The sequence below is a fragment of the Methylobacterium sp. Leaf87 genome (assembly GCF_001422775.1).
Lineage (GTDB): Bacteria > Pseudomonadota > Alphaproteobacteria > Rhizobiales > Beijerinckiaceae > Methylobacterium.
This window is the reverse complement of sequence record NZ_LMMI01000006.1, coordinates 1-99,573: the sequence shown is the minus strand read 5'-3', so window position 1 is coordinate 99,573 and position 99,573 is coordinate 1. Positions and strand designations below refer to the sequence as shown.

The following is a 99,573-nucleotide window of genomic DNA, read 5'->3' as shown; positions in this document are numbered from 1 at the left end:
TGACCTGACCGGTATTTTGGACCGAGCCAATTGGAAGGCTACTGCATGGTGGCGGCCATGGGTAGCCGGAAGGCCAGATCCGGGAGGGTGACAGGCGCAGGTGGCCGGTAGCCCAACGACGAATGCGGCCGAACGCGGTTGTAGGTATTCTGCCAGATCCCAATCACGGTCTGTGCCTCCTTGAGCGAGTAGAAGATCTCTTGGCGTAGACACTCGTCCTTTAGCTTGCCATTGAAGCTCTCGCAGTAGCCATTCTCCCACGGCGATCCTGGTGCAATGTACTGGATCTGCGGGCCGGTTTTGGCGACCCATTTCCGCAAAGCCTTCGAGATCATCTCTGGACCATTGTCGCAGCGGATGTTCTCTGGGATGCCGTGCAGACACATCGCATCGGCCAGCGCCTCGATCACGCCCAGGCTGTTGATGCGCCGGGCCACCTTCAGCGCCAAGCACGCCCGGCTGTGCTCGTCGATCAGCGTCAGGATGCGCAGGCTCCGCCCGTCGTGGGTCTGTGTCTGCACGAAATCGAAGCTCCAGACGTGATTGCGATGGAGAGGCCGCAGCCGCACGCAGGAGCCATCGTTCAACCACAACCGGCTTCGCGGCCGATGCTTTTGCGGGACCTTGAGCCCCTCACGACGCCAGATCCGCTGAACCCGGTCCTTGCCCACCTGCCAGCCCGCTGCCTGCAGCAGCGCGGTGACACGGCGGTAGCCATAGCGTCCGTATTCAGACGCCAAGGCGATGATGGCGCGGGTCAGCGCATCCTCGTCAGCCGGCACAGTCGGTATGTAGCGTTGCGTGCCCCGGTGCTGGCCAACGATCCGGCAGGCATGGCGTTCTGAGAGACCATACTTCTCCCTGATGCCGTCGACGGCCTGCCGGCGTCGCTCCGGGGCTATAAGTTTCCCGCGGCGACGTCCGCCAGCACCTGCTTCTCCAAAGACAAATCAGCCACGAGCCGGCGCAATCGCGCGTTCTCACGTTCCAGATCCTTCATCCGGCGCGCCTGGTCGATCTGCAAGCCGCCGTACTCCTTGCGCCAGCGATAGTAGCTCTGCTCGGAGATCTCGGCCTCCTTGCAGGCCAGGGCCAAACTCTTGCCCTGCGCCGTCTGAACCTCGATCTGGCGAAGCTTCAGCACCACCTGCTCCGCACCCGTCTTCTGACCTCGCCGCATGTCCAGCTCCTTCGGTCCTGGCTGATCCTCTCAATCAGCCCGGTCCAAAGCCAGCCAGTCACGTCAGGGACGAGCCGAAGGCCACGGGGATCTGAACCTCGATCTGGCGAAGCTTCAGCACCACCTGCTCCGCACCCGTCTTCTGACCTCGCCGCATGTCCAGCTCCTTCGGTCCTGGCTGATCCTCTCAATCAGCCCGGTCCAAAGCCAGCCAGTCACGTCACGGATCGGGCGGGGGAACGGCGTCACGCTGCGCGCAGATCGACATCATCCCGACGACACTCTCGATAGCCTCGGCGCGGGTGGCGACCGGCACCGGCATTCCGATCAGGACGGGGATGCCTTTCGGCAGATCCTTGAACTCCAGGTCGGCGTGCCAACCGTCATGTTCCTGGTAGACGTGGACCCCGCACGCCTTCGAGAGTTGCCAGTAAGCCTCGGCGGACGCCGCCGTGTTGGTGAATGTCTCGATCTGGACGCCGGTCACGTCGATGAGCTGGCCCTTCAGATGCCGTAGCAGGGCGGCGGCCCTCATTCGGTTCTGCGGGTTGCGGTACTTGTAGGCCATCGCGACGCCTCACTCGCCTTCAGCAAAATTGCCGGCGGCGACGAAGAATGTCCCCCTCCATCATGCAAGCTTCAAATCGCGCAGGCCAGCGCACCTAAGGTCCCGCCGGCTGCTGCGACCGATGCGGAACTCTGGCGATACAGATAGGTAACTTTGGGTTTTGGCCTCCGATTTCTCGAGGGAGGCGATGCGGATCATTGGATCGGGCATCACTGACGGCCCCACCGGCCGCGAATCATCAGAGGGGGTCGGTGCCGCAGGGTTCCGGCCCCTTCGTCCATCGAGGGCGGTGTCGTGATCCGGCGTGTGCGATGCCGCACCGGCGCGGTGGGCCTTCGTCGCGCCACCCCTGACATCGTATCGCGCGCAATCCAATTACGGGTCTCGAAGCCTCGACATCTTCCAGGATGCTGTCCGCTTCCGTTCGTCCTTGAAACAACGCGAGAGCCTACAATGCCGAGCCTGTCCGACCCGATCCGCATCGGCGCGATCGAAGCCAAGAATCGCGTCTTCATGGCCCCGCTCACCCGCGGCCGCGCCACCCGCGCCCACGTGCCGACGCCGATCATGGTGGAGTATTACACCCAGCGCGCCGCGGCCGGCCTCATCATCACCGAAGCCACCGGCATCAGCCAGGAAGGCCTCGGCTGGCCCTACGCTCCGGGCATCTGGTCGGACGAGCAGGTCGCGGCCTGGAAACCGATCGTGAAGGCCGTGCACGAGGCCGGCGGCCGTATCGTCTGCCAGCTCTGGCACATGGGCCGCATCGTCCACCCCGACTTCCTCGGCGGTGCCAAGCCGATCTCGGCCTCGGCCACGACGGCGCCGGATGCCGCCCACACCTATTCGGGCAAGAAGCCCTATGCCGAGGCGCGCCCGCTGCCCGTCGAGGAGATTCCGCGCCTCCTGGCCGATTACGACCGCGCTGCTCGCAACGCCATCGCGGCCGGCTTCGATGGCGTGCAGATCCATGCGGCCAACGGCTACCTCATCGACCAATTCCTGCGCGACGGCTCCAACTTCCGTGACGACCGTTACGGCGGCTCCATCGAGAACCGTATCCGCCTGCTGACCGAGGTGACCCGCACCGTTGCCGATGCCATCGGGGCCGACCGCACCGGCGTACGCCTGTCGCCCAACGGTGACATCCAGGGTGTGGATGATTCCGACCCCGACACCCTGTTCGCCGCCGCCGCCGCGGCCCTGTCGGAGATCGGCATCGCCTTTCTCGAACTGCGTGAGCCGGGCCCCGAAGGGACCTTCGGCAAGGCAAATCATCCCCCTGTCGCCCCGACCATCAAGGCGGCCTTCGGGGGCCCGCTTGTGCTGAATTCCGATTACGACGGCCCCAAGGGGCAGGCCGTGCTCGATGCCGGGCACGCCGACGCCATCGCGTTCGGGCGACCGTTCATCGCCAACCCGGATCTGCCCGCCCGTATTGCCGAAGGCGCTCCCCTCGCCAAGGACGAGCAGAAGACCTGGTACAGCCAGGGCCCGGAGGGCTACGTCGATTACCCGATCCGGTCCGGTGCGAAGGCCGCCTGACGCGCGAGGGCTCTGAGATACGGGCGGCCTGCCGACATGGCCGCCCGACGCGACGTTCGGTGCCAGATCTCCGATAGGGCGCCGGATGTGACACGGACGGGGAAGGAAGCGCGGCCATCGTTCCGAAACGAGCTTTGACGGATCTCTCAGGCGCCCTATCTGAAGACGCTGACGAGGACGCTCCCTTTTGACCGTAATCACCTCCTGCGATGGCCCGGGTAACGACTGGACCGAGGCCGAACGGCTCGAAGCCCTGCGTGATACGAACATCCTCGATAGCGGCCAGGATCCGGCCTACGACGATCTCGTTCGCATCGCCGCGATCGTATGCGCCGCTCCCGTCGTCCTGATCAGCCTCGTCGATGAGACGCGCCAATGGTTCAAGGCGCGCCTCGGCTTCGAACCGACGGAGACGCCGCGTACCCTGTCGATTTGCGACCACGCGATCCAGAATGGTCCGCTTCTGGTGATCCCCGACCTGACGGCCGATCCGCGTACCGCGGACAATGCCCTCGTTCAGGGCGAGCATCGCCTGCGCTTCTATGCCGGTGCGGTGATCCGTTCCAAGCGTGGTCTTCCGCTGGGAAGCCTGTGCGTTCTCGACAAAGTCGCCCGGCCGGACGGCTTGACCTCGCTTCAGACCGAGACCCTCGAGGCCCTGGCGCGTCAGGTCGCGACCTTGATCGAACTGCGACAGGCTCGGGAGGCGGTCGCCGTGCGCGAAGCTGACCTCGCCGCGAGCGAGCGTCGGTTCCGTGTCATGACCGCCGCCATGCCCCAGATGGTGTGGACCACGCAGCCGGACGGATTCCACGATTTCTACAACGACCGCTGGTACGAGTTCACCGGCGTGCCCTACGGCTCCACCGATGGCGAAGGCTGGAACGGCATGTTCCATCCCGACGATCAGGCCCGAGCCTGGACGCGCTGGCGGCACAGCTTGGCCACCGGAGACCCCTACGAGGTGGAGTACCGCCTCCGACACAAATCGGGCGTCTACCGCTGGACCCTCGGCCGCGCGATGCCCCTGCGCGATGCGGAAGGTCGCATCGAGCGTTGGTTCGGGACCTGCACGGATATCGAAGATCTGAAGCGCGCCGAGGAAGAGGCGCGCAAGCTCGCGGCCATCGTCGAGCATTCCAAGGACTTCATTGGCATCGCCGACGAGGACGGCCAGGTCCTCCATATCAACGCGGCCGGCCGGCGGCTCGTCGGCCTCGCCGATGCCGATGCGGTCCTCAGGACCGCCGTGCCCGACTACTTCGTCCCGGAATGCCAAACGACCGTGACGGAAACCGTTTTGCCGGCCGTGCGGCGGGACGGTTGGTGGGAGGGGGAGCTCACCTTCCGTCATTTCGCGACGGGGGAGGGAATCCCCGTGCTGTATAGCGTTTTCCCCGTGAGCGACACGCGTGGTGCCCTCATCGGCTATGCGACCGTGACCCGCGACCTGCGCGAGCGCAAACGCGCCGAGGAAGCCCGCGATCTGCTGATCAAGGAACTCTCCCACCGCATCAAGAACATCTTCGCCGTGGTCGAGGGGATCGCAGCCCTCTCGGCCCGGACCGATCCGGCGGCCCGTCCCTTCGTCGCGGCCTTCCGCCAGCGCCTCGGTGCCCTCGCCAACGCACACGAGTACGTGCGCCCGCACTCGCCTGCGAGCGCGCCGAAGGTGAAGGGCCAGACCCTGTTCGGCCTCATGCGCCTCATCATGGCGGCCTACGTCCAGGACGGCCGCGCGCGCATCGTGCTGCAAGGCGACGATATCGCCGTCGGCGACCGGGCAGCGACCGCGTTCGCCCTGATCATGCACGAGCAGGCGACCAACGCGATGAAGTACGGTGGCCTGTCCACGGAAGCCGGCACCGTGCGGCTCACCGGACGCCGCGACGGCGACACGTATGAACTCGTCTGGGCCGAGTCCGACGGCCCACCCGTCTCCGGGCCACCGACGCGCCGCGGGTTCGGCACCGTGCTGGCCGAGCGCAGCGTCGCGGGGCAACTCGACGGCACCCTCGAGCACGCGTGGAACAGCGACGGACTCGTGATGCGCCTTACCGTGCCGGCCGCCAACCTGACCACATGAGCCGCGGCCCCTATCGGCTCGTCGTCTTCGACTTCGATGGGACCCTCGCCGATAGTTTCCCGTGGTTTGCCCGTGTCATCAACGATGTGGCCGATCGCTATCGCTTCCGGCGGATCGCTCCGCATGAGACCGAGGTCCTGCGCGGCCTCGATGCCGCGGGTATCGTCCGCCATCTCGGAATCGCCCCGTGGAAACTCCCGTTCATCAGCCGTCACATGCACGCGTTGGCGGCCCGTGACATCGCTGAGATCTCGCTGTTTCCCGGGATTCGGACGATGCTGGCCGACCTCGCTGCGGCGGGTATGCCGCTCGCGATCGTCAGTTCCAACACCCGGGCCAATATCGAGGCAGTGCTCGGGCCGGATGCCCGGCGCTTCCGGCGCTACGCCTGCGGTGCGTCGCTGTTCGGAAAGGCCAAGCGCCTGAGAGCCCTGGTCCGCGACGCAGGTTTTACCCCCGGTTCGACCCTCTACGTCGGCGATGAGATCCGTGACCACGATGCGGCCCGGTCGGTCGGATGCGACTTTGCCGCCGTGGCTTGGGGCTACACCCGTATCGAAGCCTTGCGGGCCACGGGTCCGGCGCTGATGCTGACGCATCCGAGTGCCATCGTACCCGCCGTCGTTGGGCGCGTGTCTGCATAGACACACAGCGTCCGAAAGTAGATCGAACCGAGTGCGGCGGATTGCGCGCGCTGTCTCAGGCGCGCACGACTCGCCCCCGGATATTGAATGCGGAATCGCCATGTCGATGCAGAGTCAACGCGGTGGCCGGGATGGGATGTCCCACCTTTCTCAAGAGACCGCCTACGGCTCCAGGCCGGACCCGCAGGGACTATCTCCCAATATCGTCGCCAGTCTCGCCTGCGGCTTGCGGGCCGTCTACGAAGCCCGGCCGGAGACCGATGTTGCGGATGCTTTCGCCGATCTACTCATGCGGATCGAGGCCGCCGAGCGCGCACGGGGCTGAGACCGCCGGACGGCGTACGCGCGGGCCGAGCCGGCCTTTCGCCGACATCGTGTCCACACCGACTAACGAACCAAACCGATCATCGCTAACACGCTGCCAGAGCGAAGAAATTCTTGACCTGACGTGCACCTTTCGAGTGCGTCAGTGCACTAGTCCGACACCGTAGAGCGATGGTTTCCTCCGGCATGCATATGCCGCATCGGAGTGTTCGAGACGCGGGGCGCTACAGGTTTGCCGTTCGCCCACACAATCCGTAAGGCTTTCGCGGTAGCATCTCGGACCTGCGCTCGCCTCCAAGTCGATCCGATGCTCTCGATCCCCGACGTGCCGACCCTTCGTCTCTGCAGCATTTTGGCGAGCGCGGCGTTCGTTGTCGTCTATCTGTCCCTGTGGCGTGCGAGAACCGGCCAATCCTATCTGCTGGATTGGGCGGCGAGTTTCGCCCTCTACGTGGTGACGCTTCTGGGATACGCGCGCTTCGGCTACCACCCGGTCATCGCGGGAATCCTGTGCGGCCTCCTCGGCCTCGGCAACGTTCTCATCCTGACCGGAGTGTACCGGTTCGACGGCGTGAAACCGTTCCGGCCCTGGATGGCCCTGGTGATCCTCCTGCCCTGCGCCGGCTATCTCGGTCCCGCCCTCCTGGGGTATCCGGTGGCCGCCCAGATCGGCGCGACGCTCGGCCTCGTCTTCGACATGCTCGCCGTCGGCACGATCCTGATCGGCGGCCGGAAACTGACCTCGACCGGAGGACGACGCATCGCCGGGTTCGCGCTGCTCGGCTACGTTCCGGGGTACGTCGTAGCGATCCTCATCCTAGCGACCGAAGGCGCGATTCCCGATGTCGTGGGGCTCGTGCCGATGCTGTCGGACCAGATGCTGCTGGCGATCCTGAATCTGGGGCTCATCGCCATGCCGGGTGAGCGTGCTCAGAGCGCCCTGCGCCGGATCGCCCTGCGCGACGCTCTCACGGGTGCCCTGAACCGCGCCGGCCTCACGGCCCATGGCCCCACGACCGTGTCCGCGGACACCGCCGTGGTCGCCATCGATATCGATCACTTCAAGGCCATCAACGATCGGTACGGGCATGCGGCCGGCGACGCGGTACTGGTGGACCTGGCGACCGTCGCCATGCGCCGCATCTCGGGGCGCGACCTCGTGGTGCGTCTCGGCGGGGACGAGTTCGTCGTCGTTCTGACCGACGCCACCCGGGGTACCGCCTTGGCGTTCGCCGACGATCTACGGCGGAGCTTCGGAACGGTCCCCGATCTGCCCGCCTGGACCGCAAGCATGGGGGTCGCGATGGTTGCACCCGGAGAAACCAGCCTCCTCCCGGCCCTCGCACGGGCCGACCGGGCGCTGTACGACGCCAAGGGCTCGGGCCGCGATCGCGCCGCCGCCTGAGCCGATTCTCGCGCAACGCTCCGCCGCCCCTTCGTTCAGTCCAGCGAAAAGGCCGCCTCCGTGGTGCGGAAGCGGCCTCGATGGAAGCGTGACAGCGAAGCCAAATGCGCTCTTACTGCCCGGCGCGTGCGCCCGGGACGACGCTTGCACCCTTCCCGCTGCCGAAGGGCTCGTACCGCGTCAGACCGCGGAAGAGTTGCGAGATGAAGGCTCGGTCGGCACCGCTCGTCGGGGTCGAGCGCTCGATGAAGTCGAACACCTTGCCGTCCTGCAAACCGTAGAGCGCCACGCGCTCGACTTTGAAGGCCGGGGTGAAATACACGGCCGTGACCTTCTGGTCCTCGATCTGCTCGCCGAGGAATAGCACCGTACGGCGGGTGTTCTGGCTGATGTAGTACCAGCTCTTGTTGCCCACCGTGGACACCGTGGAGGGGGTACCGAGGATCGTCAGCACCTGCTCGGCGCTCATGCCGGGCTTCACCGTCGCCAGAGCGGCCTGATCGATCTGATAGCCGTGGCGCAGATCCTCGCCGATGCAGCCGGCGAGCCCGGTACCGATGAGGCCCAGGACGGCAAGGCGCGCGAGCGACGGAACGAAACGGCGCGACATCGACCACCCTTGATCTCGTTGAAGAACTGAACGCGTCTGCGGCCTCGAGCCCGACACGGCGACGGATCGCCCGCGGAAGCCGCAAGACGGTTGCACCTTGACCATGCGTTGCCGTACCCCGGGGTTATGGTTTTGACAAGGCAAGCGGGGCCACACCCGGCCCTTCCGCAGCGTCCGCGGCGCGCTGTCCACACGGGAAGGCGAGGCGCATGATCGGCCGTCTGTTCGGGCGAACCAGCCCCCGCGAACGCATGATCCGTGACCTTCACGTGCGCATCAACGCCGCCGCGCGGGTTCCGGCCCTCTACACCGCCCTTGGCGTGCCCGACACGGTAGAGGGGCGCTTCGAGTGTTTGAGCCTGCACGTGATCCTGGTGCTGCGGCGGCTCAACCGGCTGCCCGAGCCCGCGGCGGACGTGGCGCAGGACCTCATCAACGCGATCTTCCTCCAGCTCGATTCGTCCTTGCGGGAGAGCGGGATCGGTGATTTCGGAGTGCCCAAGCGCATGAAGAAGCTCGGTGCCGCCTTCTACGGCCGAGCGGCCGGCTACGATGCGGCCCTCGATGCGGGCGATGGGGACGCTCTCGCGGGGGCACTGGCCCGCAACGTCCTCGGTGGTGCCGCACCGGCTGACGCCGCGGACCTCGCACGCTACGTGACGGCGAGCGACCGGCTGCTCGCGAGCCTCGACCTCGACGCCCTCGTGGAGGCCGGGCCACGCTTCGCCGCCATCGAATCCGCCGCTCAACCGGCGAACCAATCGGGAGTTTCGCGATGACACGGGATCAGGCGGTCGGACCGCTTTCACGCTCGATCCGGGTCGACCGCATGGCGCGCGCCCAGGGCGACTTCATCGTAACGGCGACGCCGGAGGAATGCGCGGCGCTCGCCGCCGATTTCGGTATTCCGGGGATCCGCGACCTCGTCGGACGCTTCCGCGTCGGCGGCACGCTGGAGAACCTGTCGGTGACGGGTTCCGTCGAGGCCGTGGTGACTCAGATCTGCACGGTGAGCCTCGACGAGTTCGAAGCGCCCGTGCACGAGACCGTCGATGTGGCGTTCACCGATGGCGAGATCCCGACGGGACACGACGCCGAGGAGATCGACGTGCCCGATCCGATCGTCAACGGACGCGTCGATTTCGGGCTGCTGACCGCCGAGTTCCTGGCCATGGGTCTCGATCCGTATCCGCGGAAACCCGGTGTCACGTTCGCCGAACCCGAGCCCGACGTCGACGGAGCGCCCCTCGCGGGCCTGCGGGCCCTGCAGGGCGGCAAGGACTGAGCAGTCCTTTAGGCGGCTCAATCGACGGCTTTGCCTCCATCGGGGCAGATTTCGTTTGCCCGGCGGGCGCGAGTCGCTATTTTCCGCCGCGCCGTGACCGAGGCCGCCCCGATCCGGCCCTCGTCCGCGCGCGCTTTCTCGTTCACGAGGCCTTCGGCGAACTTCATATGTCTCAGAGAGTGTGCATCTCGCTCGACGCCATGGGCGGCGACCACGGCCCAACCACGGTGGTACCGGGCGCCGCCATCGCCCGCGAGCGCCATCCGGAGATGACGTTCCTGATGTTCGGGGACGAAGCGATCCTGGCACCCCTCGTCGAAGCCGAGCCGCGCCTGAAGGGCGCCGTCGAGATCCGTCACACGGCCCTGGCGATTGCGATGGACGAGAAGCCGAGCCAGGCCGTGCGCACCGGGCGTGGAAAATCCTCCATGTGGAAGGCGATCCAGGCGGTGAAGGACGGCGAGGCCGATGCCGCCGTCTCGGCCGGCAACACCGGCGCCCTCATGGCCATGTCGAAGATCTGCCTCAAGACGCTCGCCGGCATCGAGCGCCCGGCCATCGCCTGCCTGTGGCCCACCGTGCGCGGCGAGAGCGTAGTGCTCGACGTCGGCGCCACCATCGGGACGGATGCCGACCACCTCGTGGAGATGGCCCTGATGGGCTCGGCCATGGCCCGCATCGTCTTCGATATCGACCGGCCCACCGTCGGCCTCCTCAATGTCGGCACCGAGGAGATGAAGGGCAACGAGGCGGTGAAGGAAGCGGCCCGCCGCCTGCGCGAGGCCGACCTGCCGAATCTGAGCTATCACGGCTTCGTCGAGGGCAACGATCTCGGCCGCGGCACCGTCGACGTGGTGGTGACGGAGGGCTTCACCGGCAACATCGCCCTGAAGACCGCCGAGGGCACGGCGAAACAGATCGGCACCTACCTGCGTGCGGCCATGAGCCGGACCCTGTCGGCCAAGATCGGATACTTCTTCGCCCGCCAGGCGTTCAAGGCTCTGCGCGAGAAGATGAACCCGAGCCGGGCCAATGGTGGCGTGTTCCTCGGCCTGGAGGGCATCGTGATCAAGAGCCACGGTTCGGAGGACGCGCACGGCTTCGCGGCCGCCGTCGACCTCGCCCACGACATGGCCCGGCACGACCTCATGCGGACCATCCGCGACATGCTCGAACTGACACCGGCGGGGGCCTCGGCATGAGGCTTCTCGGGTGGTCGAGGACACAGCGATGACGTGCCTGCGCTCCGTCGTGGTCGGCTGCGGCTCCGCCCTGCCGGCCCGATGCGTCACCAACGACGAGCTCGCCAAAACCGTCGAGACCTCGGATGACTGGATCGTCCAGCGCACGGGCATCCGCCAGCGCTACCTGTCGGACGCGTCAGAGACGACCTCGCTGCTCGGCACCCGCGCGGCGCAGGCGGCCCTGGACGACGCCGGTCTCACGGCGGCCGACATCGACCTCGTGATCTGCGCCACCTCGACGCCGGACCACACCTTCCCGTCGACGGCCACGCAGATCCAGGCCGGCCTCGGCATGACGGGCGGCGTCGCCTTCGATCTCCAGGCCGTGTGCGCCGGCTTCGTCTACGCCGTCACCACGGCCGACAAGTTTCTCGTCACCGGCGCGGCCCGGCGTGCCCTCGTGGTCGGGGCCGAGACCTTTTCGCGCCTACTGGATTGGGAAGACCGCACCACCTGCGTGCTGTTCGGCGACGGTGCCGGCGCCGTGGTCCTCGAAGCCCGCGAAGGCGAGGGCACCAGCGCCGACCGCGGGGTACTCACCGCCAGTCTGCGTTCCGACGGACGCCATCGTGAAAAGCTCTACGTCGATGGCGGCCCCGGCTCGACGGGCACCACCGGGCACCTCCGCATGACCGGCAAGGAGGTGTTCCGTTTCGCCGTGGGTTCCGTCACGAATGTCATCGACGACACGTTCCGGGCGTCCGGCACAACGGCCGAGGACCTCGACTGGTTCGTGCCGCACCAGGCCAACCGGCGGATCATCGAGGCGTCGGCCGACAAGCTCGGTATCGCCCGCGACAAGGTGGTGCTCACCGTCGACCGGCACGGCAACACCTCGGCAGCCTCGATACCCCTCGCCCTCGACGTCGCCCGCAAGGATGGGCGGATCAAGGATGGCGACCTCGTGATGATCGAGGCCATCGGCGGCGGCTTCACCTGGGGTGCGGCCCTGATCCGCTGGTGAATCACCCGCACGGTTGACCCCGGCACCAACGCCGATTAGCGTGCCCTCTCAGACAGATAAGCAATAAAACACGAATCGATGCCGGGGGTATGCGCATGTCGGGAAAGACGGTCACACGCGCCGATTTGAGCGAGGCCGTCTATCAGCAGGTCGGCCTCTCGCGCACGGAATCCTCGGCTTTGGTCGAGACGGTGCTGTCTGAAATCTGCACGTGTCTTGCCAGTGGCGAGACGGTGAAGCTGTCGTCGTTCGGGTCCTTTGTGGTTCGCAGCAAAGGGCGGCGTGTCGGCCGCAATCCGAAAACCGGTGTCGAGGTGGCCATCGAGCCGCGTCAGGTCATGGTGTTCAAGCCGTCGAACGTGCTCAAAGCCCGCATCAACGGGCTGAATGGCGCCGGTGATCACGACGACGACGAATGAGGACTCCGATGTCGCTGGCCTCCGCCGACCCCCGCGACACGCCGGACCGGGCCGCTCAGGAGAAGAGTGCGACCGCCTTCCGCACGATCAAGGAAGCGGCCGACGAGCTCGAAGTTCCTCAGCACGTTCTGCGCTTCTGGGAGACGCGGTTCGCGCAGGTCCGCCCGGTCAAGCGGGCAGGAGGACGGCGCTACTACCGACCCGACGACATCGACCTCCTGAAAGGCATCCGCAGCCTGCTCCACGGGCAGGGCTACACCATCAAGGGGGCTCAGGCGATCCTACGCGAGAAGGGGCTCCGCTTCGTCCAGAGCGTCGGGCGTGGCGAGGCCGAAATCGCTGCGGCGTTCCCACCCGAGAACGACGGACCCGAGGAGCTGGATGCGCCTGGGATCGACGGATTGCCCGATGATGCCCGTCCGGTTCTCGAAGCCGTCCTCGACGACCTCTATGCCTGCCGGTCGATCCTGAACGATCTGCAACGCCTATCCGACATGGACGCGTCGACCGACGAGCCGGGGCCCCACCCCTGACGGCCCGCGACGGTCCCGGGACGGACACTGCCAAGTCCGATCGGGACCCTCGACGCGTCGCCTCCGCATCCCCACATCGCATGGACGCGTTCGCCCGCCCGATGCCCTCGCACGGAGACGCGGTCCGCGCCGGAGTGTTCTCGATGCTGCTTGCCCGTTCGACCGCCGCCCTCGTCGCCGGTCTGTTTCTCACCGCACCCGCCTTCGCGCAGACGACCGTGACCCGCAGCGAGACGGCCGCGCCCGGCAAGTCCGTGCGTCTCGCCATCGTTCCGAACCTGAAGAAGGACTGCACGGCCGGGCCGATGCCGGAGATCCGCGTCAGCGGTGCGCCGAAGAACGGGTCTCTCATCACCAAGGTCGGCAAGATCAAGACCCCGGCCAAGTACCGCTGCCCCGGCAAGGAAGCGGCCGTGCAGGCGCTCTTCTACCAGAGCAAGGACGGCTACACCGGCACCGACGAGGTGACCGTGGACGTCAAGGATTCCGACGGAAACGTGCAGACCCAGAACATCCGCATCACCGTCGATGGGTCGAAGAAGGATGCGCCCGCCAAGGATGCGACGAAGGCCGGCACCGACCTCTGAGGCGGACGGAACGCCCACGAGCCGCGCCGTCGCGCATGGTCTGGCTCGGGATCGCCGGGCGCCCGACGATCCCCTGAAACGAGCGGCGTGACACGCGACACAGGCTGGCCCCATGCGATGATCGCACTGCGACAAAACTGGGCCTGTCAGTTGCATCTCAGCCGAGACAGGATGAAGCTGTCGCTGTCGTGAGGGGATCGGAATGCCTATGCCGTCGACGAACGACCTGTTCCAGAGCTTCGCCCGTGGTTACGAGGCGCGCCGCGATACGGAGATGAGCCTCTCCGAATTTCTCGAAGCGTGCCGCGACGAACCGCTGATGTACGCTACGGCGGCCGAGCGCATCCTCGATGCGATCGGCAAGCCGGAATTCGTGGACACCGCCAAGGACCCGCGCCTCGGCCGGGTGTTCATGAACCGCACGATCCGGGTCTACCCGGCCTTCTCCGAGTTCTACGGCATGGAGGAGACCATTGAGCGGATCGTCTCGTTCTTCCGGCACGCCGCACAGGGCTTGGAGGAGCGCAAGCAGATCCTCTACCTCCTCGGCCCCGTGGGTGGCGGCAAATCCTCCCTCGCCGAGCGTCTGAAAGCCCTGATGGAGGTTCACCCCATCTATGTGCTGAAGGCCGGCAATGAGGTGTCGCCGGTGTTCGAGAGCCCGCTGGGGCTGTTCGACCCCGAGGTGATGGGGGCCGAGATCCAGGAACGCTACGGCATCCCGCGCCGTCGTCTCACCGGGCTCATGAGCCCCTGGGCGCTGAAGCGCCTGGACGAGTTCAACGGCGACATCTCGCAGTTCAAGGTGATCAAGGTTCGGCCCTCGCGCCTGCGCCAGATCGGTATCGCCAAGACCGAACCAGGCGACGAGAACAACCAGGACATCTCCAGCCTCGTCGGCAAGGTCGATATCCGGCGCCTGGAGACCCTGAGCCAGGCCGATCCCGATGCCTACTCGTATTCCGGCGGCCTCAACCGCGCCAACCAGGGCGTCCTCGAATTCGTCGAGATGTTCAAGGCGCCGATCAAGATGCTGCACCCGTTGCTGACGGCGACGCAGGAGGGCAACTACGTCGGCACCGAGAATATCGGCGCGATCCCGTTCACGGGCATCATCCTGGCCCACTCGAACGAGTCCGAGTGGCAGACCTTCAAGGGCAACAAGAACAACGAAGCCTTCATCGACCGCATCTACGTCATCAAGGTGCCGTACTGCCTGCGGGTAACGGAAGAACAGCGGATCTACGAGAAGCTCGTCTCCGGCTCCGAGCTGTCGCAGGCCGCCTGCGCGCCCGGCACCCTGGAGATGCTTGCTCGCTTCTCGGTGCTCTCGCGCCTGCGCGAGCACGCCAACTCCAACGCCTTCTCGAAGATGCGGGTCTACGACGGCGAGAGCTTGCGCGAGGTCGATCCCAGAGCCCGCTCTATGCAGGAGTACAAGGATTCGGCCGGCGTCGACGAGGGCATGGACGGGATCTCGACCCGCTTCGCCTTCAAGGTGATGGCCGCGACTTTCAATCACGACACCACGGAAGTCTCCGCCGACCCCGTGCACCTCATGTACGTGCTGGAGCAGGCCCTGCGCCGCGAGCAACTCCCGCCCGAGACCGAGAAGCGCTACCTCGAATTCATCAAGACCGAGCTGGCGCCGCGCTACGCAGAGTTCATCGGCCACGAGATTCAGAAAGCCTACCTCGAATCGTATCACGATTACGGTCAAAACTTGTTCGACCGCTACATCGACTATGCCGATGCGTGGATCGAGGATCAGGACTTCAAGGATTCCGAGACGGGCCAATTGTTGAACCGTGAGCTTCTCAATCAGGAGCTTACGAAGATCGAAAAGCCGGCCGGCATCGCCAATCCCAAGGACTTCCGCAACGAGGTGGTGAAGTTCGCCCTCCGGTCCCGGGCGCAGCATGGTGGTCGCAACCCGTCGTGGACGTCTTACGAAAAACTGCGGGAAGTCATTGAGCGGCGGATGTTCTCCCAGGTCGAGGAGCTGCTGCCGGTCATCTCCTTCGGTTCGAAGAAGGATGGCGACACCGAGAAGAAACACGGTGAGTTCGTCGATCGGATGGTGGCGCGCGGCTACACCGAGCGGCAGGTGCGCCGACTGGTCGAATGGTACATGCGGGTGAAGCAGGCCGGATAGGACGATCCCACGACGAAGGCGTCCGCCGTCAGGCGGCCGCTTCCGGCCCGTCGAAACCCGCGAGACTCTTGAGGGCGAAGGCAAACACACCGGATGCACATCGTCGATCGTCGTTTGAATCCCGGGGGCAAGAGCCTCGCCAATCGCCAGCGCTTCTTGCGCCGCGTGAAGGACATGGCACAGCGCGCCGTGCGGGAATCCGCCCGCGAGAAGGACATCAAGGATCTCGGCAAGGACGGGCGCGTGTCGGTGCCCCTGGACGGGGTGCGGGAGCCGCGCTTCGCCCGCCAGGCCGGCACGGGACTGCATGACCACATCCTGCCCGGCAACAAGACCTACGTGGAGGGAGACCGCATCGAGCGCCCGCCCGGCGGCGGGGGCGGCAGGGGCTCCGGCGAGGGCGGGGAGGGCCAGGAGAACAGCGAGGACGCGTTCCGCTTCGTCCTCACCCGCGACGAATTCCTCGAACTCTTCCTCGAAGACCTCGAACTGCCGGATCTGGCCAAGCGCCGCCTCTCGGTGGTGGAGACGGAAGGGTTGCGGAGGGCCGGCTACACCGTGTCGGGCTCGCCCGCGAACCTCGCGCTCACCCGTACGCTGCGCAATTCGATGTCCCGGCGCATCGCCCTCAAGCGCCCGAAGCCCGATGAGCTGGCGGCGTTGGAAGCCCGCATCGCCGTGACGCCGTCGAGCCATCCCGACCTGCCCGACCTGCTCCTGGCCCTGGCGGCCATGCGCGAGCGCACCAAGCGCATTCCCTACGTCGACCCGCTCGATCTGCGCTACCGCCGCTTCGAGGCCTATCCGCGCCCCGTGGCGCAGGCGGTGATGTTCTGCCTCATGGATGTGTCCGGCTCCATGACGGAGCACATGAAGGATCTGGCCAAGCGCTTCTACATCCTGCTGCACATCTTCCTGACCCGGCGCTACCGCCACGTCGAGATCGTCTTCATCCGCCATACCGACAAGGCGACGGAAGTGGACGAGGAGACGTTCTTCGGCTCGCGCGAGACCGGGGGCACCCTGGTCTCGTCGGCGCTGGTGGAGATGAAGCGCGTCATCACCGAGCGCTACGACCCCAACGACTGGAACATCTACGCGGCGCAGGCCTCGGACGGCGACAACGTCTCGTCGGACGGGCCGACCGCCACGGAGTTGCTCCGTGCCCATATCCTGCCCGCCTGCCAGCACTTCGCCTATCTCGAGGTCGGCGACGAGAACGGTCCCCGCGCCGGCTTCGTCGAGCACCGCACCACCCTGTGGCGCACCTACGAGGGCTTGGCCAAATCCGGCGGCGCCATCGCCATGCGCAAGGTCAACCATCGGCGCGACATCTATCCGGTGTTCCGCGAGCTGTTCGGGCGCAAGGACGCGCGGGCGGAAGCGGAAGCCTGAGGCGACGACGGCTTTCTCCTCCCCGTCGCGGGGAGGGGAGGCGAGACGAACCGCTTGGGATCAGAGGACGACCATGGTCGGCAGCATCACCCGCCCCACGTTCGATCCGGTGCCGGGCGCCCGGACGCCCCTTTTCACCGGCAACGACTGGGACTTCGACACGATCAAACGCATCCACGACGCCTGCGAGGCCGAGGCGCGGGAACTCGGCCTCTCGTGGTACCCGAACCAGATCGAGATCATCACCGCCGAGCAGATGCTCGATGCCTATGCCTCCATCGGCATGCCGCTGTTCTACAAGCACTGGTCGTTCGGCAAGCACTTCGCCCAGCACGAGGCCAGCTACCGCCGCGGCATGATGGGGCTCGCCTACGAGATCGTCATCAATTCCAACCCGTGCATCTCCTACGTGATGGAGGAGAATACGGCGACGATGCAGACCCTGGTGATCGCCCACGCGGCGTTCGGCCATAATCACTTCTTCAAGAACAACTACCTGTTCAAGCAATGGACCGACGCCGACGGCATCCTCGACTACCTCGATTTCGCTAAGGGCTTCATCACCCGATGCGAGGAGCGCTACGGCCACGGGGCGGTGGAATCGGTTCTCGATGCCGCCCACGCCCTCATGAACCAGGGTGTCCACCGCTACCCGCGTAAGAAGCGGCCCGATCTGGCGTCCGAGCAGCGGCGCGAACGGGAACGGGCCGAGCACGGCGAGCAGGTCTACAACGACCTCTGGCGCACGCTGCCACAGAAGATCGCCGGCGTGCGCCCCGACCTCGCCGTCGAGCGCCGCAAGGCGCTCCTCGAACTGCCCCAGGAGAATCTGCTCTACTTCCTCGAGAAGGCCGCCCCACGCCTCAGGCCGTGGCAGCGCGAGATCCTGCGCATCGTGCGCCTGGTGGCGCAGTACTTCTACCCGCAGCGCCAGACCAAGGTGATGAACGAGGGCTGCGCCACCTACTGCCACTATCGGATCATGAATTCCCTCTCGCAGAGGGGCCTCATCGGGGAGGCGGCGTACCTCGAATTCTTGACCTCGCACACCAACGTCATCCGCCAGCCGAACTACAACGAGCGCGGCTACGGCGGCCACAACCCCTACGCCATCGGGTTCGCCATGATGCAGGACATCGCCCGCATCGTGGAGCAGCCCACCGAGGAGGACCGGGCTTGGTTCCCCGACATCGCCGGCACGGGCGACGCCATGGCGACCCTGCGCGACATCTGGGCGAACTACCGCGACGAGAGCTTCATCGCGCAGTTCCTGTCTCCGAGGCTCATGCGCGAGATGCGGCTGTTCCATGTGGTCGACGATCCGGACGAGGCGGAACTGCGCGTCGAGGCGATCCACGATGAGCGCGGCTACCGCAAGATGCGTCGCTCCTTCGCCCGCCAGTACGACGTCGCCTGGCTCGATCCGGATATCGAGGTGATGGATGTGGATCTCGAAGGCGATCGTCGCCTCATCGTGCACCACAAGGCGCTCAACCGCATCACCCTGCAGAAGGACGATGCACGACGGGTACTCCAGCACCTTGCCGACCTGTGGGGCTATGACGCCATCCTCAGGGAGATCGATCCGGCGACGGACGACGTTCTGGCCGAGCACCACGCAAGCGCCCGGCCGATCTTCTTCTGATCGACCCGTTGCCGCGCGCACTGGCGGCGGGCGGCGGTGAAACGAGAGACGGGACATGAAAAAGGCCGAGGTGCGATGCACCTCGGCCTTTTCTCGGAGCGGCGGATCCAGCCTCCGGGTGTTTCCGTGCTTTGATTGGTCGGAGTAGCAGGACTTGAACCTGCGACCCCCTGTCCCCCAGACAGGTGCGCTACCGGGCTGCGCTATACTCCGTCAGATCGCTCCGAAATCCGCCGTTCCCCTCTCCCGAACCCATAACACGCATCTCTGGGGGGAGGTGCGATCGACCGGGCCGGTGGCGAGTGCGACGCCCCTTGCGGGGTGGAGGCGTCTTAGCTTTCCGCCCTCCGGGACGCAACCCCTAAGGTGGCTTCGAACATCGGATGAGGGCGTTCGAAGCCATAGGTTTCTCAGGCGTGCGACGGGGTCGCGTGGGGATCGTGCTTATCGGGCGTGGTGTTGTCCGGGTTCTTGCCACGCTTCTTCGCGATCCAGATCAACAGGTTGCGGATCACGACATAGAACACCGGGGTGAGGAACAGGCCGAACAGGGTCGCGCCGATCATGCCGAAGCACACGGCGGTTCCGAGGGCCTGGCGCATCTCGGCGCCCGGACCCGTGGCGATCACCAGGGGCACGGTGCCGAGGATGAAGGCGAAGGCCGTCATCAGAATCGGGCGTAGGCGCAGGCGGCAGGCCTCGACGGCGGCCGCCACCGGCCCCTTGTGCTCCGTCTCCTCGAGCTGATGGGCGAACTCGACGATCAGGATGGCGTTCTTGGCCGCCAAGCCGACGAGAACAATCAGCCCGATCTGCGTCAGGATGTTGTTGTCCTGGCCGCGGAACTGCACCGCCGCGAGGGCGGCGAGCACGCCTGTCGGCACCACCAGGATGATGGCGAGCGGCAACGCCCAGGATTCGTACTGGGCGGCCAGCACGAGGAACACGAGGAGCACGCCGAGGGCGAAGACATAGACGGCCGTGTTGCCCGTGGCCTTCTGCTGGAACGCGATCTCGGTCCAGTCGTAGGAATACCCCTCCGGCATGGTCTGGGCGATCTTCTCCATGGCCTCCAGAGCCTGTCCGGTGGAGATCCCCGGCTTGGCGTCGCCCTGGATCGGCACCGAGTAGAACAGGTTGAAGCGCTGGACGATCTGCGGTCCGCTGATCTCGCGGATGGAGGCCAGCGTTCCCATGGGCACCAGGGCGCCCGTGGACGAGCGGACCTTCAGCTGCTCAATGTCGCGCTTCTCCAGGCGGAACGCCGCGTCGGCCTGCATCCGGACCTGGTAGATACGGCCGAAGGCGTTGAAGTCGTTGACGTAGGCACCGCCGAGATTGGATTGCAGGGTCGCGAACACCGACGCCAGGGGTACGTTCAACATCCGCGCCATGGTGCGGTCGATGTCGATGAAGAGCTGCGGCGTGTCGTTGCCGAAGGTGGTGAAGACGCGCTGCACCTCCTTGCTCTGGTTGGCCTGGGCCAGAACCTCGTTGGCGGCCGCCAGCAGCGGGCCGATGGCCGAGCTCTGCCGGCTCTCGATCTGCATCTTGAACCCGCCGCCGTTGCCGAGGCCGCGTACGGGGGGGGGCGGGATGAACAGGACGCGGGCTTCCTGGATCCCGGCCGTGGCCTTGAACACGTCGCCGGTGATGACGGCGGCGGTGCGTCCCGTCGCGGCCCGCTCCTTGGCCCCCTTCAGGGTGAGGAACATCACCGCGCCGTTGGTAGTGTTGGTGAAGGTCGCGCCGTCGAAGCCCGAGATGATGACGGCGTTGGCGACGCCATCGACCTTGCGGGCGAGTTCGGCGGCATGCCTCACCACCGCCGTCGTCCGCTCGAGGGCGGAGCCGGCGGGAAGCTGGACCACGCCGATGAGGTAGCCCTGGTCCTGCTGCGGGATGAAGCCCGTCGGAACGGTGGTGACGAGGTGGAGCGTACCGGCGAGCACGCAGCCGTAGACGATCAGCATGCCGATGAGGCCGATCACCCGCCCGGTCAGGAACTGGATGATCCGGGCGTAGCCGTTCGACAGAGCGTCGAAGCCGCGATTGAAGGTGTTGGCGCACCACGCGATGAAGCGCGCGAGGAAGAACTTCGGCGGCTTGTGCTCGTGGTGGGGCTTGAGGAGCAGCTTGCAGAGCGCGGGGGATAGGGTGAGCGAGTTGAACATCGAGATGATGGTCGACGCCGCGATGGTGAGGGCGAACTGCTTGTAGAACTGCCCCGAGATGCCTGGGATGAACGCGGTGGGGATGAACACCGCCGACAGCACGAGGGCAATGGCGACCACGGCGCCGCCGACCTCGTCCATGGTCTTGTGAGCGGCGTCGCCGGGCGAGAGCCCCTCGGCCATGTTGCGCTCGACGTTCTCCACCACAACGATGGCGTCGTCGACCACGATGCCGATGGCGAGCACGAGGCCGAACAGGGTGAGGTTGTTCACCGAGAAGCCGAAGGCCGCCATGGCCGCGAAGGTACCGATGAGCGACACGGGAATCGCGATCACCGGGATCAGCGCCGTGCGCCAGCTCTGGAGGAACACCAGCACCACGATGACCACGAGGAGGACGGCCTCGAACAGGGTCTTGTAGACCTCGTGGACGGATTCCTCGATGAACTCCGTCGGGTTGTAGGCGATCTTGTACTCGACGCCGGGGGGGAAGTTCTTGGCGATGACGTCCATGGTCTGGCGCACCTGGCTCGCCGCCTCGAGGGCGTTGGTCCCGGGCCGCTGGAACACGCCGACGCCCACCGCCGGAGTCGCGTTGAGGAAGGACTGGGTGGTGTAGTCCTTCTGGCCCATTTCCGTGCGGCCGATGTCCTTGATACGCACGAGGCGGCCGTCGGCGGCCTTGACGATGACCTCCGTGAACTCCTCAGGGGTCTGGAACCGTCCCTGGGACTGAACCACGAGCTGGAACGCGTTCGACGCCGGAGCTGGGGGCGCGCCGAGGGCGCCGGAGGCGACCTGCACGTTCTGCTCCTGCAGCGAGGTCAGCACGTCGGTGGTCGAGAGGCCATAGGCGGCGAGCTTGTTGGGGTCGAGCCAGATGCGCAGGGCGTACTCGCTGCCGCCGAACACCGTGATGTCGCCGACGCCGTCGAGGCGCAGCAGCTCGTCGCGTATCCGCAGATAGATGTAGTTCGAGAGGTAGTTCTGGTCGTAGGTGTTGTCGGGCGAGAGCACGTGCACGACGAGCATCAGGTCGGGCGAGGCCTTGCGGACGGTGACGCCGAGGTTGCGTACGTCCGGCGGCAGGCGCGGCTGGGCCACCGAGAGGCGATTCTGCACCAGCACGTTGGCGATATCGAGGTTGGTGCCGACCTTGAAGGTGACGGTGAGCTGCATGTTGCCGTCGTTGGTCGACAGCGACGTCATGTAGAGCATGTTGTCGACGCCGTTCACCTCCTGCTCGATGGGGGTGGCGATGGTGGCGGCGACCGTCTCGGCATTGGCGCCCGGATAGGAGGCGCGCACCACCACGGTGGGCGGTACGATCTCAGGGTACTGCGAGACCGGCAGGGAGGCGTACGAGACGTAGCCGATGATCAGGAACAGGATCGACGTCACGGACGCGAAGATCGGTCGATCGACGAAGAAGTGGGCAAAACGCATGGGGTGAACCTCTCGCCGCTCCAGGGTGGTTCACCCCGGACGGGACCGTCTTGTCGTCAGCGGACGGGCGCACGGATCACGGACGATCCGGGTGCACGCTCTCCTCAGGTCTTACCGGCGATGGGCCGGACGTTCGTCTCGCGAGGCACCTTGCCCCCACCCGGCGCGCCGCGAAACGGGCGTGTCGTGCGACGACCCGGGGGCCGCGGCACGACACGTGATCTTGCCGGTGCCCGTCGATCCTGCGCAAGCGGACCGGTCTACGGACACGGGAACGGGGAATCGCTGTCCGTCAGCTCTTGCGGGGCGGCAGCGTCGACGATTCGGCCGTGACCTTGGCGCCGGGGCGCACGCGGGACAGGCCGTTGACCACGACGTTCTCGTCGCCCTTCAGCCCGTCGCGGATCACCCGGTAGCCGTCGACCTTCGGACCGAGTTTGACTTCGCGCGAGGCGACCGAGCCGTCGTCCGCCACGAGGTAGACCACACGCTTGTCCTGGTTGGCCGAGACCGCGTCGTCCGGCAACAGAATGCCCTGGTACGGCTTTGTCGCGGGCAGCGACACGATACCGAACAGGCCCGGCTTGATGAAACCGTCGGGGTTCTCGACGGTGGCGCGCAGGAGCACGGTTCCGGTGGCGTTATCGACGCGGTTGTCGACGAAGTCGAGGACGCCCTTGCGGGTCGGCTTCTCTTCGCCCGTGAGCGCAATGAGGATCGGAACGCCCTTGCCCCGCTGGGTCTGACCCATGCCGATCCCGAGGGATCCCTGGTACTTCAGGAACGAGCGCTCATCGACTGTGAAGCCGAAGAAGATCGGGTCGAGGGACACGATGGTGGTCAGCAGGGTCTGGTCGGTGATGACGATGTTGCCCTCAGTGACGAGGCGCCTGCTGATGCGGCCCGAGATCGGGGCCTTCACCTCGGTGAAGTCGTAGTTGAGCTGGGCCTGGCGCAGCTGCGCGTCGGCGCTGTCGACATCGGCCTGCGCGGTCTGCGAAGCTTGGCGGCGCTGGTCCGTGACCTGCTCGGAGATGTTGCCCGAGCGGCTCAAGGTCTGGGCGCGATCGAGGTCGGTCTGCGAGAAGTTCAGCCGCGCCTTGGCGGAGACCAGGGCGGCCTGGGCCTGATCGAGGGCGGCCTTGTAGGGGCGCCGGTCGATGACGAAGAGCAGGTCGCCCTTCTTCACGTTGGCGCCGTCCTGGAAATTGAGCTTCTCCAGGTAGCCCGTGACCCGGGCACGGACATCGACGATCTCCACGGGATCGAACCGGCCCGTGTACATGTCGGTCTCGACGATCTCGCGAACCACGGGCTTGGCCGTGGTCACCTTCGGCGGTGGACCGCCCGGCGCCTGGGCCAGGACCGGAAGGCCCGCCCCAACTGGAAGCCCAGCCAGGGCGAGACCGAGGGCCGGAAGAAAACGGAAGAGCGGACGCCTGCGCATATCGATAATCCCTATGCCCTTCGAGCTAGAGGTACGGTGCCGCCCATGGAGTGCGCTGCCGCACATGGTCGCTCGTCCGCCTGAAACCGAACGCGGTGTTCGCGAATACGGCCTGATCCGGTGGTCGAGCCGCGAAGCTATCGCGTGATCGGCTCGCCGGCGCCGTACCAATCCTTGAAGCCGCCGATGTAATGGGCGTCGATGGCGAGCCCCGCCCGCTGTGCGGCTGCCAGGGCGTGCACGGAGCGGACGCCGGCAGCGCAGGAGAACACCGGACGCCTGCCATCTTCCGACACCAGGGCGGCGATGGCGTCCGGATCGAAGGTCGAGAGCGGGTGCGTGACCGAGCCCGGGATGTGGCCGCTGGCATATTCATGCGGCTCGCGCACGTCGATGAGCAGGATCGTCCCGTCGGCGAGCCCCGTCTTGACCGTATCCCGGTCGAGATCGACCACGTTCATTGATCCATCCTCGTTCGTCCGCTGTTGTTTTAAGCGCGTGGGGAGGTGGCCGCAACGCGCTCGGCCAGAACCGCGTCGACGCCGGCGAAATGCCCTGTCCAGTCGGGCGGTGCGTAGCCGTCGAGGCGCGACTTCAGGTCCGCCCACAGGGGGGAGGCGGGAGCGCTCAGCGCCTCGATGGCTTCGCGCCAGCCCGGACCGTCGAGGGGGTCGAGGAGGTGGGCGAAGCCGCTTCCGATCTCGCGATGCACCGCAAGATCCGAGGCGACGACGGGCAGGCCGCAGGCTGCGGCTTCCACAACCGGCAAGCCGTACCCTTCTGCGAAGGAGGGCATCAGGAGTGCGGTGGCCCCCTGAAGCAGGCGGGCGAGGCCGTGGCTCGATAGACCGCCGACCTCGATCACGTGCGCCCGCATGGCCGGGCAGCGCTCCAGCATGTCGATGATGTTCTCCGCCTCCCAGCCCCGGCGTCCGACGAGGACGAGGCGCGGCGTCGCCGGGCCGTGGCGCTGGGCGAGGTCGCGCCAGAGGTTGAGCAGGCCGAGATGGTTCTTGCGCGGCTCGATGGTGCCGCAGGCCACGAAAGTCGGACGGTCGGGCACCAAGTTCGGGGCGCCTGAGGCCGGCTGGAACACCGGTTCGACGCCGAGCCAGGCCACGGTCGTCGGGCGTTGGGGAAGGCCACGGGCCGCGAGATACCCCGAGAGATGCGCCGCGACGTCGGCCGAGTTCACGAGGATATGGGCCGCATGGGCCGCGATGGTCCCCATTCGGGTGGCGTGGCGCTCGGCTTCGCCGGGTCGGCCGTATTCCGGATAGGCGATGGGGATGAGGTCGTGGACGAAGAAGACCGGGCGGATGTCGCGGCGGTCGTAGAGCCAGTCGAACCGCTCCGGCATGTCGAGGCGTAAATGCGAGGTGTGGAGATAGACCGTCCCCTTCGGCAGGCGGTCTGGGCCGCGTGCGCGCAGCACCGTCCAGGCCGTGCGGGCCTGGAGGCGTCGGCGTGCGGCGGTGTCCGGGCGCCGCGGCGGGCTCGATGTCTCGCGCACGGGTGAGCCGAGGGCTCCGGCAAGGCGGCGATAGACCGGATCGTCCTCCGCCGCGCGATCTTCGACCCAGCCCGCCGCCACAGCCTCGACGATCGCGGCGGCCTCGGCCCGTTCCAGCACCTTCGGGCCGAGGGCCGTCGAGACGAGGCCGAAGCGCGCACCGGTCTGCCTCAGGACATGGCGGGCGTAGGCGAGGTCGACCCGGTCGATTCCGCTGGGCGAGGCGTGACGAAGCCGGGTGATGAGGCGGGTGAGGTCGAAGGCGATCGAGGAGACGGGCATGATCCTCCGGTTGCGTTCAGGCGCGGCGCCGTATCGAGGCGCTTGTCTCGGCATCGACTTTTCCGAAAGCCGGCAACCACCTTTCGGGCCGATGCCCTATATGCGTGCCACAGCCCCGCGCCGATCCCTTAGTTAAAGGGATCGATCAACGCCACCCGCAACGCCGTCTGGCCAACCCGAGCAACGCCCCCGTGTCTCCCGGTTACCTGCCCTTCGCGGGCGCCCTCGATCTGCCCGCCTACACCTGCGACAATTGCGGGTTCTGGCAGCGCCACTTCACTGCTCCGGCCGGTTGCCCCATGTGCCTCGACGCGCGCCACGTGGTGCCGCAGAACGGATGGCAGTTCTGGACGGAGGCGGAGGCGCAGGCGCGCTTCCCCTGCCATTGGGAGGAGCTGGAGCCGGGTGTCTGGCGGTTCTGGAACGACCCGGTCTCGGGAATCGGGCCAAGCGCGTATCTGATTCAGACGCCACACGGCAACATGGGCTTCGAGGCCTGCCCGGTCTTCAGCGAAGCGGCGCTCAAGCACATCGCGAACCTCGGCGGCATGCAGGTGCTGTCGTCGTCCCACCCGCACGCCTACGGCGCTCTGGTGCAGCTGCAGGACCAGTTCGACCCGGAATTATGCCTGCCGGCCGCCGACTTCGTGTGGAGCGCAGCGCTTCAGGTGTCGTGGCCCTACGACGATTTTCTCGAGCCCCTGCCGGGACTCGAACTCCACCGCACCGCCGGACATTTCGATGGCCACGCCGTGCTGTTCGACCGATCGCGAAAAATCCTGTTCTGCGGCGACGCCCTGAAGTTCGAGCTCGACCCGAAGGATTTCCGCCGGGCCGTCACGATCTCGGCTCACAAGGCGTTCGTGCGCGGGGTGCCGCTCACCACGAACGAGTTGCGGCGCTACCGCGACGTGTTCGCCCAGCTCGACTTCACCCAGACCTGGACGCCGTTCGAGCCGGCCGCCAATTGCGGCCGGGCCGAGGTTCTGGCGCTCCTCGACGGCATGCTGGCGACCCGCCCGCATGCCGCCCCGGTCGCCCTCGATTCGCTCCGCGGTTGAGGATCAGGCACGCCCCTCGGCGGTCTGACCGAACATCACCTTCTTGGCGTCCTCGCTCATGGTCTTGCCGAAATCCGGGTTGACCTCCGGTGCACGGGCATAGGCCGCCTTTGTGGCCGGGCGCTCCGCGATGGTCGTGAACCATCGCGCGAGGTTCGGGAAATCCGAAAGGGTCTGGCCCTGCTTCTCGTAGGGCACGATCCACGGATAGGCGGCCATGTCGGCGATGGAATAATCCGCACCGGCCACGAACGCGCGATCGGCGAGGCGCCGGTCGAGGACGCCGTAGAGCCGATTTGTCTCGTTGACGTAGCGGGTGATGGCGTACGGTACCTTTTCGGGGGCGTACTGGGTGAAGTGATGGTTCTGGCCGAGCATGGGCCCGAGGCCGCCCATCTGCCAGAATAGCCATTGCAGCACCTCGGCGCGGCCACCCAGGTCTCGCGCGATGAACCGACCGGTCTTCTCGGCGAGGTACAGCAGGATCGCGCCGGACTCGAAAAGCGACACCGGTTCGCCACCGCCCTCGGGCGCGTGATCGACGATGGCCGGCATACGGTTGTTGGGGGAGATGGCAAGGAAGTCGGGCTTGAACTGCTCGCCGGTGCCGATGTTCACGGGCTTGATCGTGTAAGGCAGACCGGTCTCTTCGAGGAACAGCGTCACCTTGTGGGCGTTCGGCGTTGGCCAGTAATACAGGTCGATCATGGAGCATCCTTGATTCGTGCGCGAAGGCGATGAGCGCAACGCACGGTTACGCGCGCCGACCGTCGAACGGTTCACGCAGGCCCCATTGATCCCAGGACATGCCGGCGTTCAATGGGTTTGCGGTTCGCCGGGATTCGGCTTCGATGCCCAACCGATTTGGCCGGGATCTCTTGCGGGTACAGATCGGAGCGCGTCAGCGTCATGGGAAGATCGAGGGTGATGACGGCTCCCACCGGCGGTCCTGGCTATCTCGATCTGCCCCTGTACGCTCGTTGCGACGAGGCTGAAGACAATGTGTAGGCCGAGGCCGCCCTGGTCGCGCCCCGTCGTAAAGAACGGATCGAACACCGTCCCGAGGTTCTCAGACGGGATACCGGCGCCGTTGTCGGAGCGGGATGATCGACGATGGTCAACAGAATGGTCCCCGAGACCGGCAAACGAACGATCGGGTTGAACATCGTCTGTCCCCCAACGCGACCGTCCGGCACCGTCGCCCTCGACAGCCTGTCTGCGTTGGCCGAGCAGAGCCCCCCGAAAGCGCTGGTCGTTCGCATGACGGACTGCGCTGTCACACGCGATCAGGACCGGCCGCAGCCGGATGCCTCGCCGTCCCGCCAAGGGGAATTGAGCTGGCGTGTCCGCTCGCGGCCCGGCCGCTCGCCGCACGGGGTGCAGCTTCGCGCTTCGGCCTCACGCACGAGGCGCTCGGCCATGGCCCGCACCGCGTCCTCGCTGTCGGCGACATGACCGAAGGTGACTTGTCGAATTCAAAGACGTGGTCGGGGCCATAGCGGAAGCCCTCGGGCCAGAGACCGAGCAAGTGATCGAGCGTTGACTATCAGGAGGTCGACGTCGTAAACTACGTTAGTTATTGATGCCGACCAGATCTAAGAAATAGTTTAATCACATGATAAAATCAATATAGATGTCTTGCTTAAGGTTGGAATTTGGTCGTGAGGCAACACTGAATTAATTTCAAATACATGAAGGTGGCTTCCTAGGCCCTATGCCCGAGGGGCAACGACGGAAACGGCCGGGCGTCGCAGTACGGGGCCGGCCGCAAAGCGGCGATGCAACGGACGGGCTTTCCGGCGGATGTCCCCTATGTCGGGGTCATGAGAAGAACCCTCACAAACGCCGTCCGGGCGATCGCGCTTCTCGTCGTCACCAGCGCATCCGCGGCCGGGGCGCCACCCTTCATCCTTGTCGGCCTCGACGGTAAGACCTTCTTCGATCCCGCAGGCGGCCGCAACGGCCCGAATGGCCACGATTCCGTCGGCATCCTCGATGTCAGCGACGAGGCAAGACCTCGCCTCGTTCATACCCTGCCCCTCGACAATTCCGTCTACGGACCACCGACCAACCTCGGAATCACCCCGAACGGTCGGCTCGGCCTCGTCGCGAGTTCCGTCCTGATGCGGCAGGAGGGGACCGCCTGGTACGCGCAGCCCGACGACCGGCTCCATGTCATCGATCTCGCTGCCGTGCCGCCCCGTCTTGTCGAGACGGTCAAGGTCGGTCGTCAGCCATCCGGGATCGCCATCGACAGGTCCGGCGGCCTGGCATTGGTTGCCAACCGCGAGGGTCGCAGCGTCACCGTCCTGACCATTGCCGGGACCACGGTGCGCACGGTCGCCACCATCGATGTCGGCGACGAAGCGGCGGCGGTGGCCTTCGCGCCGGACGGGCGCCGGGCCTTCGTCGCGAAGAACAAGGCCGCCAAGCTCGGTGTCCTGTCCATCGACGGAACGCAGGTGCGCTCCGAAACCGGACTCGATCTGCCCGTCGGCCCCGGCGTCTACGGTCTCGCCGTCACGCCGGACGGGGCCGTCGCCCTCACGGGCAATACCGGGCCCGAGCCGAGCGACGGCCATGCCGACACCGTGAGCGTGATCCGTGCCGATGGGACTCGTCCCGTCGTGATCGATCATCTCGGCATCGGCGACACGCCCGAAGCCCTGGCCATCGCCCCCGACGGACGCCACGCCGCCGTCTCGGTCGTACGCGGGGCGAGCGCACCGCACGGCAGTCCGGGCTACACGCCGAACGGGGCCGTGGCGCTGCTTTCCATCGCGCCCGACGGCCAGGTCCGGCGGGTCGCCGAAGCCCCAGCCGGGGCTGTGACGCAGGGCATCGTCTTCAGTCCGTCCGGTGATTACGTCTACGTCGGCAACTACGTCGACCGGACGCTCGGCGTCTACCGAGTCGTGGGGGATACCCTCACGGACACCGGCCACCGGGTGACCCTTCCGGGACAACCGGCCTCCCTCGGCGGGCGATAGGCGGCCCTCCAGCTACTTTTGGGGCGACGCCCGTCGGCGGCGGGTCCGCCTCAATCGCCCATCGGGAAGTGCTCGATGAAGCGCACGCCCTGCCAGAGCTCGATGGCGTGGCCATCGACGAGCGCTTTCGCACGTGCGCAGGCCTCCTCGTCGTTCCGCGAGTCGAGGCGGACCGACCCGACGAGCGAGCCATCCTTCCCGAGAACCAGAGCGCGGTAAGCGGGCTCGATCTCCGGGTTCGTCTTGCCGCGGCTTCCCGAGCTATTCTTCGCCATAGGGATGTAGAGCTCCGGCATGGAAGAAGGCAGCCGTCACCGCGGCGCAACCCGACCGCTCGCGCGAGGTCGGCGTCCTTTCTCGGCGTGTGGATCGACGGCGTAATTAACTTGGATCAATTGGCTGTAAAAAGGTGTCTCGTGCACCCGGATCGGACTCCGGGCGGCCGGTGCCCGTTGGGTTCGGCCCTTCGCGCTGCGGACGGCTCTCGGCGCGTAATCCTCAGGGGGCTTCCCCTCGAACGAGCACGACACACAGTCTGGCGATCCTGATGGGATCCTTATGAAATCGCCCGCGCTTCCATCTCGAACCCTCATGCGGAACGCGTCCACAAGGGTCAACGAGCACGGCCAGTCCCAACACCGGCTCGCCGAACCGCAACGGACGCACCATGCCGGACATTACGTTCATCGCCCTCGGGCTCGCTTTCTTCGGCCTGGCCGCCGGCTACGCCGCGCTCTGCGAACGCCTCTGAGCTCCGCGCCATGACCCTCGACCTGACACTCGGCGCCCTCACGGCCCTAGGGCTGTTCGGATATCTCACCTACGCCCTCGTCCGCCCCGAGCGGTTCTGACGGAAACCCTCCCCATGACCCTCAATGGCTGGATTCAGATCGCGTTGTTCTGCGCGGTCGTGGTGGCGCTTGCCCGCCCCCTCGGTGGCTACATGACCCGCGTCTTCGCGGGGAAGCACACCCTCCTGTCGCCCGCGCTCGGCCCCATCGAGCGCGGCCTCTACCGCGCCGCCGGCATCGATGCGCGGCAGGAACAGCACTGGCTGGCCTATGGGCTATCGATGCTGACCTTCCACGTCCTCGGCTTCCTCGCCCTCTATGCGCTCCTGCGCATCCAGGCCGCGCTGCCGCTGAATCCGGACGGCCAGACGGCGGTCGCGCCGGACCTCGCCTTCAACACCGCCGCGAGCTTCGTCACAAACACGAACTGGCAATCCTATGGAGGCGAGACGACGTTGTCGTACCTCACGCAGATGCTGGGCCTGACCCACCAGAACTTCCTCTCGGCGGCCACCGGCATCGCCCTGGCGGTGGGGCTGGTGCGCGGGTTCAGCCGGGCTTCGAGCCGCACGATCGGCTCGTTCTGGGTCGATCTCACACGCACCACGCTCTACGTGCTGCTGCCGCTCTGCATCGTCTACACGCTGTTCCTGGTGTCACAGGGGATTCCCCAGACCCTCGGGGCGGCCGTGGAGGCGACGACCCTGGAGGGCGCCAAGCAGACCCTCGCGGTCGGCCCCGTGGCGAGCCAAGTCGCCATCAAGATGCTCGGCACCAATGGCGGCGGGTTCTTCAACGCCAACGCCGCGCATCCGTTCGAGAACCCGACGGCCCTCGCGAACTTCGTTCAGATGGTCTCGATCTTCGCCCTTGGCGCGGCGATGACCAACGTGTTCGGCCGGATGGTCGGCGACGAGCGCCAGGGCTGGGCCATCCTCGCCGCCATGGCCGTTCTGTTCCTCGCCGGTACCGCCATCGTCTACGGAGCCGAGAGCGCGGGCAGCCCCGTCCTCAACGGACTCGGGCTGACCGGCGGCAATATGGAAGGCAAGGAGGTCCGGTTCGGGATCCTGGCCTCTGCGTTGTTCGCCACCATCACCACGGCGGCGTCCTGCGGCGCGGTCAACGCCATGCACGACAGCTTCACAGCGCTGGGCGGCATGGTTCCGCTCATCAACATGCAGCTCGGCGAGATCATCGTCGGCGGCGTCGGGGCGGGCCTCTACGGCATCCTGGTCTTCGTCATCGTGACGATCTTCGTCGCCGGCCTGATGGTCGGACGCACCCCCGAATACCTCGGCAAGAAGATCGAGGGCCGCGAGGTCAAGATGGCGATGCTCGCGATCCTGTGCCTGCCACTGATGATGCTCGGCTTCACGGCCCTGGCGACGGTGGTCGTGGCCGGCCTCGCCGGCCCCGCCAATGCCGGTCCGCACGGCTTCTCGGAAATCCTCTACGCCTTCACCTCGGCGGCGGCGAACAACGGGTCGGCCTTCGGGGGCCTGACGGCGAACACGGCCTTCTACAACACCACGCTGGGCCTCGGCATGCTGTTTGGCCGCTTCTTCGTCATTGTCCCGGCGCTCGCCATCGCGGGCTCGCTCGCGGCGAAGAAGACCGTGCCGGCCTCGGCCGGGACTTTCCCGACGGACAGCGGCCTGTTCGTCGGGCTCCTCGTCGGCGTGATCCTCATCGTCGGCGGCCTGACGTTCTTTCCGGCACTGGCGTTGGGGCCCATCGTCGAGCACCTCGCCGGCGGCCTGGGCCAGACCTTCCCGGCGGGCGGCTGAGATGCGTCACATCACGCTGCCCCGCCGCACGCCGACCCGGCGCGCCCTCGCCAAGCACCGGCCCCGCCCGCGGACGTGGAGTCGGGTCGACCGGCACCGATCCGCCCTTCGCATCTCGGACGTCGTCCTCGTCCTCCTGGGGCTGGCCCTGCTCGGCGCCCTCTGCCTCGGGGCAGCGGTGACTCTGCTCGGGCGAGCGCTCGCACCCTGACCGTCCCGATCCGCGCGGCGCTCCGGCGCTTCGGCCTCCTCAGAATCCCCCGCTCCGGATAGACGCCATGACTCGCCCAAACGCCACAAGCCTGTTTCAGGCCGCCCTCGTCGGGCCGGCCCTCGTCGGCGCCCTGACCAAGCTCGCCCCCCGGACGATGGTCCGGAACCCGGTCATGTTCGTGGTCGAGGTGGTCGCCGTCCTGACCACGATCCTGTTCGTCCGGGACGTCGTCACGGGCGGCGCCAACCTCGCCTTCTCGGCCCAGATCGTCCTGTGGCTCTGGTTCACCCTTCTGTTCGCCAACTTCGCCGAGGCCATCGCCGAGGGACGCGGCAAGGCCCAGGCCGACAGTCTCCGGCGTTCCCGCACCGAGACCATGGCGAAGCGCCTCACCGGACCCGGACGGGATCACGAGATGGTGCCGGGGAACAGCCTTACTGTCGGCGACGTGGTGCTGGTCGAGGCGGGCGACATCATCCCTTCCGACGGAGAGGTCATCCTCGGCGTGGCCTCCGTGAACGAGGCCGCCATCACCGGCGAATCCGCCCCCGTCATCCGCGAATCCGGCGGCGACCGCTCGGCCGTCACCGGCGGCACCCAGGTGCTGTCCGACGAGATCCGGGTGCGAATCACGGCCGCCGCCGGCTCGACCTTCGTCGATCGGATGATCGCCCTCGTGGAGGGCGCGGCGCGGCAGAAGACCCCGAACGAGATCGCGCTCAACATCCTGCTCGCGGGGCTCACCCTCGTCTTCGTCTTCGCCGTCGCCTCGATCCCGAGCTTTGCCGCCTATGCGGGCGGCACGATTCCCGTCATCGTCCTCGTTGCCCTGTTCGTGACCCTGATCCCGACCACCATCGGGGCGCTCCTCTCCGCCATTGGCATCGCCGGCATGGACAGGCTGGTGCGCTTCAATGTCCTCGCCATGTCGGGCCGCGCCGTGGAAGCCGCCGGCGACGTCGATACGCTCCTCCTCGACAAGACCGGCACGATCACGCTCGGCAACCGGCAGGCGACGGAGTTCCGCCCCGTGCGCGGCGTGTCGGAGCGGGATCTGGCCGACGCCGCCCAGTTGGCATCCTTGGCCGACGAGACCCCCGAGGGCCGGTCCATCGTGGTCCTGGCCAAGGACCGCTACGGCATCCGGGCCCGCGACATGGCGAGCCTGAGCGCGACCTTCGTGCCGTTCACGGCGCAGACCCGAATGAGCGGCGTCGACCTCGACGGATCCTCCATCCGCAAGGGTGCCGTGGAATCGATCATCGGGTCGGTGAGCCGGCAGCCCATGGCGACCCACGGCTCGAGCGTCGCCCTGGATTACGGCCCGGGCGCGGCCCCGGAGGCGATCCGAGAGATCCAAGCCATCGCCGAGGACGTCGCCAAGGCCGGCGGCACGCCCCTCGCCGTCTCCCGCGACGGCCGACTGCTCGGCGTGATCTATCTCAAGGACATCGTGAAGGGTGGCATCCGCGAGCGTTTCGCCGAGCTGCGCCGGATGGGCATCCGCACGGTGATGATCACCGGCGACAATCCCATGACCGCGGCCGCCATCGCCGCCGAGGCCGGTGTCGACGACTTCCTCGCCCAGGCGACCCCGGAGGACAAGCTCGCGCTGATCCGCCGGGAGCAAGCTCAGGGCAAGCTCGTCGCCATGTGCGGCGACGGCACCAACGACGCCCCGGCCCTGGCCCAGGCCGATGTGGGCGTCGCCATGAACACCGGCACCGTGGCGGCCCGCGAGGCCGGCAACATGGTCGACCTCGACAGCGATCCGACCAAGCTCATCGAGATCGTCGGCATCGGCAAGCAGCTTCTCATGACGCGGGGCGCCCTGACCACGTTCTCCATTGCCAACGATGTCGCCAAATACTTCGCCATCATCCCGGCGATGTTCCTCGGGCTCTATCCTCAGCTCCAAGGCCTCAACGTCATGGGGCTCGCCTCTCCCGAAAGCGCGATCCTATCGGCCATCGTCTTCAACGCCCTGATCATCGTCGCGCTGATCCCCCTGGCCCTGCGCGGCGTGTCCTACCGGGCGGTCGGGGCGGGCGCTCTGCTCGGCCGGAACCTCGCCGTCTTTGGGGTCGGCGGCATCCTTGTGCCGTTCGTGGGCATCAAGGCCATCGATCTGACGATCACCGCCCTGCACCTCGTCTGAGCCGCACCTGCCTGCTACCGTCGAGAGCTCCGTCATGTTGAATCAGCTTCGCCCCGCCCTCGTGCTCCTCATCGCCCTCGGGGTGATCACCGGGCTCGCCTATCCCCTGGCGATGACCGGCCTCGCGGGCGCCCTCTTCCCGGCGCAGGCCGCCGGGAGCCTGATCGAGCGCGACGGACGGATCGTCGGCTCCCACCTGATTGGGCAAGCCTTCACCACCGAGCGCTACTTCCAGGGCCGTCCGTCTGCGACCAGCGCCGCCGACCCGGCCGATGCGGGCAAGACCGTCCCGTCGCCCTACAATGCGGCGAACTCCTCGGGCTCGAACCTCGGCCCGACCAGCGCCGCCCTGGCCGAGCGCGTGCGCGCCGACCTTGCGGCGCGCCGGGCCGAGAACCCGGGAAGGAGCGTGCCCGTCGACCTCGTCACTGCGAGCGGTTCCGGCCTCGATCCGGACCTTTCCCCGGACGCTGCCCTGTTCCAGGTGCCGCGCGTCGCGCGGGCGCGCCGCCTGCCCGAGGACCGGGTTCGGGATCTCGTGCAGGCCCGCGTCCAGGGTCGCCTGCTCGGAATCTTGGGCGAGCCGCGGGTGAACGTGCTCGCCCTCAACCTCGCCCTCGACGACCTGAGGCCGGAGTGACCAGAGCCGGATGAGCCGCCCCCCGAAGAAGGTCCCCCCGCGCGACCCCGACCGGCCCTCGCCCGACGCACTGCTGGAAGCCGCGCGCCGGGAGGAGGGCCGCCGCGGCCGCCTCAAGATCTTCCTCGGGGCGGCGCCCGGCGTCGGCAAGACCTACGAGATGCTCACCGTCGGTCGCGCCCGGCTCAGGGCCGGTACCGACGTCGTCGTCGGCCTCGTCGAGGCACATGGACGGGCCGAGACCGAAGCCCTCGTGGCGGGCTTCGAGGTGGTGGCGCGCCGGGCGGTCCCGTATCACCGCACGGTCCTGGAGGAGCTGGATCTCGACGCACTTCTCGCGCGCCGGCCGGGCCTCGCCCTCGTGGACGAGCTCGCCCACACCAACGCGCCGGGTTCGCGCCACCCGAAGCGCTACCAGGACGTGGAGGAACTTCTCGATGCCGGGATCGATGTCTACACCACCCTCAACATCCAGCACGTCGAAAGCCTGAACGATGTCGTCGCTCAGATCACCCGCATCCGCGTCCGAGAGACGGTGCCCGACGGCATTCTCGACCGCGCCAACGACATCGAGGTCATCGATCTCAATCCGGACGACCTCATTCAGCGCCTGAAGGACGGCAAGGTCTACGTGAAAGCCAACGCCGAGCGCGCCCTGCGTCACTACTTCTCCCGCGGCAACCTCACGGCCCTGCGCGAGCTGGCGCTGCGCCGCACCGCCGACCGGGTCGACGACGAGCTTCTCAACCACATGCGGGCCAACGCCATCGCGGGTCCGTGGGGGGCGGGCGAACGGGTGCTCGTCTGCGTCAGCGAGGATCCGCGCTCCGCCGGCCTCGTGCGCCACGCCAAGCGCCTGGCCGACCGGCTGCACGCCCCCTGGACCGCCCTCACGGTGGAAGGTCCGCGGAGCCTCGCCCTCGACGAAGCAGCGCGCGACCGCATCGCCGACACCCTGCGGCTGGCCGACCGCCTCGGGGGCGAGACCGTGACCCTACCGGGCGGACGCCGGATCGCCGACAGCATCCTCGCCCATGCGCGCTCCGCCAACGTCAATCACATCATCCTCGGCAAGTCCGACCGCTCGCCACTGTTCGAACTCCTCAACGGCTCGGTGGTGCACGACCTCGTCCGACGCTCCGGGACCATCAGCATCCACGTCATCGCGGGCGAAGCGGCCGCTCCGGTTCCGGTCACGACCGTCGCCACTGAACCGACGAAGCGCACGTTCGAGTTCGTGCCCTACGGAGTCGGCCTTCTCGCGACCGCCGCGTCCCTCGCCCTCGCCCTCTTGGTCGAGCCGTATCTCGGCGTTGAGAACGCCGACCTGATCCTGCTCACCGCCATCGTCGCCGTCGCCGTACGCTTCGGCCTCGGGCCCTCCCTCGCCGCCGTCGTCGCCGCCTCGCTGTCGTACAACTTCTTCTTCCTGCCGCCGGTCTACACCCTCACCATCGCGGACCCGACCAACATCGCCGCGTTCCTGCTGTTCACTGCAGTCGCCGTGGTGGTCTCGAACCTCGCCTCCCGTTCGCGGCGGGACGCCCTGGTCTCGCAGGGGCGGGCCCGCGCCACGGAGCGCCTCTACGGCTTCAGCCGCACGCTCGCGGGCTGCGGCACCCTCGACGACGTGCTGTGGGCGACGTCGGCCCAGGTGGCGGCGATGCTGAAGGTCCGGGTCGTCATCCTGCTGCCTCAGGACGGGGCGGTCACGGTCCGGGCCGGCTTTCCGCCCGAGGACACCCTCGATGCGGCCGATCTCGGCGCCGCGACCTGGGCCTTCGACAACGAACGCCCGGCGGGCCGGGGCGCGGATACTTTGCCGGGCGCGCGACGGCTGTTCCTGCCCATGCGCACCGGCCGCGGCGGCATCGGGGTGATCGGGCTCGACGCCGACGGCGGCGGGCCGATCCTTTCGCCCGAGGGACGGCGACTGTTCGATGCCCTCGCCGACATGGCGGCCCTCGCCATCGAGCGCGTCCGGCTTGTGGAGAGCCTCGACCGGGCCGAGCGCGCCGCGGAGACCGACCGCCTACGCCAAGCCCTGCTGACCTCCATCTCGCACGACCTCCGCACGCCGCTCGCCTCGGTGTTCGGAGCGGCCACGACCCTGCGCGACCTCGACGATGCGCTCCCGCGCGACGCCAAGGCGGACCTTCTCGAAACCATCATCGCCGAAGCGGAGCGACTGAACCGCTTCATCGTCAACCTGCTCGACATGACCCGCCTGGAAGCCGGGGCGGTGGCCGCGAGCCTGACGCAGCAGGACCTCGGCGAACTCGTCGACACCGCCCTGCGCAGGCTCGGGCTGACCCTTGCCGGACACCGCGTGATGCTCGATGTGCCAGCCGCCCTGCCTGCCCTCCGGCTCGATCCCGTCCTGTTCGAGCAGGTGATGGTCAACCTCCTCGACAATGCCGCCAAATACGCACCGGAAGGGTCCGCGATCACGGTCGCGGGTTCGGTCGAAGGGGAACGGGTGCGCCTCCAAATCCTCGACGAAGGCGACGGCATGCCCGAGGCCGAGGTCGAACGGGTCTTCGACAAATTCTACAGGGTTCGGAAATCCGACAGTGTCCGGGCCGGAACGGGGCTCGGACTCGCCATCGCACGCGGCTTCGTCGAAGCGATGGGCGGGACGCTGACGGCCGCCAACCGGCGCGACCGGCTCGGCGCCGCCTTCACCATCCTGCTGCCCGTTCTACCGTCGGACCGCGCGAAGGACGACCACCCGGTATGAGCGTGAACATCCTGGTCATCGACGACGAACCGCCGATCCGGAAGCTCCTGCGCATGGGCTTGGCGACGCAAGGGTACGGCATCTGCGAAGCGCCGAACGCCCGTACCGCCCTCGACATCCTGGCCCGCGAGACGGTGGACCTGATCATCCTCGACCTCGGCCTGCCCGACATGCGGGGGCACGATCTGCTCCGGACCATTCGCAAGGATCACCGCGATCTGCCCGTCGTGGTTCTTTCGAGCCGCGACGACGAGGGTGGCAAGGTCGAAGCCCTCGATCTCGGCGCCGACGATTACGTGACGAAGCCCTTCGGCATGGGCGAGTTGCTCGCACGCATCCGTGCGGCCCTGCGCCACCAGCTCGCCGTCCAGGGCGAGCGGGCCGTGTTCGAAGTCGATGGTCTCAGCGTCGACCTCGTGCGCCGCATCGTCCGCGTGGGGGGCGCGGAGGTGAAGCTGACGCCGCGCGAGTACGATTTCCTGCGGGTCCTGGTTCAGCATGCCGGCAAGGCACTGACCCACGCCCAGCTCATGAACGCGGTCTCGACCTCATCCGACCCGCAATACCTGCGCGTCTACATCCGCCAGCTTCGCCAGAAGCTGGAGGCCGATCCCGAGCGGCCGCGCATCCTTCTGACCGAGACCGGCGTCGGCTACCGCCTGCGGGCGCCCAATGATTCCGCCTGACGATTCCGGTGCGCCTCCCCCTCCCTGTCCGCATCGCCTCGGTCCGTGGCGGGTGGGTGTCGGCGGTGAAGTGCCGGTGCCGGTTCGCGCTATCGCAGACGCAGCGATCCCTGCCTCGACACGGTCGCCCGGCACATCGGTGCTCCTTCGGCGTAGGCTGAAGGAGGCATGAGGACGACTGCGATGTCCAAGCGCGAAAGCGAGGATCGGGAGACGTTGCCCGAAAGGAAATTCGCTCTGCCGGGCGAGCGCAAGTATCAGATTGAGGACAGGTATCCGATCGAGGACAAGGCCCACGCGCGGAACGCCAAGGCTCGTGAGGCCTAGCAGGACGAGCGCGGCAACCTCTCGGCAGCCGACCATAGGCGGGTCTATGCCAGGGGCGATACGGTGCTCAGCCAAGGAGTAGCGCGGCGAGTGGCCGGATCTCGTCTGGCCTTCCGGTGGTCACGGCAGTCGCAACAATGGGGGCGCCTCAAACCATCGTGTCGCGCGAACTCGCCATACCCGATGGCGCGGTCGTGACGGTTGGATCGATTTAGGGCGGCCCTCAACAGCAACATCGTTCCGAAAGAGGGCCCAACGCCCGCCCGCCGTGCGTCGCTTCGTCGATGGGGTGCTCGCGTCGGTGAGACGCGTCGTCGGTGGCGGGGCGACGAGCTTCGGTACCCTGAAGCCCCCTCATCCGCAGGATCGAACGCCGTCGATGCGATCGCGCCGCTATTTCTCGAAGCGCGCCTGCAGGTTGTGGCCATGCAGCTTTGCCGACAGGGTGACTTTCGCGCCGGCCGCCAGGGGGGCCGTCAGGGGGCCTATGAGTTTGTTCGGCGCGGCTCCCTTCAGCGTCACGGTCTCGGTCTTGCCGCTCCGCAGCACGAAAGCCTTGGCCGTCAGGCCCGCCGTGTCCACGGGCCTGCCGTCTTCGTCCGAGATGAAGAAGGTCAGATCCGTGTCGGAACTGACGAACTCGATGGGGTGGCCGTCCACGACGGTGGTGGGTCCCCCGTTCGGACCGGCGGCCCGTGCGGGAAGAGAGACGGCCAGGAGCGCGGCAAAGGTCGTGGCGATGAGGGGGCGCATGAAATTCTCGCTGTCTCGTGGAGGTGGCGGATTCAGAAGGCCTCGGCCGGCGTACCCCGGGGGGCGACCGTGGAACTCCGTGCGGCATGGGCTTCGGCACGCAGGCGTTCCAGCGGCTTACGGCCGAAGGTCAGGAACAGGATCGGGGTCAGGATCGTGTCGAGCAGGGTAGCGCTGATCAGGCCGCCGAAGATCGTGACGGCGACCGGATGCAGGATTTCCTTGCCCGGCGCATCCGCACCGATGAGGAGCGGCGCCAGCGCGACCCCTGCGGAGAGCGCGGTCATGAGCACCGGCGTGAGCCGCTCGAGGCTGCCGCGGATGACGAGGTCCGGCCCGAAGGGCAGTCCCTCCTGGATCGCCAGGTTGAGCCAGTGGCTGATCTTCAGGATGCCGTTGCGCGTCGCGATACCCGTGAGGGTGATGAACCCGATCATCGAGGCGACCGACAGGGGCTGCCCTGCGATCCAGAGGGCGGCCACCGAACCGATCAGGGCGAGCGGAATGCTGCCCAGGATAATCAGCGTAAGGACGACGGAGCGATAGCGGCTGAAGAGGAGCGTGAAGACCAGCGCCAGCGAAAGCAGCGAGAGCAGGCCGATGGTGCGGCTCGCCTCCGCCTGGGCCTGGAACGAGCCTTCGAGATGGGTGACGTAGCCGTCGGGCAAGTTGGCGGCACCGATCTGCTCCCGGATGCCGGCAACGACCTTGACCATGTCGGCGCCGGCCGCCGTGTTGGCCTGCACGACGATGCGGCGGCGCGCATTCTCGCGCAGGATCTGGTTCGGTCCGTCCGTCTCGCGGATATCGGCGATCTGCCGCGCCGGGACCCAGCCGGATGGGGTCTCGATGAGGAGATCGCCGAGGCGCTGGGTGGTGCGCTGCGTGTCGGACAGGCGCATCACCACGTCGAAGCGGCGATAGCCGTCGACGACCCGCGAGACGACCTGGCCGTTCGACAGGCGGCTCAGCTGCTCCACCAGGGCCGCGGGCTGCACTCCGTAGAGGGCGGCCCGAGCGTAGTCGACGCGGATTTCCAGCTGCGGGATCAGCACCTGCTTCTCGACCTGCAGGTCGGCAATGCCGGGGATGCCGGACATGCGCCGGCGCAGGTCTTCGGCGACCGTGCGAAGGGTGTCGAGGTCCTCTCCGAACACCTTGAGGGCGATCTCCGCCCGTACCCCGGAGAGCATGTGGTCGAGGCGATGCGAGATCGGTTGACCGACATTGACGTTGACCGGCAGGACCGCGAGCCGGTTGCGGATATCGGCGACGAGCTCCGACTTCGAACGGGCACCGGGCTTCAGGTCGATCTCGAGATCAGACGAATGGACGCCCTCGGCATGTTCGTCGAGCTCGGCCCGGCCGGTGCGCCGGCCAACGGAGAGCACGTCCGGAATGCCCAGGAGCATGCGTTCGGCCAGGAGCCCGACCCGGTTGCTCTCGGTGAGCGAGATGCCCGGGTTGAAGGTCATGTTGACGGTGAACGAGCCTTCGTTGAACGGAGGCAGGAAGGCCCGGGGCAGGAACGTCGCGGCGATTCCGGACAACGCCACGGCGAGGGCCGCGAGGACCATGATCGGGCGGCCGTTGCCCAAGGCCGGGCGGAGCAAAGCGGCGACGCCGCGCTTGAGACCCCGGATCAGGCCGCTCTCGTGTTCGTCGAGGCGCTTCAGCCCCGGGAGCAGGTAATAGGCCATCACGGGCGTCAGGGTGATGGAGACGACGAGGCTCGCGAGAATCGAGATGATGTAGGCTTGGCCCAGCGGCGCGAACAGACGCCCCTCGATACCCGACAGGGCGAACAGGGGCACGAACACCAGCACGATGACCATCGTCGCGTAGACGATGCCCGAGCGCACCTCCTGCGAGGCCGAGACCACCACGTCGAACACCGAGCGCGGGTTGCCCTCGGCCCGGTTCTCCCGAAGGCGCCGGAAGATGTTCTCGACATCGACCACGGCGTCGTCGACGAGTTCGCCGATGGCGATGGCGAGTCCGCCCAGCGTCATCGTGTTGATGGACAGCCCGGCGAAGTGAAAGATCACCGCGGTGGCGAGAATCGAGACCGGGATCGCCGTGAGAGAGATCGCCGTGGTCCGGACGTTGAGCAGGAAGGCGAACAGCACCAGAGCCACCACGACGATGGCCTCCATCAGGACCGTTTCGACGTTGCGGATCGAGGTCTCGATGAAGTTCGCCTGCCGGAAGATGAGCCGGTCGGCCCGTACGCCCTTGGGCAGGGAGGCGGTGATATCCTTCAATGCGCTCTCCACGGAAGCGGTCAGCTGCACGGTGTCGACACCGGGCTGCTTCTCGACGGAGACCACGACGGCGGGGGCACCCATGTAGCCGGCGTCCCCGCGCTTCACCTTGGCGGCGAACGACACGTCGGCGACCTGGCGGAGGAAGACCGGCTTCTTCTCGACCGTTGCCACGACCATGTTGCGCAGGTCGTCGAGGTTCATCGTTCGGCTGAGGTTGCGGATGAGATATTCGCGCGCGTACTGGTCGGTGAAGCCACCGCCTGTGTTGATTCCGAACTGAGCGAGCGCCGTCTCGAGCTGGCCGTGGGTGACTCCGAGCGCTCGCAGGGCCGTTGGCTGGGGTGCGACCCGGAACTGACGTACCTCGCCGCCCATCGGGATGACTTGAGCGACACCCGGAATGGACAGGATGCGCGGCCGGATCGTGAAGTCGGCGATCTCGCGCAGCTGCATGGCCGACACGGTGTCGCCCGTCACCGCCACCATCACGATCTGCCCCATGATGGACGAGATCGGACCCATCATCGGATTGACCGTAGGCGGCAGCTGGGTCCGCGCCATCGCGAGGCGTTCCGAGACCTGCTGGCGATTGCGATAGATGTCCGTGTTCCAGTCGAACTCGACGTAGATGACCGACAGGCCGACCCCGGAGACGGAGCGGACGCGGGCGACGCCCGGAAGCCCGTTCATCTGCGTCTCCAGCGGGAAGGTGACGAGTTGCTCGACTTCCTGCGGGGCGAGGCCTTCCGCCTCGGTCATGATGGTGACGGTCGGACGGTTGAGGTCCGGGAAGACGTCGACGGGAAGCCGGATCGCGGTGAACGCGCCGTAGACGACCAGCACGGCGGCGACGGCCAGAACGACCAGCCGGTTTCGCAGGGATTGCGTGACGAGGAAGGTGAACATGGCGCCGGCTCCTTCAACGAACCTGATTGAGGAGTTCGGCGCCCTGGGTCACGATCCGCTTGCCCGGACCCACCCCCGACACCACCAGCAGGCGGGTAGCGTCGAGGGGCTCGACCTGGACCTCACGCGGCTCGAATCGCTCGGGCTGCGTGTGCTCGTAGACGATGTTCTGTCCGTTCGAGCCACGGACGACGCTGGCGCGGGGCAGCGCCAAGCCCTTCTGCTGCGTATCCGTCGCCGCCAGCACCGTCACGAACTGGCCCGTGCGCAGTTCGGCCGGCGCATTCTGAACGGCGAAGTGCATGGGCACCGCCTGACTGCGGTCGGCAAGTCCTGCGCCCATGTATTTCAGCGTCAGAACCCGGCCGTCCGCGAGGCGGGCCGTGGCGTCCTGGGTGCTCGCGAGGGCGTCGAAGCTCAGCGCTTCGACCCAGAGCCGCGCGGGATCGACGATATGGAACACCATCGCGCCCGGGCTCGCCATCTGCCCGGCGACGGCATTGGCTTCCGCGACGACGCCGGAGACCGGCGCCACCAGCGCCTCGGGCTGCTGACGGACGCCGTCGAGGGCGACGCGGCGGTCCGTCAATCCCTTCAGTTCGGCCTGCGCGTCGTCGAGCTGAACCTGTGAGACCGAGCCGCCCGGCGCCAGCTTGCGGAAGCGATCGACCCGCCGTTCCATGATGGTGATCTGCTGATCGAGTTCGCCCTGACGCTGGCGCATGTCGGAGACGTCGACCGCCTGGACCGGCGGGGTCACGGTCGCCAGCACCTCGCCCTTCTTCACCCGCGTGCCGAGACGCGGAAAGGCCTCCGAGGCCGGCGGCGACAGGCGGCCTCCGACGGACGACTGGACGACGCCGCTGCCGTTCGGATCGGCGATGATCCGACCGGGCAGCTCGGTCGTCCGGGCCAGGAGGTCGGAGGCCGTGACGATGGTCCGGACGGTCAGGATGCGCTGGGTGGGTTTGGGCACGAACACCGAGCCGTCGGGCATGCGCTGGGCCAGATCCTGGGCGCCGGCCGACGCCATGGGCATCCCGGTCGCGGCGCTCTCGCCATGGTCGTGCCCCTCATGCGCGAAGGCCGGCGGACCGAACAGCAGACCGGCGGCCAGCACGAGGATGCCGAGGGCCGGAGCGAGCCGCCGGCCTCGGACCAAGAGAGTCACCACCACGCCGAGGAGGAACCCGGCGCCGCCGATGATCATGGGGAGCGGGTCGGCCTGCCCGAGGTGCTGGCGAAAATCGTGAGCCACGGCGAGCCCCGCCGCCCAGGCCGGGGTGCCTGCACCGGCCGAGGGGACCGGCGGTACGGGAACGGTCAGGGTGACGGGGAAGATGTCCGAGGCACCGTTCGTCGTGACGGTGAACGGGACATCGTACTCGCCCGGCTTCTCGCTCCAATGCGCGTCGAGGCGGTAGCTCCCGTCGGCGGCGGCCGTCACCGTCGCGGTTCCCTCCGGAGTCTCCGCCGTCACCGAAGCGTCCGTCACCGGCTCGTTGGTCGACACCCGGTCGACGAACACGGTCACGGTGCCGTTTCGGGCAACCGCGACCAGCTCGAGGCCATCCGTCGATGAGGTGCCGCGAGGCGCCTGGGCGGCGGGCGCGGACTTTCCCGCATCGCCGTGGTCGTGCCCCTCATGTGCCCGGGGCGTCGCCGACCAAAGGCCGAACGTCAGAACCGCCGCCCCGAGGGCAGCCGGAAGCCGAATTGTCATCGTGTCGAAACCTTGCAGGATGGGACGGTCGCCGCACTCCAAAGGGAGGCGGCGTCAGGCGCGTCTCACACGAAGGATCGAGGTGGTTCCGCCAGAGCCTCCAGCACCGCGCTGGGATGCGCCCGATCCGTTGCCGGCATCACGCGCCCTGACTTTTCCCAGACGCCATCCACCGTGCCGGAGGCTTGAACAGCCAGGACCGGGCAGGAACAGCAGCCCGGGCAGGAACAGCAGCCCGGGCAGGTCTCCGGCGCCGCGGCTTTGCCTTCGTGCCCGGCCGCCGGAATTTCGGACGAAGCGTGGTGCCGGATCGGGTGATCCGGATCAGCTCGTCCTAAGCCTACGGCGGATGCCGCCGCACTTGCCCCGCCCGGCGGATGGGTGTGTCCGGCATGGCCCAGGACCATACCCATCACCATGACGGCGAGAACCGCGACCCGAAGGATCGTGGTGAGCAGCCGCGAGGGGAGTGAAGGAAGGTGCATGGCGTAAAGAGGCTAGCACATCGCGTTCTTGGACACAGCTCCCGTGTCGACGGATCACGCGATGGTCGGCAGACGCCTCTTCAGAAATCCGCGTGATGCGGGTTGGAATGCGAAAGCCGATGATCGGATCGGCACCCGCGAGACCGAATTTTCGCGGACCCGCGGCCGACGCCCGGCATATGGGCTGGCCTTGCGCATCGGGGCGGCCTTGGCGGCCTCCATTTACCAGGGCCCGTCGCGGTGATGCCGGCATCCGGGTTCCCTCATCGTCTTCGATCAGGAGATATGCGTCGCGGCGGGTGGCCGGACATCTTCGATCGGCCCGGGGTGCGTGGAGGCCTGCTCCGCCGTCTCCGCGGTGGGAAATCGCGTCGTTCCGCGCTCATCGCTGTCCAATCACTTCAAGGTGCTCCGCGAGGCCGGCGTGATCCGCAGCGAGCGTCACGACGTCGAGATGCGGGATCACTCGCGCTGGCGCGAAGTCGAGGCGCGATTTCCCGGATTGCTCGCCGCCCTCATCAACGCCTACGCCGCCGAGGGGGGACCAAGCCTGACCGGCGCGTGACCGGGAACGTGCGCGATTTCGTCAGTCCCGTCGCAACGTCGCTTCGGTCGATCCCTCGACGCGGCTCCCGCCGAAGATCACCTGCTGCCGGAGCGGGGGCCGTGCCAAGCGATAGATCAGGCGCGGCTCGGCAGGCGCACTCACGGCATCGAGACCGGCGCGATGCTCGGAGGACAGCGCGAGTTCGAGGGCCGCTATATTGTCGGCGACCTGAGCCGCCCGGCCGACGCCCATCAGGGTCGAAGCGACGCCGGGCCGGCCCACGACCCAGGCCAGGGCGACCCGCGCGGGTGATTGGTCGATTTCGTCCGCCACCCGGCGCACCGCCTCGACGATCTCCCAGTTGCGAGGCGTGAACAGGCTGTCGCCGAACGGGTTGGCACCATCGAGGCGCCTGTCGTCGGCCGGACGGACTTCTCCCGCCTTCGCCGCGTCCCTGGGCAGGCCAGACCCACGCGATGACGCCGCAGCGACGGTTGCGCGATCGTATTTGCCCGTCAGGAGCCCGTAGGCGAGGGGCGACCAGGGCACCATGCCCATGCCGAACTCGGCCGCGAGGGGAATATGCTCGTCCTCGACGTCCCGGTTCACCAGGGAATAGAAGTACTGGAGCCCGATCGGCCCGGGGAGGCCACGCACGGAAGCGAGTGTCGCGAGCTTGGCTGCGTACCAGGCGGGGGTGTTCGACACGCCCCAGTGGCGGATCTTGCCCACCCGAATGAGGCCACTCATCGTCTCCAGCAGTTCCTCGGCCGGCGTGATCCCATCCCACACGTGGACCCAGTACAGGTCGATGAAATCCGTCTCGAGACGTCGTAGGGACCCATCGATCGCCGTGTGGATGTGTTTGGCTCCGCACCCCCCCGCATGCGGTCCGTTTCCCGCAGCGAATCCGAACTTGGTCGCAACGACGATTCGGTCGCGCAGGCGGCGCTCCTTGACGAAGCGACCGACCATCGCCTCGCTGGTGCCGTTCGCGTAGACGTCGGCCGTATCCACGAAATTGCCGCCCGCCTCGACATAGGCATCGAACACGGCGCGGCTGCTGTTCTCGTCGAGTCCCCATCGCGCGGTCCCGAAGGTCATGGTGCCCAGCGCCAGCGGGCTCACTGCCAGCCCCGAACGACCGAGCGCCCGGTAATGCGTCAGATCCATTTTTATGCTCCCCCGATGAAGTGACCGAGCATTAGCGCCACGTCGTGGGGGGCGATAAGCCGGATCGGACGGCATGGGTCTGTGAACGGGATGCAGCAATGCGACGCGGTGAACTCGATGATCTCGCGGCCTTCGCGGCAGTGGCGCGCACCCGCAGTTTCACCCGGGCGGCGGCCGAGATCGGGCTGTCGCCCTCCGCCCTCAGTCATGCGATGCGCGGACTGGAAACGCGTCTCGGCCTACGCTTGCTCGCACGGACGACACGCAGCGTCGCTCCGACGCCCGCGGGCGAACGATTGCTGCGCTCCCTCGGGCCGGCATTGGAGGAGGTCGCGCGCGGCCTCGCGGCCCTGGCCGACTGGCGTGGTGAGCCGTCCGGCACTCTCCGATTGACGACGTTCGCCTTCGGCGCCCGAACGGTGCTCGAACCGTCCCTTCCCGGCTTTCTCCTCGCCTATCCGGCGGTCTCCGTCGAAGTGGTCGTCGATGATCGTCTCGCGGATCTCGTCGCGACGGGCTTCGACGCCGGAATTCGTTTTGGGGATTCGGTGGAGCGCGACATGGTCGCGGTCCGCGTCGGCCCGGACCTGCGCACGGTCGTGGTCGGAACACCCGCCTACTTTGCGGGTCACGCCCGCCCTGCGGTCCCGTCCGACCTCGAGGCGCATCGTTGCGTCAACTACCGGCTCGTCGGCGGCGGCGGCCTCTTGCCGTGGGAGTTCACCCAAGGCGGACGCGAGGTCCGCGTGCGCGCCGGCGGACAGTTCGTCGGGAACGACGGTGCGCTGGCCGGCGCGGTGGTGCGGGCGGGCGCGGGCCTCGGCTACATGCTGGAATGCGACGTGGCCGCCGATCTCGCCTCCGGCGACCTCGTGCAGGTGCTGGACGATTACTGCCCGCCGTTTCCCGGCTGCCATCTCTACTACCCGAACCGGCAAGTGACGCCTGCCCTGCGTGCTCTGGTCGAGACGCTCCGCTGGACGGGCGAAACATCCGCTTGAGCGAGACCGCGGGGCGTGCGAACGGGGCCTGCGCGTCGGTTCGCCCCGGCAAGACGGGATCAGACGATCGTCTCCGCCGAACCACGGTACGTTTCGGCAAACGGTAACCCGGGCGTCAAATCACCCGGCGCGCGAGGAAATCCAACATCAGCGATGCGACTTCGCGGTGGTGCGTCTCCAATGCAAAATGCCCCGTGTCGAGCAAGTGGATCTCGGCATCGGGCAGGTCGCGTCGGTAAGCCTCCGCGCCGGCGGCCAGGAAGAACGGGTCGTTGCGGCCCCAAACCGCTAGGAGCGGCGGCCTGTGGGTGCGAAAATACGCCTGGAACGCCGGGTAGAGCGCGACGTTCGTGCGGTAATCCAGAATCAGATCGAGCTGGATCTCTTCCGCACCGGGGCGTCGCATGTAGTGCAGATCGAGGGTCAGACCGTCGGGACCGATGCGACCGGCCGGCGCACCGTGCTCGTACTGCATATGGATCGCTGCTTCCGTGAGGGCGGCGCGGCACGCGATGCGGTTCGCCGGGCTCGGATCCCGCCAATAGGCCTGCCAAGGTTCCCACGCCGCGCTCAGACCCTCCGCATAGGCGTTGCCGTTTTGGGTGATGATGGCGCTGATCCGTTCCGGGTGATCCATCGCCAGACGCAGACCGGTCGGCGCCCCATAGTCGAAGATGTAGAGAGCATAGCGGGTCAGCCCCAACGCAGTGACGAACCCCTCCATGATCTCGGCCAGGTGGTCGAACGTGTAGGCGAATGTGGCGCGGGACGGGGCGACCGTGTTGCCGAAGCCGGGCAGGTCTGGGGCGACGATCCGATAGCGATCGGACAGGAGCGGGATGAGATCGCGGAACATGTGACTCGCGGTTGGGAAACCGTGAAGCAGGAGCAGCACGGGTGCGTCCCCAGGGCCCGCTTCCCGGTAGAACACCTCGACGTCCCCGACTTGTTGCTTACCGTAGCGTACCGACATTCGATCCTCCTGCCTGCCGAGTTCAGGAAAAGCCCGAATGCGGCCGAGAGGGCAGGGGCGGCCCGCTACGGCGCCCATGACGAGCCCCGATCCGAACCGCTTGACCATGCTGCATCGGTTCCGTGCCCGTCCGCGGCCTCGACAGCGCCGCTTGGCATCCGTGCTTTTCCTGTCGAAGAGGTAGCGTCCATCGCTTGCCGCAATAATATCGGATCTCTGCAAAGCTGTGTTTCAGGATCTGCAACGATGGATCGCCTCGATGCCATGGCGCTGTTCCTCGGCGTCGTCGACGCCGGCTCGTTCGCGCGCGCGGCCCGCCATTCGGGCGTCTCACCGGCGAGCGTGACGCGCGCGGTCGCGATGCTGGAGGAGCGCCTAGGCGATCGCCTCCTGCACCGCTCGACCCGGGGACTTCGCCTCACGGAGGTCGGCGAGCGTCAGGCCGTCGTGTACCGGAGCGTGCTGGCAGAGCTGGCGGAAGCTGAGGGGACGGCCAGGATAGCGGACCGGTTGGAAGGCAGGATCACCCTCACCGCGCCGGAACTCTTCGGCCGTGAAAAGCTGATGCCCGTCGTCGAAGACTTCCTCGCCATGCATCCGGGCGTGGCGATGCGTGTGCTCCTGGTCAATCGCGTGGTCAACCTGACCGAGGAGGGGATCGACGCAGCCCTGCGCCTCGCGGACCTGCCCGATTCGGGCCTTACAGCGGTAGGTCTCGGCGCCATGCGCCGGCTCGTCTGTGCAGCGCCCGCCTACCTGGCTGCGCTAGGCCAACCCGCGCGTCCCGAGGATCTTCGGACGCACCGCTGTCTCGGCGCGGAGGGGACGGAGCACGAACTCTGGCCCTTTACCGAGCGGAATCCCGCGCGGTCTCGTCCCATCACGGTGGCGCTGGAGCCACGTCTGGTCCTGAACAGCGCCAGGGCCTCCATCGATGCCGCGGTCCGCGGTCATGGCGTCTGCCGAGCCATGGCCTATCAGGTGGTCGAACATCTGGCGCACGGGCGCCTCGTTCCGGTACTTGCAGCGTTCGAGCCGCCGCCGAATCCGGTTCACCTCGTATTTCATCCCATCCCCCGCCGGAACGCGGCGCTGCGGGCCTTCGTCGATCACGCGGTGCCGAGGCTGAGGGCTGCGGTCGCGGCCGTTTCAATCGCCATGGAGTCGGCGCATGCCGCGCTCCACCCATCATCCGCGACCGAGGCACGATCCTGATGCGGGACCCCGTGTCCGGTTGACCGGCTCGGCGAAAGGTTGATACCCCTGCACTAGAACGGTTCCAAAAAATACAATTCGAGGCACGCCATGGCGCAACCGGTCTCCCTCCACGTCAACGGGCGCGCGGTGAGTGTGCGAGTCGACGATCCCGAGACGCCGCTGCTCTACGTGCTGCGCAACGATCTGCAACTGCACGGGCCACGCTTCGGCTGCGGGCTCGGACAATGCGGCGCCTGTACGGTGCACATCGACGGGGCGGCCGTCCGCTCCTGCATCACTCCACTCTCCAGCCTGAAACCCGGCCAGGCCATCGTCACCCTGGAAGGGCTCGGCTCGCCGGAGGGGCCGCACCCGGTGCAGGCAGCCTTCATCGCCGAGCAGGCGGCGCAATGCGGTTACTGCATCAACGGCATGGTGATGCAATCGGCGGCACTCCTGAGCCGGAACGCGAAACCGAGCGACGCCGAGATCAAGCAGGAACTCAGCGCCAACCTGTGCCGCTGCGGCACCCATGCCCGGATCGTACGCGCCGTGAAGCGCGCCGCGTCCGCGATCTGACCCGGGAGGCTGCCCATGTCCCGCATCACGACGCCCGATACGTTGCTGTCCCGCCGCGCGCTGCTCCAGGGTGGCGGTGCCCTGGTGGTGAGCTTCGCGCTTCCGCCGCGAGACGCCTCAGCGCAGACACCGCCGCCGATTCCGCCCGCGCTCCCAACCAAGGGATTCGCCAAGTCCGTGGCCGGCGACGAGGTCGACGGGTTTGTCGCCATCGGCGCGGACGGCCGCGTGACGGTGTTCTCCGGCAAGGTCGATCTCGGCACCGGGGTGCGCACGGCGCTGACGCAGATGGCAGCCGAGGAACTCGACCTGCCCCTCGAGTCCGTCACGGTGATCCAGGGCGATACCGGCGTGACACCGGACCAGGGCCCGACCTACGGCAGTCTGTCGATCCAGAACGGCGGTGCCCAGATCCGCCAGGCCGCGGCCACCGCCCGCCAAGCCCTGATCGGACTTGCGGCCGAGCGCCTCGGGGTGACCCCGGGATCGCTTCTGGTCAAGAACGGCACCATCCAGCCGAAGACGGGCGGTCCGGGCATCGCCTTCGGCGACCTCCTCAGGGAGAAGCGTTTCGCCCTCAAGGTCGACAAGGACGCCAAGCCCAAGGATCCGGCCCTCTACACCCTCGTCGGGACATCGGTGGCGCGCCTCGACCTGCCGGGCAAGATCACCGGGACCTTCACCTACATGCAGGATTTCCGGGTTCCCGGAATGGTGCACGGACGGGTGGTTCGCCCGCCCGCCATCGGGGCGACCCTGGAGGGGGTGGACGATGCCGATGCCCTTTCGCTGCCCGGCGTGATCAAGGTGGTCCGGGAGGGCAACTTCCTCGCCGTGGTGGCGGAGACCGAGTGGGGCGCCGTCAAGGCCGCCGCGGCCCTGAAGCCGCGCTGGTCGGCCTCAGCGACCCTGCCGGACCAGGCCCGGCTCTGGCAGCACGTGCGCGGCTCGAAGGTCAGCAAGGACGACGTCACGAGCAACGTCGGCGATGCCGCCGCGTCCCTGAAGGGAGCGGCCCGGGTGCTCGCGGCGACCTACGATTTCGCGATCCACACCCACGGCTCCATCGGTCCCTCCTGTTCCGTGGCGGAGTTCAAGGATGGGGCGCTCACCTGCTGGACCGCCTCGCAGATGACCCACGCCCTCCGGCGGCAGCTCGCGGCGATGACCCGGATGTCCACGGAGGACGTGCGTTGCGTCTATCTCGAAGGCTCGGGCTGCTACGGCCGAAACGGGCACGAGGATGCGGCGGCGGACGCGACGCTGCTCGCCCGCGCCGTGGGCCGGCCGGTCCGGGTGCAATGGTCGCGCGCCGACGAGCACGGCTGGGACCCCAAGGGGCCGCCGACTCTCATCGACCTCGAAGCCGGCCTCGATGCGGACGGCGCCTTGGTGGCCTGGTCGTCGCAGTTCTTCGTCCCCGAAGGGGGTGCCGGCAACGTGCCGCTCGTGGCCGCCGATCTCGCCAACCTGCCGCACGAGACGGCGCTCGCGCCCGGCAACATCGTTCAGAATTCGGCGATTCCCTACACGATCGCCAACGTGCGGACGGTCTGCCACCGCTTGGCCGACACGCCCCTCCGGCCGTCCTGGATCCGAACGCCGGGCCGGATGCAGAACACCTACGCCAACGAGGCCTTCCTCGACGAACTCGCCGCCGCGGCCGGCGTGGATCCGGCGGCGTATCGCCTGCGGGCGCTCAAGGACCCGCGCGGGATGGAAGTGATCGAGCGTGTGATGGCGCTGGCGAAGTGGGAGAACCGCCCGTCCCCCAAGGCCGAGCGGGACGGCGACGTCCTGCGCGGGCGCGGAATTTCCTACGTGCGCTACGAACTCTACCGGACCTATGTTGCCGGTATCGCCGAGGTGGAGGTCGAGCGCAGAACGGGAGCGATCCGGGTCTCCCGCTTCTTCGTGGTCCAGGATTGCGGGCAGATCATCAACCCGGACGGGGTGCGCAGCCAGATCGAGGGCAACGTGATTCAGACGGTCAGCCGCGTGCTCAAGGAAGAGGTGACCTTCGACCGCAGCGCGGTGACGAGCCTGGACTGGGCGAGCTATCCGATCCTCACCTTTCCCGAAATCCCCGAGGTGGTGATGGAGTTGATTGACCGACCCACCGAGAAGCCCTGGGGCGCTGGCGAGCCCTCCGCGGCCATCGTGCCGTCCGCGATCTCGAATGCGGTCTTCGACGCCACCGGTGTGCGGATGCGCTCGGTGCCGTTTTCACCGGTGAAGATGCAGGCCGGCCTGCAGGCGACCTGAGACAAACCGTGCGGGCCGGTCAGGCCGCCCGCACGGTCGCGAGGAAGTGGGCGACCTCGGCACTCAGGTGTTCGGATTGGCGCGACAGCTCGGAGGCTGCCCCGAGCACCTGACTCGCTGCGGCGCCGGTCTCCTCGGCGGCCCCGGCCACGCCCGCGATGTTGCCGGTGACTTCGCCCGTGCCCGCTGCCGCCTGAGCGACGTTGCGGACGATCTCCTGCGTTGCCGCCCCCTGCTGCTCCACCGCCGCGGCGATGGAGGTGGCGACGGTGCTGATCTCGCGGATGCGTCCGGTGATGCCGCCGATCGAGTCGACCGCCTGGCCCGTCGAGGCCTGGATCCGCAGGATCTGGCCCGAGATCTCGTTCGTCGCCTTGGCAGTCTGTTCGGCCAGGGCCTTCACTTCGGCAGCGACGACGGCGAAGCCCTTGCCGGCCGTACCCGCACGGGCTGCCTCGATGGTGGCATTGAGGGCGAGAAGGTTCGTCTGTCCGGCGATGTTCGAGATCAGACCGACGACATCGCCGATCCGGGCGACGGCGGCGCTGAGCTCCTGCACCAGCGCACCGGCCTGATCGGCTTCGGCGACGGCGTGGCGCGCGAGGTCCGCCGAGCCGTCGACCTGCCGGCCGATCTCCTGCACCGACGACCCGAGTTCCTCGGCCGCCGCCGCGACGGTGTTGACGTTCGTGGCGGCCTCCTCGGCCGCGGCTGCCACGGCGGAGGATTGCAGGGCGGTCTCCGCCGCCGTGCCGCTCATCGCACCCGCCGTCGCCTGCAACTCGGTCGCGGACGACGAGACCATGCCGATGACGCCGCCGACGGCCGCCTCGAACCCATCCGCCAGTTCGCGCATCGTGCGCTTGCGCTGTTCCTCGGCGGAGGCCCGCGCGAGTGCGGTCTCCTCTTCGAGCCGACGGGTGCGGATGAGGTTGTCCTTGAACACCTGGACGGCGGCGGCCATCGCACCGATCTCGCTGCGCTCGCCCGCGTTGGGCACGGCGATCGCGATGTCGTTGTCTGCCACGCGCTTCATCACTCCGGCCATGCGCTGGACGGGCGCCGAAATCGTGAACACGGACATCCAGCCGATCGCCAGCGTGGTCAGGACGACGACCGCGAGCACCGCGGCGATCCCCAGCCGAGCACTGTCGCCGAGCGCACTCGCAATCTGGACGCTCTCCTTGCCATGGATGTCGTTGAAGTCGAGATCGGCCTTGAGGGCCGTGCGGGCGGCGTTGAGCGCCGGCAGCATCCCATCGAGAAGATAATCGGTGGCGGCCTTCATGTCGCCGGCCTGCATGCGCTGCAGGAACTCTTCGCCCATGGCCGAGTACGCCGGGACGGTCTTCTTGATCGCCTCCCAAAGCGCCTCCTCGCCGTTGCTCACATAGGCGACGTAATCCTTCAGATCGGCCTTGATGTCGGCCATGCTGGCCCGCAGGCGGGGAAGGGATTGCGGACGGCGTTCCTCGCGGGAGACGAGATAGGCGAGTTGCCGGCTCCGGAGGGTCTCGAAGTTCGTGGCCAGGCGTCCGATGATCCGTGTCGACGGGAGGGCATTGCCGCCGAGCGTAGCCGTCGCTGCCGTCAAGGCAGACAAGCGCCCGTAACAGAAGGCACCCAACCCGAGATTGAGGGCGAGCAGCAGCAGGAGAGAGCTGATCAGGCGGGTTCGAATCGATAGATTGGCGATCAACTTGATCTCTCCGACATAGTAATATTATTCGAGAGAGACTTAATCTCAAATTCGTTAAGCGATCCCGACTGCTGTGTCAGTGTACGCCGCCGCTGCGGCCGATCGGGGCAGGAACAGACTGAATTTACATCTTTCGGTTGTGTTTGATCCAGCTTCCTAACTCGCGATCGCCACCAATACCGAGCGCGGACGTCCGGTCACTGGTCAGGATACGCACCATCTGCGCGGGTCGATCCGAACCCCAGGAAGGCCGGTCGAAGGCCACCCCGCGTGTAGGGGGTGCAGCCGCCCAAGCTACTCTGGCTCGAGCATGCCGGCATGCTCGTACAGGAATGCCGATGCGAATCGCCCTTCCGCTTCCGCCTGGTTCGGCGTCCGAACAGATGGGATCGAAAGTTTCGTAGCCTGCAGCCACGAGGTGGTTGCGGCACTCATTCGGTGTGAAGCGCCCGAAGGCCTGTTTGAGCGTGTCGTAGACGTCCACAACCGTGCGGGCACCCTGGGCTCGCAAACGGACCTTGAGCTTGGCAGAAGCAAGTTCGCTCGGATTGAAGTCGGGCGAGTAGGCCGGCAGGTAGAGCAGGCGGGCGCCGGCCGCCTCGATGCGCTCGCGGATGCCGCTGACCTTGTGAGCGGGCAGGTTGTCGAGCACGACCGCGTCACCCTGCTTCAGGGTCGGCACCAGGGTCTCCTCGACATAGCGGCGGAAGCGGATCCCAGTCATGGGGCCGTCGAAGAGCGCGGTCGCCGTCAGGCCGCTGGCCTGCAGTCCCGCCGTGACCGTGATGGTCTTCCAGTGCCCGAACGGCACGACCACCCGGCAGCGTTCGCTACGCGGCGCCCATCCGTAGCGACGCGCCATCTTCGTGTTGGTCGCGGTCTCGTCCAGGAACACGAGCCTGTCCGGATCGCGGTCGGGCTGGCGCTCGAACCAGGCCAGGCGCGCCGCCTTTACATCCTCCCGATCCTGCTCGGCGGCGTGCCTGGTGTTTTTTACGCGTGATGCCGTGGCGCTCGAAGAAGCGGGACAGGCGGCTGACCCCGACCTTCAGGCCGTATTCGGCCAGTTGGGCGCGCAACTCGTGCAGGAACAGTTCGGGCCTGGCCTCGTCGGTCTGACGGATCAGGTCGGCCTGGGCCTCGCTGAGGTGTGAATGCTGATCGCTGCCCATCGGCTTGGCCCATGTGCGTCCTTCCCGCACGAAGGCCTCGTACCGGCGCACGGCGCTGGCAGGGCTGACCTTGAACCGTCTGGCGGCTTCCCGGCGTGAGGTGCCTGCCTCGATCGCCACCACGACGCATTCACGCAGATCGGCTAATAGGGCCTGAGGGCATCCAGCTCTCCTCCTTGGAAAGGCGCGCATCGAATTACATCTGCGCTGCCCTCGAAACCCCGGTCGATCCAAGCCGATCGGACACCGCTCTAGAAGCTGCCACCCATCCCGCGAAAGCGGGTTCGTTGATCGAACGAGGCTGTGTGAAAAGCGGGCGCCACGCTGCGGCTGTCCGGCCGTCTGGGAGAGCGGCGGACAGACTTTTTTGACCACCTCCATCCTGATCGTTGCAAGATCGCAAGGAAGCTCAATGAAACCTGCGTCGTTGCTCGTTCGAGCTCTTACGCTCAAACATCGAACGATGATCAGAAATTTCTAGCTATATAAATTTGATCTGAGGCGTTTCGTCTTAGACTTTTTCTCCAACGGAGGCCCGGGATAACACGCTTTGTCGAAGCTGCAGATCGTCACCAAGATGACCGACCTCCTGATTGCCTGGACGATTGCGTCACGCACGATAACCCGACCCGCGTCATCGATGCGTTTGTCGACGAATTGGATCTCGCAGCCCTCGGCTTTGCCGGCGTGAGGCCCGCCGCGACCGGTCGACCGGGCTATCATCCCGCGACGCTGTCGAAGCTCGACCTGAACGGTACCTGGACCAGATCCCGTTGAGCCTGCGCTTTGAGCGGGAGGCCGGCCGCAATGTCGAGCTGATGTGGCTGATCGGCCGCCTAGCACCCGACTTCGATGCGATCGCGGACTTCCGGCGCGAGAACGGGGACGCGCTTCGCGCCACCTGCCGGCACTTCGTGGTGCTCTGCCGGCAGGTCGGCCTTCTGGCCGGAGGCGCCGTGGCCGTTGACGGCAGTCGGTTCAAGGCCGTGAACACGCGCGACCGAAACTTCACCCCGGCCGCGGTCTGAAGGCCCTTCGAGCAGGTCGAGACGCGCATCGTGCGCAACCTTGCGGCCCTCGATACCACCGACCGTCAGGAGGCCGATGCGGCGCAGCTTCGAAACCCAGGCCTGAAGGAGCGGCTCTCCGCACTCCGGGATCGGCTGCGCGCGCTGCAGGCGATGGAGACGCTCGTGGAGGTCGCACCGGACCGATAGATCCCGCTGACCGACCCCGATGCGCGGGCCATGGCGACGAACGGCAAGGGCACCGGGCTCGTCGGCTACAACGTTCAGGCCGCGGTGGACACGAGGCATCACCTCGTCGTCGCCCATGAGGTGACGAACCTCGGCCACAACCGCATCCAACTCGCCAACATGGCAGGCCAGGCGCAGAGCGCCATCGACCAGGAAACCGTCCAGGTCCTGGCGGATCGCCGGTACTTCTCCGGCGAGGAGATCCTGGCCTGCGACCGAGCGGGGATCGCGGTCACGCTGCCAAAGCCGACGACATTCGTGCGAAGGCCGAGGGCCGCTTCAGCAAGCAGGACTTCGTCTACCGGGCGAGCGACGACACATACCGCTGTCCGGCAGACCAGACGCTGACCTGCCACTTCGAGGGGATCGAGAACGGGATGACCCTGCGGCGCTACTGGATGTCGGCCTGTCCTGCTTGCCCGATCGAAAACCTTTGTACACCCGCCGAGCAGCGGCGCGTCACACGTTGGGACCATGAGCACGTGCTGGAAGCCTTCCAGCGCCGGCTCGACGAGAACCCGAACGCGATGCGTGACCGGCGCCAGACGGTCGAGCGCGTCTTCGGTACCCTCAAAGCCTGGATGGGAGCGACCCGCTTCCTGACCCGGGGGGCGGAAGAACGTGGCGGTGAGATGAACCTGCAGGTTCTTGCCTACAACATGAAGCGAGTGATCGCGATCCTCGGTGCCGGTCCGCTCATCGCAACCATCCGGGGGAAAGCCCGGCTTCTCTGCGGAACGCGCTGTCAGGTCCTTCCAGACCTCCGATGCGTTCTCACACAGCCTCCAGCGTGAACGAACGTTCATGACAACACACGAACTGAGGCACCACCCCGCCTTGAAGACGGCGCACTGATTGGTATTTTACATATGAACGTAGCCAGTAATGGCGTGTGGAACGTTCGCGAGAGGGCGTACGGCCTGTTTTCAAAAAAAATGTGGTGGATTACCCACTCTTTCCGCCGGTCTCGATAAAAGCACAGTAATTACGGTAGGTTGCTGACACGCAACGGCTTCGTACGCCCCGGCTGGTACATTCGGGTGGTACATATGCCTCCACCAATGGCTCGTCCCTGGAAGAATCACAGCAGCGGTGTCTACTACGTTCGGAACGCTGTACCGGCCCGGCTGCGTGCCCTCGTGGGCAAATCACGCGAAAAGGTTAGCCTCGGGACACACTATCCGGGGGAGGCCCGTCGGCGTCATACCGAGGCCGTCTTCGAGATCGAACGGCGGTCGCTCAATAATCAACGGGTCAGGCGGGCGACCTGGAGAGCTTGATCGAACATGGCGTTGAGCGACGCCGTGATGTCAGCGGGGGTGTTCGCCGTGTAGAAGAATCCGGGAGACGCGCAGCTCCGCAATGGTGTCGCGAGACCAGGGCTGAATCCGTTCACTAGATTGTTTTCTCTGGCGACATCTCCTCCGAAGTCCTGGAACTTGATGATATTGTACGGAATATAGAGCACCGACACGGTCGCGCCGGCATTCTTCAAGTCGGTGCACTTCGATGGGTCGATCTGCTTCGGCTTCGATCCATCCCAACGTGCATTGGGATACAGGAGAAATTTTGACGGATCGCCAGGGTAATAACGCTTGATTCCAAGCAGCAGGGAGTGGTTCTGATCATTCTGCATTCCATCCGTGATCAGGAACACAAACGGTTTGCGAGAGGTCGCTGCCGTGCCGTCGCCGAATGTCGCGATTGTGGATTTCATTTGGGGCAACACCGTTTCGAAATGCGTTCCCCCGCTCCCAGTCCCCGTGCTCGGATCTCCGTTAATGAAGAGTTGCGTGCTGCCAGTGTCGAGAAGGTTCGTCAGAGCGAGAGGCCAGGGTTTACTGCATTGAGCGGTTGTGCTGAGGGTCGCAAGGTCGCTCGTAACCCCTGCCAACGTCGCCATTTGATTGATGAACGGATACAGGCCGACCCGGTACTGGTTGGGAACGAGGGGTAGGGCGGCTCTCCTGATGAGTGAACAAACGGCATCGTTGACCGCGTCAGAGCGCAGCTGAATCTTGCCCGCGGCAAGATCCCATCCGACACGGCCAGGAAAGTGGCAGGCGAATTGGCAGCCCTGCCTGTAGTTGTCTTCCTTCAGGTCGTTGTTTTTGAGGGCTAGCTTTTCCATTCCCTCGTCCGAGGTCGGCAACCCCATCGAGCCGGACACATCAAGGAGCAGGTAGAAATCGAGATAGCTCGCGATATCCGCCGAGGCCGTCACCGTGTTTGAAATCAGCGTCGTAGGCGTCCCAAAAATCGGCCCGATGGTATTCTTGACGGTGGCCGAATAGCTCACCACTGCGGTCAGGGTTTGCGCATTGCGGCTTACCTGAGGTGTTGCAAGTGTGACTTGACCGAAGGTGATATTGCCCATGTTGGCGTTGAATGCGTTGACCGCTTTGGTGGTGCCGGCTGCGAGTGCGTTGGCCGAGACATTGGTCTGGCCGGCATTGCTGGAAATGTAGGCCTTGGCCGTGACGACCGCCGCGATGGCGGCGGCGTCGGCGGCCATGTCGAGCTTGGTCTTGTTGCTGGTTGCGATCCCATAATCGACTCCAAGACCGATCATGCCGATGATGGGGATCAGGCTGAGGCCGAACAGAACCGGGATACTGCCTCGACGCGAAGCAACGAGGGCCGCTCCGTGACCGCGAAGCCTGTTCACAGGAAGCCAGGACATTTCACAGCGATCCCATCGTCGTTCGTGATGTCGTACTTGATCTGCGTGGCGTAGCGCGGCTGCAGATAAATGGAGCGTGCAATGCGCACGGGCGCGATGAACGTGGCGCCGAACGTCGGGCGGAATAGAAACACGACGTCGACGGCGATGATGGAATCGGGTCCGAAGACGGATCGCGGAAGCGAGGTCCTCGAGGGCGCTGCGGCATCGGCGGCGGGACTCTGCGGAATCGCGCAGGGGCGATAATTCCCGCCGGCGGTCCCCATGCTCGTCCAGGCGACATTGGCCTGATAGCAGACGGTCGGATCGGAATTCGCCAGGCACGTCAGGATTTTCGGCGTGAAGACGATGCTGGCGAAGTTGATCGAGATGTCCTGCCACCATTCCAGATTTTGCTGAGGTGCATCCGTCATGAGATAGGGAAACAGGACCAGTGCCGCGTCGAAGCTGAAGTGCAGGTCGAGGCTGTTCACGGTGGCGATCGTCGACCCTTGGGGTGGGGCGGCCTGGGCGATCATCTGGCTGATCGAACTCGCGATCAGGTCGATCTTTCGTGATGCGTTCACATAGGTGATCAGCTGGATGCCGCCGGCCATGATGGCCAGGAAAACCGGCAGGATGAGTGCGAATTCGATGGCCGAGACAGCGCGCCGGTCACCCAGGAAGCGCCGCGTGGCGTGGAGTGGCCCGCGGCTCATCAGAATTGCTCGTTGCGGAACGCCGCCGATGAGACGGCGAGATAGGCCGGCGCGCCCCTGTAGACCGTCCCCCCGCTCAGCCAGGAGATGACCGCGACGGTGGGGAGCGTGATCGGATAGATAACCTGAAGATACTGAAAGTCGCCCCGAACACCGAGGGTGTAATTACCAGAACCGCTGGACAAATCGGGGATCAGCAAACCGCTCTTGTCCGGCTTCACGAAGGTATAATAGCCCGCTGGGCCGCCGGCCTTCGGAACCACATACAGATTGATGACGATGTTCTCGCAAGGAATCGGCTTCGGGAGATAGCTGCACAAGCTGGTCCGGAATGCCGAACTGCCCATCGATTGGGCCTGTGCAGAACCGGTTATGATCTGCCGGCTCGCTTGAGCGGTCGCGTAGTCGAGGACTTGGTTGAGATAAAGCACCAGGGCCGCACTCAGGATGAAGACGATCACCAGAATTGCGATAAGCGATACGATGGCGAACTCGACTGCCGTCGCGCCACGTTCGTCATACAGATATTGCTTCACCGTCCGCATGCGAGATTCTGGACTTACATATGTGAAGATCCGGTGAAAACCGTCGGCATCCGCCCCGCATCGTGCCCAATCCGCTTTTGAAACGCAGCGAAGCCGCGTGATCTTCTAAACCGCCCCTTCACCGAGAACGGTGTAAGGCACCGCTTGCACAACCTCAGGATGAGCCCCAAAAGACGTCTCCGAGGAGGGAGCGGACGGTGTCTGACGGGTTCATCGAGATCGGATGCGAGGGCGCAGAGCACGTCAGCCTCGCCGCTCATGCGAACGCGATCCCCGTGCTGCGGGAGATCGTCGTCCGCAACGGCCTTGCGGCGGATCTGAGCGAGATCGCGCTGCGGATCGAGAGTCGGCCGCCAGTTGTGCGACCCCTGATCCTGAGAATCGACCGGGTCGCGGCTGGCGCCAGCCACACTGTTTCGACATCCGACATGCGTCTCGACGCGGCCGCCCTCGCCGGCTTCACCGAGGCGAGCCACTTCGACCTCGTCGTGAGCCTGACGGAGGCCGGCGGCGCCGTGGCCGAGATCGTGCGGACCCTGCGTTTACTGCCGCCGACCCATTGGGGCGGCGCGGCCAGCGCCCCGGAGCTCCTCGCCGCCTTCGTCCGTCCCAACGACCCGGCCGTCGACGGCATCTTACGGGACGCCGCGACGAAGCTCCGGGCGGCCGGCCGCGACCCTGCGTTGAACGGTTACGCGGATGGCACGAAGGCGCGGGTCTGGGAAATGGCGGAAGCGATCTGGGCGGCGCTGGCCGACCGGCGCCTCGCCTACGTGCTGCCGCCGGCGAGTTTCGAGCAGACCGGGCAGAAGGTTCGGGGGCCATCCGACATTCTGGAGCGCCGGGTCGGCACCTGTCTCGACCTGTCGCTCCTCTACGCGGCGTGCCTTGAACAAGCCGGCCTCGGCCCCCTCGTCGTCCTGACGACGGGGCACGCCCTGGTGGGCCTGTGGCTGACGGATACGGCGCTGCCGGGCGCCGTCCTCGGCGACATGCAGACCTTGCGCAAACGGCTGGATCTCGAGGACATGATCCTCGTGGAGCTCACCCTGCTGACCCGAACGCCGCCGGCTCGGTTCGAGGCGGCCGTGAAGCATGGCGCTGGCCAGGCGGAGGAGGGCGCGCCCGCCGACCTCGATGTCGCTCTCGACATCAGGCGCTGCCGCCGACACGGCATCCGTCCCCTCGATCTCGGCGGCGCCCGGCCGATCGATCCGCCGCCCGTCGAATTCGCGTCCCTGGACAGGGGGCTGTCCGATCCGCCGCCGTTCCGGGACGAGGAGATCCGCCGGGTCGAACCTACGCCCGCCGGGCCCGTCGACCGCCTCGAACTCTGGAAGCGCCGGCTCCTCGACCTCACTCTGCGCAACAAGCTCCTGAACTTCAGACCCGGCAAGGCTTCCGTCACCCTCGCATGCCCGGATGCGGACACACTGGAAGATCGCCTCGCCGCCGGGCACGCCCTTCGGTTCATGCCCGCGCCCGAGGCCCCCGAGGGTCAAAGCACGAATGCGGCGCCGAGGTTTCGGTCGGACGACGCCCGGCGCCAAGAGGTTGCCACGGCCCTCGCCGGCGACGATGTCCACACGACGTTAACGGCGGACGAACTCGTTCGGCGTCTCCTCGATCTCTATCGCCTTGCCCGCAACGGCTTCGAGGAAGGCGGGGCCAATATTCTGTTCCTCGCCGCGGGCTTCCTGTCCTGGACGCGCAAACCCGGCGAGGCGGCTCACCGCGCGCCCCTGCTTCTCATCCCCGTCGCCCTCCAGCGGTCGAGCGCGCGGGCAGGGTTCCGCCTCACACGGCATGACGACGAGATTCGCATCAATCCAACGCTGATCGAATTGCTGCGCCAGGATTTCCGTCTGTCGCTGCCCGAACTTGAGGACGACCTGCCGCGCGACGGCGCCGGCATCGATGTCGCCGCGATCATCCGAACCGTGCGCGGCCACGTCCGTGACCTCAAGGGCTGGGAGGTCGTGCCGGACGTCGTCCTGTCGACCTTCTCTTTCACCAAATTCCTGATGTGGAAGGATCTCGTCGACCGAGCCGACCTCCTCAAACGCAACCCGGTCGTGCGCCACCTCCTCGAGACACCGAAGCACGCCTATGGCGACGGTACACCGTTCCCAGAGCCGGGTCGCCTCGACGCCGAGCACCCGCCCGAGACGGTGTTCGCGCCGCTCTCGGCGGATTCCTCGCAGCTGTCCGCCGTGATCGCGGCGGGCCAGGGCAAGGATTTCGTGCTGTTCGGCCCGCCCGGCACCGGCAAAAGCCAGACCATCGGCAACATGATCGCCCATTGTCTGGCACAGGGGCGCACGGTGTTGTTCGTCTCGCAGAAGACCGCCGCCCTGGAGGTGGTGCGCCGCCGCCTGCAGGAGATCGGGCTCGGCGATCACTGCCTCGAAGTCCATTCGACCAAGGCGCAGAAATCCAGCGTGCTCGCGCAGTTGCGAAAGGCCTGGCACGAGCGCGCGGCGCCGTCCCAAGCCGAGTGGGGCGCCGCCACGGGCGAACTCGGCATCCTGCGTACCGAACTCAATCGCCTCGTCACTGCGCTGCATCGTCGGCGCGAGAACGGAATGAGCGCCTACGAGGCCTTCGGCCGGGTCGTCTCCATGGGAACCACCGCCCCGCCCGTCACCCTGGCGTGGCCCGAGCACCGTGCTCACGACGCCACCACCCTCGCGCAGCTTCGGACCGCCTGCCGCGACCTGCGGCCCGTCTTGGCGGCCCTCGGTTCGCCCGTCGGCCATCCCCTGCTGGGCCTCGCGGCGAAGGACTGGTCGCCGGCCTGGCGGGATGCCACCGCGGCGGCGATCACAGCGCATACGGACGCCCTGATCGCCCTACGGGCCAGTGGCCAAACCTTCGCGCGAGACCTCGGCCTGTCGGAGCTGCTGTCTACGGTAGCCGGAACGCGGGGTCTCGTCGTCCTCGGCGCTTATCTCGTTCGCCCGGAGGCGGCGTGCGGCGTCGCCTTCCTGGCCGATGCCACGGGCGACCTGCGCCGGGCCGTCGCCGCGCGCGCACGGTTCCAAGCCGCACGGGACGCGGGGCTGGCGCGGCTCACGGCCCACTACCGCACGGGCCTCCTCGACGCAGACCTGCCGGCGCTCCTCGACGATTGGGTAGCGGCAGAGGGCGCCAACTTCCTCATGCGCGGCGGCCGGCTCAGGCGCGTCGAGGCGCGGGTGAAGCCGTACGTGGATGGTCCGATGCCGACCGATCTCGGCGCCGACCTCGCCGGGCTCATCGCCGTCGCCCGCCATCTCCGGGCCGGGTGCCCGGAGGACGCTCCGCTCGCCAGCCTCGAGCCTCCCTGGAACCGGCCCGAGACCAACGCGGACGCGTTTCAGGCGCCCCTCGATTGGGCGGAGAAGATCGAGAAGCTCGTGGCGGTTCTCGGTCCGCAGACTCTCGGACCACAGACCGCCGGGCCCGATGCCCTGCGCGACCACCTTGTGCGGTTCGTTCGGGGCGAGGGGCGGGGGCTTGCCGAGGGGGGCGGCATCGCCCGGGCCTACCGGGCGTTCGGCCGCGACCGGGCTGCCGTCACGCGGACCGGAGCCGCACTGGCACGCCTCGCCGGCCGCAACGACCCCCAGGAGCCCATCGAGCCGGGGCCGGACTGGATCGACGCCACCCTGAGGCGGATCTCGAATTGGGCCGGTGGGCTCGGCCGAGCGCAGGCGTGGTGCGCGTGGCAGGCCGCCTCCGCGACCGCCCGTGCCGCCGGCCTCGCCCCGCTCGTCGATGGACTGGAAACCGGCCGGCTCACGCCCGACGCGGCCGAGCCGGCGTTCGAGGCCGCCTACGCGCGCTGGTGGATCGACCGGGTGGTCTCCGATGATCCCGTCCTCGCCCGTTTCCTACCCGAGCGCCACGAGGATGCCATCGCACGCTTCCGCGCCGCCGACATCCGGGTGGCCGATCTCGCCAAGCGCGTGGTCCGCGCCCGGCTCGCCGACGGCGTCCCGGCCCCCACCGCCTTCGGCGCGGATCCCGAATGGGGCACCCTCTCGCGCGAGCTGACGAAGAAGGCGCAGCACATGCCCCTGCGCAAGCTGTTCGCGAAGATGCCCACGGCGCTGACCCGGCTGACTCCCTGCGTGATGATGAGCCCGCTCTCCATCGCCCAGTACTGGCCGCCGGATTCGACGCCGTTCGACGTGGTGATCTTCGACGAGGCCTCGCAGATCGCACCCTGGGACGCCATCGGGGCCATCGCGCGCGGCCGGCAGGCGGTGATCGTCGGCGATCCCGAGCAATTGCCGCCGACCAACGTCGGCGACCGGGGCGTCGACACCATGGAGGACGGGTCCGACGTCGCCGACCAGGAATCGATCCTCGACGAGTGCCTCGCCGCCAACATCCCGCGGCGTAACCTCGACTGGCACTACCGCAGCCGTCACGAGAGCCTCATCGCGTTCTCCAACGCCCGCTATTACGGCGGGCGGCTCGTCACCTTCCCATCGCCCGTCACCGACGATCGTGCGGTTCGCCTCACCCTGGTGCCGGATGGCCTCTACGAGCGCGGCGGAGCTCGCGTGAACCGGCCCGAGGCGCGGGCCGTCGTCGCCGAGATCGTCCGGCGCTTGCGCGAGCCATCCTTCGCCGTCGAGCGCCGGTCGCTCGGCATCGTCACCTTCAACGGCGAGCAGCAGCGCCTCATCGAGAACCTGCTGGACGAGCAGCGCCGGGCGCACCCCGACCTCGAACCGTACTTCGACCGCGACCACTGGCACGAGCCGGTCTTCGTGAAGAACCTCGAGAATGTGCAGGGCGACGAGCGCGACGCGATCCTGTTCTCCTTGGCCGTGGGACCCGATGCGACCGGCCGGGTCGGCAGTACCGTTTCCTCCCTCAACCGGGAGGGCGGGCACCGGCGCCTCAACGTCGCGATCACCCGGGCGCGCCGCGAACTCGTGGTCTTCGCATCCCTTCGTCCCGAGCAGATCGATCTCGGCCGCAGCGGTGCGCGCGGGGTGCGCGACTTCAAGCATTTCCTCGAGTTCGCCGAGCGGGGCCCAAGGGCGCTCGCCGAGGCGTTCGCCCCGACCGGCGGAGACGTGGAATCGCCCTTCGAGGCCGCCGTGATGGCGGCGCTGGCGGCCAGGGGCTGGACCGTCCACACCCAGATCGGAGTCTCGGGCTTCCGGATCGACCTCGGCGTCGTCCACCCCGACGCGCCGGGCCGCTATCTCGCCGGCATCGAGTGCGACGGCGCCACCTATCACCGCTCGGCCACGGCCCGCGACCGAGACCGTCTGCGCGAACAGGTGCTCGTCGACCTCGGCTGGCGCATCCGCCGGGTCTGGAGCACGGATTGGTGGATGGATGCGGGCGGCGCCCTCGAAAAGCTCCACGCACGCCTGACGGACGATCTCAGTGCCGACTGCCGGCAGGCCGCCGAGGTTTCGGCGGCCGCCGAACCGCCCGTGCCCACGGTTTCCGAACCCTCGAGTCCTTCGCCGGCCGAGGCGCCGACCGGTGGCTCCGCCGATGCCTCGCTGCCCGAATCCGACGATGCCCCACCAGCGCGGCTCTATGCCGACCGCGCGACTTCGCCCGACCCGGCGCCATCGACCCAAGTGAGCTATCGCCTCGCCGATCCGGCCGCTATCGGCGTGCCCATCGAACCGGCCCGATTCCACGAACTCGCCTACCGGCCGGTCCTGGCAGCGGCGATCGCGCACGTCCTCGCCGTCGAAGCACCGATCTACGAGGATGTCCTCGTGCGCCGCGTCAGTCGCGCCCATGGGATCGCCCGCGTCAGCCCGCCCGTCCGCGACGCGATCCTCGATGGCATCGACCGAGCCATCGCCCGCACGGACGACGAGGGCCGCGCCCTGCTGTGGCCGCCGGGCGAGGCGCCAAGCGGGAGCCGGCCCCATCGTCCGGCCGATCCGGCCGTGCGCGGCCATTCCGAGACGCCGATGCCCGAACTCGTTGCCCTCGCCGAAGCCCTGCCCGTAGGGACCTCGGACACCGACCGTGTCCGCCTCATGGCCCGCGCCCTCGGCCTCTCCCGGGTCGAGGCCACGACGCGCGCCCGCTTCGAGCGGGCCATCGCGTTCATCGAACGCCCTACGCCCGACTGAGGCCGGTCGGAGCCTCGCCTCAATGCCCAGCCGACGCCGGCTCCGTCTTGCCCGACCCGAACAGAGCGCGGACCCACCGGACGAGGGGTGCCAGGACGAACTGCGCCACGGGAATCGTCAGGCCCCCGGCAACGAGACCGATCAGGCCCGACAGGGTTGCGGTGGTGAGCCATTCTGCGGCGGCGGCAACGCTCGGAACCGCTGTGGCCATCCACTTCGCCGCATCGTGGACGAGGTGGGCGGGGGCGGTGACGCCGAAATGCTCCAAGCCGTGTAGCAGGATGCCGCCGCCGACCCACAGCATCGCGGCGGTACCGAGGATGGCAAGGCCGCTGAGGAAGTACGGCATCCCGACCACGAGGGCGCGTCCGAACCCGCGTGTCACCGGTCGCAGGGCGCGGTCCGGGCCGGAGGCGGCCCCCGGTCCCGCGTCGCGCAGGCCCAGCAGCGTCGAGGCCGGGCGGTCGTTGGCGGCCAGCGCCACGCCCGCATCGTCCGCCTTCACGATGAGGGCGACGGCGCCGTAGACGAGGAGGGTCACGCCGATGCCCACCACGGCGAGGATCGCCGCCTGGGTCACCGTCGATTCCGTGGTGAGGGAGGCCAGCGTGAGGGCCATCACCTCGGCCGAGAGGATGAAGTCGGTCTGGATCGCGCCGCGCACGCGCTGGTCTTCCTGCGCCTGAGCATCCTGCGGGCCGGTGGCGACCGCCGCCGCGGGGGCATGATCGGAGGCCGGCACGAAGGCATGGAGGATCTTCTCGGCGCCCTCGTAGCAGAGGTAGAGTCCACCCAGCATGAGCAGGGGCGTGATCACCCACGGCACGAGGTAGCTGAGCAGCAGGGCGCCCGGCAGCAGGAACAGGAGCTTGTTCTTGAGTGACCCCACGGCGATGCGCCAGACGATGGGCAATTCCCGCGCGGCAGCGAAGCCCACGACGTAGCGCGGCGTCACGGCGGCGTCGTCGATGACGATGCCGAGTGCCTTGGTGCCGGCCTTGCCGGCCTGGGCGACCACGTCGTCGAGGGAGGCCGCCGCCACCCGGGCCAGGGCCGCAACGTCGTCGAGTAATGCCAGAAGTCCGAAGCTCACGGTCGTCCATCCCCGGTCCGGCGCCATCCGCGTCGCGCCCCGGACAGAGGCATGACACGGATCGTCGCATCCGCAAGCCGAAGCGTGCCGATCGCAACCGACAAAGCACTGTATCCTTCCGCAACCGGCGGGTGGCCCGACCTCAACAGGCCGCGACGTTCACCGCGAGGCCCCCCAGGGACGTCTCCTTGTACTTGTCCTGCATGTCGGCACCGGTCTGGCGCATGGTCTCGATGACCTCGTCGAGGGAGACGCGGTGGATACCGTCGCCCCGTAGGGCCAAGGAGGCGGCCACCACGGCCTTGTTGGCCCCGAAGGCGTTGCGCTCGATGCAGGGGATCTGGACCAGACCGCCGATGGGATCGCAGGTCATGCCGAGATGGTGTTCCATGGCGATCTCGGCGGCGTTCTCGACCTGCTCCGGCGACCCGCCGAGGAAAGCCGCGAACCCGGCGGCCGCCATGGCGGCGGCGGAGCCGACCTCGCCTTGGCACCCGACCTCCGCGCCGGAGATCGACGCACGGGTCTTGATCAGCCCGCCGACAGCCGCGGCCGTCAGCAGATAGTCGCGCCCCCGTGCCTCCGACCAGTCGGGGCAGAAATCGCGGGCGTAGCGAAGGACCGCCGGCACGATGCCGGCCGCCCCGTTGGTGGGTGCCGTGACCACGCGGCCGCCCGAGGCGTTCTCCTCGTTCACCGCGAGGGCGAACAGGCTGATCCAGTCGACGATCTCATGGGCCGGTCGCAGGTTGCGCAGGCGCCCGGCCGTCAGGTCCTCGTGCAGGCGTCGCGCCCGGCGCCGGACCTTGAGGCCGCCGGGCAGTTCACCGCCCTGGCGCAGGCCGCGCTCGATGCAGGCGAACATGGCCTCCGCGATGGCATCCAGGCCCTGATCCACGGCTTCGGGCGAGCGGGTCGCGCCCTCGTTGGCCCGCTGCACGGCGGCGATGGAAAGGCCGGTGCGGGAACAGACCGCCAGGAGTTCCGCCGCACTGGCGTAGGGCAGGGGAAAGGCCGCCTCCGGTCCCGGCTCGGGCCCGGCTTCGGACACCACGAAGCCGCCGCCCACGGAATAGAACACCTGGGCGAGGCGGGAATCGTCCGCCGCATCGAGGGCCGTGAACCGCATCCCGTTGGTGTGGAGCGGAAGCACTTCGGTGAAATTGAACACGAGGTCGTGGGCGGGATCGAAGGCCGGGCCGCCGAGCCACAGGCGCTTGTCCCGGGCCAGATCCGCCACGAGACCCGCAACGGCGTCGGGATCGATCCGGTCCGGCGCATGCCCGAGGAGGCCGAGGGCCACGGCCACGTCGGTGCCATGGCCGCGCCCGGTCCAGGCCAGGGACCCGAACAGTTCGGCCCGGATGCGCGCGACGTTCGTCATGCCCCGGACGCGCTCGCGGAACCGCAGGGCCGCCACCATGGGGCCGACCGTGTGCGAGCTCGACGGGCCGATGCCGATCTTGAAAAGGTCGAAGGCACTGATCATCGGCGTGGGAATCCGGGTGGGTGACGGGGGCCGATGCGCGCGTCCTACGCCGTTTCGCGGACCCTCACAAAGCGAGACGGCGAGGCGGGGAGCAGGAAACGGGCCGCTCGTACGCCCCGCGCGGATCGTGGGCACGGAACGTATCTTCCCCGGGCGGCCGGGATGGGAGAACGGCCGCCTCCCGCCGCGGCGCCGAAACGGTCATTCCTCCAAAGATGAAATGCCGCCCGGGAAAGACCGCCCCGGCGCTTGAGATCGGGGCGGGAATCCTCGATTTCTTCCCATGCGCGCGTCGCGCCGGCCGGCTGTCGTGGGCGAGGGCGGATGGCGGCGAGTCGACGCGCGACGGATCTCCTACGGAACGGCACGCCCCATGACGCGGCATCAAGACATCCTCTCGGCCATCGGCGGCACGCCGCTGATCCGGCTGGCGCGCGCTTCCGAGGAGACCGGGTGCACGATCCTCGGCAAGGCCGAGTTCCTGAATCCCGGCCTGTCGGTGAAGGACCGCGCCGCCCTCTCCATCGTGCGGGACGCGGAGGCGCGCTGGCTCGTCCGCCCCGGCGGCACCATCGTGGAGGGCACCGCCGGCAACACCGGCATCGGGCTCGCCCTCGTCGCATCCGTGCGCGGCTACCGCACGGTGATCGTGATTCCCGAGACGCAATCGGCCGAGAAGAAGGAAACCCTGCGGCTCGCGGGCGCCCGTCTCGTCGAGGTGCCGGCGGTGCCGTTCTCGAACCCGAACAACTACGTCCACGCCGCGCGCCGCCTCGCCGAGGCGCTCAGTGCCACCGAGCCGGCAGGCGCGTTCTTCGCCGACCAGTTCGACAACGTCGCCAACCGGCAGGCTCATGTCGAGACCACCGGCCCGGAAATCTTCGCCGGCACGGACGGCGCCGTCAACGGATTCGTCTGCGCGGCCGGCACCGGCGGGACCCTGGCCGGCACGGCGCAGGCCCTGCGCGCCCTGAAGCCCAGCATCCGCATCGCGCTCGCGGACCCGGAGGGCTCGGCGCTGCACGCCTACTACACCGACGGCACCCTGAAGGCCGAGGGCTCCTCCATCACAGAGGGCATCGGCCAGGGCCGGGTGACCCGCAACCTCGAAAATTTTCGGCCGGACCATTCATTCCGCATCCCCGACCGCGAGGCCCTCGACCACGTCTTCGGCCTCATGCGCGAGGAGGGCCTCAGTCTCGGGGGCTCATCGGGGATCAACGTCGCGGGAGCGATCCGGCTGGCGCGGGAACTCGGTCCGGGCCACACCATCGTGACGATCCTGTGCGACGGTGCCGCCCGGTACGCCTCGAAGCTGTTCAACCCAGGCTTCCTCAGAGAGCGCGGCCTGCCGATCCCGGGCTGGCTCGAAGGGACGCCCGAAGCGCTCCCGGATTGGCGGGCGTAGGAATTCTTCGAGCGCGTCGTCCCTTCAAGAGCGCCGAACAGAACCGTCTGCTCTAAGCCGGAGCTGAGGGGAGCTACCGAAGGCGAGCCGTGATGCCGGACCGTCGGTAGAAAGAAAGAGGTGTAGCATGGTGGATCGCAGATCGTGGCTCCGGGCCGGCGCGTTGTCGATCGTTGCGCTATGGACCTGCTTGCCGGCCTTCCCGGCGACGGCACAGGGGATCAGCCTGCCCGACGGCGCCGAGGCCGCGGCAAGGCTTCCTCCGGGCGACGTGATGGCGAAGGCGCAGGCCCTTCTCGAGGTGGGTCGCGGAGACGAGGCGGCATTCTGGTTCTATGCTGGACAGTTGCGCTATCGTAGCTATCTGGCAGCGCATCGCGATCTTGATCCGACGGGGCACCCGGCTCTTTTCGCCGCGCTTATCGAGACGATTGGGCGGCCGGTGAACGAGTACGCCTTCGGCGACGTCACGAAGCTGGCAAGTACGATCTCGATGGTTCTGGAATGGGATCGGCGCTACCTCGATCCGTCGCTGGCTGGCGCTGGGCACGAAAAGACGCGAAACGGTCTCGAAGGCCTTCGAGAGCAGATCATGGCCCAGGCCGATAGCATCCGCCGCGAGCGGCAGCAGCGGGGATTGCCAAACCGGTAGGAGCCGCCGACGGGGCCACAGCGATGCCGTTCTGTCAGGCATTCTAAGCTTGGCGGACATCACCGGGCCAGCGCGATCAATCCGATCGTGACGCGCCGACCTCGGACGCCCGACCTCGAAACGTCCGCCGACAGGTTTGCATTCACGCCGTCACAACCTCGCCCGAGGCGGCCACACGAATACGGAGGATGGAACACACCTGCGAACCGGCGCATCCCTTGCCCCGGAGCGCCGAGTGTTGACCACGACACCACCATTCCCAACCGGTGACGGCGAAAAAGGTGGACGCATGCGCGGCCACGACTGGTCGGGCTCACCGCTCCGACCTCCCGAGACTTGGCCCGTGCCCTCGGTGTGGTCGCCGGCCTGATGTTGGGATCGGCCTTTCCCATGTTCGCCGCGTGGGAAGCGGCTGTCGAGTTCTTCGCCGAAAGCGGAACCCACGGGTTCGAATTGTTGCACAAGTCGTGTTGTGTCGAGGCTCCGGCGCGAACCCTCAAGCGGCGCGCGCCTCCGACACGCCCGGCATGACGTCGGCGTACACGGATTCGGGTAGCCCGTACGCACCCGCTGCCGTGCCGAGCAGTAGGGCGCGATCGCGGATCACGATCATGCCGCGATGGATCGCGACGGCTCCCCGGGCTACGAGGCCGTGCAGAGCCATCGTCACGCCGGCGCGGCGCACGCCGAGGATCAGGGACAGGAACTCGTGCGTCAGTGTGATGTCCTCGCGACCGAGGCGGTCGTGGCTCATGAGCAACCAACGGGCCAGGCGCTGTTCGATGGGAAAGCGCCCGTTGCACAGAGCCGTCTGCGCCACTTGGATCGAAAAGGCATAGGCGTAGCGCAGCAGATGCAGATGCAGGATGCGGTTCGCGGCCAAAGCCTCCTTAAAGTCTGAGGCCGGGATACGTAGAACCCGACATGGGATCTGCACGAAAGCATCGTACGGCGCCTGCTCGACCCCGTAGAGAAGCGGAAGGCCCGTCATACCCTCCGGGCCAACCAAACCCGTTTCCATTCCGATATCGCCTGGCGTTCGAGCGACAATAGAAATGATACCCGGGCCAGGAAAACACACATGCGAGATCGTCTCGAGGGACGTTTCGACGACATGATGCTGGTCCAGCGATACGGACGTGAGATGTGGAGCGAGCGCCTCGAATAGATCCGGCCGCAGATTGGCCAGAAGTCTATTCTGTAAACCGGTTTGATCGAGATGCGGGGGCATGGCGGGGCCTGTATCGAAAGGACTGTTTCATTTGCCTGTCGGGTACTGGGTTTGATCGTTTGTGCGAGATTCGGTATCCTTACTTAGATACCATTCAGAAAACTAATTCAAGTTAGAAAGTAGGAGGAATTTCATAGTAATTATTTCTTATTGAAGGGCTCGGTCCCGCAGCCTTGCAATGGAAATTGTCCACGTTTTACGCGCTTGCTCAACTTCCTACGCGAAATCTTGACGCTACTTGCCGCGCTGCGTGTGTGAGTGATCCGAACCGTACAAATGTCGTTCGGCGCTTGGACGCGGGCGTTCAGCCAGTCACGCGGAAAGATTCTATCGCGGGCGAATTCAGTCGATCGGAGCGGTCCGAGCCGCGAGGCCACCGGCGCCGCTCCGTCGCATGGAATGCGGTCCGCACCATCGAAGCCGCACAGCTTTCGTGAAACCGACGATGCGGGTGCAGGGCAGGGATGAGCACCCGCAGAGGCGACGCTCCAATCCAATGAGGCGACACCGATTCGATGGAAACCCCGCCGGCCACGTGGCCCAACTTCATCGATGCCTCCTCCACAGGCTTACTTCGCCAATGGCTGGACTTCCGGATACTGGCTTAGCCTCTCTGAAGCCCGTAAACCCCAGCGTGCGGTCAATTGCAGCCGATGCAGATGCCTTTGGTGATCTCGTTGTCTTTCTTCTGCTGATTCGTGAGCCGATCGGCATTCCGGTCGACTTCTCCGCCCGCTGCGGCGCCGGGAGGCTTGGTCTGGCCGACCGAGGTGGTGTTGGCGGCGCGCGATGTGGTCGTGACATCCCCGCCAGTCCCAGTTTCGGCCGGAGATTGTGCCACGGCGGCGCTGACGGTTCCGAAGGAGAGGATGAGGGCGCCGACGAGGAGTTTCGGTGTCACGGGCGTGGTCCTTGGCGAGGTGGAGCTGCTCCCTTCCAACGGGTACGGCGCAGGCCGGTTCACGAGCGTATGCGCGTTTTCGTGTGACACCACACACGGACCGATTGCATTTCCGGATCCAGACCGAGGAAGGCAGGCAATGCTGTCGCGGCTACGATGCCACGACCGTGGTCGGATCGCTACCGACCCCAGTGATCCGCGACAGTAATCGCTGTCAGCGCGATCGCCCCCTAACGCAATTCCGCCGGATCGGCCCGGGGGAGCGACGGCACGAACTGCCGGGGTTGGAAGCGGGCGCTTGTCAATCTGCACCTTGGAGCTTCGGCACGCGGCAGGGGGCGGCGGAGGGAAAGCGCGCCGCCGGTTCGTCGGTCCTCCGAGGCGTCAAGGCGCCGCCGGTGAGCTCGCGAGGGTCAGAACCGTCTGGAGCAGGAGGTCGGCCCCGGCGGTACAGTCGGCCTGCGTCGCCGACTCGGACTCGTTGTGACTGATGCCATCCTTGCACGGCACGAAGATCATCGCGGTGGGCACCCGGAGAGCGAGGTTGCAGGCGTCGTGCGAGGCGCCCGAGACCATGCGGCGGTGGGGCAGGCCGAGGCTCTCGGCGCCCCGCTCCACGAGGGCGACGAGGCGGGGATCGAACGGCACCGGCTCCTGGCGCCACACGGCGTCGAGGGTGATGGCGAGATTGCGACGTGCGGCGATCTCGGCGAGCGCCGCGCGCAGATCCGTGTCGATGGCGTCGAGGGTCGCGGCATGGGGATCACGCACATCGAGGGTGAAGCGGACCCGGCCGGGGATCACGTTGCGGGACGGCGCGCCGATCACCGCCTCGCCCATGGTCGCGACAGCGCTCGGGCCGTGCGCGTGGGCGATGCGCTCGACGGCCAAGGCCACTTCGGCGAGGCCGGTGAGCGCGTCGCGTCGGCGCGGCATCGGCGTGGTGCCCGCATGGCTCTCGAATCCCGTCACCGTGCCGTCGAACCAGATGATGCCCTGACCGCCCTCCACCACCCCGATGGTCTTCTGCTCCGCCTCCAGGATCGGCCCCTGTTCGATGTGAAGCTCGACGAAAGCGCCGATGGCCCGTGACCCCGTAGGTTCCGTGGCGACGATGCCGAGGCGGGCCAGGGCCTCCGCCACGCTGATCCCATCCGCATCCGCCCGGGCGAGGATGTCGGCCACCGTGAAGGTGCCCACATGGGCGGCCGACGCCATGGTGGCGGGGGCGTAGCGGGAGCCCTCCTCGTTGGTCCAGTTGACGAGCAGGATCGGCGCCTCCGTCTCGATACCCGCATCGTTGAGGGTACGGACCATCTCCAGCCCCGCCAGGGTGCCGAGGATGCCGTCGAAGCGCCCGCCCGTCGGCTGGGTGTCGAGGTGCGAGCCCGTGGCGATGGGCCGCCGGCTCATGTCCCGGCCCGGCCTGAGGGCGAACTGGGTGCCGAGTTCGTCGGTGCCGACGGTCAGCCCGGCGGCCTCGCAGGCGTTGCGGAACCAGTCGCGGACCTGCCCGTCCTCCAGCGACAGGGTGAGGCGGTTGATGCCGCCCGCCGGGGTTCCGCCGAACGCCGCCGTCTCCATGAGGGTGGACCAGAGGCGCGCGCCGTCCACGCGCAGGTTGTGCCGTGCCGTGCTCATGCGGGCTCCTTGTTCGCTGATCGATGAGGGCTCCCCCACGAAGGGAGACGCGCGCACCCGTGGCCCCCGTCCGAAGGCCAAGGACCGGCCGGTCTAGTGAGCCGCTTCGAGGACCCGTGCCCGGTCGCCCTGGAACGCGGCCTGCGCCGTGTCCGTACGCCAGCACGCCGCCCGGTGTCCCGGCGCGACGGCGACGTCCGGGGGGGCGTCGACGTGGCATCTTTCCTCCGCGAGGAAGCAGCGCGGGGCGAAGGGGCAGCCAGGCGGGCGGTTGGCGAGGTCCGGGGGCGAGCCCGGGATCGTCTTCAGACGCGAGCCCTTGGCGAGCGCCCCGTCGGCGCGGCTGCGCAGGAGGCCGATGGTGTAGGGGTGGTGGGGGTTGAGCACCACGTCGCGGGCGGAGCCCTCCTCGACGATGCGGCCGGCATACATCACGGCGATCCGGTCGGCGACCTCCACGGCGGCGCCGAGGTCGTGGGTGACGAAGAGCGTCGAGAGGCCGAGTTCGGCCTGTAGCTCGCGCAGGAGCAGCAGGATCTGGATCTGCACCGTGGCATCCAGCGCCGTGGTCGGCTCGTCGGCGAGCAGCACCTGCGGCCGGCAGGCGAGCGCGAGGGCGATCATAGCGCGTTGGCGCATGCCGCCCGACATCTCGTGCGGATAGGCGTCGAGGCGCCGTTCCGGGGACGGAATGCGGACGCGCTCGAACAATTCGAGGGCCCGCCGCCGCGCCGCCTCGGCGCCGATGGTCTCGTGCTGGCGGATCGCCTCGGTGATCTGCTTCCCCACGGTGTAGACCGGATCGAGGGCGAGGAGCGGCTCCTGGAAGATCATCGCAACTTCCCGTCCCCGCAGGGCGCGGAGCGCTTTCGGGGACAGCCTCATGACATCATGGCCGGAGACCAGGATCTCCCCTTCGATCCGCGTCTTGCGTTCGGGGTTGAGCCGCATGATGGCACGCAGGGTCACGCTCTTGCCGGAGCCCGATTCGCCGATGAGCGCCACGGCCTGGCCGCGCTCCAGGGTGAGATCGACCCCATCCACGGCCTCGACCACGCCGCCGAACACCACGCGGAGGCCCCGGATGGCGACGGCGGGCTCCCTTGCGAGTCCGCTGCTCATGGGCGGGCCCTCCGGGCTATCGTGGGGCGCAACCGGCTCCCTCTCCTGGAAGGGGAGGATTGGGATGCGGTGTGATCCATCTCCGAAGAGGTCACACACCTCACCCTGTCCCTCTCCTTGAAGGAGCGGGAACCCGCGCTCGATCCGGTCAGCCTGCGGTGATGAGGAGGCCGGCTCATGCGGCCACCGACAGGGTGGGGGCGGCGGAGTGGCCGGAGCCCGGCTGGCGGGCGAGACAGGCAACGCGGTGCTGGGGATCGACGGGGGCGAGGGACGGTGGTCGCGTCCGGCACACCTCCTCCACCAGGGTGCAGCGCGGGTGGAAGCGGCAACCCGCCGGCGGATCGATGGGGTTGGGCGGGTCGCCAGCCAGCGGTGCCACCTCGGTGCGCGCGTCCGGGTCCATGGAGGGCATCGAGGACAGGAGGGCCGCCGTGTAGGGATGGGCCGGGTCGGCCAGAACGGTGTCGGCGGGGCCGATCTCCACCACCTGACCGAGATACATCACCGCCACCCGGTCGCAGATGAAGCGCACGACGTTGAGGTCGTGGGAGATGAACAGGTAGGTGAGGGCGAATTCCTGCTTGAGATCCATGAGCAGGTTCAGCACCTGCGCCTCCACGGACTTGTCGAGGGCCGAGACCGCCTCGTCGAGGACCACGAGGCGCGGCTCCAGGGCCAGCGCGCGGGCGATGTTCACGCGCTGGCGCTGCCCTCCGGAAAGTTCGTGCGGATAGCGCGCGGCGAAGCGCGAGGGCTCCAGGCCGACGCGGGCGAGGAGCGAGCGCGCCCGCTCGATGGCCTGGCGTTTCGGCACGCCGTGCACCCGCGGCCCGAACGCCACGGAGCCCTCGATGGTCATGCGCGGGTTGAGGGAGGCGTAGCTGTCCTGGAACACCATCTGGGTCTGGGCGCGGAACTCCCGCCAGGGGAGGGCGCGCCCGCCGATGCGCTCGCCGTCGAACAGCAACTCGCCGGCATCGTGCGGCATCAGCCCCATGATGAGCCGCGCCGTCGTTGACTTGCCGCAGCCGGATTCGCCGACGATCCCGAGGGTCTCCCCTTTCAGGATGTTGAAATCGACGCCGTCGACGGCGCGGACCACAGCCTTCTTGCCGCCGATCCCCTTCTTGACGGGGAAGTGCTTCACCAGCCCGTCGATGGAGAGCAGGGGCTGGGCCGGGCCGCCCCGGTCGCGGTCGTGCGGAACGGTACCTGTCAGGACGCTCACGACTTCACCTCCATGGCGGACCGGAGCCCGTCCGAGAACAGGTTGAACGAGATCGACACGATGAAGATGGCGAGCCCCGGCAGCGCCGCGACCAGGGGGTTCACGTAGATCGCCGTGCGCAAGGTGTTCAGCATCAGGCCCCATTCGGGCTCCGGCGGCTTCACCCCGAGGCCGAGGAACGACAGGCCGGAAGCGAGGATCATCGACACGCTGATGAGGCTGGTGGCGTAGACGAAGATCGGCCCCAGCACGTTGCCGAGCACCTGCACCCGGAGGATCGTGAACGTCGAGGCACCCGACAGCCGGGCGGCATCGACGTAGTCGCGCGAGCGGATCTGCGTGGTCACGCTCTCGGCCACGCGGGCGATCTGGGGCACGAACACGCAGGTCAGCGAGACGATGGAGTTGAACACACCGGCCCCCAGCGCGCCCGAGAGCGCGATGGCGAGGAGCACGGACGGGAACGCGAAGAACACGTCGACGGTCCGCATCAACACGGTATTGACCCAGCCGCCGACGTAGCCGGCGAGGATCCCGATCCCCGAGCCGATGACAAAGGCCAAGATGACCGGGGTGACGCCGATGAACAGCGACAGGCGTCCGCCCATCATCAGCCGGCTCAGCATGTCGCGGCCGAGCTCGTCCGAACCGAGGATGTAGGTGGCGTCGCCGATGGGCTTGAGCCGGCGCAGCATCGAGCCGCGATACGGATCCATGGGGGTGATCCACGGCGACAGGATCGCCACGGCCACGATGGCGAGGATGATGCAGGCCGCCACCATCGCCACGGGATCGCGGACGAGCTTGTGGCCGACCTGCCCCCAGAAACCCCGCGAGGCCACGAAGGCGTCGGGGGTGGACGAGGCGGGAGAAGCCCCGCCTGCGATGTCGATGGCCGGTGCGATCGTGTGTGCCATCAGCCCCTCTCGATGCGCGGGTCGAGCGCCGTCTGCACGACGTCAACGATGAGGTTGAGGGCGACGAAGAACATCGCCAGGACGAGGATCGAGCCCTGCAGCAGGGGCAGGTCGCGCTGGAAGATCGCGGCGTTGAGGAGGAAGCCCGTGCCCGGCCAGGCGAACACCGTCTCGATGAGGATCGAACCGCCGAGCAGGTAGCCGAGCTGCAGGCCCATGATGGCCAGCGCCGTGGGGGCCGCGTTCTTGACGACGTGCCGGAACACGCCGAACTCGCTCATGCCTTTGGCCCGCAGCGCCCCGACGAAATCCTGGGCCAGGATGTCGCCCACGAGGGCCCGGACCGTGCGGGCGATGACCCCCATGGGGATCACCGACATGGTGAGGGCCGGCAGGATGATGTAGCGCAGATGCTCGAAATCCGGCCGCCAGTTGCCCGAGCCGTCCGGGCCGGCGCCGGTGGGCGGCAGCCAGCCGAGCTGGGCTGAGAACACGATCACCAGCACCATGCCGAGCCAGTAATGCGGCACGCTGACCCCGAATACCGACACGGCGGAGGCGAGGCGGTCGAGGATCGAGCTGCGGAAGTATCCGGCGACGAAGCCGAAGACCATGCCGAAGGTGAAACCGATGAGCGTCGCTACGGAGGCGAGGATCAGGCTGTTGACCACGGCGCGGCCGACCTCCTGTGCCACGGGCCGCCCGGTGGCGATGGAGATGCCGAGATCGCCCTGGAGCACGTGCCAGAGCCAGATCACGTACTGGACGAGCAGTGGTTTGTCGTAGCCGTAGGCCGCCCGCATGGCGTCGATGGTCTCCTGCGTGGCGTCCACCGGAAGCACGGCGCTCAACGGGTCGCCGGGGGCGAGGTGGACGAGGAGGAAGCACACCACGCTGACGCCCAGCGCCACGGGCGTGACGGTGAGGAGGCGCTGGAGGATGAATCTCAGCATGGGGACACCTCAGCGAGTGGGCCGTCCCGCCCGCAGCCCTCATCCTGAGGTGACCGCGAAGCGGGCCTCGAAGGATGGTTCCAACGGCCTCGGCAGAGGCTGGAGGCCTCCTTCGAGGCCTCCGCTTCGCTCCGGCGCCTCAGGATGAGGTGATCGGGTGGGGGCGACATGGATGCGCCTCCGGTCATTTGCCCATGGAGATCGGCGAGAAGTCCTGGAACCAGTTCTGCGCCTGGACGAAGCCCTTCACCTTCGAGCTCATGGCCCGGGGATTGGTGTCGTGCGCCACCATCAGGAACAGGGCCTCGTCGACGTACTTCTCGTGGACCTTCTCCAGCACCTTGGTCTGCTCTGCCGGATCGAAGGTGGTGCGCACCGCGTCGAACAGCTTGTCCATCTCGGGGTCGCAGTAATGGCCCCAGTTGGTGCCGTTGGGCGCAGCAAGGTTACATTGGAGATGGCGGATGAACCCCGTGAAGGGGTCCTGGATGAAGTACGAAAAATTCATGCCCGTGGCGTTGCGGGACATGTCCGCCTTCGCGCCGCCGCGCCACAGGTTGATGAGGGTGTTCCACTCCACCACCTCGAACTCGACCTTGATGCCGATGTCGGCGAGATTCTGCTGGATGAGTTCGTTCATCGGCAGGGGCTGCATCTGGCCCGATCCGGACGGCGCGATGAGGATCTTCGTGACGATGGGCTTCTTCGGCCCGTAGCCGGCCTCCGCCAGGAGCTTCTTGGCGGCTTCCGGATCATAGCCCGGTTTGAAGGTCGGCTTGCCGAACCAGGCCGAGCCCGGCGGCATCAAGCCCTGCGCCGGGATCATCAGGCCGTTGAGCATCTCCTTCATGCCTTCGCGGTCGACGGCGAGGTTGGCGGCCTTGCGCACGCGGATGTCGTTCCACGGCGAGCCCTCGACGCGCGACAGATGCCAGGTCCAGTTGTGCGGATAGGCGTTGGTGACGATGGAAAAGCCGGCGCCTTTCAGCGACGCCACGGCGTCGGGCGGCGGCGCCTCGATCCAATCGACCTGGCCCGAGCGGAGCGCGGCCACGCGGGCGTTGGCTTCCGGCAGGGGCACCAGCACGAGCTTGTCGAGCTTGGGCACCCGCGCCGTGTCCCAGTACGCCTTGTTCGGCACCATCTCGGCGCGCTCGCGCGGCGCGAACAACGTCATTTTCCACGGACCGGTTCCAGATGGGGCCTTGGCGAAGGCATCCCAGCTCTTGCCCAGCTTCTCCCACTGGGCCGGCGAGGAGATCATGATCCAGGCGATCTGGTAGGGCAGGGTGGCATCGGGATTCTTGGTGATCACCTCGAGGGTGGTCGGATCGACGGCGCGGTAGCCTGCCACCGCCGGGATGCGGGAGCGCCCCTGCGCGGATTGGCGCGGATCGAAGTGCGGCGCGTCTGTCTTGAGGAGCTTGTCGAGGTTCCACACCACCGATTCGGCGGTGAAGGGCGAGCCGTCGTGGAAGGTCACGCCCTCCCGCAGCTTGAACGTCCACTTGGTCTTGTCGACCGGGTCCACGGTCCAGCTCGTGGCGAGGCCCGGCGCCAGCACCGAGGGCTTCGTCGCCGAGGACAGGTCCCAGTTGATGAGGCCGTCATAGACCGTATAGCCGGTGAACCGCATACCCTCGCCGCCATTGTCGGCCTGACCGGTGGTCAGCGGAATGTCGGAGGCGGTCATCCCGATCTTGAGGACGCCCTGCGCGAGGGCCGCCGGCATCATCAGACCCGACAGCAGGGTGATCGCGAGAAGGCGTCCCTTGGCGTGGGCGGGCGTGGTCCGACGCGTCGTTGAATCGATCATGCGCACACAGGTTCCTTCGGTGGGCCGAGCCCGGACGAGAAACTGTATGCAAACTGTCGGCCAGCCCGACCGGACTGGAGAAAGGAATCCCCCCGGTCGCCGCTGACCTATCCGAACGGTCTCCTTCCGAGAATCGCAACCACCGGCGTGGTGCACCGCCGCGCTCCCGCTCCTGACAGCGGGAGGAACCCGCGCCACTCGTGCGAGGGTTCATGCCGAAGGCGAGCGGGGCGAGGAACCCCGGGAAGGCGCGTTGTTCGTTCGAGACGCGTCGTCCGTCTCCTCACACCCCGTAGGAGACGGAGCTGTCCGGGGCCTCGTCGCGGGCCCCGACGATACGGCCAAGGAGGCGGCCGAGGACGTTGCCGAGGCTGTCCATTAGCAGGAACACCGCCGGCACGAACACCAGGGACAGCAGGGTCGAGACGATCAGCCCCGAGATCACCGCTACCGCCATGGGCGCGCGGAACTCGCCGCCGACGCCGAGGGCCATGGCGGAGGGCACCATGCCGGCCGCCATGGCGAGGGTCGTCATGATGATCGGGCGGGCGCGCTTGCGGCCGGCATCGACGATGGCGGTGACCCGGTCGACGCCCCGGGCCATCTCCTCGACGGCGAAGTCCACGAGCATGATGGCGTTCTTCGTCACCAGACCCATGAGCATCAGGATGCCGATGACCACCGGCATGGAGATGGGCATGTTGAGCAGGAGCAGGCCCAGGATGGCGCCCCCGATGGAGAGCGGCAGGGAGAACAGGATGGTGAGGGGCTGCAGGAACGAGCCGAACAGCAGCACGAGGACGGCGTAGACCATCATGATTCCGGCGCCCATGGCCATGAGAAACCCCGAGAACACCTCGCCCATGATCTCGGCGTCGCCCGTCTGGCGGATGGTCACGCCGGGCGGGAGGTTCTTCGCCGTCGGGGTATCGAGAGCCTGGGCGATGAGGGAGCCCAGCGCATCCGACCCCTCCATGTTGGCCTCCACGGCGACGCGGACCACGCGGTCGTAGCGGTCGATGGCGCCCGGCCCCTGGCCGAGTTCGATGTCGGCGACGGCCGCCAGGGGCACGGCGGCGTTGTTCTTGGCCGGAACCTTGAGGGTCTCCAGGCGCGCGACGGTGCCGCGCGCGCTCTCGGGCAGTTGCACCCGGATCGGCACCTGCCGGTCGGCGGCGTTGAACTTCGCGAGGTTCAGGCCGATGTCCCCGATGGTTCCCACCCGCACGGTCTCCGCTATGGCATCGGTGGAGACGCCGAGATCGGCGGCCGAGCCCTCCTTCGGGCGGATGCGGACCTCCGTGCGGTTGAGGGGCGCCGTCGACATCACCGAGACGAGGTGGGGGATCGCCGCCATGTCGCGCTGAAGCCGGGCGGCGACCTCCGAGACCACCGCCGTGTCGGGGCCGCCGACCACGAGGGCGAGATCGCGCTGGCCCGAATCGCGAAGCACCCACGAGCGGATGTCCGGCTCCTCGGCGATGAGGGCCGAGATCTCGGCCTCCACGGCGCCCTGCTTTTTCGTGCGCTGGTTCTTCGGCGTCAGGTTGACGATGAAGGTCGCGAGGCGCGTCTCCTTCTTACCGCCGACCTGCCGCCCGCCGTCGACGAAGACCGAGACCACCTCCGGCAGGGCGCGGATGCGCGCCGCCACCCGGTCGGAGGCCGCGATGGTGTCGGCGAGGCGCGCGCCGGGGGCGAGTTCGACCATGAGCAGGGTGCGGGCCATGTCCTGCTTCGGCACGAACCCGGAGGGCAGCAGGCCCGTGGAGGCGAGGGAGCCGGCGAACAGGGCCAGACCGACGATCAGGGTGATGAAGCGGTGGCGCACGGACCAGCCGACGAGGCGGCCGTAGGCCCGCATCACCGGGCCCTCCGCTTCCTCCGCATGGCCATGATCGCGCAAAAAATAGGCAGCCAACATCGGCGTGATCAGGCGTGCCACCAAAAGCGACATGAACACCGACACCGCGATGGTGAGGCCGAACTGGATGAAGTAGCGTCCGGCGATGCCGCCCATGAACGAGACCGGCGCGAACACCGCGATGAGGGTCGCCGTGATGGCGATGACCGCGAGGCCGATCTCGTCGGCGCCGTCGATGGCGGCGCGGTAGGGCGATTTGCCGAGCCGCATGTGCCGGACGATGTTCTCGATCTCCACGATGGCATCGTCGACGAGGATGCCGGTGACCAGGGTAATGGCCAGCAGGGAGATGCCGTTGAGGGTGAACCCCATGGCGTCCATGGCCCAGAAGGTCGGGAACACCGAGAGCGGCAGGGCGACGGCCGCGATGAGCGTCGCGCGCCAGTCGCGCAGGAACAGGAACACCACGATGACGGCGAGCACCGCGCCCTCGATGAGGGTGTGCATGGCCGAATCGTAGGAGCCGATGGTGGCCGAGACCGAGGAATCGATCTGCTCGAACACGAGGTCGGGGTAGGTGGTGGCGAATTCGGCGATCTTCTTCTCCACCGCCGCCGCCACCTCGGCGTCGCTGGCGCCCGAACCGCGCGAGACCGTGAACGCCACCACGGGATTGCCGTTGAAGCGCGCGAAGGTGCGCGGCTCCTCAATGGAATCCTCCACGGTGGCGAGGTCGTCGAGGCGCACCTTGCGGCCGCCGGGCAGGACGATGGAGGTGGCCTTGAGGTCTCGCAGGGTGCGGGAGGCGGCAAGCGTCCGGATCGATTGTTCACGTCCGCCGACCTCGCCGCGCCCGCCCGCCATGTCGGCGGAGGTGATGCGCAGCTGCCGATTCACGTCCGCCGCCGTGATGCCCAACGCCAAGAGCCGGTCGGGCTGGAGCACCACGCGCATCTCGCGGGCGACGCCACCGACGCGCTCGACGCCGCCGACCCCCTTCACCCCCTGGAGGGTGCGGGCGATCTTGTCCTCCACCAGCCAGGACAGGTCGGCCGGCAGCATGGCGGGGGCGGTGACGCCGTAGACCAGGATCGGCAGACCGGCGATCTCGACGCGACTGATCACCGGCTCGTCGATGGTGCGCGGCAGGTTGATGCGGATCTTGGAGATCGCGTCCTTGACGTCGTTGACGGCCCGGTCGGTGTTCACCTCGAGGCGGAACTCGACGGTGGTGACGGACGAGCCCTCGGTGATCGACGAGGTGATGTGCTTGACCCCGCGCACGCCCGCGATGGAATCCTCGACCCACTTCGTCACCTGAGTCTGCAGCTCGGAGGGCGCCGCGCCGGCCTGCGTGATCGCCACGGAGACGATGGGTACGTCGACGTTGGGCATGCGCGTGACGGCGAGGCCTCGGAAGCTGAAGAGGCCGAGGACGATGAGCACGAGGAACAGGACAAGGGGGCCGATGGGCTTGCGGATCGCGTAAGCCGAGATGTTCAGGCGCATCGGTCAGGGTGCTTCTGCGAGAGAATACGGCATGCGTTCAGGCAGGTTCGTGTTCGCAGGCCGGATCGAGGTATTGCGACCCTACGGAACGCCGGCCTCAGCGGTGGCCAGCGGCGAAGGCGTCGCCGCCACGAAGGCGGCCGGGCCGGCGACCGCGATGGGGCGCACGCGGTCGCCGTCTCGCAGGAAGGAGCCGGCGCGGGCGACCACCTGCTCGCCTTCTGCGAGGCCCTGGCGGACCTCGATGCTGTCGTCGTCGGACAGGCCCGTGCGGACCAGGCGGGACTCGACCCGGTCGCCAGTCACGACCAGCACGGTACTGCGCCGATCGGCGCCGTAAAGGATGGAGGCCTGGGGCACGGTGACGTCGCGGGTGCGGGCGAGTTCGACGCCGCCGCGCGCGAAGGTGCCGATGCGCAGGCGCGAGTCGGCGTCGAGGCGCACCCGAACCTTGCCGAGCCGGCTCGCCTTGTCGACCTCCGGATAGATGGCGCGCACGCTGCCCTCCACCCGCTCGCCGTCGCCGAGTACGATCCAAGCGGGCTTGCCCTCCAGGATCTGCGGCAGCCTGGTCTCGATGACCTCGCCCTCGAGCTCGATCTCGCCGCGGGCGATGAGGCGGAACAGGGGCTCGGCCGTCCCCGAGGCTGCCATGCCGACGCGGGCCGTACGACGGCTGACGATGCCGGCCTCCGGGGCACGGATTTCCGTTCGGGCAAGGCGCAGCTCGAGCTCGTCGCGCACGGCCTGCGCCTGGGCGAGTTCGGCCTTGGCGATGATGAGGCCGTTGCGGGCGAACGCGAGCTTGCCCTCCGCCTGGCGCAGCACGGAGGTGCGGCCTTCCAGGATCACGGCGGTGCCATTGCCCGTCTGGAGCAATTGGCGGGCGCGGTCGTGGGACAGGCGGGCCTCCGTCTCGGCGGCCTCGGCCTGCTCGATGGTGCTCTGGGCCTGGGGCACGGAGGCCGCCGCCTTGTCGATGAGCGCCTTCTGCTGGGCGAGTTGCCGGTCGATGAGGTCGCGGGACAGGCGTGCCAGGACCTGGCCGCGCTCGACCCGCATGCCTTCCTCCGCGAGCACTTCGGTGATGCGGGTGCCGTCGATCTCCGGCGTCACCAGGATTTCGTCGCGCGGGACCAGAGTTCCGGTGACCGTCACGGTCTCGACGATCTCGCGACGCTGGGCCTCGACCACACTGACGGCGGGGAGGGGCGGGGCCTTCACGGGGGCCACGTCGGCGGATGCCGGGCCGGCAGCGGACAACGACAGGAGGACGGCGCCGAGGGTCCGTGCGCGCAACGGGATCATCAGGTCGGCTCCGAGGGGGATGGGGCAGGGAGGCGGCCGGCAAGACCGGCCTCGATGGTGGCCCGGAGATGCGCCGCCGCAACGGCCGTATCGAAGCCCGGGATCAGGGCCCGGCTGACGACGAGCCCCTTCATCAGGGGATCGAGGATTGCGTAGACCGCGTGCGGATCGCAGGCCGGGTCGGTGGCCAGCGCCGCAAGGGTTTCGATGAACCAGTCGCGGGCCTCGGCGTCGGCGCTCTTCGTCATGGCGGCGATGGCCGGGTTGCGCGTCGCTTCCGACCAGATGTCGAGGCGCAGCACCGCAGCTTCGCGCGTGACTCGCTCGAAATACTGCGTGATGACGCCCAGGAAGGCCGCGCGCCGGTCGCCCGCCCGCTCCAGGTTCTCGACCAGGACGACGCCGCGCTCGCGCTCGCGCTCGGCCCACCCGAGGATCAACGCCTCCTTGGATTCGAAGTAGCGGTAGAAGTTGCCCGGGCTCATGGCCGCCTCGCGGGCCAAATCCTGCATGGTGGTGCGGTGGAAGCCATTGCGCACGAAGCAGGCTTCCGCCGCGTCGAGGATGTGCTCGCGCCGCGCCGCCTGACCGCTCCTCGCGTCGATGACGGTGCCGAGGGCCGCGCTCACGAGGCCGTCCCGGAGGACTGAACCATGGCGCAGGCGCGGGGCTGAAGGTCGAGGTCGGCGCAGACACGGGCCTGCCAGCTGTCCGGCCCGGCGCCCGTCCAGCCGATGAGGGCGAGCCAGCCAAAGGCCAGGGTGCCCATCACCACGAGGTTCGCCGGGGTGAAGACCGCGCGGAGGAGCGCCACGGGGCGCCCGGCGGACGGGGCCTCGGTCTCCAAGGCGTCGAATTCCGGCCAGCGGCCACGATGGGGAAGGACCATCACCAACTCCTGCTTGTCCCATCTGTATAATGAACGTTCATTCTCACGTCAATGAACGTTCATTCTCCTTCGAGGGCGAGGGTGCGATCCGGCACGCATCCAGGCGCTTCATCGCGCCGGATCAACCTTGCGAAACACCACGAACAGGTTGTTGGCCGGCATGGCGACATGCTGGGAGAGGGCGAGGCCGTGGGCTTCGGCAGCACGGGTCACGGCCGAGAGGTCGCGCAGCCCCCAGGCCGGATCGCGGGCGCGCAGGTCTGCGTCGAAGGCGGCGTTGCTGTTCGCGAGCCGTACTCCGTGCTCTCGGAATGGACCGTACAGGACCAGTACCCCGCCCGGCGGCAGCAAGCGGACGGCGCCGGCCATCAACCCTGGCGTCGCGGCCCAGGGTGCGATGTGAATCATGTTGATGCACACGATGGCATCGGCGCGGGATATCGGCCAATGCGGCATGGACACGTCGAGGTCCAGCGGGGGACGGAGATTGGCGCATGCCGCCGCGCGGGTGTGGGCGACGATGCTGCGCCGTGCTACCGGGTCCGGATCGCTCGGCTGCCAGATCAGATGGGGAAACGTCGCCGCCCAGTGGAGGGCATGCTCACCCGTGCCGCTCGCCACTTCCAGCACGGTGCCGAAGCGCGGCAGAACGCTAGCCAAAGCCGCGCCGATGGGCTCCCGGTTGCGTGGGACCGCTGGCGCATACAGTGCCTCGTCATCCGACATCGCCAAACCTCCCATGACGCCGCCGATCATATGCGTCGGGTCTCAGCAGCGCCTGACACCGCTACTGAAATGAATCTCCTATTTGAAATGATATAACAGTCGAGCTAGAAGTCGTATGTTCGACGTTGGCGTTCTGCCGTCCCGACCCGGCTCCCTTCCCCGAGCCGCTCGATGCCGTCGCACCAGCCGACCTCGCCGACCTACGGGCGGAGGAGGCCGTTTCACGGTTGCGGTCCTGACGAGCCTAGCAGCTCAAGTTTCCACCGTTGCGCGAAGGAAAGCCACCGCCTGGGCGACGATCTCCGGCTGGTGGGCGTGCGGGCCGTCATACTCGACCGCCGTCACGGCGTAGCCGGCGGCACGCAGGCGTGCGACGTGGACGCGGGCGCTGCGGTCGATGGGGATCTGTTCGTCGCGGGTGCCGTGGGAGACGAAGATCCGGGGCGCACCGACCTGCAGGTGTACGGATAGGAACCCGGCCGAGGATGCGACGACGTGGGTGACCACGTCGCCGTTGGCGAGGCCGAGGGACAGGGCGTAGCTGCCGCCGTCAGAATGCCCCGCGAAGACGAGCCGCGCCGGATCGAGGGGAAACCGCGCCGCCACCGCCGCCAGGGCCACGGACAGGCGCTCCCGATCCGGGCCATGGCCGCCGATCACGAGATCCCAGGTCGGGAACAGCGATTGGGGCGCCAGCAGCAGGAACCCCTCCGCTGCAGCATGGGCCTCAAGCATCGGCAGGATCCGCTCCGCGCTGCCGCCGCCGCCGTGGAACAGCACCACCAACGGCACGGGTCGGCCGGGCGCCAACCCCTCGGGCACCACTAGAACAGCGTCACGATTGTCGAACAGGCCGAGGGCGTGCCGGCCGGGCGGCAGGGGTGTCGCCGTCGGCAGGCGATGGGCGAAGCCGAGTCGCCCTGTGAGCTCCGGCGCGAGGACGACGGCGTCGGGTTCCGTCGGACCGGCGAGGGTCCGGGTCACGCGGCGTCCGCCGGGGTGAGAGGTTTGATCTTGAGCTGGTCGATCACCCAGAGCCAGCCGCCATCGGCCTGCAAGCGCGCCGTCTCCACGGAGATCTGCCCATTGGGCAGGCGCGCGAAGGTCATGGCGAGGTCGCCGTTGCGCAGAGCCGGCAGGGCCTCGACGGCCGGAAAGTTCGATTTGCGCGCAAGCAGGTCGGCGTAGAACGTCCGGATCTCGGCATGGCCCGTGGCCACGACGGCGCCGGCCGCCACGACGGCCTCGGGTTCGTAGAGGGCGACCAGACCCTCGACATCACCCGCATTGGCGCGGGCATGGAAGAGGCGGGCGAGGTCTTCGGGTGCCTCGGCGCGTGAGCGGTCGGTCTCGGGCATCGCTGATGTTCCCTTCGCTGTGATCTCGATTCGGTGTCAGCGCAGGCGCCGCCCGGTGCCGTCCGCGACGGTCACCGCCACGGGAATTCCGGCCTCGACGCTCTGCGACACGGTGCAGAAGCGCTCGAACTGCTCCAGCACCCGGTCGAGGCGCGGCATAGCCTCGGCCGATGCGCCCAGCGCGATGGCGACCTCGATTCCGCCGATCCGCAGGCGCCCTTCGGCGTTTCGCACGATCCGGCAATGGGCATCCGCCGTCACGCCGCCCGCCTCCTGGCGGAACTTGCCGAGGGCGAACACCATGGAGGCGCACAGGCAGTTCGAGACCGCCGCCACGAGGAGCTGTTCCGGGCAAGGACCGAACCCCTCACCGGCGGGGGGCGCCTCGTCGACGGACAGGACCGCGGCGAGGCCGCCGAAATCCACGGTGAAGCGATAGGCCGCGTCCTGGGTGATCCGAATGCCTGGACCACGGCCGGCCGCCGCGTCGACGGCGGCCGAACCCGCTGACGCTGCCGGACCGAGCGGCGCTTTGGCGCCCGCGAGTGGCGGAGAGCAGGACAGCTCCTCCGAGGCGGGCAGGCTGGTCGGTTGACAGTCCGAAATGCTTGGCATACCAAATACCAACAACGGGCGGACAGAAAAAGCAAGTCCTCGTCACGCCCAGGAGACTGTCGTTGCGGCTCTCGTTCCCGTCGATGTCGAATCAAAGCCCGGAGGAACCGATCATGCGCGTGACGATCCCTCGACGCCACTTCGTTCCGTCCTTGCTGCACTTGCGAACGTCTGTGGTGCTGCGCAGCGAAGACACCCTGAGCACGCGCTGAACGATGGTTGATCCCGGTGGAGCCCCCGCACAGGCGTTCGACGTCCTCGGTCTGGTGGAAGCCATCGGCGATGCCGTGGTGGTGTCCGATCCGTCGGGCGCCATCGTGGTCTGGAACGCCGCCGCCACGCGTATCTTCGGCCACACGGCCGCGGAGGCGATGGGCCAGTCCCTCGATCTCATCACCCCGGAGCGCCAGCGCCGGCGCCATTGGGACGGCTACTTCGAGACCATGCGGACCGGCATCACCAAGTACGGCGCCGACGTTCTGCGGGTTCCGGCGATCCACAAGGACGGCCATGCGCTCTCCATCGCCTTCACGGTGGGGCTGTTGCACCGCCCCGACGGCGCGGTGACGGGCATCGCCGCCATCATCCGCGACGAGACGCGGCGCTGGACCGAGGAGCGCGACCTGCGCCGCCGCGTCGCCGAACTGGAATCCCGTGTCCTGCCCCAGGGCGCGGTGGAGACGGCCTGACCGGGCCACAAGCCGCCAAGGCCAACACCAGACCCGCAGCAAAGCGGGCCTTTCAACAGACCAGCGTGTCCGTCACCGACCGATCAGGGAGAACGCCACCATGAGCAAGCCGCTCGAGGGTATCAAGATCATCGACTTCACCCACGTCCAGGCCGGACCCGCCTGCACGCAATTGCTCGCTTGGTTCGGCGCCGACGTGATCAAGGTCGAGCGACCGGGCTCCGGCGACGTGACCCGCACGCAGTTGCGCCACGTCGAGGATGCCGACGCCCTCTACTTCACCATGCTGAATTCGAACAAGCGTTCGCTCACCCTCGACACCAAGACGCCCGAGGGCAAGGAAGTCCTGGAGACGCTGATCCGGCAGTCGGACGTGATGGTCGAGAATTTCGGCCCCGGTGCCCTCGATCGCATGGGCTTTTCCTGGGCGCGCATTCAGGAACTGAACCCGGGCATGATCCTCGCCTCGGTGAAGGGCTTCTCGGACGGTCACCATTACGAGGACCTCAAGGTCTACGAGAACGTGGCGCAGTGCGCCGGGGGTGCTGCCTCCACCACGGGCTTCTGGGATGGGCCGCCCACCGTCAGCGCCGCCGCGCTCGGCGATTCCAACACCGGCATGCATCTCGCCATCGGCATCCTCACGGCGCTCCACCACAAGAACAAGACCGGCACCGGCCAGAAGGTCGCCGTGTCGATGCAGGATTCGGTGCTCAACCTCTGCCGGGTGAAGCTGCGCGACCAGCAGCGCCTCGATGCCCTGGGCTACCTCGAGGAATACCCGCAATATCCCCACGGCGAATTCACCGACGTGGTGCCGCGCGGCGGCAACGCCGGCGGCGGCGGCCAGCCCGGCTGGGTGCTCAAGTGCAAGGGCTGGGAGACCGACCCCAACGCCTACATCTACTTCACCATCCAGGGTCATGCCTGGGCGCCGATCTGCAAGGCCATCGGCAAGGAGGAGTGGATCGATGATCCGGCCTACAACACCGCCCGCGCCCGCCAGGACAAGATCTTCGACGTGTTCGCGGTCATCGAGGCCTGGCTCGCCGACAAGACCAAGTTCGAGGCCGTCGACATCCTGCGCAAGTTCGATATCCCGTGCTCGCCGGTCCTGTCGATGAAAGAACTGTCCGTCGATCCGTCGCTCCGCGCCAGCGGCACCGTCGTCGAGGTGCAGCACCCGAAGCTCGGCTCGTACCTGACCGTCGGCAGCCCGATCAAGTTCTCGGACATGAGCGTCGACATCAAGGCCTCGCCGCTGCTCGGCGAGCACACCGACGAAGTGCTGCTCGACCTCGGCTACACCCAGCAGCAGATCGAGCACCTGCATCAGGCTCGCGCCGTCTAGGATCGGCCTTCGCCTGACAACCAATCGGCGCGCCCCGGGGCGCGCCGTGCGCGTCGTGATCACACCGGTCACGCTCGGCCCCGATTGCCGCGCCACGCTCTCCCGCTACGAATCGGTCGGCAGCCTTCCGCCTAAATAGAACGCCGAGGCCCGCTCCGACGATGCGACTGTTCCTGCGTCAGCTCCTGCCGGACACTCCGCCGCCGAGCCGGCGCGAGCGCCTGCGTGCGGCGGCAGGTGCCCTCGTCGGCATCCTGGTCACGGGGCTGATCGCCCGCCTCGCCCTCGGAGCCGACGCGGTGCTGCCGGTGCTCATCGCCCCCATGGGCGCTTCGGCGGTTCTGCTCTTCGCCGTCCCGGCGAGCCCGCTCGCCCAACCCTGGTCAATCCTCGGCGGCAACGGCGTCGCGGCCCTCGTCGGCGTCACGGCCGCGGCCGCGATCCCGGATCCCCTCGCGGCGGCGTCGGTGGCGATCGGCACTGCCATCGCCCTGATGACGACCCTGCGCTGCCTTCACCCGCCGAGCGGCGCCGTCGCCCTCACGGCGGTACTCGGCGGCCCGGCCATCCACGACCTCGGCTACGGTTTCGTCCTATGGCCCGTGGGCGCCAATTCGGTCGCGATCCTCGCCGTCGCGATCGTGTTCAACAACCTCACCGGACGGGCCTATCCGCACCGGGCCGCCCCCGGGCACGGCACCGCCGATCCAGCGCCGTCCACCCGGAGCGTCACCCACGCAGACCTGGACGCGGTCCTGGCCGCGTATGATGGCGTCCTGGATGTGGCACGCGACGACCTCGCGGCGATCCTGGGGCGAGTTCAGCTCGAAGGGTATCGGAGGCGTGCCGCCGGCCCGATCACCTGCGCGGCCATCATGTCCCGCAACGTCATCGCCGTGGCGCCGCAAGCGCCCCTGCACGAAGCTCTCGGCCTCCTGCGCCACCACCGCGTCAAAGCGCTGCCGGTGACCGACGAAGGCGCTCGCATCCTCGGGATCGTCACGCAGACGGACCTCCTCGACAAGACCGTGTGGGAGCGGCCCGGACCGCGCCTCGGGGTCGCGCGGCGCCTCGCCCTCACCCTGGCCCGTGGCCGCGCCCCGCACGGCAGCGTCGAGGACATCATGACCAGCCCCGTCCGGTCCGTCCGCGCCGACACGCCTATCGCCGACCTCGTGCCGTGGATGTCCGATGACGGCCTATCACACCTGCCTGTCGTCGGTCCGGACGATCGGCTCGTCGGCATCGTCTCCCAGGCCGACCTCGTGGCCGAACTGCTGGCGGAGGCCGTGGGCGTACGCGACCGGGCTGCGACCGCAGCCGAACCTGCCCTCACGTGAGAGCTGAGGGCTGAAGGCATCGCACGCCTCCCTCAGACGCCGATCCCCTGATTCACACCCGAACCACACCGCCTAACCCAAACGATCCAACCCGAGAGGGCACTGTTCCGATATTGGTCTCGGCGGTGTTTGGACTCACACGTTTCCCATTCAGGCCGTCCGACCCGGACGGCCTCCCTTGTCATGGTTGCCGCGGACACATATCGCTCACCGTCGCTGACACCGTTCCTGGTAACGCGGACGAACATCGACTCCTTCCGCACCAGTCATGTCCGTCATGACGTCACGAGCAACCCGTGGTCGAGCCGCACGTGTCGCATTTGAGGCAGGTTCCGTTTCGCACGAGGGTGAAGTTCGCGCATTCGGGGCAGGCCTCGCCGACATAACCCTTCATTTTCGCCTCCGCGCGGCGGTCGGAGACCGTACGCTCGGGTTTGGCGAAGGGTAGTGCCTCGACCAATGTCTCTGCGATGCCGGCCAGGATCGGTTCGGACTTCAACGCCGTGGCACCGCGCATTGCATGGACCACGCCGCCTGCCGGAGTTGTGACGCCGGCCGAGGACGCTCCCACCCCGACCGCGCCGCCGGCCGGACCGCCCTGGATCAGGGTGAGCCGATCGGCCGATCCACGCAGGAGGCCACGGGAGACCACGTTGGCCGCGACGGCGTCGGGCTTGTCGCCGCGCGCACCCTCGCCCTCGCCCTTGCCCATGACCGTGTTGCCGATCTCGGACGGGTCGACATGGGCGAGATCCATGCGGCCGAGATACGAGATGGCGAGCTCGCGGAAGACGTAGTCGAGGATCGAAGTGGCGTTCTTGATGGCGTCGTTGCCCTGCACGAAGCCCGCCGGCTCGAATCGGGTGAAGGTGAAGGCGTCGACGTATTCTTCCATGGGCACGCCGTACTGGAGGCCGATGGAGATCGCGATGGCGAAATTGTTCATCAACGAGCGGAAGGCGGCGCCCTCCTTGTGCATGTCGATGAAGATCTCGCCGATGCGGCCGTCATGATACTCGCCAGTGCGCAGATAGACCTTGTGGCCGCCGACCACCGCCTTCTGGGTGTAGCCCTTGCGACGGTCGGGCAGCTTTTCGCGCGACCGGATGCGCTCGACGCGCTCGATGACCCGCTCGACGATCTTCTCCGCGAGCTGCGCGGCCTTCGCCGTAGCCGGCTGGGCGACGAGCGCTTCGATCACCTCCTCGGCATCCTCCTCCTCGTCGGCGATGAGCGCCGAGTTCAGGGGCTGGGACAGCTTGGAACCGTCGCGGTAGAGGGCGTTGGCCTTCAGGGCTAGGGTCCAGGACAGCTTGTACGCGTTCTTGCAATCCTCGACGGTGGCGTCGTTCGGCATGTTGATGGTCTTGGAGATAGCGCCCGAGATGAAGGGCTGCGCCGCCGCCATCATGCGGATGTGGCTCTCCACGGAGAGGTAGCGCTTGCCGATGCGGCCGCACGGGTTGGCACAATCGAACACCGCGTAGTGCTCGACCTTGAGGAACGGGGCGCCCTCCAGGGTCATGGCACCGCAGATATGGGTGTTGGCCGCCTCGATGTCCTTCTTCGAATAGCCGAGGAACGGCAGGATCTCGAAGGTCGGGTCGGAGAGCTTATCAGCCGGGACCTCGAGCACGTCCGTGAGGAAAGCGTCGCCCAGCGTCCAACGGTTGAACACGAACTTGATGTCGAAGGCCTGCTTCAGCCCCGCCTCTATGGCCGAGAGCTTCTCGTCGGTGAAGCCCTTGGCGCGCAAGCTGCCCGGGTTGATGGCCGGGGCCTGGCCCATGGAGCCGTGGCCGACGGCGTAGGCCTCGATCTCGGCAATCTCGGATTCGCGGTAGCCTAGGGTCCGCAAGGCGTCCGGCACGGCGCGGTTGATGATCTTGAAGTAGCCGCCGCCGGCGAGCTTCTTGAACTTCACGAGGGCGAAGTCGGGCTCGATGCCCGTCGTGTCGCAATCCATGACGAGGCCGATGGTGCCGGTGGGCGCGATCACGGTCGCCTGCGCGTTCCGATACCCATGCTCCTCGCCGAGCTTGAGGGCGCGGTCCCAGGCGTGGCGGGCACGCTCCGCAAGATCGGCTTGGGGGATGTTGGCGAGATCCAGGGGCACCGGGGCGATCGACAGGAACTCGTAGCCCTCGGCCTCGCCGTAGGCGGCGCGGCGATGGTTGCGGATCACCTTGAGCATGGCGTCGGCGTTCTCCTCGTAGGCCGGGAAGGCCCCGAGTTCGCCGGCCATCTCGGCCGAGGTCGCGTAGGATACACCCGTCATGATCGCGGTGAGCGACCCGGCGAGCGCCCGGCCCTTATCCGAGTCGTAGGGCAGGCCCATGCTCATCAGCAGGCCGCCGATATTGGCGTAGCCCAGACCCAGCGTCCGGTAGCGGAACGAGAGCTCGGCGATTTCCTTCGAGGGGAACTGCGCCATCATCACGGAGATCTCGAGGACCACCGTCCAGAGGCGGTTGAGATGCTCGAAAGAGGCAACGTCGAAGTGGTTCGTGGCGCGGTCGTACATCGTCAGCAGGTTGGCCGAGGCCAGGTTGCAGGCAGTGTCGTCGAGGAACATGTACTCCGAGCACGGGTTCGAGGCGCGGATGCGCCCGCCCGCCGGGCAGGTGTGCCAGTCGTTCATGGTGGTGTTGAAGTGCAGGCCCGGGTCGGCGGAGGCCCAGGCGGCTTCGCCGATCTTGTCCCACAGCTCACGCGCCGGCAGGGTTTTCGTGGTCTTTCCCGTCGTGCGGGCCTTCAACTCCCAAGGGGCATCCGCTTCAACCGCGCGCAAAAAGTCGTCGGTGAGGGAGACGGAGTTGTTCGAGTTCTGGCCGGCCACCGTGAGGTAGGCCTCCGAGTCCCAATCGGTGTCGTAGACGGGGAACTCGATCTTGGTGAAGCCTTGGCGGGCGAACTGGATCACCCGCTTGGTGTAGGAATCCGGCACCATGTCCTTGCGGGCGGCCTTCACGGCCTTCTTTAGGACCGGGTTGCGCTCGGGATCGAAGCAGGCGTCGCCCTCGGCCTCGCATTGGGTGCAGGCCTTCATCACCGCGGTGAGGTGCTTGGAGACGATCTTGGAGCCGGTCACCAGGGCGGCGACCTTCTGCTCCTCCTTCACCTTCCAGTCGATGTAGGTCTCGATGTCCGGGTGGTCGATGTCGACGATGACCATCTTAGCCGCGCGGCGGGTGGTGCCGCCGGACTTGATGGCGCCGGCCGCCCGGTCGCCGATCTTCAGGAACGACATCAGGCCCGACGACTTGCCGCCGCCGCCGAGCTTCTCGTTCTCGCCGCGCAGCATGGAAAAGTTCGAGCCGGTGCCGGAGCCGTACTTGAACAAGCGGGCTTCGCGGACCCACAGGTCCATGATCCCGCCCTCATTGACGAGGTCGTCCTGCACACCCTGGATGAAGCAGGCGTGCGGCTGCGGATGCTCGTAAGACGAGGCCGATTTCGTCAGCTCACCTGTGCGGTAATCGACATAATAGTGGCCCTGGGCCGGACCATCGATGCCGTAGGCCCAATGCAGGCCGGTGTTGAACCATTGCGGGGAGTTCGGCGCCACCATCTGGCGGGCGAGCATGAAACGCAGCTCGTCGAGGAACGCGGAGGCGTCGTCTTCGGAGGTGAAGTAGCCGCCCTTCCAGCCCCAATAGGTCCAGCAGCCGGCGAGGCGATCGAAGACCTGCGTCGACGACACTTCCGAGACGTAGCGCTCGGCCTCGGGCACCTCGGTCAAAGCCGCCTCGTCGGCCACGGAACGCCACAGGAAGGACGGGACGTCGTTCTCCTCGACCTTTTTCAGGCGAGCCGGCACGCCGGCCTTGCGGAAGTACTTTTGAGCCAGCACGTCGCTGGCGACCTGGCTCCAGCTCTCGGGCACCTCGATGCCCTCCAGGCGGAACACCACCGAGCCGTCCGGATTGCGGATCTCGCTCAGGGTCTTGCGGAATGGAATCGTGGCGTAGGGGGATTGCCCGGCCGTGGTGAGGCGACGCTCGAACCGCATGAAACCTGTCTCCCGCCAAGCGCGCGATGGCGCCAGGGTTGTGATGCTGGGCTGGCGAGGACAAGCGACCGCGAACGCCCGCGCCACGCTGTTCAAACCAGACAAAATCGATGAACCGCCGAGGGACCGGATCGCTTCGGCGACATCCGAAAGCTAGCGCGTCGAGGACCCTCACGTCAACAACTTGTGTGCGTCGGCTATGTTCCTGACTAAATGTTGTGTCCACGCCCTAAATCCTGTGGATATCCGCGGCTTTCGGATAAGTGCTCTTTGGCGCTCGCGGAATCGCCGCGAGGATTCTGATGGCGCACAGGTTGGGACGAGCCGGGCCGGGCATACGCAATGGTTAACGCCGCCGGGGTGTGACAATCCGGGCGCAGGCGGGTACCCCGACTGGACTTGGGGGCAGCGCCTCACCATAGTCCCGCGCGAATGACGGACCGGCGGCCCCTAAGGCCCTTTCAGGCGAACGCGATGGCTCTCAAGGACACGCTCCTGCGGATTTTCACCTGGTGGAACGGGCAGACCATGTCGCTTGCCCTCTACACGGCACGCAAAGGGCAGTTCGTCGGCACGGACGAAGGCGGCAACACCTATTACCGGGCGCTTGGGCCCCTCATCGACCGGTCGGTGGGGCCGGAGCGGCGCTGGGTGGTCTATAACGGCTACGCCGACGCCTCGAAGGTGCCCCCCGGCTGGCGCTCGTGGCTGTGCCACAACGCCGACGTGCCGCCGAGCGAGGAGGCCTACACTCCGCGCGAATGGCAGAAGCCGCATGTCGAGAACCTCACGGGGACGCTCGGCGCCTACCGCCCGAAGGGCTCGCAACTTAGCACCGGCCAGCGCCCTCCGGCCACCGGTGATTACGCACCCTGGAATCCGGGCGCGTGAGCTTCGGGCCGGACACGGCCCTTTTTCCACCAATGTTGCACGCTTAACCGCGGGTCGCGTCGTCATCGCCTCGTGGCGCGCCGTCACAAGGGAGCGAGCCGTGAGCCGCAGCACCGCACGCGTTTCGCGATCCGGCCTCCTCGCCGCGCTCTTCGCCATTCCGGCCCTGACCTTCTCCGCGCTCCCGGCCGGGGCCGACAAGATCAAGAACCCGACCGCGGTGTTCTCGGGCCTCGACAAGATCACCGGCCGCATCGTGTCGTTCGAGGTGGCGGTGGACGAGACCGTGCAGTTCGGCGCGCTCCAGCTCACCCCGCGCGTCTGCTACAGCCGGCCGCCGACGGAAAGCCCGAAGACCACGGGCTTCCTCGAGGTCGACGAGGTCACCCTCGACAGCAAGTACCGCCGCATCTTCACCGGCTGGATGTTCGCGGCGAGCCCCGGCCTGCACGCCATCGAGCACCCGATCTACGACGTCTGGCTCGTGGATTGTAAGGGCGGCTCCGACGTGATCGCCGAGGCGAAGGAGCAGGAGGATACGCCAGTTCTGGCGTCGAAACCTGAAAAATCCCGGCGCCAGCGCGGTGGTCAGGACGCGACGCGGACGGCCCAGCAGGTCAACCCCAACGGTCAGGTGGACGTCGAAGCGCCGCGCGGCGTGCCGGTCCAGCCGAAGCAGAAGCCCTCGCGAAAGTTCTTCCCATCGAACGAAGGCCCGGCACCGGCCCCCCCGTCGCCGCCGCCGCCACAGAACCTGTTCGACGCACTGTTCCGGTAGGGTGAGACGGAATGGCGTGAGGGGCCACCCCCTTCCACCGGAGCGCTAACGCTGCATCCTATTCGAACGGGCGGACAGCTCACTGCGTGCGGTTCGGAAGGTCTTTGATCCCGCGATTTGGCGATACGGTCGAGCACCCTATCGCGAGGGATAGGCTGTGGGGGCGGGTTTTCAATTGAAGCGCCACCGCCACGGCGGCAGTCCGCCGCGCGATTCAGACACGTGAAGAGAGCTTAAGGGCGCTGGCGCGGCGCAAAGGCGTCTGCCCGATGACGGTGCTGCGCGGCGCAAACGGACGAGCACAGCCCTCGCGGCGCCAGTGATCCTCCCCCGTTTCGACGGACGTGGGTTTAGCTCGCGTTCCGCTCGGCCTGCTCGGGTGTGGTCGGTGATGTCCGCCAGCCAGACCGTGTTGGGCAGGGCAGCCGAGAAGAGCTGCTTCAGGAGGTCGGGTGCGACCGGCCGATCGTGACGGCTGTCGGTCGTGCAGGGCCGGAACCGACGCCCAGCCAGGGCCCGGATGCCTTGGCGGCGCATGAGGCGCTCCACGCGTCCGCGACTGGCTGTTCGGCCCTCCGCGCGCAGTGCGGCATGCACGCGAGGCGCGCCGTAGCGCCTGAGATGCCCGGCATGGATACGCTGGACGTCGGCCAAGAGCTGACGGTTCGACGCCGACCGGGCACTCTCGGGGCGTAATCGCCAGCCGTAATAGCCGCTCGGGGGGACTTCGAGCACGCGGCACATGACACGCACCGGCCAGGTGCTCGCATGCTGCTCGATGAAGGCAAACGTCACATGGGCATCTGCGCGAAGATGCCGATCGCTTTTTTTAGGACGTCGCGCTCCATGCGCGTCCGGTCGAGTTCACGCCGCAGACGGGCGATCTCGGCGGCTTGGTCGGAGGGGGACGCC

The 99,573-nt window shown here is 67.4% G+C and carries 76 protein-coding genes, 1 tRNA gene and 5 pseudogenes; 40 read left to right on the top strand and 42 right to left on the bottom strand.

The features are described from left to right. Window positions 1-38: 38 nt before the first annotated feature. Together ASF22_RS05850 and ASF22_RS05840 are read right to left on the bottom strand one after the other, a co-directional pair. Window positions 39-1,180 (bottom strand): IS3 family transposase gene (locus ASF22_RS05850; RefSeq protein ID WP_156467404.1). Its coding sequence is split into 2 segments (ribosomal slippage): window positions 39-913 and window positions 913-1,180, totalling 1,143 coding nucleotides; the frame shifts between segments, so codons are not numbered across the junction. A 220-nt stretch (window positions 1,181-1,400) separates the two neighbouring features. After that, a complete protein-coding gene (locus ASF22_RS05840) occupies window positions 1,401-1,748 on the bottom strand; it encodes a hypothetical protein (protein WP_056262401.1) in 348 nt (115 codons plus the stop codon). Window positions 1,749-2,201: 453 nt separating this feature from the next. Between ASF22_RS05840 and ASF22_RS05835 the strand changes: the two genes are divergently transcribed. From ASF22_RS05835 to ASF22_RS05815, 5 genes are all read left to right on the top strand, one after another. Then, window positions 2,202-3,293, top strand: a complete 1,092-nt coding sequence (locus ASF22_RS05835; RefSeq protein WP_056262400.1) for an alkene reductase — start codon at window positions 2,202-2,204, stop codon at window positions 3,291-3,293. A 187-nt stretch (window positions 3,294-3,480) separates the two neighbouring features. Beyond that, entirely contained in the window at window positions 3,481-5,379 is a 1,899-nt protein-coding gene (locus ASF22_RS05830; RefSeq protein WP_056262395.1) for a PAS domain S-box protein, read from the top strand. Beyond that, entirely contained in the window at window positions 5,376-6,023 is a 648-nt protein-coding gene (locus ASF22_RS05825) for an HAD hydrolase-like protein (RefSeq protein WP_056262392.1), read from the top strand. The genes ASF22_RS05830 and ASF22_RS05825 overlap by 4 nt, the downstream gene beginning before the upstream one ends. A 136-nt stretch (window positions 6,024-6,159) precedes the next feature. Beyond that, window positions 6,160-6,348, top strand: coding sequence for a hypothetical protein (locus tag ASF22_RS05820; RefSeq protein ID WP_156368912.1), 189 nt, complete (start codon window positions 6,160-6,162; stop codon window positions 6,346-6,348). A 306-nt stretch (window positions 6,349-6,654) separates the two neighbouring features. Then, a complete protein-coding gene (locus ASF22_RS05815; protein ID WP_056262385.1) occupies window positions 6,655-7,752 on the top strand; it encodes a GGDEF domain-containing protein in 1,098 nt (365 codons plus the stop codon). A 112-nt stretch (window positions 7,753-7,864) separates the two neighbouring features. On the opposite strand, the gene ASF22_RS05810 is transcribed toward ASF22_RS05815, so the two are convergent. Further along, window positions 7,865-8,362, bottom strand: coding sequence for an outer membrane protein assembly factor BamE (locus ASF22_RS05810; RefSeq protein ID WP_056174216.1), 498 nt, complete (start codon window positions 8,360-8,362; stop codon window positions 7,865-7,867). A gap of 209 nt (window positions 8,363-8,571) precedes the next feature. On the opposite strand from ASF22_RS05810, the gene ASF22_RS05805 reads away from it, so the two are divergent. Both ASF22_RS05805 and ASF22_RS05800 read left to right on the top strand, forming a co-directional pair. Next, a complete protein-coding gene (locus ASF22_RS05805) occupies window positions 8,572-9,141 on the top strand; it encodes a ubiquinol-cytochrome C chaperone family protein (RefSeq protein ID WP_056262382.1) in 570 nt (189 codons plus the stop codon). After that, window positions 9,138-9,647, top strand: a complete 510-nt coding sequence (locus tag ASF22_RS05800) for a DUF177 domain-containing protein (RefSeq protein ID WP_056262379.1) — start codon at window positions 9,138-9,140, stop codon at window positions 9,645-9,647. The genes ASF22_RS05805 and ASF22_RS05800 overlap by 4 nt, the downstream gene beginning before the upstream one ends. Before the next feature lie 17 nt (window positions 9,648-9,664). On the opposite strand, the gene ASF22_RS24605 is transcribed toward ASF22_RS05800, so the two are convergent. Beyond that, window positions 9,665-9,814: a hypothetical protein gene (locus ASF22_RS24605; protein ID WP_156647614.1), complete on the bottom strand. Its 150-nt coding sequence runs from the start codon at window positions 9,812-9,814 to the stop codon at window positions 9,665-9,667. On the opposite strand from ASF22_RS24605, the gene plsX reads away from it, so the two are divergent. From plsX to ASF22_RS05760, 8 genes are all read left to right on the top strand, one after another. Next, a complete protein-coding gene (plsX, locus tag ASF22_RS05795; protein WP_056174222.1) occupies window positions 9,815-10,849 on the top strand; it encodes a phosphate acyltransferase PlsX in 1,035 nt (344 codons plus the stop codon). Between the two features lie 28 nt (window positions 10,850-10,877). After that, on the top strand, window positions 10,878-11,855 hold the full coding sequence (locus ASF22_RS05790; RefSeq protein WP_056262377.1) for a beta-ketoacyl-ACP synthase III: 978 nt from the start codon (window positions 10,878-10,880) through the stop codon (window positions 11,853-11,855). Between the two features lie 95 nt (window positions 11,856-11,950). After that, window positions 11,951-12,274 carry an integration host factor subunit alpha gene (locus ASF22_RS05785; protein ID WP_056174941.1) on the top strand — a complete coding sequence of 108 codons (324 nt, stop codon included), beginning with the start codon at window positions 11,951-11,953 and terminating at the stop codon, window positions 12,272-12,274. A gap of 8 nt (window positions 12,275-12,282) precedes the next feature. Next, entirely contained in the window at window positions 12,283-12,807 is a 525-nt protein-coding gene (locus tag ASF22_RS05780; protein WP_056262375.1) for a MerR family transcriptional regulator, read from the top strand. A 143-nt stretch (window positions 12,808-12,950) separates the two neighbouring features. After that, complete coding sequence (locus tag ASF22_RS05775) at window positions 12,951-13,394, top strand: hypothetical protein (RefSeq protein WP_056174944.1); 444 nt, start codon at window positions 12,951-12,953, stop codon at window positions 13,392-13,394. Between the two features lie 202 nt (window positions 13,395-13,596). Then, window positions 13,597-15,549, top strand: coding sequence for a PrkA family serine protein kinase (locus tag ASF22_RS05770; protein ID WP_056174228.1), 1,953 nt, complete (start codon window positions 13,597-13,599; stop codon window positions 15,547-15,549). Window positions 15,550-15,642: 93 nt separating this feature from the next. Next, entirely contained in the window at window positions 15,643-16,944 is a 1,302-nt protein-coding gene (locus tag ASF22_RS05765) for a YeaH/YhbH family protein (RefSeq protein WP_056262373.1), read from the top strand. Between the two features lie 73 nt (window positions 16,945-17,017). Then, window positions 17,018-18,589 carry a SpoVR family protein gene (locus ASF22_RS05760; RefSeq protein ID WP_056262371.1) on the top strand — a complete coding sequence of 524 codons (1,572 nt, stop codon included), beginning with the start codon at window positions 17,018-17,020 and terminating at the stop codon, window positions 18,587-18,589. 136 nt (window positions 18,590-18,725) lie between these two features. On the opposite strand, the gene ASF22_RS05755 is transcribed toward ASF22_RS05760, so the two are convergent. From ASF22_RS05755 to ASF22_RS05735, 5 genes are all read right to left on the bottom strand, one after another. Then, a tRNA-Pro gene (locus ASF22_RS05755) sits at window positions 18,726-18,802 on the bottom strand. Window positions 18,803-18,999: 197 nt separating this feature from the next. Beyond that, window positions 19,000-22,209, bottom strand: a complete 3,210-nt coding sequence (locus tag ASF22_RS05750; protein ID WP_056174235.1) for a multidrug efflux RND transporter permease subunit — start codon at window positions 22,207-22,209, stop codon at window positions 19,000-19,002. A 292-nt stretch (window positions 22,210-22,501) separates the two neighbouring features. Next, complete coding sequence (locus ASF22_RS05745) at window positions 22,502-23,656, bottom strand: efflux RND transporter periplasmic adaptor subunit (RefSeq protein ID WP_056174237.1); 1,155 nt, start codon at window positions 23,654-23,656, stop codon at window positions 22,502-22,504. Window positions 23,657-23,793: 137 nt separating this feature from the next. Further along, window positions 23,794-24,117, bottom strand: coding sequence for a rhodanese-like domain-containing protein (locus ASF22_RS05740; RefSeq protein WP_056174239.1), 324 nt, complete (start codon window positions 24,115-24,117; stop codon window positions 23,794-23,796). Window positions 24,118-24,146: 29 nt separating this feature from the next. Then, window positions 24,147-25,451, bottom strand: a complete 1,305-nt coding sequence (locus ASF22_RS05735) for a glycosyltransferase family 1 protein (protein ID WP_056262369.1) — start codon at window positions 25,449-25,451, stop codon at window positions 24,147-24,149. 191 nt (window positions 25,452-25,642) lie between these two features. Here ASF22_RS05735 and ASF22_RS05730 point away from each other — a divergent pair, with 191 nt between their 5' ends. After that, entirely contained in the window at window positions 25,643-26,512 is an 870-nt protein-coding gene (locus tag ASF22_RS05730) for an MBL fold metallo-hydrolase (protein ID WP_056262365.1), read from the top strand. A 3-nt stretch (window positions 26,513-26,515) separates the two neighbouring features. On the opposite strand, the gene ASF22_RS05725 is transcribed toward ASF22_RS05730, so the two are convergent. Both ASF22_RS05725 and ASF22_RS25165 read right to left on the bottom strand, forming a co-directional pair. Further along, on the bottom strand, window positions 26,516-27,220 hold the full coding sequence (locus tag ASF22_RS05725; protein WP_056262363.1) for a glutathione S-transferase N-terminal domain-containing protein: 705 nt from the start codon (window positions 27,218-27,220) through the stop codon (window positions 26,516-26,518). A 108-nt stretch (window positions 27,221-27,328) separates the two neighbouring features. Beyond that, on the bottom strand, window positions 27,329-27,886 hold the full coding sequence (locus ASF22_RS25165; protein WP_280137408.1) for an ATP-binding protein: 558 nt from the start codon (window positions 27,884-27,886) through the stop codon (window positions 27,329-27,331). Between the two features lie 449 nt (window positions 27,887-28,335). Here ASF22_RS25165 and ASF22_RS05720 point away from each other — a divergent pair, with 449 nt between their 5' ends. Then, entirely contained in the window at window positions 28,336-29,502 is a 1,167-nt protein-coding gene (locus ASF22_RS05720; protein ID WP_056262358.1) for a YncE family protein, read from the top strand. Window positions 29,503-29,552: 50 nt separating this feature from the next. On the opposite strand, the gene ASF22_RS05715 is transcribed toward ASF22_RS05720, so the two are convergent. Continuing rightward, window positions 29,553-29,798, bottom strand: a complete 246-nt coding sequence (locus ASF22_RS05715) for a hypothetical protein (protein WP_156368911.1) — start codon at window positions 29,796-29,798, stop codon at window positions 29,553-29,555. A 465-nt stretch (window positions 29,799-30,263) separates the two neighbouring features. On the opposite strand from ASF22_RS05715, the gene ASF22_RS05710 reads away from it, so the two are divergent. The 8 genes from ASF22_RS05710 to ASF22_RS05675 all read left to right on the top strand — a co-directional run bounded on the left by ASF22_RS05710 (window position 30,264) and on the right by ASF22_RS05675 (window position 38,848). Continuing rightward, complete coding sequence (locus tag ASF22_RS05710) at window positions 30,264-30,353, top strand: K(+)-transporting ATPase subunit F (RefSeq protein WP_056174250.1); 90 nt, start codon at window positions 30,264-30,266, stop codon at window positions 30,351-30,353. Between the two features lie 14 nt (window positions 30,354-30,367). Next, complete coding sequence (gene kdpA, locus ASF22_RS05705; RefSeq protein WP_056262356.1) at window positions 30,368-32,083, top strand: potassium-transporting ATPase subunit KdpA; 1,716 nt, start codon at window positions 30,368-30,370, stop codon at window positions 32,081-32,083. A 1-nt stretch (window position 32,084) separates the two neighbouring features. Next, window positions 32,085-32,294 (top strand): hypothetical protein, encoded by a 210-nt coding sequence (locus tag ASF22_RS05700; protein ID WP_056262353.1) that lies wholly within the window; start codon window positions 32,085-32,087, stop codon window positions 32,292-32,294. 67 nt (window positions 32,295-32,361) lie between these two features. Beyond that, window positions 32,362-34,455 carry a potassium-transporting ATPase subunit KdpB gene (gene kdpB, locus ASF22_RS05695; RefSeq protein WP_056262352.1) on the top strand — a complete coding sequence of 698 codons (2,094 nt, stop codon included), beginning with the start codon at window positions 32,362-32,364 and terminating at the stop codon, window positions 34,453-34,455. Between the two features lie 34 nt (window positions 34,456-34,489). After that, window positions 34,490-35,095: a K(+)-transporting ATPase subunit C gene (locus tag ASF22_RS05690; RefSeq protein ID WP_056262349.1), complete on the top strand. Its 606-nt coding sequence runs from the start codon at window positions 34,490-34,492 to the stop codon at window positions 35,093-35,095. A 10-nt stretch (window positions 35,096-35,105) separates the two neighbouring features. Beyond that, window positions 35,106-37,835, top strand: coding sequence for a sensor histidine kinase KdpD (locus ASF22_RS05685; protein ID WP_056262347.1), 2,730 nt, complete (start codon window positions 35,106-35,108; stop codon window positions 37,833-37,835). Beyond that, complete coding sequence (locus ASF22_RS05680) at window positions 37,832-38,521, top strand: response regulator transcription factor (protein ID WP_056262344.1); 690 nt, start codon at window positions 37,832-37,834, stop codon at window positions 38,519-38,521. The genes ASF22_RS05685 and ASF22_RS05680 overlap by 4 nt, the downstream gene beginning before the upstream one ends. A gap of 183 nt (window positions 38,522-38,704) precedes the next feature. Continuing rightward, window positions 38,705-38,848 carry a hypothetical protein gene (locus ASF22_RS05675; RefSeq protein WP_200927098.1) on the top strand — a complete coding sequence of 48 codons (144 nt, stop codon included), beginning with the start codon at window positions 38,705-38,707 and terminating at the stop codon, window positions 38,846-38,848. 393 nt (window positions 38,849-39,241) lie between these two features. On the opposite strand, the gene ASF22_RS05670 is transcribed toward ASF22_RS05675, so the two are convergent. From ASF22_RS05670 to ASF22_RS05660, 3 genes are read right to left on the bottom strand one after another with little or no spacing between them, the layout of a single operon-like run. Beyond that, complete coding sequence (locus ASF22_RS05670; protein ID WP_056174264.1) at window positions 39,242-39,601, bottom strand: hypothetical protein; 360 nt, start codon at window positions 39,599-39,601, stop codon at window positions 39,242-39,244. Between the two features lie 32 nt (window positions 39,602-39,633). Further along, window positions 39,634-42,774, bottom strand: a complete 3,141-nt coding sequence (locus ASF22_RS05665) for an efflux RND transporter permease subunit (RefSeq protein WP_056262340.1) — start codon at window positions 42,772-42,774, stop codon at window positions 39,634-39,636. Between the two features lie 13 nt (window positions 42,775-42,787). Then, complete coding sequence (locus ASF22_RS05660; RefSeq protein WP_056262411.1) at window positions 42,788-44,497, bottom strand: HlyD family efflux transporter periplasmic adaptor subunit; 1,710 nt, start codon at window positions 44,495-44,497, stop codon at window positions 42,788-42,790. 810 nt (window positions 44,498-45,307) lie between these two features. Here ASF22_RS05660 and ASF22_RS05655 point away from each other — a divergent pair. Beyond that, window positions 45,308-45,547: pseudogene (locus ASF22_RS05655) on the top strand (transcriptional regulator); the annotation flags it as partial. A 21-nt stretch (window positions 45,548-45,568) separates the two neighbouring features. On the opposite strand, the gene ASF22_RS05650 reads toward ASF22_RS05655, so the two are convergent. Continuing rightward, on the bottom strand, window positions 45,569-46,702 hold the full coding sequence (locus tag ASF22_RS05650) for an aldo/keto reductase (protein WP_056262333.1): 1,134 nt from the start codon (window positions 46,700-46,702) through the stop codon (window positions 45,569-45,571). Between the two features lie 98 nt (window positions 46,703-46,800). On the opposite strand from ASF22_RS05650, the gene ASF22_RS05645 reads away from it, so the two are divergent. After that, the gene (locus ASF22_RS05645) at window positions 46,801-47,703 is read left to right on the top strand and encodes a LysR family transcriptional regulator (RefSeq protein ID WP_056262331.1); all 903 of its coding nucleotides are present in this window, start codon (window positions 46,801-46,803) and stop codon (window positions 47,701-47,703) included. Window positions 47,704-47,818: 115 nt separating this feature from the next. Here ASF22_RS05645 and ASF22_RS05640 read toward each other — a convergent pair whose 3' ends face one another. Beyond that, complete coding sequence (locus ASF22_RS05640) at window positions 47,819-48,676, bottom strand: alpha/beta hydrolase (protein ID WP_056262328.1); 858 nt, start codon at window positions 48,674-48,676, stop codon at window positions 47,819-47,821. Window positions 48,677-48,922: 246 nt separating this feature from the next. On the opposite strand from ASF22_RS05640, the gene ASF22_RS05635 reads away from it, so the two are divergent. From ASF22_RS05635 to ASF22_RS05625, 3 genes are all read left to right on the top strand, one after another. Further along, the gene (locus tag ASF22_RS05635) at window positions 48,923-49,891 is read left to right on the top strand and encodes a LysR family transcriptional regulator (RefSeq protein ID WP_056262326.1); all 969 of its coding nucleotides are present in this window, start codon (window positions 48,923-48,925) and stop codon (window positions 49,889-49,891) included. A gap of 90 nt (window positions 49,892-49,981) precedes the next feature. After that, window positions 49,982-50,452 (top strand): (2Fe-2S)-binding protein, encoded by a 471-nt coding sequence (locus ASF22_RS05630; RefSeq protein WP_056262324.1) that lies wholly within the window; start codon window positions 49,982-49,984, stop codon window positions 50,450-50,452. A gap of 15 nt (window positions 50,453-50,467) precedes the next feature. Then, on the top strand, window positions 50,468-52,717 hold the full coding sequence (locus tag ASF22_RS05625; protein WP_056262320.1) for a molybdopterin cofactor-binding domain-containing protein: 2,250 nt from the start codon (window positions 50,468-50,470) through the stop codon (window positions 52,715-52,717). Window positions 52,718-52,736: 19 nt separating this feature from the next. Here ASF22_RS05625 and ASF22_RS05620 read toward each other — a convergent pair whose 3' ends face one another. Then, entirely contained in the window at window positions 52,737-54,416 is a 1,680-nt protein-coding gene (locus ASF22_RS05620; protein WP_056262317.1) for a methyl-accepting chemotaxis protein, read from the bottom strand. 397 nt (window positions 54,417-54,813) lie between these two features. Continuing rightward, a pseudogene (locus ASF22_RS22830) lies at window positions 54,814-55,780 on the bottom strand (IS630 family transposase); the annotation flags it as partial. Window positions 55,781-56,128: 348 nt separating this feature from the next. Here ASF22_RS22830 and ASF22_RS05610 point away from each other — a divergent pair. Further along, window positions 56,129-57,557 (top strand): annotated as a pseudogene (locus tag ASF22_RS05610) (IS1182 family transposase); the annotation flags it as partial. Window positions 57,558-58,090: 533 nt separating this feature from the next. Here the strand turns inward: ASF22_RS05610 and ASF22_RS05605 are convergent. From ASF22_RS05605 to ASF22_RS05595, 3 genes are read right to left on the bottom strand one after another with little or no spacing between them, the layout of a single operon-like run. After that, window positions 58,091-59,527: a pilus assembly protein TadG-related protein gene (locus tag ASF22_RS05605; protein ID WP_056174285.1), complete on the bottom strand. Its 1,437-nt coding sequence runs from the start codon at window positions 59,525-59,527 to the stop codon at window positions 58,091-58,093. Next, window positions 59,509-60,225, bottom strand: coding sequence for a TadE/TadG family type IV pilus assembly protein (locus tag ASF22_RS05600; protein ID WP_056262314.1), 717 nt, complete (start codon window positions 60,223-60,225; stop codon window positions 59,509-59,511). Before ASF22_RS05600 ends, ASF22_RS05605 begins: the two co-directional genes overlap by 19 nt. Further along, window positions 60,225-60,770: a TadE/TadG family type IV pilus assembly protein gene (locus ASF22_RS05595; RefSeq protein ID WP_056174289.1), complete on the bottom strand. Its 546-nt coding sequence runs from the start codon at window positions 60,768-60,770 to the stop codon at window positions 60,225-60,227. The genes ASF22_RS05600 and ASF22_RS05595 overlap by 1 nt, the downstream gene beginning before the upstream one ends. Window positions 60,771-60,967: 197 nt before the next feature. Here ASF22_RS05595 and ASF22_RS05590 point away from each other — a divergent pair, with 197 nt between their 5' ends. Next, window positions 60,968-66,877 carry a DUF3320 domain-containing protein gene (locus ASF22_RS05590; protein ID WP_056262311.1) on the top strand — a complete coding sequence of 1,970 codons (5,910 nt, stop codon included), beginning with the start codon at window positions 60,968-60,970 and terminating at the stop codon, window positions 66,875-66,877. 19 nt (window positions 66,878-66,896) lie between these two features. Here the strand turns inward: ASF22_RS05590 and ASF22_RS05585 are convergent, their stop codons facing one another. Then, window positions 66,897-67,970: a DUF808 domain-containing protein gene (locus ASF22_RS05585; protein WP_056174951.1), complete on the bottom strand. Its 1,074-nt coding sequence runs from the start codon at window positions 67,968-67,970 to the stop codon at window positions 66,897-66,899. A gap of 142 nt (window positions 67,971-68,112) precedes the next feature. Next, window positions 68,113-69,459, bottom strand: coding sequence for an L-serine ammonia-lyase (locus ASF22_RS05580; RefSeq protein ID WP_056174294.1), 1,347 nt, complete (start codon window positions 69,457-69,459; stop codon window positions 68,113-68,115). Between the two features lie 373 nt (window positions 69,460-69,832). Between ASF22_RS05580 and ASF22_RS05575 the strand changes: the two genes are divergently transcribed. After that, complete coding sequence (locus tag ASF22_RS05575; protein ID WP_056262308.1) at window positions 69,833-70,867, top strand: cysteine synthase A; 1,035 nt, start codon at window positions 69,833-69,835, stop codon at window positions 70,865-70,867. Between the two features lie 127 nt (window positions 70,868-70,994). Further along, entirely contained in the window at window positions 70,995-71,519 is a 525-nt protein-coding gene (locus ASF22_RS05570) for a hypothetical protein (protein ID WP_056262305.1), read from the top strand. Between the two features lie 496 nt (window positions 71,520-72,015). On the opposite strand, the gene ASF22_RS22825 is transcribed toward ASF22_RS05570, so the two are convergent. The 16 genes from ASF22_RS22825 to ASF22_RS05490 all read right to left on the bottom strand — a co-directional run bounded on the left by ASF22_RS22825 (window position 72,016) and on the right by ASF22_RS05490 (window position 89,447). After that, the gene (locus ASF22_RS22825; RefSeq protein WP_082483542.1) at window positions 72,016-72,750 is read right to left on the bottom strand and encodes a Crp/Fnr family transcriptional regulator; all 735 of its coding nucleotides are present in this window, start codon (window positions 72,748-72,750) and stop codon (window positions 72,016-72,018) included. A 640-nt stretch (window positions 72,751-73,390) separates the two neighbouring features. Continuing rightward, window positions 73,391-73,651: a hypothetical protein gene (locus ASF22_RS05560; protein ID WP_056262301.1), complete on the bottom strand. Its 261-nt coding sequence runs from the start codon at window positions 73,649-73,651 to the stop codon at window positions 73,391-73,393. A 384-nt stretch (window positions 73,652-74,035) separates the two neighbouring features. Next, window positions 74,036-75,292 (bottom strand): Zn-dependent hydrolase, encoded by a 1,257-nt coding sequence (locus tag ASF22_RS05555; protein WP_056262298.1) that lies wholly within the window; start codon window positions 75,290-75,292, stop codon window positions 74,036-74,038. Between the two features lie 93 nt (window positions 75,293-75,385). Further along, window positions 75,386-76,414: an ABC transporter ATP-binding protein gene (locus ASF22_RS05550; RefSeq protein WP_056262294.1), complete on the bottom strand. Its 1,029-nt coding sequence runs from the start codon at window positions 76,412-76,414 to the stop codon at window positions 75,386-75,388. Window positions 76,415-76,589: 175 nt separating this feature from the next. After that, window positions 76,590-77,636: an ABC transporter ATP-binding protein gene (locus ASF22_RS05545; protein ID WP_200927100.1), complete on the bottom strand. Its 1,047-nt coding sequence runs from the start codon at window positions 77,634-77,636 to the stop codon at window positions 76,590-76,592. Window positions 77,637-77,641: 5 nt separating this feature from the next. After that, window positions 77,642-78,562 (bottom strand): ABC transporter permease, encoded by a 921-nt coding sequence (locus ASF22_RS05540; RefSeq protein ID WP_056174309.1) that lies wholly within the window; start codon window positions 78,560-78,562, stop codon window positions 77,642-77,644. Then, window positions 78,562-79,515, bottom strand: a complete 954-nt coding sequence (locus ASF22_RS05535; protein ID WP_056262285.1) for an ABC transporter permease — start codon at window positions 79,513-79,515, stop codon at window positions 78,562-78,564. Before ASF22_RS05535 ends, ASF22_RS05540 begins: the two co-directional genes overlap by 1 nt. 184 nt (window positions 79,516-79,699) lie before the next feature. Next, window positions 79,700-81,250, bottom strand: coding sequence for an ABC transporter substrate-binding protein (locus tag ASF22_RS05530; protein ID WP_244474207.1), 1,551 nt, complete (start codon window positions 81,248-81,250; stop codon window positions 79,700-79,702). A 364-nt stretch (window positions 81,251-81,614) separates the two neighbouring features. Further along, window positions 81,615-84,704 (bottom strand): efflux RND transporter permease subunit, encoded by a 3,090-nt coding sequence (locus tag ASF22_RS05525; protein WP_056262277.1) that lies wholly within the window; start codon window positions 84,702-84,704, stop codon window positions 81,615-81,617. Window positions 84,705-84,785: 81 nt separating this feature from the next. Then, complete coding sequence (locus ASF22_RS05520) at window positions 84,786-86,012, bottom strand: efflux RND transporter periplasmic adaptor subunit (RefSeq protein WP_056262274.1); 1,227 nt, start codon at window positions 86,010-86,012, stop codon at window positions 84,786-84,788. Beyond that, window positions 86,012-86,641, bottom strand: a complete 630-nt coding sequence (locus ASF22_RS05515; RefSeq protein ID WP_056262271.1) for a TetR/AcrR family transcriptional regulator — start codon at window positions 86,639-86,641, stop codon at window positions 86,012-86,014. The genes ASF22_RS05520 and ASF22_RS05515 overlap by 1 nt, the downstream gene beginning before the upstream one ends. Further along, window positions 86,638-86,901 carry a hypothetical protein gene (locus ASF22_RS05510; RefSeq protein ID WP_156467601.1) on the bottom strand — a complete coding sequence of 88 codons (264 nt, stop codon included), beginning with the start codon at window positions 86,899-86,901 and terminating at the stop codon, window positions 86,638-86,640. The genes ASF22_RS05515 and ASF22_RS05510 overlap by 4 nt, the downstream gene beginning before the upstream one ends. Window positions 86,902-87,009: 108 nt before the next feature. Next, window positions 87,010-87,657 carry a DUF938 domain-containing protein gene (locus ASF22_RS05505; protein WP_056262269.1) on the bottom strand — a complete coding sequence of 216 codons (648 nt, stop codon included), beginning with the start codon at window positions 87,655-87,657 and terminating at the stop codon, window positions 87,010-87,012. A 222-nt stretch (window positions 87,658-87,879) separates the two neighbouring features. Then, entirely contained in the window at window positions 87,880-88,611 is a 732-nt protein-coding gene (locus ASF22_RS05500) for an esterase (protein ID WP_056262265.1), read from the bottom strand. Then, a complete protein-coding gene (locus ASF22_RS05495; RefSeq protein ID WP_056262262.1) occupies window positions 88,608-88,985 on the bottom strand; it encodes a nuclear transport factor 2 family protein in 378 nt (125 codons plus the stop codon). The genes ASF22_RS05500 and ASF22_RS05495 overlap by 4 nt, the downstream gene beginning before the upstream one ends. 36 nt (window positions 88,986-89,021) lie before the next feature. Beyond that, complete coding sequence (locus ASF22_RS05490; RefSeq protein WP_056174957.1) at window positions 89,022-89,447, bottom strand: OsmC family protein; 426 nt, start codon at window positions 89,445-89,447, stop codon at window positions 89,022-89,024. A gap of 368 nt (window positions 89,448-89,815) precedes the next feature. Between ASF22_RS05490 and ASF22_RS05485 the strand changes: the two genes are divergently transcribed. The 3 genes from ASF22_RS05485 to ASF22_RS05475 all read left to right on the top strand — a co-directional run bounded on the left by ASF22_RS05485 (window position 89,816) and on the right by ASF22_RS05475 (window position 92,980). After that, the gene (locus tag ASF22_RS05485; RefSeq protein WP_056174326.1) at window positions 89,816-90,289 is read left to right on the top strand and encodes a PAS domain S-box protein; all 474 of its coding nucleotides are present in this window, start codon (window positions 89,816-89,818) and stop codon (window positions 90,287-90,289) included. 100 nt (window positions 90,290-90,389) lie between these two features. Next, a complete protein-coding gene (gene frc / locus ASF22_RS05480; RefSeq protein ID WP_056174328.1) occupies window positions 90,390-91,640 on the top strand; it encodes a formyl-CoA transferase in 1,251 nt (416 codons plus the stop codon). Between the two features lie 161 nt (window positions 91,641-91,801). Beyond that, window positions 91,802-92,980 carry an HPP family protein gene (locus tag ASF22_RS05475; protein ID WP_056262259.1) on the top strand — a complete coding sequence of 393 codons (1,179 nt, stop codon included), beginning with the start codon at window positions 91,802-91,804 and terminating at the stop codon, window positions 92,978-92,980. Between the two features lie 283 nt (window positions 92,981-93,263). Here the strand turns inward: ASF22_RS05475 and ASF22_RS05470 are convergent, their stop codons facing one another. Then, window positions 93,264-96,992 carry a vitamin B12-dependent ribonucleotide reductase gene (locus tag ASF22_RS05470; protein ID WP_056262257.1) on the bottom strand — a complete coding sequence of 1,243 codons (3,729 nt, stop codon included), beginning with the start codon at window positions 96,990-96,992 and terminating at the stop codon, window positions 93,264-93,266. Between the two features lie 474 nt (window positions 96,993-97,466). Between ASF22_RS05470 and ASF22_RS05465 the strand changes: the two genes are divergently transcribed. The 3 genes and pseudogenes from ASF22_RS05465 to ASF22_RS24740 form a co-directional block, all read left to right on the top strand. Then, window positions 97,467-97,883 carry an NADH:ubiquinone oxidoreductase subunit NDUFA12 gene (locus tag ASF22_RS05465; protein ID WP_056262254.1) on the top strand — a complete coding sequence of 139 codons (417 nt, stop codon included), beginning with the start codon at window positions 97,467-97,469 and terminating at the stop codon, window positions 97,881-97,883. A 157-nt stretch (window positions 97,884-98,040) separates the two neighbouring features. Continuing rightward, on the top strand, window positions 98,041-98,661 hold the full coding sequence (locus ASF22_RS05460) for a DUF2155 domain-containing protein (RefSeq protein WP_056174960.1): 621 nt from the start codon (window positions 98,041-98,043) through the stop codon (window positions 98,659-98,661). 155 nt (window positions 98,662-98,816) lie between these two features. Continuing rightward, window positions 98,817-98,945: pseudogene (locus ASF22_RS24740) on the top strand (IS481 family transposase); the annotation flags it as partial. A gap of 103 nt (window positions 98,946-99,048) precedes the next feature. Here the strand turns inward: ASF22_RS24740 and ASF22_RS22820 are convergent. Then, window positions 99,049-99,573 (bottom strand): annotated as a pseudogene (locus tag ASF22_RS22820) (IS3 family transposase); the annotation flags it as partial.

Bases quoted from the DNA above. Each gene is read 5' to 3' on its own strand.
- ASF22_RS05840 (WP_056262401.1), bottom strand. From the start codon at position 1,748: ATGGCCTACAAGTACCGCAACCCGCAGAACCGAATGAGGGCCGCCGCC.
- ASF22_RS05835 (WP_056262400.1), top strand. From the start codon at position 2,202: ATGCCGAGCCTGTCCGACCCGATCCGCATCGGCGCGATCGAAGCCAAG.
- ASF22_RS05825 (WP_056262392.1), top strand. From the start codon at position 5,376: ATGAGCCGCGGCCCCTATCGGCTCGTCGTCTTCGACTTCGATGGGACC.
- ASF22_RS05820 (WP_156368912.1), top strand. From the start codon at position 6,160: ATGTCCCACCTTTCTCAAGAGACCGCCTACGGCTCCAGGCCGGACCCG.
- ASF22_RS05815 (WP_056262385.1), top strand. From the start codon at position 6,655: ATGCTCTCGATCCCCGACGTGCCGACCCTTCGTCTCTGCAGCATTTTG.
- ASF22_RS05810 (WP_056174216.1), bottom strand. From the start codon at position 8,362: ATGTCGCGCCGTTTCGTTCCGTCGCTCGCGCGCCTTGCCGTCCTGGGC.
- ASF22_RS05805 (WP_056262382.1), top strand. From the start codon at position 8,572: ATGATCGGCCGTCTGTTCGGGCGAACCAGCCCCCGCGAACGCATGATC.
- ASF22_RS05800 (WP_056262379.1), top strand. From the start codon at position 9,138: ATGACACGGGATCAGGCGGTCGGACCGCTTTCACGCTCGATCCGGGTC.
- ASF22_RS24605 (WP_156647614.1), bottom strand. From the start codon at position 9,814: ATGAAGTTCGCCGAAGGCCTCGTGAACGAGAAAGCGCGCGCGGACGAG.
- plsX (WP_056174222.1), top strand. From the start codon at position 9,815: ATGTCTCAGAGAGTGTGCATCTCGCTCGACGCCATGGGCGGCGACCAC.
- ASF22_RS05790 (WP_056262377.1), top strand. From the start codon at position 10,878: ATGACGTGCCTGCGCTCCGTCGTGGTCGGCTGCGGCTCCGCCCTGCCG.
- ASF22_RS05785 (WP_056174941.1), top strand. From the start codon at position 11,951: ATGTCGGGAAAGACGGTCACACGCGCCGATTTGAGCGAGGCCGTCTAT.
- ASF22_RS05780 (WP_056262375.1), top strand. From the start codon at position 12,283: ATGTCGCTGGCCTCCGCCGACCCCCGCGACACGCCGGACCGGGCCGCT.
- ASF22_RS05775 (WP_056174944.1), top strand. From the start codon at position 12,951: ATGCTGCTTGCCCGTTCGACCGCCGCCCTCGTCGCCGGTCTGTTTCTC.
- ASF22_RS05770 (WP_056174228.1), top strand. From the start codon at position 13,597: ATGCCTATGCCGTCGACGAACGACCTGTTCCAGAGCTTCGCCCGTGGT.
- ASF22_RS05765 (WP_056262373.1), top strand. From the start codon at position 15,643: ATGCACATCGTCGATCGTCGTTTGAATCCCGGGGGCAAGAGCCTCGCC.
- ASF22_RS05760 (WP_056262371.1), top strand. From the start codon at position 17,018: ATGGTCGGCAGCATCACCCGCCCCACGTTCGATCCGGTGCCGGGCGCC.
- ASF22_RS05750 (WP_056174235.1), bottom strand. From the start codon at position 22,209: ATGCGTTTTGCCCACTTCTTCGTCGATCGACCGATCTTCGCGTCCGTG.
- ASF22_RS05745 (WP_056174237.1), bottom strand. From the start codon at position 23,656: ATGCGCAGGCGTCCGCTCTTCCGTTTTCTTCCGGCCCTCGGTCTCGCC.
- ASF22_RS05740 (WP_056174239.1), bottom strand. From the start codon at position 24,117: ATGAACGTGGTCGATCTCGACCGGGATACGGTCAAGACGGGGCTCGCC.
- ASF22_RS05735 (WP_056262369.1), bottom strand. From the start codon at position 25,451: ATGCCCGTCTCCTCGATCGCCTTCGACCTCACCCGCCTCATCACCCGG.
- ASF22_RS05725 (WP_056262363.1), bottom strand. From the start codon at position 27,220: ATGATCGACCTGTATTACTGGCCAACGCCGAACGCCCACAAGGTGACG.
- ASF22_RS05720 (WP_056262358.1), top strand. From the start codon at position 28,336: ATGAGAAGAACCCTCACAAACGCCGTCCGGGCGATCGCGCTTCTCGTC.
- ASF22_RS05715 (WP_156368911.1), bottom strand. From the start codon at position 29,798: ATGCCGGAGCTCTACATCCCTATGGCGAAGAATAGCTCGGGAAGCCGC.
- ASF22_RS05710 (WP_056174250.1), top strand. From the start codon at position 30,264: ATGACCCTCGACCTGACACTCGGCGCCCTCACGGCCCTAGGGCTGTTC.
- kdpA (WP_056262356.1), top strand. From the start codon at position 30,368: ATGACCCTCAATGGCTGGATTCAGATCGCGTTGTTCTGCGCGGTCGTG.
- ASF22_RS05700 (WP_056262353.1), top strand. From the start codon at position 32,085: ATGCGTCACATCACGCTGCCCCGCCGCACGCCGACCCGGCGCGCCCTC.
- kdpB (WP_056262352.1), top strand. From the start codon at position 32,362: ATGACTCGCCCAAACGCCACAAGCCTGTTTCAGGCCGCCCTCGTCGGG.
- ASF22_RS05690 (WP_056262349.1), top strand. From the start codon at position 34,490: ATGTTGAATCAGCTTCGCCCCGCCCTCGTGCTCCTCATCGCCCTCGGG.
- ASF22_RS05685 (WP_056262347.1), top strand. From the start codon at position 35,106: ATGAGCCGCCCCCCGAAGAAGGTCCCCCCGCGCGACCCCGACCGGCCC.
- ASF22_RS05680 (WP_056262344.1), top strand. From the start codon at position 37,832: ATGAGCGTGAACATCCTGGTCATCGACGACGAACCGCCGATCCGGAAG.
- ASF22_RS05675 (WP_200927098.1), top strand. From the start codon at position 38,705: ATGTCCAAGCGCGAAAGCGAGGATCGGGAGACGTTGCCCGAAAGGAAA.
- ASF22_RS05670 (WP_056174264.1), bottom strand. From the start codon at position 39,601: ATGCGCCCCCTCATCGCCACGACCTTTGCCGCGCTCCTGGCCGTCTCT.
- ASF22_RS05665 (WP_056262340.1), bottom strand. From the start codon at position 42,774: ATGTTCACCTTCCTCGTCACGCAATCCCTGCGAAACCGGCTGGTCGTT.
- ASF22_RS05660 (WP_056262411.1), bottom strand. From the start codon at position 44,497: ATGACAATTCGGCTTCCGGCTGCCCTCGGGGCGGCGGTTCTGACGTTC.
- ASF22_RS05650 (WP_056262333.1), bottom strand. From the start codon at position 46,702: ATGGATCTGACGCATTACCGGGCGCTCGGTCGTTCGGGGCTGGCAGTG.
- ASF22_RS05645 (WP_056262331.1), top strand. From the start codon at position 46,801: ATGCGACGCGGTGAACTCGATGATCTCGCGGCCTTCGCGGCAGTGGCG.
- ASF22_RS05640 (WP_056262328.1), bottom strand. From the start codon at position 48,676: ATGTCGGTACGCTACGGTAAGCAACAAGTCGGGGACGTCGAGGTGTTC.
- ASF22_RS05635 (WP_056262326.1), top strand. From the start codon at position 48,923: ATGGATCGCCTCGATGCCATGGCGCTGTTCCTCGGCGTCGTCGACGCC.
- ASF22_RS05630 (WP_056262324.1), top strand. From the start codon at position 49,982: ATGGCGCAACCGGTCTCCCTCCACGTCAACGGGCGCGCGGTGAGTGTG.
- ASF22_RS05625 (WP_056262320.1), top strand. From the start codon at position 50,468: ATGTCCCGCATCACGACGCCCGATACGTTGCTGTCCCGCCGCGCGCTG.
- ASF22_RS05605 (WP_056174285.1), bottom strand. From the start codon at position 59,527: ATGTCCTGGCTTCCTGTGAACAGGCTTCGCGGTCACGGAGCGGCCCTC.
- ASF22_RS05600 (WP_056262314.1), bottom strand. From the start codon at position 60,225: ATGAGCCGCGGGCCACTCCACGCCACGCGGCGCTTCCTGGGTGACCGG.
- ASF22_RS05595 (WP_056174289.1), bottom strand. From the start codon at position 60,770: ATGCGGACGGTGAAGCAATATCTGTATGACGAACGTGGCGCGACGGCA.
- ASF22_RS05580 (WP_056174294.1), bottom strand. From the start codon at position 69,459: ATGATCAGTGCCTTCGACCTTTTCAAGATCGGCATCGGCCCGTCGAGC.
- ASF22_RS05575 (WP_056262308.1), top strand. From the start codon at position 69,833: ATGACGCGGCATCAAGACATCCTCTCGGCCATCGGCGGCACGCCGCTG.
- ASF22_RS05570 (WP_056262305.1), top strand. From the start codon at position 70,995: ATGGTGGATCGCAGATCGTGGCTCCGGGCCGGCGCGTTGTCGATCGTT.
- ASF22_RS22825 (WP_082483542.1), bottom strand. From the start codon at position 72,750: ATGCCCCCGCATCTCGATCAAACCGGTTTACAGAATAGACTTCTGGCC.
- ASF22_RS05555 (WP_056262298.1), bottom strand. From the start codon at position 75,292: ATGAGCACGGCACGGCACAACCTGCGCGTGGACGGCGCGCGCCTCTGG.
- ASF22_RS05550 (WP_056262294.1), bottom strand. From the start codon at position 76,414: ATGAGCAGCGGACTCGCAAGGGAGCCCGCCGTCGCCATCCGGGGCCTC.
- ASF22_RS05540 (WP_056174309.1), bottom strand. From the start codon at position 78,562: ATGGCACACACGATCGCACCGGCCATCGACATCGCAGGCGGGGCTTCT.
- ASF22_RS05535 (WP_056262285.1), bottom strand. From the start codon at position 79,515: ATGCTGAGATTCATCCTCCAGCGCCTCCTCACCGTCACGCCCGTGGCG.
- ASF22_RS05530 (WP_244474207.1), bottom strand. From the start codon at position 81,250: ATGATGCCGGCGGCCCTCGCGCAGGGCGTCCTCAAGATCGGGATGACC.
- ASF22_RS05525 (WP_056262277.1), bottom strand. From the start codon at position 84,704: ATGCGCCTGAACATCTCGGCTTACGCGATCCGCAAGCCCATCGGCCCC.
- ASF22_RS05520 (WP_056262274.1), bottom strand. From the start codon at position 86,012: ATGATCCCGTTGCGCGCACGGACCCTCGGCGCCGTCCTCCTGTCGTTG.
- ASF22_RS05510 (WP_156467601.1), bottom strand. From the start codon at position 86,901: ATGGTCCTTCCCCATCGTGGCCGCTGGCCGGAATTCGACGCCTTGGAG.
- ASF22_RS05505 (WP_056262269.1), bottom strand. From the start codon at position 87,657: ATGATCGGCGGCGTCATGGGAGGTTTGGCGATGTCGGATGACGAGGCA.
- ASF22_RS05495 (WP_056262262.1), bottom strand. From the start codon at position 88,985: ATGCCCGAGACCGACCGCTCACGCGCCGAGGCACCCGAAGACCTCGCC.
- ASF22_RS05485 (WP_056174326.1), top strand. From the start codon at position 89,816: ATGGTTGATCCCGGTGGAGCCCCCGCACAGGCGTTCGACGTCCTCGGT.
- frc (WP_056174328.1), top strand. From the start codon at position 90,390: ATGAGCAAGCCGCTCGAGGGTATCAAGATCATCGACTTCACCCACGTC.
- ASF22_RS05475 (WP_056262259.1), top strand. From the start codon at position 91,802: ATGCGACTGTTCCTGCGTCAGCTCCTGCCGGACACTCCGCCGCCGAGC.
- ASF22_RS05470 (WP_056262257.1), bottom strand. From the start codon at position 96,992: ATGCGGTTCGAGCGTCGCCTCACCACGGCCGGGCAATCCCCCTACGCC.
- ASF22_RS05465 (WP_056262254.1), top strand. From the start codon at position 97,467: ATGGCTCTCAAGGACACGCTCCTGCGGATTTTCACCTGGTGGAACGGG.